At 45.9% G+C, this 115,343-nt stretch carries 102 protein-coding genes, 2 pseudogenes and 1 riboswitch (1 of these 105 cut by a window edge); of the genes and pseudogenes, 86 read left to right on the top strand and 18 right to left on the bottom strand.

Annotated features, from left to right (window positions below; genetic code table 11):
* Nucleotides 1–109 precede the first annotated feature (109 nt).
* Nucleotides 110–649: an HAD family hydrolase gene (locus ACWA2B_RS05040; RefSeq protein WP_029518560.1), complete on the top strand. Its 540-nt coding sequence runs from the start codon at nt 110–112 to the stop codon at nt 647–649.
* A 61-nt stretch (nt 650–710) separates the two neighbouring features.
* Here the strand turns inward: ACWA2B_RS05040 and ACWA2B_RS05035 are convergent, their stop codons facing one another.
* The 7 genes from ACWA2B_RS05035 to ACWA2B_RS05005 all read right to left on the bottom strand — a co-directional run bounded on the left by ACWA2B_RS05035 (nt 711) and on the right by ACWA2B_RS05005 (nt 4,805).
* Complete coding sequence (locus ACWA2B_RS05035) at nt 711–1,154, bottom strand: immunity 26/phosphotriesterase HocA family protein (RefSeq protein WP_069010046.1); 444 nt, start codon at nt 1,152–1,154, stop codon at nt 711–713.
* 2 nt (nt 1,155–1,156) lie between these two features.
* A complete protein-coding gene (locus tag ACWA2B_RS05030) occupies nt 1,157–1,717 on the bottom strand; it encodes a hypothetical protein (protein ID WP_069010045.1) in 561 nt (186 codons plus the stop codon).
* Nucleotides 1,701–2,228, bottom strand: a complete 528-nt coding sequence (locus tag ACWA2B_RS05025) for an SMI1/KNR4 family protein (protein WP_081317503.1) — start codon at nt 2,226–2,228, stop codon at nt 1,701–1,703. The genes ACWA2B_RS05030 and ACWA2B_RS05025 overlap by 17 nt, the downstream gene beginning before the upstream one ends.
* A gap of 82 nt (nt 2,229–2,310) precedes the next feature.
* Complete coding sequence (locus ACWA2B_RS05020) at nt 2,311–2,940, bottom strand: hypothetical protein (protein WP_069010044.1); 630 nt, start codon at nt 2,938–2,940, stop codon at nt 2,311–2,313.
* Nucleotides 2,941–3,118: 178 nt separating this feature from the next.
* Nucleotides 3,119–3,526, bottom strand: a complete 408-nt coding sequence (locus ACWA2B_RS05015) for a hypothetical protein (protein ID WP_069010043.1) — start codon at nt 3,524–3,526, stop codon at nt 3,119–3,121.
* On the bottom strand, nt 3,519–4,163 hold the full coding sequence (locus ACWA2B_RS05010) for an immunity 50 family protein (RefSeq protein WP_069010042.1): 645 nt from the start codon (nt 4,161–4,163) through the stop codon (nt 3,519–3,521). Before ACWA2B_RS05010 ends, ACWA2B_RS05015 begins: the two co-directional genes overlap by 8 nt.
* 39 nt (nt 4,164–4,202) lie before the next feature.
* A complete protein-coding gene (locus tag ACWA2B_RS05005; RefSeq protein ID WP_318627985.1) occupies nt 4,203–4,805 on the bottom strand; it encodes a hypothetical protein in 603 nt (200 codons plus the stop codon).
* Between the two features lie 350 nt (nt 4,806–5,155).
* Here ACWA2B_RS05005 and ACWA2B_RS05000 point away from each other — a divergent pair, with 350 nt between their 5' ends.
* The 13 genes from ACWA2B_RS05000 to ACWA2B_RS04940 all read left to right on the top strand — a co-directional run bounded on the left by ACWA2B_RS05000 (nt 5,156) and on the right by ACWA2B_RS04940 (nt 21,283).
* A complete protein-coding gene (locus ACWA2B_RS05000; protein ID WP_449291759.1) occupies nt 5,156–6,802 on the top strand; it encodes a DEAD/DEAH box helicase in 1,647 nt (548 codons plus the stop codon).
* 157 nt (nt 6,803–6,959) lie between these two features.
* Nucleotides 6,960–7,862, top strand: coding sequence for a cation diffusion facilitator family transporter (locus tag ACWA2B_RS04995; protein ID WP_029518550.1), 903 nt, complete (start codon nt 6,960–6,962; stop codon nt 7,860–7,862).
* Nucleotides 7,863–7,953: 91 nt separating this feature from the next.
* Nucleotides 7,954–8,967, top strand: a complete 1,014-nt coding sequence (locus ACWA2B_RS04990) for an LCP family protein (protein ID WP_013312376.1) — start codon at nt 7,954–7,956, stop codon at nt 8,965–8,967.
* Nucleotides 8,968–9,117: 150 nt separating this feature from the next.
* Nucleotides 9,118–10,281: an AI-2E family transporter gene (locus ACWA2B_RS04985; RefSeq protein ID WP_069010039.1), complete on the top strand. Its 1,164-nt coding sequence runs from the start codon at nt 9,118–9,120 to the stop codon at nt 10,279–10,281.
* Nucleotides 10,282–10,385: 104 nt separating this feature from the next.
* Nucleotides 10,386–11,405 carry an LLM class flavin-dependent oxidoreductase gene (locus ACWA2B_RS04980; RefSeq protein ID WP_029518548.1) on the top strand — a complete coding sequence of 340 codons (1,020 nt, stop codon included), beginning with the start codon at nt 10,386–10,388 and terminating at the stop codon, nt 11,403–11,405.
* Between the two features lie 231 nt (nt 11,406–11,636).
* Nucleotides 11,637–12,530: an ABC transporter ATP-binding protein gene (locus tag ACWA2B_RS04975; RefSeq protein ID WP_029518547.1), complete on the top strand. Its 894-nt coding sequence runs from the start codon at nt 11,637–11,639 to the stop codon at nt 12,528–12,530.
* A gap of 12 nt (nt 12,531–12,542) precedes the next feature.
* Nucleotides 12,543–13,346: a (2Fe-2S)-binding protein gene (locus ACWA2B_RS04970; RefSeq protein ID WP_318627950.1), complete on the top strand. Its 804-nt coding sequence runs from the start codon at nt 12,543–12,545 to the stop codon at nt 13,344–13,346.
* Nucleotides 13,347–13,433: 87 nt separating this feature from the next.
* On the top strand, nt 13,434–13,910 hold the full coding sequence (locus ACWA2B_RS04965) for a glutathione peroxidase (RefSeq protein WP_069010036.1): 477 nt from the start codon (nt 13,434–13,436) through the stop codon (nt 13,908–13,910).
* Between the two features lie 390 nt (nt 13,911–14,300).
* A complete protein-coding gene (locus ACWA2B_RS04960) occupies nt 14,301–15,662 on the top strand; it encodes an FAD-dependent oxidoreductase (protein WP_069010035.1) in 1,362 nt (453 codons plus the stop codon).
* 387 nt (nt 15,663–16,049) lie between these two features.
* Nucleotides 16,050–16,883, top strand: coding sequence for a formate/nitrite transporter family protein (locus tag ACWA2B_RS04955; RefSeq protein WP_069010034.1), 834 nt, complete (start codon nt 16,050–16,052; stop codon nt 16,881–16,883).
* A gap of 371 nt (nt 16,884–17,254) precedes the next feature.
* Nucleotides 17,255–19,387 (top strand): molybdopterin-containing oxidoreductase family protein, encoded by a 2,133-nt coding sequence (locus ACWA2B_RS04950; RefSeq protein WP_318627949.1) that lies wholly within the window; start codon nt 17,255–17,257, stop codon nt 19,385–19,387.
* Between the two features lie 46 nt (nt 19,388–19,433).
* On the top strand, nt 19,434–20,684 hold the full coding sequence (locus ACWA2B_RS04945; RefSeq protein ID WP_449291758.1) for an MFS transporter: 1,251 nt from the start codon (nt 19,434–19,436) through the stop codon (nt 20,682–20,684).
* Between the two features lie 104 nt (nt 20,685–20,788).
* Entirely contained in the window at nt 20,789–21,283 is a 495-nt protein-coding gene (locus ACWA2B_RS04940) for a GNAT family N-acetyltransferase (protein ID WP_069010031.1), read from the top strand.
* A gap of 97 nt (nt 21,284–21,380) precedes the next feature.
* On the opposite strand, the gene ACWA2B_RS04935 is transcribed toward ACWA2B_RS04940, so the two are convergent.
* Nucleotides 21,381–21,929, bottom strand: a complete 549-nt coding sequence (locus tag ACWA2B_RS04935; protein WP_029518539.1) for a GNAT family N-acetyltransferase — start codon at nt 21,927–21,929, stop codon at nt 21,381–21,383.
* Between the two features lie 84 nt (nt 21,930–22,013).
* Nucleotides 22,014–22,739, bottom strand: a complete 726-nt coding sequence (locus tag ACWA2B_RS04930) for a copper amine oxidase (RefSeq protein ID WP_069010030.1) — start codon at nt 22,737–22,739, stop codon at nt 22,014–22,016.
* A gap of 168 nt (nt 22,740–22,907) precedes the next feature.
* On the opposite strand from ACWA2B_RS04930, the gene ACWA2B_RS04925 reads away from it, so the two are divergent.
* Nucleotides 22,908–24,626 (top strand): glutamine--tRNA ligase/YqeY domain fusion protein, encoded by a 1,719-nt coding sequence (locus ACWA2B_RS04925; protein ID WP_318627947.1) that lies wholly within the window; start codon nt 22,908–22,910, stop codon nt 24,624–24,626.
* A 198-nt stretch (nt 24,627–24,824) separates the two neighbouring features.
* On the opposite strand, the gene ACWA2B_RS04920 is transcribed toward ACWA2B_RS04925, so the two are convergent.
* Nucleotides 24,825–26,033, bottom strand: coding sequence for an MFS transporter (locus ACWA2B_RS04920; RefSeq protein WP_318627946.1), 1,209 nt, complete (start codon nt 26,031–26,033; stop codon nt 24,825–24,827).
* Between the two features lie 197 nt (nt 26,034–26,230).
* On the opposite strand from ACWA2B_RS04920, the gene mobA reads away from it, so the two are divergent.
* Together mobA and ACWA2B_RS04910 are read left to right on the top strand one after the other, a co-directional pair.
* Nucleotides 26,231–26,911: a molybdenum cofactor guanylyltransferase gene (gene mobA / locus ACWA2B_RS04915; RefSeq protein WP_069010029.1), complete on the top strand. Its 681-nt coding sequence runs from the start codon at nt 26,231–26,233 to the stop codon at nt 26,909–26,911.
* 85 nt (nt 26,912–26,996) lie between these two features.
* Nucleotides 26,997–27,611: a LysE/ArgO family amino acid transporter gene (locus ACWA2B_RS04910; protein ID WP_069010028.1), complete on the top strand. Its 615-nt coding sequence runs from the start codon at nt 26,997–26,999 to the stop codon at nt 27,609–27,611.
* Nucleotides 27,612–27,868: 257 nt separating this feature from the next.
* Here the strand turns inward: ACWA2B_RS04910 and ACWA2B_RS04905 are convergent, their stop codons facing one another.
* Genes ACWA2B_RS04905 through ACWA2B_RS04890 form a run of 4 tightly spaced genes read right to left on the bottom strand, consistent with a single transcriptional unit; the run spans nt 27,869 to nt 30,151 of the window.
* A complete protein-coding gene (locus ACWA2B_RS04905) occupies nt 27,869–28,801 on the bottom strand; it encodes a 1-phosphofructokinase family hexose kinase (RefSeq protein ID WP_318627945.1) in 933 nt (310 codons plus the stop codon).
* A gap of 56 nt (nt 28,802–28,857) precedes the next feature.
* Nucleotides 28,858–29,172 (bottom strand): DMT family transporter, encoded by a 315-nt coding sequence (locus tag ACWA2B_RS04900; RefSeq protein WP_013312355.1) that lies wholly within the window; start codon nt 29,170–29,172, stop codon nt 28,858–28,860.
* A complete protein-coding gene (locus ACWA2B_RS04895; RefSeq protein WP_013312354.1) occupies nt 29,172–29,513 on the bottom strand; it encodes a DMT family transporter in 342 nt (113 codons plus the stop codon). The genes ACWA2B_RS04900 and ACWA2B_RS04895 overlap by 1 nt, the downstream gene beginning before the upstream one ends.
* Nucleotides 29,514–29,557: 44 nt before the next feature.
* Complete coding sequence (locus ACWA2B_RS04890; protein WP_209947784.1) at nt 29,558–30,151, bottom strand: TetR/AcrR family transcriptional regulator; 594 nt, start codon at nt 30,149–30,151, stop codon at nt 29,558–29,560.
* A gap of 204 nt (nt 30,152–30,355) precedes the next feature.
* On the opposite strand from ACWA2B_RS04890, the gene cls reads away from it, so the two are divergent.
* Entirely contained in the window at nt 30,356–31,867 is a 1,512-nt protein-coding gene (gene cls, locus ACWA2B_RS04885) for a cardiolipin synthase (RefSeq protein ID WP_029518528.1), read from the top strand.
* 35 nt (nt 31,868–31,902) lie between these two features.
* On the opposite strand, the gene ACWA2B_RS04880 is transcribed toward cls, so the two are convergent.
* Complete coding sequence (locus ACWA2B_RS04880; RefSeq protein ID WP_449291757.1) at nt 31,903–33,399, bottom strand: phospholipase D family protein; 1,497 nt, start codon at nt 33,397–33,399, stop codon at nt 31,903–31,905.
* Between the two features lie 230 nt (nt 33,400–33,629).
* Between ACWA2B_RS04880 and ACWA2B_RS04875 the strand changes: the two genes are divergently transcribed.
* The 53 genes and pseudogenes from ACWA2B_RS04875 to metK all read left to right on the top strand — a co-directional run bounded on the left by ACWA2B_RS04875 (nt 33,630) and on the right by metK (nt 94,477).
* The gene (locus tag ACWA2B_RS04875; protein WP_069010024.1) at nt 33,630–34,055 is read left to right on the top strand and encodes a DMT family transporter; all 426 of its coding nucleotides are present in this window, start codon (nt 33,630–33,632) and stop codon (nt 34,053–34,055) included.
* Nucleotides 34,056–34,114: 59 nt separating this feature from the next.
* Nucleotides 34,115–34,819, top strand: a complete 705-nt coding sequence (locus tag ACWA2B_RS04870) for a Crp/Fnr family transcriptional regulator (protein ID WP_029518525.1) — start codon at nt 34,115–34,117, stop codon at nt 34,817–34,819.
* Between the two features lie 58 nt (nt 34,820–34,877).
* The gene (locus ACWA2B_RS04865; protein ID WP_029518524.1) at nt 34,878–35,336 is read left to right on the top strand and encodes a DMT family transporter; all 459 of its coding nucleotides are present in this window, start codon (nt 34,878–34,880) and stop codon (nt 35,334–35,336) included.
* A 267-nt stretch (nt 35,337–35,603) separates the two neighbouring features.
* The gene (gene fni, locus ACWA2B_RS04860; RefSeq protein WP_029518523.1) at nt 35,604–36,704 is read left to right on the top strand and encodes a type 2 isopentenyl-diphosphate Delta-isomerase; all 1,101 of its coding nucleotides are present in this window, start codon (nt 35,604–35,606) and stop codon (nt 36,702–36,704) included.
* Nucleotides 36,701–37,192 (top strand): GNAT family N-acetyltransferase, encoded by a 492-nt coding sequence (locus ACWA2B_RS04855; RefSeq protein WP_029518522.1) that lies wholly within the window; start codon nt 36,701–36,703, stop codon nt 37,190–37,192. The genes fni and ACWA2B_RS04855 overlap by 4 nt, the downstream gene beginning before the upstream one ends.
* Nucleotides 37,193–37,325: 133 nt before the next feature.
* The gene (gene ychF, locus ACWA2B_RS04850; RefSeq protein ID WP_013312345.1) at nt 37,326–38,426 is read left to right on the top strand and encodes a redox-regulated ATPase YchF; all 1,101 of its coding nucleotides are present in this window, start codon (nt 37,326–37,328) and stop codon (nt 38,424–38,426) included.
* A gap of 271 nt (nt 38,427–38,697) precedes the next feature.
* A complete protein-coding gene (gene prfA / locus ACWA2B_RS04845; RefSeq protein ID WP_013312344.1) occupies nt 38,698–39,765 on the top strand; it encodes a peptide chain release factor 1 in 1,068 nt (355 codons plus the stop codon).
* Nucleotides 39,766–39,768: 3 nt separating this feature from the next.
* Nucleotides 39,769–40,668: a peptide chain release factor N(5)-glutamine methyltransferase gene (gene prmC, locus ACWA2B_RS04840; protein ID WP_029518521.1), complete on the top strand. Its 900-nt coding sequence runs from the start codon at nt 39,769–39,771 to the stop codon at nt 40,666–40,668.
* A 75-nt stretch (nt 40,669–40,743) separates the two neighbouring features.
* A complete protein-coding gene (locus ACWA2B_RS04835) occupies nt 40,744–41,937 on the top strand; it encodes an FtsW/RodA/SpoVE family cell cycle protein (protein ID WP_029518520.1) in 1,194 nt (397 codons plus the stop codon).
* A gap of 258 nt (nt 41,938–42,195) precedes the next feature.
* Nucleotides 42,196–42,888, top strand: coding sequence for a stage II sporulation protein R (gene spoIIR / locus ACWA2B_RS04830; protein WP_340933454.1), 693 nt, complete (start codon nt 42,196–42,198; stop codon nt 42,886–42,888).
* Between the two features lie 155 nt (nt 42,889–43,043).
* Nucleotides 43,044–44,276, top strand: coding sequence for an L-threonylcarbamoyladenylate synthase (locus ACWA2B_RS04825; RefSeq protein ID WP_449291756.1), 1,233 nt, complete (start codon nt 43,044–43,046; stop codon nt 44,274–44,276).
* A gap of 326 nt (nt 44,277–44,602) precedes the next feature.
* A complete protein-coding gene (locus ACWA2B_RS04820; protein WP_029518517.1) occupies nt 44,603–45,163 on the top strand; it encodes a manganese efflux pump MntP in 561 nt (186 codons plus the stop codon).
* A gap of 103 nt (nt 45,164–45,266) precedes the next feature.
* Entirely contained in the window at nt 45,267–45,851 is a 585-nt protein-coding gene (locus tag ACWA2B_RS04815; protein ID WP_029518516.1) for a low molecular weight protein arginine phosphatase, read from the top strand.
* A gap of 78 nt (nt 45,852–45,929) precedes the next feature.
* A riboswitch (ZMP/ZTP riboswitch) is annotated at nt 45,930–46,011 on the top strand.
* A 219-nt stretch (nt 46,012–46,230) separates the two neighbouring features.
* Complete coding sequence (locus ACWA2B_RS04810; RefSeq protein ID WP_029518515.1) at nt 46,231–46,818, top strand: TIGR01440 family protein; 588 nt, start codon at nt 46,231–46,233, stop codon at nt 46,816–46,818.
* A gap of 120 nt (nt 46,819–46,938) precedes the next feature.
* Nucleotides 46,939–48,189, top strand: coding sequence for a serine hydroxymethyltransferase (locus tag ACWA2B_RS04805; protein WP_165146166.1), 1,251 nt, complete (start codon nt 46,939–46,941; stop codon nt 48,187–48,189).
* 173 nt (nt 48,190–48,362) lie between these two features.
* Nucleotides 48,363–49,244: a carbohydrate ABC transporter permease gene (locus ACWA2B_RS04800; protein ID WP_029518514.1), complete on the top strand. Its 882-nt coding sequence runs from the start codon at nt 48,363–48,365 to the stop codon at nt 49,242–49,244.
* The gene (locus ACWA2B_RS04795; protein WP_069010016.1) at nt 49,244–50,080 is read left to right on the top strand and encodes a carbohydrate ABC transporter permease; all 837 of its coding nucleotides are present in this window, start codon (nt 49,244–49,246) and stop codon (nt 50,078–50,080) included. Before ACWA2B_RS04800 ends, ACWA2B_RS04795 begins: the two co-directional genes overlap by 1 nt.
* Nucleotides 50,081–50,095: 15 nt before the next feature.
* Nucleotides 50,096–51,361 (top strand): ABC transporter substrate-binding protein, encoded by a 1,266-nt coding sequence (locus tag ACWA2B_RS04790; protein ID WP_449291755.1) that lies wholly within the window; start codon nt 50,096–50,098, stop codon nt 51,359–51,361.
* A gap of 357 nt (nt 51,362–51,718) precedes the next feature.
* Nucleotides 51,719–52,348 carry a uracil phosphoribosyltransferase gene (gene upp / locus ACWA2B_RS04785; RefSeq protein ID WP_013312332.1) on the top strand — a complete coding sequence of 210 codons (630 nt, stop codon included), beginning with the start codon at nt 51,719–51,721 and terminating at the stop codon, nt 52,346–52,348.
* A 110-nt stretch (nt 52,349–52,458) separates the two neighbouring features.
* Entirely contained in the window at nt 52,459–53,628 is a 1,170-nt protein-coding gene (gene wecB, locus ACWA2B_RS04780; protein WP_318627939.1) for a non-hydrolyzing UDP-N-acetylglucosamine 2-epimerase, read from the top strand.
* Nucleotides 53,629–53,798: 170 nt separating this feature from the next.
* Nucleotides 53,799–54,053, top strand: a complete 255-nt coding sequence (locus tag ACWA2B_RS04775; RefSeq protein WP_069010013.1) for an AtpZ/AtpI family protein — start codon at nt 53,799–53,801, stop codon at nt 54,051–54,053.
* A complete protein-coding gene (locus ACWA2B_RS04770; RefSeq protein ID WP_069010012.1) occupies nt 54,046–54,426 on the top strand; it encodes an ATP synthase subunit I in 381 nt (126 codons plus the stop codon). Before ACWA2B_RS04775 ends, ACWA2B_RS04770 begins: the two co-directional genes overlap by 8 nt.
* Before the next feature lie 29 nt (nt 54,427–54,455).
* Complete coding sequence (atpB, locus tag ACWA2B_RS04765; RefSeq protein WP_069010011.1) at nt 54,456–55,280, top strand: F0F1 ATP synthase subunit A; 825 nt, start codon at nt 54,456–54,458, stop codon at nt 55,278–55,280.
* A 104-nt stretch (nt 55,281–55,384) separates the two neighbouring features.
* On the top strand, nt 55,385–55,609 hold the full coding sequence (gene atpE / locus ACWA2B_RS04760; RefSeq protein ID WP_025683777.1) for a F0F1 ATP synthase subunit C: 225 nt from the start codon (nt 55,385–55,387) through the stop codon (nt 55,607–55,609).
* Nucleotides 55,610–55,722: 113 nt separating this feature from the next.
* Complete coding sequence (gene atpF, locus ACWA2B_RS04755) at nt 55,723–56,211, top strand: F0F1 ATP synthase subunit B (protein WP_023990709.1); 489 nt, start codon at nt 55,723–55,725, stop codon at nt 56,209–56,211.
* On the top strand, nt 56,208–56,753 hold the full coding sequence (locus ACWA2B_RS04750) for a F0F1 ATP synthase subunit delta (protein WP_029518507.1): 546 nt from the start codon (nt 56,208–56,210) through the stop codon (nt 56,751–56,753). Before atpF ends, ACWA2B_RS04750 begins: the two co-directional genes overlap by 4 nt.
* Before the next feature lie 19 nt (nt 56,754–56,772).
* Nucleotides 56,773–58,287, top strand: a complete 1,515-nt coding sequence (gene atpA / locus ACWA2B_RS04745; protein WP_029518506.1) for a F0F1 ATP synthase subunit alpha — start codon at nt 56,773–56,775, stop codon at nt 58,285–58,287.
* A 175-nt stretch (nt 58,288–58,462) separates the two neighbouring features.
* Nucleotides 58,463–59,329 carry an ATP synthase F1 subunit gamma gene (atpG, locus tag ACWA2B_RS04740; protein ID WP_023990707.1) on the top strand — a complete coding sequence of 289 codons (867 nt, stop codon included), beginning with the start codon at nt 58,463–58,465 and terminating at the stop codon, nt 59,327–59,329.
* Nucleotides 59,330–59,450: 121 nt separating this feature from the next.
* Complete coding sequence (gene atpD, locus ACWA2B_RS04735) at nt 59,451–60,851, top strand: F0F1 ATP synthase subunit beta (protein ID WP_029518505.1); 1,401 nt, start codon at nt 59,451–59,453, stop codon at nt 60,849–60,851.
* Nucleotides 60,852–60,921: 70 nt separating this feature from the next.
* Nucleotides 60,922–61,335, top strand: a complete 414-nt coding sequence (locus ACWA2B_RS04730) for a F0F1 ATP synthase subunit epsilon (protein WP_013312322.1) — start codon at nt 60,922–60,924, stop codon at nt 61,333–61,335.
* A gap of 346 nt (nt 61,336–61,681) precedes the next feature.
* Complete coding sequence (locus ACWA2B_RS04725) at nt 61,682–61,933, top strand: DUF1146 family protein (protein WP_013373430.1); 252 nt, start codon at nt 61,682–61,684, stop codon at nt 61,931–61,933.
* Nucleotides 61,934–62,257: 324 nt separating this feature from the next.
* The gene (gene murA / locus ACWA2B_RS04720) at nt 62,258–63,613 is read left to right on the top strand and encodes a UDP-N-acetylglucosamine 1-carboxyvinyltransferase (RefSeq protein ID WP_029518503.1); all 1,356 of its coding nucleotides are present in this window, start codon (nt 62,258–62,260) and stop codon (nt 63,611–63,613) included.
* 227 nt (nt 63,614–63,840) lie between these two features.
* Nucleotides 63,841–65,266 (top strand): annotated as a pseudogene (gene spoIID / locus ACWA2B_RS04715) (stage II sporulation protein D).
* A gap of 70 nt (nt 65,267–65,336) precedes the next feature.
* Nucleotides 65,337–66,077: a M23 family metallopeptidase gene (locus ACWA2B_RS04710; protein WP_029514614.1), complete on the top strand. Its 741-nt coding sequence runs from the start codon at nt 65,337–65,339 to the stop codon at nt 66,075–66,077.
* 201 nt (nt 66,078–66,278) lie between these two features.
* A complete protein-coding gene (gene spoIIID / locus ACWA2B_RS04705; RefSeq protein ID WP_007432737.1) occupies nt 66,279–66,566 on the top strand; it encodes a sporulation transcriptional regulator SpoIIID in 288 nt (95 codons plus the stop codon).
* 171 nt (nt 66,567–66,737) lie between these two features.
* A complete protein-coding gene (gene mreB / locus ACWA2B_RS04700) occupies nt 66,738–67,736 on the top strand; it encodes a rod shape-determining protein (RefSeq protein ID WP_023990703.1) in 999 nt (332 codons plus the stop codon).
* 121 nt (nt 67,737–67,857) lie between these two features.
* Complete coding sequence (locus tag ACWA2B_RS04695) at nt 67,858–68,742, top strand: flagellar hook-basal body protein (RefSeq protein WP_069010009.1); 885 nt, start codon at nt 67,858–67,860, stop codon at nt 68,740–68,742.
* 13 nt (nt 68,743–68,755) lie between these two features.
* Nucleotides 68,756–69,583 carry a flagellar hook-basal body protein gene (locus ACWA2B_RS04690; protein WP_069010008.1) on the top strand — a complete coding sequence of 276 codons (828 nt, stop codon included), beginning with the start codon at nt 68,756–68,758 and terminating at the stop codon, nt 69,581–69,583.
* A 10-nt stretch (nt 69,584–69,593) separates the two neighbouring features.
* Nucleotides 69,594–69,806 (top strand): DNA-directed RNA polymerase subunit beta, encoded by a 213-nt coding sequence (locus ACWA2B_RS04685; RefSeq protein ID WP_069010007.1) that lies wholly within the window; start codon nt 69,594–69,596, stop codon nt 69,804–69,806.
* Between the two features lie 774 nt (nt 69,807–70,580).
* Nucleotides 70,581–71,027, top strand: a complete 447-nt coding sequence (gene fabZ, locus ACWA2B_RS04680) for a 3-hydroxyacyl-ACP dehydratase FabZ (RefSeq protein ID WP_013312312.1) — start codon at nt 70,581–70,583, stop codon at nt 71,025–71,027.
* Nucleotides 71,028–71,125: 98 nt separating this feature from the next.
* Nucleotides 71,126–72,844: a phospho-sugar mutase gene (locus tag ACWA2B_RS04675; protein WP_318627936.1), complete on the top strand. Its 1,719-nt coding sequence runs from the start codon at nt 71,126–71,128 to the stop codon at nt 72,842–72,844.
* A gap of 260 nt (nt 72,845–73,104) precedes the next feature.
* Nucleotides 73,105–75,120, top strand: a complete 2,016-nt coding sequence (locus tag ACWA2B_RS04670) for a DUF5693 family protein (RefSeq protein ID WP_340933436.1) — start codon at nt 73,105–73,107, stop codon at nt 75,118–75,120.
* On the top strand, nt 75,096–76,232 hold the full coding sequence (gene csaB / locus ACWA2B_RS04665) for a polysaccharide pyruvyl transferase CsaB (RefSeq protein WP_318627984.1): 1,137 nt from the start codon (nt 75,096–75,098) through the stop codon (nt 76,230–76,232). Before ACWA2B_RS04670 ends, csaB begins: the two co-directional genes overlap by 25 nt.
* 8 nt (nt 76,233–76,240) lie before the next feature.
* A complete protein-coding gene (locus ACWA2B_RS04660) occupies nt 76,241–77,002 on the top strand; it encodes a WecB/TagA/CpsF family glycosyltransferase (protein WP_029514607.1) in 762 nt (253 codons plus the stop codon).
* A 137-nt stretch (nt 77,003–77,139) separates the two neighbouring features.
* Nucleotides 77,140–78,270: a glycosyltransferase family 4 protein gene (locus ACWA2B_RS04655; protein ID WP_029514606.1), complete on the top strand. Its 1,131-nt coding sequence runs from the start codon at nt 77,140–77,142 to the stop codon at nt 78,268–78,270.
* 190 nt (nt 78,271–78,460) lie between these two features.
* Nucleotides 78,461–82,480: an S-layer homology domain-containing protein gene (locus tag ACWA2B_RS04650; protein ID WP_165146190.1), complete on the top strand. Its 4,020-nt coding sequence runs from the start codon at nt 78,461–78,463 to the stop codon at nt 82,478–82,480.
* A 352-nt stretch (nt 82,481–82,832) separates the two neighbouring features.
* On the top strand, nt 82,833–85,970 hold the full coding sequence (locus tag ACWA2B_RS04645) for an efflux RND transporter permease subunit (protein WP_235306509.1): 3,138 nt from the start codon (nt 82,833–82,835) through the stop codon (nt 85,968–85,970).
* A gap of 19 nt (nt 85,971–85,989) precedes the next feature.
* On the top strand, nt 85,990–87,336 hold the full coding sequence (locus ACWA2B_RS04640) for an efflux RND transporter periplasmic adaptor subunit (RefSeq protein ID WP_318627934.1): 1,347 nt from the start codon (nt 85,990–85,992) through the stop codon (nt 87,334–87,336).
* 541 nt (nt 87,337–87,877) lie between these two features.
* Entirely contained in the window at nt 87,878–90,244 is a 2,367-nt protein-coding gene (locus ACWA2B_RS04635; protein ID WP_318627933.1) for a copper amine oxidase N-terminal domain-containing protein, read from the top strand.
* A gap of 99 nt (nt 90,245–90,343) precedes the next feature.
* The gene (locus ACWA2B_RS04630) at nt 90,344–91,882 is read left to right on the top strand and encodes a stalk domain-containing protein (protein ID WP_318627932.1); all 1,539 of its coding nucleotides are present in this window, start codon (nt 90,344–90,346) and stop codon (nt 91,880–91,882) included.
* A gap of 45 nt (nt 91,883–91,927) precedes the next feature.
* Nucleotides 91,928–92,506 carry a hypothetical protein gene (locus ACWA2B_RS04625; protein ID WP_029514600.1) on the top strand — a complete coding sequence of 193 codons (579 nt, stop codon included), beginning with the start codon at nt 91,928–91,930 and terminating at the stop codon, nt 92,504–92,506.
* A gap of 143 nt (nt 92,507–92,649) precedes the next feature.
* Nucleotides 92,650–92,940, top strand: a complete 291-nt coding sequence (locus ACWA2B_RS04620; protein ID WP_069009997.1) for an alpha/beta-type small acid-soluble spore protein — start codon at nt 92,650–92,652, stop codon at nt 92,938–92,940.
* A 334-nt stretch (nt 92,941–93,274) separates the two neighbouring features.
* Nucleotides 93,275–94,477, top strand: coding sequence for a methionine adenosyltransferase (gene metK / locus ACWA2B_RS04615; protein ID WP_013312298.1), 1,203 nt, complete (start codon nt 93,275–93,277; stop codon nt 94,475–94,477).
* Nucleotides 94,478–94,607: 130 nt separating this feature from the next.
* Here metK and ACWA2B_RS04610 read toward each other — a convergent pair whose 3' ends face one another.
* From ACWA2B_RS04610 to ACWA2B_RS04600, 3 genes are read right to left on the bottom strand one after another with little or no spacing between them, the layout of a single operon-like run.
* On the bottom strand, nt 94,608–95,510 hold the full coding sequence (locus ACWA2B_RS04610; protein ID WP_449291754.1) for a TetR/AcrR family transcriptional regulator: 903 nt from the start codon (nt 95,508–95,510) through the stop codon (nt 94,608–94,610).
* 56 nt (nt 95,511–95,566) lie between these two features.
* Complete coding sequence (locus tag ACWA2B_RS04605; protein WP_449291753.1) at nt 95,567–98,683, bottom strand: efflux RND transporter permease subunit; 3,117 nt, start codon at nt 98,681–98,683, stop codon at nt 95,567–95,569.
* Nucleotides 98,680–99,975: an efflux RND transporter periplasmic adaptor subunit gene (locus tag ACWA2B_RS04600; protein WP_449291752.1), complete on the bottom strand. Its 1,296-nt coding sequence runs from the start codon at nt 99,973–99,975 to the stop codon at nt 98,680–98,682. Before ACWA2B_RS04600 ends, ACWA2B_RS04605 begins: the two co-directional genes overlap by 4 nt.
* A 381-nt stretch (nt 99,976–100,356) precedes the next feature.
* Here ACWA2B_RS04600 and ACWA2B_RS04595 point away from each other — a divergent pair, with 381 nt between their 5' ends.
* The 15 genes and pseudogenes from ACWA2B_RS04595 to ACWA2B_RS04525 all read left to right on the top strand — a co-directional run.
* A complete protein-coding gene (locus ACWA2B_RS04595) occupies nt 100,357–103,074 on the top strand; it encodes a stalk domain-containing protein (protein WP_342425346.1) in 2,718 nt (905 codons plus the stop codon).
* 47 nt (nt 103,075–103,121) lie between these two features.
* Nucleotides 103,122–104,282 carry a sensor histidine kinase gene (locus ACWA2B_RS04590; protein ID WP_013312293.1) on the top strand — a complete coding sequence of 387 codons (1,161 nt, stop codon included), beginning with the start codon at nt 103,122–103,124 and terminating at the stop codon, nt 104,280–104,282.
* Between the two features lie 4 nt (nt 104,283–104,286).
* Entirely contained in the window at nt 104,287–105,009 is a 723-nt protein-coding gene (locus ACWA2B_RS04585) for a response regulator (RefSeq protein ID WP_007432713.1), read from the top strand.
* Nucleotides 105,010–105,178: 169 nt separating this feature from the next.
* The gene (locus ACWA2B_RS04580) at nt 105,179–105,619 is read left to right on the top strand and encodes a hypothetical protein (RefSeq protein ID WP_029514594.1); all 441 of its coding nucleotides are present in this window, start codon (nt 105,179–105,181) and stop codon (nt 105,617–105,619) included.
* Nucleotides 105,620–105,819: 200 nt separating this feature from the next.
* Nucleotides 105,820–107,934 (top strand): DEAD/DEAH box helicase, encoded by a 2,115-nt coding sequence (locus ACWA2B_RS04575; RefSeq protein ID WP_449291751.1) that lies wholly within the window; start codon nt 105,820–105,822, stop codon nt 107,932–107,934.
* Nucleotides 107,935–108,281: 347 nt separating this feature from the next.
* Nucleotides 108,282–108,848 (top strand): ComF family protein, encoded by a 567-nt coding sequence (locus tag ACWA2B_RS04570; protein WP_318627929.1) that lies wholly within the window; start codon nt 108,282–108,284, stop codon nt 108,846–108,848.
* A 384-nt stretch (nt 108,849–109,232) separates the two neighbouring features.
* A complete protein-coding gene (locus ACWA2B_RS04565) occupies nt 109,233–109,700 on the top strand; it encodes a LysM peptidoglycan-binding domain-containing protein (protein ID WP_318627928.1) in 468 nt (155 codons plus the stop codon).
* Between the two features lie 744 nt (nt 109,701–110,444).
* Complete coding sequence (locus tag ACWA2B_RS04560; protein WP_039271507.1) at nt 110,445–110,855, top strand: TIGR03826 family flagellar region protein; 411 nt, start codon at nt 110,445–110,447, stop codon at nt 110,853–110,855.
* Nucleotides 110,856–111,051: 196 nt separating this feature from the next.
* Entirely contained in the window at nt 111,052–111,327 is a 276-nt protein-coding gene (flgM, locus tag ACWA2B_RS04555; protein ID WP_039271505.1) for a flagellar biosynthesis anti-sigma factor FlgM, read from the top strand.
* A 10-nt stretch (nt 111,328–111,337) separates the two neighbouring features.
* Nucleotides 111,338–111,839: pseudogene (locus ACWA2B_RS04550) on the top strand (flagellar protein FlgN).
* 15 nt (nt 111,840–111,854) lie between these two features.
* The gene (gene flgK, locus ACWA2B_RS04545) at nt 111,855–113,435 is read left to right on the top strand and encodes a flagellar hook-associated protein FlgK (protein WP_318627927.1); all 1,581 of its coding nucleotides are present in this window, start codon (nt 111,855–111,857) and stop codon (nt 113,433–113,435) included.
* Nucleotides 113,436–113,458: 23 nt separating this feature from the next.
* Nucleotides 113,459–114,367 (top strand): flagellar hook-associated protein FlgL, encoded by a 909-nt coding sequence (flgL, locus tag ACWA2B_RS04540; protein WP_069009989.1) that lies wholly within the window; start codon nt 113,459–113,461, stop codon nt 114,365–114,367.
* 83 nt (nt 114,368–114,450) lie between these two features.
* Nucleotides 114,451–114,894, top strand: a complete 444-nt coding sequence (locus tag ACWA2B_RS04535) for a flagellar assembly protein FliW (protein WP_069009988.1) — start codon at nt 114,451–114,453, stop codon at nt 114,892–114,894.
* Nucleotides 114,894–115,133: a carbon storage regulator CsrA gene (csrA, locus tag ACWA2B_RS04530; RefSeq protein ID WP_069009987.1), complete on the top strand. Its 240-nt coding sequence runs from the start codon at nt 114,894–114,896 to the stop codon at nt 115,131–115,133. The genes ACWA2B_RS04535 and csrA overlap by 1 nt, the downstream gene beginning before the upstream one ends.
* 181 nt (nt 115,134–115,314) lie before the next feature.
* Nucleotides 115,315–115,343, top strand: partial view of a flagellin N-terminal helical domain-containing protein gene (locus ACWA2B_RS04525; RefSeq protein WP_069009986.1) — the beginning only. Its footprint extends 742 nt past the window's final position; only the first 29 of its 771 coding nucleotides appear in the window; its start codon is at nt 115,315–115,317; its stop codon lies beyond the right edge, outside the window.

Below are 115,343 nucleotides of genomic sequence, written 5' to 3'. Positions count from 1 at the left end.
TCTTTTTTAGAATATACATCTTATTCCCATTTTAACACTTGAAAAAGACCTTTTCAATGTGCCTAAGAGCGAAAAGGTGAATAAAGATGCGCGAAAGGAGAGGGCGAGCATGAGCATTTTTACAGGACTACAGCGTCCGCAATTCCAGGCTTACTATGATGAGGCTTTTCTAATAGAGCATCGTTTTGAAAATGGTATGGGCTTTCCGCCTTCTTATATAGATTATGTCAAAACTCTTGGTTACGGGCGACTATGCGGCTTATGGAACATTCATATTCCTCTTGGCGATCACCCGGATTCATGGCTTCATCGTTATCATGATTGGCGGGCTTGGTTTGATGATTTGCTGGAATCAGAAGAGGTTTTACAAGAAGCGGCGCTGGAGCCAGATGGTTTTCCGGAGCTTTTGGAGCATGCGGTCCCTTTCGCTTCCAGTGAAGAGGATGACTTGCTGATCTGGGATATTCAATCGCCTGATGAACGGGGGGAATTCCCAATCTATGCTTTGAATCTGCGCACATGGGGCAATTTTCGGTATGCAGCCTCGGATTTGTATAGCCTCGTCGAAGCGTTGGTGGATGAAGAGCGCGTGAAGTCGGTATTGGGGACAGAGCGTACATCATTCCCATATACGTTTGAACCCTTTTAACAGGTCAAATAACCACCTTGGCATTCAAACTTCAAGGTGGTTATTTGTGCTGCTATTCTTCCTAGCGGTCATCATATTGGGCTAAATATTGCTGTACCAACTCATATCCAGCCACGCCCATTACCGTATATTGATTATATTCTTCCAGTTCCAGATTGCGTATATATTCATCCCCACAGTATAGATGGCCCGCGCAATTAAAATATTTTAGCTGCTGTTGTTCCTCGGAAAGAGGGCGATGATCGATAATGGGCCATACTCCTTTCGTCAGATTTTGGGTGGCGGTGAATATAACTTCAAATCGGCCGCGATAATTTGTGAACGGAAGATATGTCGTTTCTCCCTCGTACGCTTGATTCTGGCCTATGGATAGAACCCCGAAGGAGAACGCTTTTTTGAATCTACCATACAGTGCGCAGATCACCTGACATACCGCAAATCGGCCGTCATGCAGGGGGATAACAAAAATATCGCCTTCCTGATGTTTGATTCTTTTGAACACCATCGTCAGGCCAGCTCTTCCTGAAGGATCTCTGTTTTTAGACCTTTAGCGCTGGTAATCGTAATGCTGATCGCATCATAGCCGTTCCGCTTCGCATCTTCAAAATCGCATCGTTCGCCATTGATCAGCTCTAACTGCCCATTCTCATCTACATCGTCTGCAAACTCGTCATCCCAATCAACATTATAAAAGGCAGTTACGCTTACCTCGAAAGTATCTTCACCATCTTCGTCCAGATAGGGCAGCAGGGGAGTGCGATTGTTCTGCTGCTCCTTGGTATAAACTTCGCATAGCAGAGCATCGTAACCATGGCGGGTTCCGTCAAAAATCACGATCTGTTCACCTGTGACTGCATCTTCTGCAATAATGAGTTGGGGTGCAAATTCAGTACCAGTGATCAGCTCGTCCATAAGTTCTCCGTAATAAAAAATGTGGAATTTCGTATGTCCTGCCTGTGAACGAAGCGTACCTGTCCACTCCTGCTCGACCCATGCCTCGGGGTTTTCGGGTACAACCCAACCCTCCAAATAAGCCGGTCCCTGCTTAGCATTATGTATTTCTGTCATCATTAGGCCTTCCTTTCTGCTCGTTGAGTCGTTCAATTACCTGATTAAAAAACGTTGTAAAGTCTGTTGCCACCAGATACAAATGTCCGCATTCGTCCTGCTCTGCAATATCATAGTTCAGTTTGTCATCATAAGCATGAAGATGTGTGCGGTCCCAGTAGTACACATACGGGGTGTATTGCTTACATGTCAGAACGTAAAAATTGTCGCCCGCATCTGCACCAATCAACAAAGCGCTCTCGACATGATTGATTTCATCCAGAAATTCATCATTAATCGCTAGAAGGTCATGATTTTTGTTGGATACCTCATATCCGAAAAAACAAGTCAAATCAATGTCTCCGTTATCCACTCGATCGAAGGGCACATTGCAATAAAAAGGGGCGGCTACATAAAATCCGTTATATTGTGAAAGAAAACGTTTATAGCCAGCGGGCAATATACGCTGTATCTGTTCCTCCAATGCTGCGATCTGGGCAGGCAAAAGCCCTGATTCAATTGCGAATGACATCAACAACCAGCCCCCTTGATTCTAGTAAACCATAGATCTCTTTTTTGGAAATGAGACGACGCAGCGGTGCATCACTGTGAGATTATGTCATCGATAGGGTAACGATTTTGTTGTTCTCATCCACATCTACCTTCACATTCACTCCCAGCTTATCCTTAAACAGCTTACTGATATTGATATAGTCATCCTTAACCGGACGGCTTGAATTACCAGTTGTGCGAGTCATCCCAGCGGTGATGATGGAACGGACGTATGTTTTATCGAGCTTGGCTTCGGGATTATAGGTATAAATCATCCGTTCATGCTGATTATAAAAATGGGTTAATTCCGTGTAGTCGTTAGCATTCTCATACTGCTTTTCCTCACGCACATACTCAGGGTGGTCCATGGTGTAGTGGATTCCCCCGTCGAGGAAAGGATTTTCCTTGGAGGTTCGGAGTTCATATTGTCCATAGGCTAGCTGAAACAGATACTCTAAGCCTGAGCCCTCCGCCTGGTAGTAGAGCTGACGACTGTCCCCTCTTTTATCTATAGCGGCATAGCTACTGATTAAAGGCCAGGCATCATACTTTTTATCCTTTACCTCAATGGCAAGCTTGTAATGTACAAGCACCTTTTCATTTTGAAATAATCCAAAGCTGCTCATAATAAAATACGCAGGCACACATATAATTCCGATAATTAATATGAATATAAATATTCTTACACGCATAAGTAGAGTGATTCTCCTTTGGTTGTCGATTATGTGGAAAGCTCCCGTTTGGCAGATACACGGAATTCCTCATGCTCTACTAATTGTTTCAGAGCATGTTGTGCGAAAGGCATGCTTTTATGTGCGCGAAGCAATGCAAAAGCGGCCCCCTTGACTAAGATATATGTATCACTACGGATCAACTCTCATGTCTGTAGCTCGATAAAGCTTCTTCCGGTCCGCCACCCTCCAGCAGCACCATAACCGCATAGGAGATTGTATCAATCCAATCGTCGAGGGTGTTGATCTGCTCTACGGTCAGCAGATGATTTCGCTGCAGCATACCATCAGGATGCAACGCCCATGCCCGTGTATATTGGCAAATCCCCCACAGTGCGGCAATCAACTCTCGTTCTATGGATGGTTTCTCCAACTCATCTGCCAGAACTTCAATGATAGTCATGAGTTCATGAAAATTGTCCTCGATCAGTTCGCCTTGGAAGGGGCGAAGCATCCCTAAAAATCCGCTTCGCATTTTGGGATGCTCCAGATCATCATGGATAAAAGAATGACAGCGCAACAGCTCACGGGCTTCTTGTTTATTCATGAAGTTCCGTAATCTCTGCACGGATGCCTCTGCACAGAAAGCTGCCTGACAGCCCCGACAAGGCATCGATGTCAACGACCATATCAGCCTCTTCATAACGGAAGTCAAGTTGCAAAATGATATTTTCTGTTTCTACAGGGCTTAATACATGCTCTTTAGTTTCCAGAAATGTAAAAGTTACTGCATAGCGTGGGACGTCTTTTGCTGGAGCTTCAGGGATTACAGGTGCCTCAGTTGAAGGCTCCAGATCCGGTGATTTAGGGACAAGCACGCTAGCGTAGGATAGCTCAATCGTCAGCGTAATCTGGTCTTTCGTCATATTAGCAGCTGTAATTCGGTCATAATGAAAGGGAGGGAAATAGCCAAGCTTTTCGACAATGCTGTCTGCACCTTGAATAGAAACAGTTGGAGAGAAAGCCAGCTCCAGTCCGATGGACCCTGCCAGTTGGTCTTCATATTCCGGATTAATACGGACAAGGGCCTGTTCCGGCTCTACTTTCAAAATCGTGCCTATAAAATACTGTTTGCCATGGATCAGAACAATATCATGCGGAACGAACGGCAACGCTCCCCCGGCTTGATAATGAATGAGATATTCGTTCTCTTTTTTTTCAACCTTTTGAACTTGAATTTGCATAAATTGCAGCCTCCTGGGGTTAATAGTATGACGGATTGTTTAAGTGTGTGGTAAAGGGAACGGAGTCCACGATTGAAAAACATACTTCATATCCGGGGTATCCTGTTCGAGCATAAATGGAAGAATATCCATAATGGCGCGTGCTTTACTGCCAGCATAAAAGTTGCGCGAGCTATGTAACAGTTTGTTTGCCTTTATTAACTGGCTGAGCCGCAGCATAACGTCTTCCACGCTTGTTCGGTCAATACGTTTATAAACGTCCTGACGGATCGAAACAAGCATCCCGCAATTGTTGGGAGATTGACCCATAGGGCCATTGGACAAAAGAATGTACACTTCCGGCGTCGTCCCTTTGTTATAGGACGATTTGATACTAGGCGCCTCTATAACCAGCATCAAAGGAGTCAATTCATCATCGGTCACAATGCGGAGCAGTTCCTGCTTGTCCCAGCGGATCTTACCGTGTTTGGCTTTCTTGGATTGATAGATAGACACACGGGTATTGCGGATTCCTGATATATTCAGGAGCGTTTCAAAACAATCGAACAGGTTAGTAAAGCACTCTTCAGCAAACAAAGTGTGCTTCTCCGACAAGGAACCGGCCATTATAAAATTATAATGCAAGTTGTTAACCACAAGCATCCATCCTTTATTCATGAATTACCAATTCTTATACCATAATATATGACATGAAGATCGAATTCACCTTTTATATAGACTGTGGTCCTGTTCATTAAAATCGTTTGGAAACCAGTTCAACTTCGCGTATACTAGGAAAGTCATATATGGAACGGCCTGAGCCGCCTTGCGGCCGTATGTTGAGTTACATGAACAGATTCAACGATAACGGATATGCTCCCTTCCTGAAAAGGGGAGAATGAGAACCGATACAAAAATGGGAATTCTGAACTATGGAACGATAGATGTCATATGGCACATGAACCTATTTTACGTGACACATATTGAATACAGATAAGGGAAGTGAATACAACTTGAAGAATTTTACAGCATTAGGTGTGGAGCAAAATTGGGTAGAAGCCTTGAAAGAGCAGGGCATCTCAGCGCCAACACCTGTACAGCAGGAGTCCATTCCACTGTTGATGGAAGGTCAGGATGTGATTGCCGAGGCACATACGGGGACAGGGAAGACGCTTGCGTTTTTACTGCCGATTTTACAAAAGCTGAATTTGGACAAGCGGCACCCGCAGGCGCTTGTGATTGCACCTACGCGTGAATTGGCACTCCAGATTACAGAGGAAGCTAAATGCTTGGCTGCTGCGGAGCCGAGTTTATCTCTACTAGCTGTTTACGGAGGACAGGACGTGGAGCGTCAGCTTCGTAAACTGAAAGGTGGCGCACAACTGATTATTGGGACACCTGGGCGACTGCTGGATCACCTGAGACGTGGCACGCTGGATCTAGGCGGCATTAAAATGCTGGTCCTGGATGAAGCCGATCAAATGTTACACATGGGCTTTTTGAACGATGTGGAGACGATTCTTCAGGAAGTTCCTTACCGGAGACAGACGATGCTGTTCTCCGCTACGATGCCAGCCGGTATTCGCAAACTGGCTCGTGTATATATGAACGAACCTGTAGATGTCAAAGTGAAATCCGCTTCTTCCGTTCCGGTGAGCCAAATCCGTCAGGTCGTTGTGCAAACAACAGACCGTGGTAAGCAACAGGCATTGGTGGATATGCTGAATACGGATCGTCCGTACTTGGCTGTTATTTTCTGCCGTACGAAGCGCCGGGCTGCCAAACTGAACGAAGAGCTGCAAGAAATGGGCTTTCAGAGCGGTGAGCTTCACGGGGATTTGTCCCAGAACAAGCGGGAGCAAGTGATGAAGGCGTTTCGTGAAGCGAAACTCCAATTGCTCGTAGCGACTGATGTAGCTGCACGCGGCCTGGATGTAGAAGGCGTCACGCATGTCTTCAACTACGACATGCCGCAGGATGCCGAAAGCTACATCCACCGCATCGGGCGTACCGGCCGTGCCGGAGGCAAAGGCGTGGCGGTGACGCTCGCTACGCCAAGGGATATTCCAGAGCTTCGGAACATCCAGAAAGTTGCTGGTGTCACATTCACCAGCAGTGAGGGCGGCGGACAGCGTAGACCTGCTTCCGATACGGCTGATCGGCAGGGTCGAGAACGCCGTTCGGGCAGAAACGACCGCCGTTCCTACGGTGGCAACGACTCCGGCGGTGGACGCCGGGGCAGCGGCCGCGAACAGGCGGGCCGTCGTGACAGTGCAGGCGGCGAACGTCGCTCTAGCCGCGGCAGTAACGAGCGCAGCGGATATGACCGCAGCAGCGGTTCCGCACGCGGAGGCCAAGGTCGCTCGGCGGGACAAAGCAGCGAGCGTGGCGGGTATGACCGTAGTAGCGGCGGTTCTGCACGTGGAGGCCAAGGTCGCTCGGCAGGGCAAAGCAGCGAGCGCGGTGGATATGACCGCAGCAGCGGCGGTTCCGCACGAGGAGGCCAAGGTCGCTCGGCAGGACAAAGCAGCGAGCGCGGTGGGTATGACCGCAGCAGCAGTGGTTCTGCGCGCGGAGGCCAAGGTGGCCGCGGTGGACAAGCCAAAGGCGGCCCGCGTGGTGGTCAAGGACAAGGAGGCCGTCGCGGACGGTCCAGATAGATAAAATAGGAGTATTCTCATAGAATGCTCCACTATGGTTATCATAATAGCCCCGGGGAGGCTCATCTTCCGGGGCTATTGTAATCTTCATCCATACCGCTGAAAGAGCAGCGCCATAAGATAAATTCAAAAGATAAATTTGGAGGGGTTATACATCATGCAGGAACAGGATATGGGCAAGCGCGCCATGGTCTCAGCATGGATCAGCCTGATTAGCAACATCCTATTAACCGGCATTAAGATTATTACAGGACTTATGTTCAACAGCAAGGTGCTGGTAGCCGATGGTGTGCATAATGCTGGGGACGTGATTGCCTCTGCAACGGCACTGGGGGCGATGCGCATATCTAGCCAGCCGCCGGATGAGGACCATCCTTATGGTCACGGCAAGGCAGAAGTGATCGGTGCAAGCGTGGTGGCGGTCATATTGTTTGGAGCGGGTATATTCATCGGCTATCATTCGATTGCAGCACTGTTCGAACCGATGCCACAGGAGCATATACTGGCATTGGTGGCCGCCATTATTTCCTTGCTCTGGAAACAGTGGCTGTATATCTACACGATTCGTATCGGGAGAGCGGCCAATAGTCAGGGTCTTATTGCAACGGCAAAAGATCATCTCGCTGATGTGTACGCCTCTGGGGCTGCTGTACTGGGTATCGGATTGGGGCTGATTGGGGAGCACTGGGGCATTTCAATCTTATCTTACGGTGACCCTATTGCGGGATTCGTAGTGGCATTGCTAGTTCTGAAATTGGCGTGGGAAATGGGCCGTGAATCCATAGATGTGCTTATGGAAAAGGCGATTGCAACGGAGGAAATTGAGAGCTACGCCGCAGCCGCACTGAGTGTAGCCGAGGTTCAACGTATTGACCGTATCCGTGCCCGTGAGCACGGCCATTATATTATCGTGGATATCCGCGCTTCAGTGGATGCCTCTTTGACGATTCAGCAGGGACACGATATTATTCGACTGATTAAGGGGGCTGTCATGAAGCGGGAACCGCGGGTTTATGAGGTGCTTGTCCATTTGAATCCATGGTATGCGGACGACCACTAGAACAGACGGCGCGAATTGACAGATAACTTGCAGGAAGGGTATGCTTTTAAAAGCCGAACGATGATGAATAAAAGCGAGGTTACCCGAAAATATGCGAAAATTTTTAAAATGGTTAGGCATTTCTGTGACTGCGGCGGTTCTTTTAGTGGGCGGATATTATACGTATTCTATATATCATTTTACGAATCAAATTTCAGTTGCTTCCGGACAGGATTCGAAATTCAAACCGCAGGCACAAACTCAAACCAATGTACAACCTGTAGAGGTATCGCTCCCACCGGAATGGGATGGGACAGAAAGAGTGAATATTCTGCTGCTAGGCGGCGACTCCCGTGGAGAGGATTCAGGGCGTTCTGACTCCGTTATGGTTGCTTCTATTGATCCGGTTACGAAAAAGGCTACACTGATGTCGATTCTTCGTGATACCTACGTCAATATCCCAGGTCATGGGCAAAGTCGATTGAATGCTGCCTTTTCCTACGGGGGACCGGATTTGACCAGACAGACCGTGAGCGACCTGCTGGGCATACCAATTCAATATTATGTATATACTGATTTCAATGGTTTTATTGCGCTGGTTGATTCTGTGGGTGGTATTGACCTGGATGTCGAAAAAGATATGCATTATACCTCCAAGGCGGATAAACACCAGTTTGATATTGATTTGAAAAAGGGAATGCAGCACATGGACGGTAAAACAGCCTTGCAATATGTACGCTTCCGTCATGATGCGACTTCCGATTTTACGCGTACGGAGCGGCAACGCAAATTCATTACTGAGCTTGGCGGTAAAATTCAGTCAACCTCATCTCTAATCAAACTGCCGAGTATTTTAAATAGCATTTCTCCTTATATTGAAACGAATCTGAGTACTACGGAAATGCTGCAATTGGCTTCATTGGGCTTTAATATCGATGCAACAACAGTAGCGAAGCAGCAAATCCCGCCGAATGAATTGGTGCGCGGGGAAACCATTAAGGGTGCGCAGGTATTGGGTGTAGACGAAAGAAAGCTCAAGCGCTTCATACAGAATCTTTTTGAACAGGAGAACAAACCTGTGACCACGACGGTGGATGCTGCAACCACGATAAATGATACTCCATAACCCTCGAAAGCAAGCGAAGTTCGTACGATGACGTACAACTTTGTTTGCTTTTGTGTTTATTTGGGTATAACCTTGTATATTTTGTTCCAAAAATATATCGTATCTATGAAGAACGTATACTCATTTGTGTAAAGAGAAGGGGAATGTGGTGTGGAAATAACTCCGGCATGGAAAGACCGATTCAAGAAGTTTTTTCTGAACAACAAGTTTGTGTTATTCCTGCTGGTACTGCTGCTGATCGGCTTGAATATCTTGGTTCTTACCAAAATTTCATACATATTCACACCTGTCATAGTGCTGTTAAAAACGATCATTCTCCCTGTTATATTATCCGGCGTGTTGTACTATCTGTTCAACCCGTTGGTTGATGTACTGGAGCGTAACAAGGTGAAACGAGTATACTCCATTGTTGTATTGTTTTTGCTTATTATAGGGGTTATTGCGATTGTGGTTACATCGGTGGTGCCTGTGATCCGTGATCAAATACAGGGGCTTATTCAAAATTTCCCTGCCTATAGCGAGCAAGTACAACGACAATTCGAGAAACTGATCGGCAGCGATTTTGTAAACCAGTTCCAGAACACGATTCAAATTAATCCATCAGAGCTGGCCTCCAAAGCTTCTGAAAAGTTATCTAGCTTTATTAATAATGCATGGACGGGTGTGGGCAGCTTTTTGGGCGTGGTTACAGAAACGGTACTTGCGATTGCCACGGTTCCATTTATTCTGTTCTACTTGCTAAAAGATGGACACAAGCTACCACAGTTTATCCTGAAAATGCTCCCGCCTATGTTTCGTAAAGAAACAGATCGCATTATGACCGAGATGAATCATCAGGTCAGTTCCTATATTCGTGGGCAGATTATTGTCAGCTTCTGTATTGGGGCGCTGTTGTATATTGGTTACCTAATCATTGGATTAGACTACTCTTTGACGCTTGCAGTCATTGCATCCTTTACGAGCGTTGTCCCCTACTTAGGTCCCGTCATTGCCATTACACCTGCGTTAATTGTAGCCTTGGTTACCTCACCGATTATGCTGCTCAAGATGGTTATCGTGTGGACAGTCGTACAGCTCATTGAGGGTAAATTAATTTCTCCACAAATTATGGGCAAATCTCTTCGGGTACATCCGATCACGATTATCTTCGTTATTCTGACCGCAGGCAATTTGTTTGGTGTGGTGGGAATTGTACTGGCGGTTCCGGGGTATGCTGTCTTGAAAGTAATCGTTACACATTTGTATAGTTTCTTTAAAAAGCGTTCGCATCTCTATGAGGCGGATAAAGGGAACGCAAGTCTTTACGAAAAATAAACTTTTCCACTATAAAATTGATATGGGCCCCTCTTGGGTAACTGTGGCTACGCGTGCTATAATTAATGCCTATCCTTATTCCCAAATAGAAAGGTCAGACTTTTATGATAAAACTCAGCATTCTTGACCAATCTCCGGTATCGGAAGGCATGACGCATGCGCAGGCATTACAAAAGACCGCTGAGCTTGCTATAGAGGCGGAACGCTTGGGTTATCATCGCTTTTGGGTATCAGAGCATCATTCTGCAGCAAATCTCGCTGGGTCCAGCCCGGAGGTACTGATTTCACATCTGGCCGCCCGTACTCGGGCCATTCGAGTGGGGTCGGGTGGGGTGATGCTGCCTCATTACAGCGCTTATAAAGTAGCGGAAAACTTTCGTGTGTTGGAGGGATTGTATCCGGGACGCATTGATTTAGGTCTGGGACGGGCGCCTGGAGGAATGCCCATTGCTACCAGAGCCCTGCAAGAAGGCAAAATGCGAGGGGGTGTAGATCTATACCCTGAGCAGTTGGATGACCTGTTAGCTTATTTACATGACAGCACAGGCAATAATCACCGTTTCGGTTCGCTACAGGCGATGCCGCTTATAGAAACTGTACCGGAAATGTGGTTGCTCGGCTCCAGTGGTGATAGCGCAGGTCTGGCAGCCGAGCGTGGCGTGGGCTTTGCGTTTGCGCAGTTCATTAATGGTGAAGGCGGCACAGGGGCTATGAAGGAATACCAGGAAAGCTTCCAGCCTTCCCAGCATAGTGACCAACCACGTTCGCTTGTTGCCGTATTTGCGATCTGTGCGGATACCGAAGAGGAGGCCAATCGCTTGGCTTCCAGCATGGACTTATCTCTTGTACTATTAGAGCAGGGAATGCGCTCCGCTGGAACACCTTCCGTGGAAAAGGCACTGGCGTATCCGTATACGCCGTTTGACCGGATGCGGATACGTGAGAATCGCAAACGTATGGTGGTCGGTTCGCCCGAACAGGTGAAGCGTCAGATTGAGCAATTAAGTAAGGACTATAATGCACAGGAGATCATGGTTGCGAGCATTATTCATGACTTTGATGCCAAAATGAAATCTATACGTCTCATGGCCGAAGCATTTGGACTGTCTTCTGTACAGTCATAATGCAATTCACCGGATTTGAAAGATCACAGCTTCGAGGAGCTGTGATCTTTTTTTGAATTTTTTGAGAAAATATTGGATGATATGCACTGTATGATATAGGAAATAAACCAGTTAACACTTGATAATGATTATCAATATCTTTATTATATAAAGATAGAATGAAGTTTTGATGAAAGTCGTGCGTTAAGCCCGTGACTATATATATTGGATAAGGGAAAGGGATGATTCCACATGTTTCGTCTGAAAACGGCAAATCTGGATATTGCTTATGAAGATCGATTGATTGTAGAAGATCTGAACGTAGAAATACCGCAAGGGAAAATCACAGCCTTGGTGGGCGCAAATGGTTCTGGCAAGTCCACCATTCTGAAGACGATGGCTCGCATCATGAATCCTAAGGGCGGCAGTGTTCTGCTTGACGGTAAATCCATTCATAAGCAATCCACCCGGGAAGTAGCTAAGCAGCTGGCTATTTTGCCGCAAAATCCGACTGCACCGGAAGGATTAACCGTGACGGAACTGGTATCTTACGGACGTTTTCCTTATCAAAAAGGTTTTGGTTCCATGAAAGCGGAAGATCGCAAAATGGTAGAGTGGGCCATTCAAGTAACGGGAATGAGCGAGTTCCACGATCGTCCGATTGATCAGCTTTCTGGCGGTCAGCGTCAGCGTGCCTGGATTGCTATGGCACTTGCGCAGGATACGGATATTTTATTTCTGGATGAGCCGACGACATTTTTAGATATGGCGCATCAACTGGAAGTGCTGCATTTGCTGGAGTATCTAAATACTTCGGAGGAGCGCACCATTGTTATGGTCGTGCACGATTTGAACCATGCGGCCCGGTATGCTCAGCATATGATTGCAATCAAAAAAGGGAAAGCTGAGGCTGTAGGAACTCCAACTGAGGTTATGTCCCCTGATGTGCTGCGTGAAGTGTTCGGGATTGAGGCTGATATTGTAACAGATCCTCGTACAGGTGTACCGCTCTGTCTTCCGTATGCTTTGGCTGGACAGCCTGCGGTAAGCCAAGCCATAAAAGAAATGAATGTGGAAGATAAGCAACCTGTGGGTTCTGTTGCTGAGCGACGTGATGCTAGAGCACAAGTAGCGGCAAGAGGTTAAAGGGGACATACCATGAAACCACTGGATTACGATCAGCTTGAGCAACTAGCAAACATAGTGAGAGTCACGCCGGAGGATGCTGTATATTCCGGGCCAGTGGCCGAATGGCTTGAACCAGATAAGATCCGCTCTGTGATGGAGTATTATGGCGATCTTCTGCGTGCTGAAGACGATTTAACCGCAGCCGTTTACTTTGCGAACCAGTTGCGTGGCCTCGTGTTTGCGCAGCATTTTATGGTATCACTGTGTGAACGCCGTTGGGACCTGTCCGTTTCTAATCTCAGATTTCATATTTGTTATGAAGGTCAATATCCCTCTATTAGTCTTCAGGTCATCGACTTAACAGAGCTGGACAATACGTGGAACAATGGGGATCACCGTTCTTCCAAACAGGCTCAGCAAGTGTTACGAGACTTTTACAGTTTGCAGATGCGGCCCATGTTGGAAGCAATTGCTACCGTGGGGAGCGCATCTATCGGCCAAATGTGGGGACAGTTTCCGTTGGCATTGCTGTATTTTAAGGATAGAGTACAGCCATCGTTGACTGATCCTCAGGATGTGGAGCGCTTTGAACAAGATTATATGTATGTGACACGTGAACTTGAGGGAGAGATATTCGGGCGTAAAAGAAATCCGTTTACGGTTCGTCTCGTTGAATTGGACAATCCTTACCGCCCTGGTGAAAATACCTACATGAAACCGTCCTGTTGCCAATATTACAAGACAGGTGGAGGTCAGCGGTATTGTTATACTTGCCCCAAAATGTCCGCTTCCGAACGCGAAGAACGCAGACTCGAAGTGGTGGCATCATGGTAAAGTCTCTGTGGATGTTGGCATGTCCGTCACCTTTTGGTTAAAATAGGTTATGTAACCTAAACCAAGTGACACGAAGGAGGATGCTGTATGTCTGTCTATTCACATAATGCCGTAACACCAGCGAATCAGGAGGTTTCTCTGAATACTTACGCTGGTAAGGTGCTGGTTATTGCGAATACCGCCAGTAAATGCGGACTTACCCCGCAATATGGGGATTTGCAAAAGCTTTATGACGAATATAAGGATCGGGGATTAGTTGTATTAGGCTTTCCTTGCAACCAATTTGGCGGTCAGGAGCCGGGCAGCAGCGAGGAAGCGGCTGAATTTTGCCAACTGAATTACGGGGTTAATTTCCCGGTATTCGCCAAAGTGGACGTCAATGGACCGGATACAGCGCCTCTGTTTGAATATTTGAAAAAGCAACAGCCTGGAGAACAGGAAGATGGGACAATTCAGTGGAATTTCACGAAATTCATTGTGAATCGTGAAGGTGTACCTGTGGGTCGTTTTGAACCGAAGGAGTCACCAGAAGCGATGAAAGCAGCCATTGAGCAATTGCTATAGTAGCTTTGCCTTCATTCCAAAATATATGTTTAAAAAGGTCTGATTTCCGGCATGTCTCCGGGAAGCGGACCTTTTTTTGTTCTCTACATGTGCATTTGTCTAAGGTGGGAGCATCATGTGAAAGTCGATTCCATGGGCATAATCAGGCCGCCTACAGGGGAAACTGAATGGAGCAAAAAAACATTTCAGCAAACAGTTGATCTCGTATATCCTTTCTTTTTTAAATGTGGACAAACTGTGAATATCACAAAAAGCTATTGTAATGTGAAAAATATCACACTATAATAAGTGCATGAAGTGAAATAAATCACAAACACTAACGAGCTGTTTACGTGAAACTATTCACAATTATTATACAGTTTATGCCCACACACCAAGGAGGAATTCAACATGAAAGTAGCAGTTATCGGATGTACACACGCAGGCACAGCAGCTATCGTTAACACAGCTAAATGTTATCCAGATGCAGAAATTACCGTTTACGAGCGTAATGATAATATTTCATTTTTATCTTGTGGTATTGCGCTGTACGTAGGTGGTGTCGTCAAAGATCCGCACGGCCTGTTTTATTCGTCTCCAGATCAACTGTCTGACTTGGGTGTAGTGACCAAGATGCTTCATGAGGTAACGAGTGTGGATACGGCTGGCAAGTCGCTGCATGCCCGTAATCTCCAAACAGGTGAGGAATTTACAGACACATTTGATAAACTAATTGTGACCACGGGATCATGGCCCATTATTCCAAAGCTGGAAGGCATTGAACTTGATCATATTTTGCTCTGTAAAAACTATAATCATTCCAATGATATCATTGAGAAAGCCCAGCACGTACAGAACATTACAGTCGTGGGAGCTGGATACATTGGTGTTGAATTGGTAGAAGCTTTCCAAATGAATGGTAAAAATGTAACGCTGATCGACAGTGCTGATCGTATATTGAATAAGTATTTGGACCATGAGTATACAGACCGGATTGAAAGTTCCCTGAAGGAACATGGCATTAAGCTGGTACTTGGCGAGACGGTGAGTCGTTTTGAGGGTACGAACGGTAAGGTAAGTAAAGTCGTGACCTCTAAAGGAGAATATGAAACAGAGCTTGTTATTCTCTGCATCGGTTTCCGACCTCAAACGGATCTGCTCAAAGGTCAGGTAGATATGTTGCCTAACGGTGCGATCATTGTGGATAACTATATGCAAAGTAGTTGCCCGGACGTGTTTGCAGCAGGCGACAGTTGTGCAATTCGCTATAATCCGACCGGCAAAACGGCTTATATCCCTTTGGCAACCAACGCAGTTCGTATGGGTACGCTGGTGGCACGTAATCTGGTGCAACCAACCATTGCTTACATGGGAACCCAAGGAACTTCGGGTATCAAAATTTACGAAGACAATATCGCAGGAACAGGCATGACGGAAGCTGCGGCAACAGATGAAGGCATGACTGTAGAAGCTGTAACCATTGAGGACAGCTACCGACCTGAATTTATGCCAACCTCCGAAAAAGTGTTACTGAAAGTGGTATATGAACAGGGGACGCGGAGAATTCTGGGTGCTCAAATTATGTCGAAGGTGGATTTGACGCAATCCATTAACACGCTATCCGTAGCCATTCAAAACCATATGACCATTGACCAGTTGGCCTTTGTCGATTTCTTCTTCCAGCCGCACTATAACAAGCCTTGGAATTTCTTGAACGCGGCAGGTTTACAAGCATTGCCTACAATATCTGAACGGAACCCAGTTACTGTATAATTAGATTTGTCTGTGACATTGTTCATAAGTTTGTCAACAATCTGAGGCGTACGGATGAATCCTTATAGTACAATATAGAGTAGCATAAGGATCAGGGGGGAAGTAACTTATGGGTTTGTTTTATATCCTTTTTCTTGTAGTCGTGGCCATGGTAGGCCTTGGTGGAGTTCTTTGGTTCTTAAGAGCAGTTGAAAAGGAAGAATACAATTAAATGTAAAGCGCGTAGTAGCGCAGTAGATGTAATAATACAGAAAAACAGTCCTTTTTTCAGGGGCTGTTTTTTTTATAGTTACGAAAGTGATTTTTTTCACAAACTTAATCACTGATTTTAAATAAAATATGAAAGAAGAATATTTTAGTGAATAGATATTAAAGGAGCGGGGATATATGGCGAGCTATAAACCGGGGCAAATTGCTGAAAAGACGGTGGAAACAGGAGTGGCCAAGGCGAACAACCCGTGGACTGTGGCGGTGGTACTGGGGTTTTTGGCAGGTGCATTTATTGCACTCGGGTTTTTGCTGGATATACGTGTTATTGCAAGTGCGCCTAAAGAATGGGGAAGCATTGCCACCTTTATTGGAGCTGCGGTGTTCCCTATTGGTCTGGTATTAGTTTTGATCGCAGGCGGAGAATTGCTGACCGGCAATATGATGGCGGTCCCTTTGGCGAGATGGGCAGGACGGATTAAGACAGGAGTCATGTTTCGTAATTTGGCGATTATTACGCTCAGTAATTTTGCAGGTGCGTTATTCGTTGCATTTTTCTTTGGGCATGTGCTGGGTTTAACAGAAACGGGCCCTTATCTGGACAAAGTGGTGGATATGGCAGGACATAAGCTACACGAAAGCTTTTTGCAGTCTTTTATATCGGGTATAGGATGTAATTGGCTCGTAGCACTGGCTGTATGGTTGGCATATAGCACAGACTCCATTGGCGGCAAAATTATGGGGATTTGGTTCCCGACCATGGCCTTTGTGGCTATTGGATTTCAGCACGTTGTTGCCAATATGTTTCTCATTCCGGCGGCTATTTTTGCAGGCCACTTTTCATGGGCAGATTATGTTATGAACTTCATTCCGGTCTGGCTGGGGAATTTGGTAGGAGGTAGCCTGTTTGTGGCTGGAGCCTACTGGTTGGCCTATCTGAAAAAGCCTCAAGCCAACGCACATCCAGTGAATGAATCTCCAACTACTTCTTCGGTTGCACATCCAATCCGTTGATTGATCCTACCTAATCACGGTACTTTAAACAGCAATGAACAAAGCAAATCCGCCATGACAGGCCCGGGGGAACGAAACCTGTCATGGCGGATTTTTTTGGGAGTGGTCCATGATTTGGCATGGAGGATGAGTGTGCTCTCGTCCATGATGCCTTGATCTTTTTTACCCTCAGTAAGATATGATGAAACAGGATGTTGAAAAAAATTATAATTCTTAAAAAATCCGTTTTGCTCTATGCAGCAGACGGATTTTTTTAATATTTTGGAGAGCGGCTGTGTGGGAAAATCCTTCTCTTGCCATCGGCCAAAGCTGTGGATATGATAAGATCAGTGTAATTTTTGGAAACGGTAACGGAAAGGAGCATCAACACTATGGATCATCGCAATAGCGCGCCTCGTGAGGCCACGCTTCAACAAGACTTACAAGGGGGACAGCGGATGACGGAGCAGCAGGACGGTATTTTTCCGGCTGTATGCCCGTTAGATTGCCCGGATACGTGTGGGCTCCTGCTTCACAAGGAAAAAGGAAAGATAATCAAGGTGACTGGAAACCCAGATCATCCCATTACCAAAGGGGCTATTTGTAACAAAGTTCGCAATATGACGGAGCGGGTATATGATCCTGATCGGGTGCTCTATCCGTTGAAGCGTATAGGCCCCAAAGGAGAAGGGAAGTTTGAACGAATTAGCTGGGAGGAGGCGGTCAATACCATTACAGGTCGGTTCAAGGAGCTGATCCGTACGGACGGACCGGAATCTATTCTCCCCTACAGCTTTTATGGCAATATGGGCGTATTGAGTGTGGATGGAATGGATCGCCGATTTTTTAATGCGCTGGGTTCAAGCCAACTGGATCAGACGATTTGCAGCGTGGCTGGGAATGAAGGATGGGCGTCCGTTATGGGTTTTAAGGGCGGCACCAGCCCGGAGGACACGGAGGATGCAGACCTCATTATTGTGTGGGGTGGTAATGTCATTAGCACCAACATGCATCAGGTCGTTTTGGCTGAGAAAGCACGTAAAAAAGGTGCTAAGGTGGTCGTTATTGACGTTCATCGTAACCGGACGGCGCAATGGGGGGATTGGTTCATTCCGTTATATCCGGGGACGGATACAGCGCTCGCGCTGGGTGTTATGAATGTACTGTTCGCTCAAGGACTGACGGACGACGAATTTTTACATCGCTACACAGTAGGTCATGAGGAACTGCGCGAGCATGTTAAGACATATACACCAGAGCGAGTTTCGCGGATTACCGGCGTGCCGGAAGCGGATATTATCCGTTTGGCGGAAATGTACGGAACTGCGAGAGCAGCGTATATCAATATCGGTAATGGGCTTCAGCATCATGATAATGGCGGTATGAACGTACGTGCGGTTACATGCTTGCCTGCGCTCACTGGACAATGGCTGAAGCACGGCGGGGGAGCGTCACGCTCCAACGGCGCTTATGCCAAGATTAACAGCGCCCATCTGGAGCGTCCTGATCTGCGACAGAACCCGGATGCCCGGATGATTAACATGAACCGGATCGGAGAAGCGCTGCTACAGAAGGAACAGCCGATTAAGGCGTTATTCGTATATTGCAGTAATCCGGTAGTTGTAGCCCCCGATTCGGAACGGGTGACTAAAGGATTTGAACGAGAGGATTTGTTCACAGTCGTTCATGACCTGTTTCTTACAGATACGGCCCGTTATGCTGATATTGTGCTGCCTGCAGCGTCTTCCTTTGAAGGTACAGACCTATATAAATCCTACTGGCATCACTATGTCCAGATGCAGGAACCCGTCATTGCTCCACTCGGGGAAAGCAAAAGCAATTATGAGCTGTTTAGCCTGCTTGGACGGGCTATGGGCTTTGACGAAGCTGCCTTTACGGAAAGTGAAGAGGAGATGATCGCAGGCGCGCTTGATAATCCAACGAACCCTTATCTCAACGGTGTGACCTTGGAAGCCTTAAAGAAGTCACCTTTTGTAAAGCTTGATATGACGCCAAAGGCCACTTATTTGGATCGTTTAACCACGCCTTCAGGCAAGATTGAGCTATATTCGGAAAAAATGAAACAAGCAGGTCTGCCTGCGATGCCTTCTTATGTGCCGCTGATTGAAGGGTATGATGGAGAGCATCGACCGCAAGCGGACGAGCGGTTTCCATTAATGTTTATTTCACCGCCAAACCATAATTTTCTGAATTCTACTTTTGCTAACTTACCCAAGCATCAGCGGCTGGAGCGGGAGCCTTTACTACAAATTCACCCGGAGGATGCTCAGACAAGAGGCATCACGGATGGGGAACCGGTTACCGTATGGAATGATCGTGGGACGTATGAGCTGAAAGCCAAAGTCACCGATCTGATGTTGCCCGGTACAGTGATTAGCCAGGGATTATGGTGGAAAGGCAAAGGACACAGACAGCGTGCCAATGTGTTAACCTCTGATCGCCTGTCGGATATGGGACAGGGGGCTACTTTCTTCTCAACGGTGGTGAATGTGAAGCGCCAATGAGATTATGCCTTTTATGGCGTCAGATGCAAAAGGAGAAACAAAAGATATGAAATGGTTGGAGTCTTATCCGAAAGAAGTGAAAGTGTTTCTCGTTGCCAGCCTGATTAATTCTGCTGGAAGTTCCCTAATGTGGCCGTTGGTTAGCATGTACGTATTTGACGAACTGAACCGTAGTATGGGAGATGCAGGGATTGCCATTTTAGTGCAGTCTCTGGGCGGAATTTTTGGTCAAGTGCTGGGTGGCGCCCTCTATCACCGAATTGGAGCCAAGAAATTGATTGTTGGCTCACTGGCAATGAACGCGCTGGGACTTCTCGCGCTTCCATTTACCAGTGGTCATTGGGTAGCGTTTGTCATCATGATGGGTTTTATCGGTTTTTTTAATGTCGTATCTGTGCCAGCGATTCAGGCGTTTGTAGGCTTTCGTTTCGCTGACCGCCGTGGAGAGCTGTTTAATATTATTTATGTCGCTAACAATATTGGGGTTGCAGTGGGTACGGGATTGAGTGGCGTTCTGGCGGACCTTTCCTATCAGCTCAGCTTTGTGATGAACGGGGTGACTTCTGCGGTATTTGCCGGATTCTTCTGGTCTTATCTAAGTAGGGTGGATCGGGAAGAGGGAGAAGTTCAGCTCAGCAAGTCTGTGAAGAAAAGAGAGGAAATCCCAGCTCGATTGCTGTTTCGTGATACCAGGCTGTATCTCTTTGTGGGATTAGGCTCGCTTTTTTTATGGTTCGGCAATTCGATCTGGAATACAGGAGTGTCTCCCCATATTATTGAGCAGGGCTTGCCTAAAACGATGTATGGGTTACTATGGACACTGAATGGTATCCTTATTTTTGCCGCACAACCCATTATTTTTTGGATAAAACGACTGTACGCTCATCACGCTTCAACGCAAATGACATGGGCCGGAGGATTTTATTTGGCGGCTTATATTGTCATGCTGGGCACACAGAACTATACTGGAATGATATTCGCTATGGTTCTGGCGACCCTGGGAGAAATGCTGATTGCACCTGCGGTTCCAGCATTCCTGTCTGATCATGGAGGTCGGGGTGCACCCTTTTACATTGGGCTTGTGGGGGGCATTGGCGCAGCCGGACGGGTAATGGGGCCTTATATTATGGGGAAGTTGTATGATGGTGGTGGGTTACCGCCTACACTTTGGCTGGCATCAGGCGTAGCGGTGTTGTCGATCCTGTTTTTCGTCCTGCACAGCTGGTTGAACCGTTTCCGGTATCATTCGGATACTTTGAATACTATGACGTCCAAGGCGGATGTTCCCAGTTCTTAAGTCCTAATAAAAATGCAGTATTATGCTGTAATTATGGTACAATAAGTGACGGATGATTGTAGTTATTACTTCAGGAAAGCCTTCACAGGAAGGATTGAAAGGAATTGTTTACAAGTCAACTCTTGACGATACGTCATTCGGAGATGAAGGATGCTCCTGATCTGATTGCGCTGGATGAATTGGTATGGAATGAACGCACGGCTCCCGCCTCGCTGTCCTGGAAGTCGCGCGGGGAGTTTCTGCGTAATACGCCTCCAGGCTCTCAACTGGTCGCCATCGAACAGGAAGTACTCTGCGGGTATATTGGATTTCGTCCTCCAACGCTGTTGGCTAGTAATTGTCATGTACTCGAAATAAATATAGCTGTACATCCAGCTTATCATCGCAAAGGCATTGGGACGGCACTCATGAACTCCATGAAGGATATTGCAGCTGCGGAGGGCATACGTAAGTTGAGTTTGCGTGTACTCTCATGCAACACGGAAGCCCTTATGTTTTATGAAAAAAGTGGTTTCGCGATTGAAGGACGTTTGCATGAGGAGTTTTACATAGCAGGCCAATTCGTAGATGATGTGTTAATGGCCTATTTCTTAAAATAGGCGGGAGGCTACAGACAGCAATTCGGTTGTATGCCCGGCCTAAACCAACAACGCCGCAGACCTGCTCAGGTCTGCGGCGTTGCTGTACAATACAATATTACCGAAGTTGCTTCCATTCATTTTGGAGCATACCGTACACTGCGTGGTTCATGTAGCCGTCGGGCAGCAATTCCGCTTCGCGTACAATGCCTTCGAGCACAAAGCCCAAACGTTCCGGAATACCGCGGCTACGGCGGTTCGTCGTTGCAGAGCGGATTTCGACCCGATGCAAGTCCAGCTCCATCAAAGCATATTCAACGAATACGCGGCAGGCGCTGGTCATTAGACCTTGTCCTTCGTACCCGTGTCCAAGCCAGTATCCGATGCTAACGGAGCGGTGAGTCCAATTGATCTCATGGTAGCTGATGATGCCAGCAAGCTCGTTGTCTATCCAAATTCCGGCGGTCAGACTACCGTTCTCTGCGGCTTGTTTCAAGGCGCCCTGCACGAACTGCTCTGTGTGGCTGATTTCCGTGGTAGAGTCTACCCATGGAAGCCATTGACGCAGGCGGTCACGGGACATTTCGATCAGCTCAAACAGAGGCTGCACATGCTCCTTGGTGAGCGGCCGAAGGACTGTGCGTTCGTCCAACGCATATGTAAACATGATTGATCCCCTCTTTCACTCGGAAAATCGCTAAACCAGCCAGTCTAGCATTTAATCCCATGCTACCTTATTCTGCGAGAGTCGTCAAAAGGGAGAGGAAGCTTCAAATTCAATAGGTCCCACCCGGAACCGTTCATGCTCGTATACATATCTCAGATCCAAATCCCCTACAAATTCGGTTGGGGATACACTGCCAGATACAGTGGCTTGCAGAGGAAGCTGTTCGGCATCATACATTACGACAGAGCTAAAATCGAGATGCTTTGTAAATTGGGCTGGATCATCGTAAAATACTGATGCTTTAGGGTCCATCGTGTGTGTGACACCGTCAATCGTGACAGCAATATGAACCTGGCGGTTGTGGTCACGTGGCTCCACTGAGCTGTGAACGCGCTGGGACACAGCATCTGCTGCCGATTCGACTGCATATTCTTCCATCGTCCGTGCGTTAACAATATGCAACTCCTGCAATTCGACACCCGTTCCCGAGGCACGCGTGAGGACCACGACGGCTTCACGCACACCATCCCCATTCACATCCCTATAATATAATTGTGGTGCGGTGGAGATATCTGCCGAGCCCGACCATCGGAATGTGTGGCGTTGTTGGCCGATTTCCAATACAGCTGAATGGAATAATCCCTGTGACGGACTAACAGCATATAAGCGGACGGATGAGTCTTCTGAAGCGCTGGCTAGTGGACGAGATTGTACAGTTCCGTTCACCGGGTCCGGTGAAGGATGGCCGGAAGTCATGACGGAAGAGGACAAAAGCATAGACAGCAGGATCACAATGAGCAGCTTAAACACGGGTGGGTCTCCTTTTCCGGGCAAAATAAAAGATATATACACTATAACGAATTTATTTGCCGAAAATGTTAACTCTTTTTCATAACTTGTCACTTTTTTTGCTGAAGAGAGCATAAGGATTTTCATTTTATTGAGTTATGCGGTGTGAAAGGGTATATTTAAGGGAACATGTTTTACACAGATTATACGGAAGAAAGGTTGATTAGCGTGGAGAAGCCGATCACTCCCCCCAATTTTATTAAAAATGTTATTGAAGAAGATCTACGTACGGGTAAGGTAAAGGAGGTTGTTACACGATTTCCGCCTGAACCAAACGGATATTTGCATATTGGACATGCCAAAGCTATCTGGATCAATTTCTCGTTAGGAGATGAATTCGGAGGACGCACCAATCTGCGTTTTGACGACACCAATCCGGCGAAGGAAGACACGGAATACGTGAACTCCATTCAAGAGGACGTAAAGTGGCTCGGTTATGAATGGGAGGAAAAACACTTTGCCTCCAATTATTTCGAAGAAATGTACAAGCGTGCCATCCTGCTGATCCAAAAGGGTAAAGCTTATGTGGATGATCAAAGCGCGGACCAAATCCGTGAAACTCGTGGCACACTGACCGAACCGGGGAAAAATAGTCCTTATCGGGATCGCAGTGTGGAAGATAATCTGAAGCTATTTGAAGAGATGCGTGCAGGCAAATACCAAAATGGTGAAAAGGTGCTGCGTGCCAAAATTGATATGGCTTCGGGAAACATTAATTTACGTGATCCGATTATTTACCGTATTTCACACACAGCACATCACAATACAGGCGACACATGGTGTATCTATCCAATGTACTCCTATGCTCATCCGCTGGAAGATGCGATTGAGGGAGTAACGCACTCACTCTGTTCGCTGGAATTCGAAGATCAGCGCCCGCTGTATGATTGGGTTGTAGCTGAATGTGAAATGGAAAAGGTACCGCACCAATACGAATTTGGACGGCTGAACCTGGCTCAAACCGTAACCAGCAAACGTAAGCTCAAGCTTCTGGTCGATGAAAAGCACGTAGATGGTTGGGATGATCCGCGTATGCCGACGATTTCCGGTTTACGTCGTCGCGGCTATACACCGGAGGCCATCCGCAGCTTCGTATATGAGACAGGTATTTCCAAAGCCTACGGAGTCATCGATTTGCAGGTGCTGGAGCATTTTGTACGTGAGGATTTGAAGCTTAAGGCACCTCGCACCATGGCAGTCATAGATCCGTTGAAGGTGGTTATCACAAACTATCCTGAAGGACAAGTTGAAATGCTGGAGGCGGAAAATAATACGGAAAATCCGGAACTCGGTACACGCCAAATTCCGTTTTCCCGGGAAATTTATATCGAGCGTGAGGACTTCATGGAGAATCCGCCGAGCAAATACTTCCGTTTGTTCCCTGGTAATGAAGTACGTCTCAAGCATGCTTACTTCATTAAATGCAACGATGTGATTAAGGACGCAGACGGAAATGTAACGGAAATCCACTGTACCTATGATGTAGAAACCAAGAGCGGATCAGGCTTTACTGGACGTAAAGTGAAAGGCACGATCCACTGGGTAGAGGCTACTCAAGCGGTTCCTGCCGAATTCCGTTTGTATGAGCCTTTGATTAACGCAGAGGACACGGAAGAGATTGAAGAGGATGCATCAGAAAAAACATTCCTTGACCAATTGAATCCGAACTCTTTGGAAATTGCTCATGGCTATGTCGAGCCGAACATGAAAGAAGCTCAATCGCAGGACAAGTTCCAATTTTTCCGTCATGGTTATTTCAGTGTCGATCCGAAGCTTTCCAAACCGGGTGAGCCTGTATTTAACCGTGTTGTATCGTTAAAAAGCTCTTTCCAATTGCCTAAGCAATAGGCTGTTGGAAAGTGTGGGAGAGATGGTAGCTTTGTGCGACCAAGTTGAAAAGGAGTCTGCCGTCGGCAGACTCCTTTATTTTACGCATGCACACTCTTTATACATGATCATTGACTTGACGATACTCTATTGCTTTGCTAACAAGCCAGAAGGGAAGAGGGGATATCTCATTCCTCTAGTGTTGTTAAGGGACTTCTTCTATTCGTTTGTGCCCGCTGGCAGTCCTGGCTGATAACCGTTCTTGTACAGCATATACCACATGATAGCGAATCCCGCAGATCCAAGTAGGGCGAAGAACACCCCTGCATGGTACATCATTTCTCCACCAAAGTTCTGGAATAGCCAACCTCCCGCAAAACCTGCTACGATACCGGATATACCACTCCAGGTCAAGGTATATACGGCCTGTCCAGATGATCGGTATGCTGCAGGGGTAAATAGGACGGTCAACTGGGTGCCTACATAGAAGTATCCACCGAAGGTGACGCAATGAAGTGCCTGAATGAACACGATCTGAATCGGGTCTGTAGCCAGAGCCATCAGTTCCCAACGTAAGGCAAACAGCAAACTGACGAGTGCCAAACAGCCGACCATTACGGTCATTCTTTTCTTCAAGAAGCGATCAAACAGCAAAAATACAATAATTTCGAATACTGATGACATAAAAACAGCAAAACCAAGCATCTGTTTGGACCCACCCAGCTCGGTGATGTACAGGGACATAAAGGCGCTGTTGATCGAATTCGGGATGGATACAAGGATCCCCAATAAAATAAAGGATATAAAGTATCCGTTCATTAAAACACTGCCAAAGCCGCGCAAATGGATGGTTGCTGTCTCCACAGTGCTTTTCAGTGGTGGAATCGACAAGGTGCAGATCAATGCAGCTAGAAGAAGTACCGTAAAGATGGTGGATATGCTGGATATTCCCGTTTGGTCAATAACGATGCCGGCAACTGCTGCTGTCACTGCCCAGCCGAAGGAGCCCCATATACGGAATGAGCCGAATTTCCGGTCTGTGCCCTCAATATAGCTGAGAATTAGGCTATTGCTTTGGGCAAATAAAGGGCTTTGAAAAAAATAAAAACCAATCATCGACACATAAATCATGATATACGTATGGACATGAAATAAAGCTTGCAGCAATAACAAGGTACCTATAATCATAAATAGCAGAATACGTCGGAGGTTACGGCTTCGGTCGCTTGTATAGCCCCAAAAAGGGTTCGCGAATACGGATACAAAAGGTCCGATGGCCATCAGACTCCCGATCTCCAGCTTGTCCATGCCGATATCTTGCAGATACAACGGGAAGAAGCTGGAGAAAATGACCATAGCTCCATATAGAAAAAAATTATACAGTTTTAAGGAATATAGAGGAGTCTCTTGAATTTCTCTCTTTTGCAAGACAAGCCATTCCTTTCTTAGCCCGATAGAGAACTGCGCATCGATGCCGATCTGTGGGAGGTTCTTTATTCCAATGTATCATGTGTTGAAAGGGTTAACAAACCAATTAATTAACAATTATGTAATAATTAAATTTTGTTCAAAAAGTTCATGATGCACATTTGCAATTGTTTTCAGAAAAAAAGGAGGGCATATTTGTGAAAGTGACTGGTATTATCGTCGCAGGAGGACGTTCCAGACGAATGGGACAGGATAAGGCTCTGCTTGAGATTGATGGAGCCACTATGCTTGAACGGATGTATACTACATTGCAGCAGGCGGCCCAGCGGGTTGTAGTAGTCACTCGTGACAACCAAGGATATGGCCTGAGTGGTATGGAAACTGTGTCTGATGTTTTTCGGGGTATGGGGCCCTTGAGTGGTATCCATGCAGGATTATCTGCATCTACTACGGAGTGGGGGATGGTTGTCGCTTGTGATATGCCTTTTGTACAGCCAAAGGTGCTACATGATCTGCTCGCTGTAACTAAGAAGTGGACGGAGTTGCAAGGAACGAGGGAACCAGCATTGCAAGCAGTGATACCTTCTATGAATGGACGTATACACCCGTTGCTGGCTGTATACCATCGGAGCGTGCTACCGTCTGCCGAGGAATGTTTGCGTAGTGGACGGCTTCGTCTCACCGATTGGTTGGACAAGCTGAACGTTCGTTATGCGACAGTAGAAGATTTGCCGGGAGTGAGTGAAGACATGTGGCATAAGGCAGTGTTCAATATGAACAATCCGCAGGACTACCAGCTTGCTATAGAGCAGTTGAAGCATAGTATAAAACAGACCACGCAGAGCGTGAAGAATTTAAAGGAAATGCAAGAGGATTAGGAACGTACAAGCTTCCTGTTCAGGGACTATTTAGGAGAGAAAATACCAGAGAAATATAATGGGTTAAATTTGGGGGAATATATTTATGCTGGAAGCTATTATCCATGCCCTTTTATTGGCGCTGGGTTTGATTTTGCCTTTGGGGGTACAAAATGTATTTGTGTTTAATCAAGGGGCGTGCCAGTCGCGGTTTCGCAATGCATTGCCTGCTGTCATAACAGCGGGTGTCTGTGACACAATCCTGATTACGCTTGCGGTTGGGGGCGTATCTCTTATTTTGCAGCAATTTCTATGGCTCACGAACGTACTCTATGCGGCGGGCTGTTTGTTTCTGCTGTATATGGCCTGGACTTTATGGAGATCGAAGGCAGCTTCCTCGGGAGAAAGTCAGGCGATGCGGCCGAAACAACAGATGATTTTTGCCGCTTCGGTATCGCTATTGAATCCACATGCCATACTGGACACGGTTGGCGTAATTGGAACCAGCTCCCTTCAATATGACGGCGGGGAACGCTGGGCCTTTGGTCTAGCCGCCGTGTCCGTATCTTGGATATGGTTTATCGGTCTGGCAACGGCGGGGCGTCTCGTGGGACGTATGGATTCAGAAGGGAAGTTTGGGACTGTGCTCAACAAAATATCGGCACTGATTATTTTAGGCTTGGCCATTTATATGGCGATAAATTTCATTACCAGTATGTGACCCAATCCTTGTTAGAGGAAATACTTCAATACAGCGAACACCCCGCTCAAAGCAAAGGGAACACCGATCAAAAATAGCATAAAGGCCAGACAGCCTGCACCATTTATACCGCCTGCAATTCGGGCGTCCCGAGGGTTGGATGGATTGTAAATCGGAAAAGCGCATAGTTGGAATATAGAACATTCGGAATCGGAACAACTGTGTTTGTGGTATGAAAATGAGCGAATGTGTAGATGAAATAAAAAAGTGACGCTGAATTACAACAGCGTCACCGTAATGCCTTGCTCCAGACGCTTCACGTCCTGGAGCTCGATCTTCCCGGCCATGGCGTGCAGAGCTGCCGCTGTGCCGCAGGCCGCTCCCTGCCGTAGCATGGCAGGGAGATCCAGCCCCGTCGCCGCGCCGGTGACCAGGCCGGCGACCATGGCGTCACCGCTGCCGAGCGCGCTGACAATGTCCGCGTCTGGCAGGCTCACGCGGTAGCGCGCATTGTGCGTTACCGCCAGCGCCCCGCTCGCGCCGAGCGAGATGACGGCCAGCTGCGCTCCGGCGTCCAGCAGCTTCGCTGCCGCCGCTTCAGCGGCATCCGGACGCGCTGCGTCGATCCCCGCGAAGTGGGCGGCCTCGTCCTCGTTAGGCTTCACGAGGTCGGGTTTTCCGCGCAGCCCCAAGCGCAGCGCCTCACCGCTCGCGTCCAGCGCCACCCGCGCGCCGCGCGCCTTCGCTAGCGTGCACAGCTCGGCGTATAGATCGGGCGGGCAGCCGGGTGGCAGGCTGCCGGAGAATACGACCCAAGCCGAATCTTCGGCAAGGGTCTCGATTTTGCGCCGCAGTGCGGCTAATTCAAGCGGCCCAACGGTCGGTCCGCTCTCAATCAGCTCGGTCTGCGTGCGCGCGGACGGGTCGAGCACGGTAATGGCGAGACGGGTTTCCCCATGTGCCATTTCGATGAAATCGGCGCTTACGCCTTCTGCACTCAACCCGTCAATGAGCAGCCGTCCGGTGTGTCCGGCAGCAAACCCGGTCGCTCGTACAGGCTCGCCTAGCGAGCGGATGACGCGGGCGGCATTCACGCCTTTGCCGCCCGGTACCGTCAGGCCGCCTTCAATGCGGTGGACGGCATTCAAACCGAAGCCTGCAACCGTGTAGATTTTATCCACAGCCGCGTTAAGCGTTACGGTGGTAATCACAAGGCATCACTCCTTTAAGATCAGCAATTTGCAACATTTGATGCCATTCGTTTATGTTAAGATATCAGCTTTAATCCCAATGCTGCGGCAAGAATCATGGCGATGAATAAAACACGCAGTACGCTTTTTTGCTCACCGTACAAGAACATGCCTGTAATCGTGCTGCCAACCGTTCCGATGCCTGTCCATACGGCATAGGAAGTTCCCATAGGCAAACTTTTCATGGCATAGCTGAGCAGGGAAAAGCTAAGAACAAAGGATAAGACCATAAGCACTAAGGACTTCCAGCCTTTGCCCACCGTAACTCCCTTCATACCAATGACTCCTAATACTTCCGAGCATCCCGCGATAACCAAAGCAATCCAAGCCATTATGCGCCACTCCCTTCCTGAACATCACGGTCGGTAACTAACTTCAGGCCGACCACACCTGCCAGCAAAAGGGCGATTAACAGCGTTTTGGACCATTGAAACGGTTCTCCGAATAGCAGCATTTCACCTACGACCGTTCCCCCTGTCCCTAGTCCAGTAAATACAGCATATACCGTGCCTACAGGCAAACGCTTCGCAGCCTTCATGATCAAATAAAAGCTGGCCACCACAGCCAGCACGGTTACAGCCCAGGCGAGTATAGAATCCGCATGCTTCAAACCCGATACCCATACGACCTCAATCAGGCCGCCAACAAAAACGTAAATCCAACTGCGATTCATGATGAATATTCTCCTCAAAAATAAATTTTATAAGTTCGACAGCTTCATGCTTCATGAGGTGAGGTTAACGTAATCCCACGCCAAAAAATAGGCCATGCAGCGTTCAGTCTTCGGTGGTAGTTGACGCTTCCACTGTACAGGAGCTCCACCATGACTCCGTCCACCAGTGTCATAAAGGCTAAAGCCACATTCACTGGCTCCATATGCCCAAAGGGTTCCCGATCCCGTGCATTACGGAGGTGACGAGTTAATTTTCGCTCCATTTTGTCCAGAAAAGGATTAACAATATCCAGCACCTCGTTATACAACGATACAGGCGGAAAGAAGGAAAAGCGAAGCATAAACTTGGCTGAGTCGTTGCTCTCATATTCCTGTCCCATCCAAAACAAGAAGTCATGCAGGGTATGCTTAAGCGGCTGATCTTTACGTTCCGTAAAGTACTCGAAAATACGTAGATTCTGCTCTTGAAAAGCATACCTCGCTACCTGTAGGAACAGATCCTCTTTGCCTTGGAAATGCGCGTATATAGACGGTTTTCGGATACCGACCTCAGCGGCAATACTGCTCAAGGATGCTCCTTCATACCCATTGGTGGCAAATTGAAAAAGAGCGGCCTTTCGAATCTCTTCCATTCCCATTATTGTCACCTACCTAACGTTCGTTAGTTTATTCTTGCACGAAAAAAAGTAAGTGTCAACCCAGCATCATTGTGTTTTGTATAAAGCTTTTCTTTGGATTTTTTTATCAACATTTTAATAAAAAAGTGGGAAGAAATAAGGGGCTCATGTACAATATAATGAAGAATACTTGTCGAATGCAGTCCACTGGAAGTGAGGTTAGTTATGAGGCGAAGCTTACTAGCCGTATTGATCGCGGCTATGGTGTTTATTATTTATTATTTTGGCTTGTTTAATTACATCGGCAAAAATGAAGGAACTGTCATCAGTATTTTTTCCACCCTGACAGTGATCTCCATCAGTCTGATTATTTTTACGGAGAATCGTAATCCCTCCACTACGATGTCCTGGATTTTGCTGCTGGCATTGCTGCCAGTCGTTGGACTTCCTCTCTATTTTCTGTTTGGGCAAAATGTATTCAAGCGTCGCAAGTATGATAAAAAGGCATTGCGTGACCAACAGGCTTACGACCGCATAGAAAAGGATGCTTTGCGAGTCAAACGGGATCTGACCTGCTTTACAGATGAGCAGCAGCAGTTGATGCGTTTGGCACGCAGACTGGCCCGCTCCCCGATTTATTTTGCGACCGAAACTCAAATTCTGAACAATGGAGATGAAACCTTCTCCACTTTGCTAGAAGAGCTGCGCAAGGCGCAGCATCATATCCATATGGAATATTACATTTTCCGTTCGGATGATATCGGTACCAGCATTCAGAAAATTTTGATTGAAAAGGCTAAAGCGGGTGTTAAGGTTCGGTTTATGTACGATGCGGTGGGCAGTATTCAGTTGTCAAAGTCATTTTTGAAAGAAATGAGAGATGCAGGAGTAGAGGTTGTTGCGTACGGCGGCGCTCGGATCTTGTTCTTCTCCAGCCGGGTAAACTATCGTAATCACCGTAAAATTGTAGTCATCGACGGTAATATCGGATTAATTGGTGGTCTAAATGTGGGAGATGAGTATCTCAGCCGCAACAAAGCCTACGGCTTTTGGCGTGATACGCATATGATTGTGAAGGGCGAAGCTGTGCGGACGTTGCAGCTTATATTTCTACAGGATTGGCTTCACATGACGGGTGAGTCGGTGCTCGATAGCGAATATCTGTCTCCCAGTATTGAACCCATTACAGACGGAGGCGTGCAGATTATTGCTAGCGGCCCGGATAATGAGCGGAGAGTGCTTAAAAATCTGTTTTTCTCCATGATCACGTCCGCCCGAAAATCAGTCTGGATTGCCACTCCTTATTTTATCCCGGATGAAGATATCCTGACTGCCTTACGGATGGCTGCCTTGTCCGGGTTGGACGTACGTATTCTGTTTCCCGCAAAACCGGATAAATGGCTACCTTTTCTCGCGTCTCATTCGTACTTCCAGTCGTTACTGGAGGTTGGAGTCAAGGTATATGAATATGAAAAAGGGTTCCTCCACTCCAAGCTCCTCATCATTGACGGGGAAGTTGCGACCATCGGGACAGCCAATATGGATATGCGTAGCTTTCATTTGAATTTTGAAGTTAACGCTCTGTTAATTCAAACGCACAGTGTGCAGCAGATGGTAACAGACTACGAACGAGATTTGCATTCTGCCAGTCTGATCGTACGCGAAGAATTCATGAAAAAACGTCTGTTCAAACGTTTGATGGAATCGCTCGCGCGGCTGCTTTCACCGCTGTTGTAGGTCATAAACGAATTCGCTACAGCACTATTCGGTAGTTAAAATGTAGTAAAGCCTAAAATATCCTGTAGACGGTATATAATATCTTTCCAAAATGTTGAATGATCCTCGTAAGCTGCTAGATCCAAGCTGTATTCAGCCCCCTGATTATTCCATAGCTTATCAAAATAGGCCGCAACCTGTCGGGTCAGCTTGCTGTCCGCCGGAGCGGCCACCCACAATTCATTTTCCAGATTCAAATCATCCAGATTACGGGGCGTCAGATTGGTAGAGCCACCCCAAATGATATGCTCTCCTTGCGCCTTGGCGATATAAATCAGTTTGGTATGGAATTGCTCATGGGTGGTATGATACCAGCGAATTTGAATGTTCCCGCCCGATTTATCGGACAACTCTTGGGCGACCGGACGATTGGGGATGCCGATTTTTTCCTGACCAAACGCGTTCTCATTGGGGTCCAGCAGTAATTGGATGTTTACACCGCGCGCAGAGGCATCCAGTAGGCTATTCAATACTTTGCGGTCAGCCAAATAAAACATGCCCATATGAATGCTGTCACCTTTCTTCGTCTGCCCGATGCCATCCAGAACCGAGGTGTACACCTTGCCCTCAGTTAGATATTTGATTCGATAGCTGTCCTTACTCGATGGAACTTTGGGTTCGGCCTGTGGTGTATAGGCAGGAAGCTGCCCACCGCCCGAAAAGTCCAACACCGCCTGTTCCGTTTGTAAAATGTCTCCGATGATGGGCCCCTTCACCTCCAGCGCTACATTGGAGTGGTAGGCGCTCGCGTCGTGCACATTGCCTGTAGAAATGAGCGCTGTCTGTTCGCTGACAACCAATTTTCGGTGATTGGCCTTGACGTTTAACAGCTTAAGATAGGAGCGAGCCGTAACATCCGGTCCGTCACTGGCCATCAGGTTGGGAATCCAGCCTGTGCCTTGCTGCCCGAACCATTGGAAGAAGGTACGCCACACCGCCGAATAGATGGGTGTAGAGTCCCGCAGGGGATCTACATCGGTCTGCACGACCTGAATCCCTGCTCGCTTCATATTTTCCAACAAAGGGTTGGGAGCAGAATTGTAGTTGGTATTGACTTCATCTGTAATGAAAAAGATAGGCATATCAGGATGAGCTTTCTTTTTGGCAATAAGATGATCGGTCATTTGTGCGCTAACTTGGGGGAAGTGCTGACCTTTATGCTTATAGTCGTTGAACAGAAACAGATCGATGACGATAAATTGCTCGGCTTCATCAATGATCCCGAGCATACGCTTCAAAATTTGTCCTTCATGCTGTGCAGTACTACCATCCCCGGTGGGATAGGTCAAATCCGTCCAGAAGTTTACCTCATGGGTTGAATACTCCTGGCTCTCATAAGAGACGAACGGAGGCAAGGGTTTATGGGTCTGATACAGCATGACGGCAATCAGCCAAAGGATAAGTACCAGAATGGCGATTTTAAGGGTACGGCCCTTATGCCTGGATTTTCTTTGATATTCCGGCTTAGAATGCAGCGGATCACGTGTAGTCATATGACGATCAACTCCTCAATTGGATGCTGCATTCCGTTTTACCGTGCCGGAACATGCAGTTTTATGATGGGATACTGTCAAGTTATTAACGCAAGTGTGCAGGATTGACGCGGATACTGAATGAAATGAAGGATGTTTTACTATTCGTTGAGGACATATGTCCTTTATAGAGAGTCTGCCCTATAATTTAATATATAGAAAAGTCATTTACATGGGGAGAATAACGATTTATGAGAGGAATCTTGTTTGCTTTTCTGGGAGGAGCGTGTATTACGCTACAAGGTGTAGCGAATACACGGATTAGTCAGGATATTGGTACATGGCAGGCTGCTGCTGTTACTCAGCTAATAGGGTTTATTTTGGCAGCATTAGTCTGGATGTTTACAAGGGATGGCAATGTGGCTGAAATGAAACAGGTGAAGCCAATGTATCTTTGGGGCGGTGCCTTTGCAGCTATTATTATATTTAGTGAAGTCACGGCGATCCAACATATTGGGGTTACGTTCACGATCTCGGCGTTGTTGATTGCGCAGTTGTGTTTAACCTTTCTGGTAGATATTAAGGGATGGTTCGGTATAGTGAAGCAAAAGATGAAGCTGCCACAATTTATAGGTATTGGTATGATGATCGCGGGTGTAATTATTCTGAAGCTTTAAAATAGAAATTTAACTTGTAAAGAAAGCTTAGAATGTAGAGATTGAAGGTGAGCTTAGGAATGAGAGAAATTCAGGATCAAGAGCAGCTAAAATATTTTTTGCAGCTGCATGAGTTGGAATCCATACTCTACGAGCCACTACATCCTTATTTGTCGTTGCATCGTTTGGAGCAAGGGGAAAAGCTCTGTTTACAGGGGGATCCCATTGAGCATCTATATATACTGGTGCAGGGCAAGGTCAAGATTTATACCAGTTCTACAGAAGGGAAAACCCTGATCCTTTGCTTCAAAACACCGATCGAGGTCATAGGAGATGTTGAATATATTCGGAATAGTCACGTCATCAACACGGTAGAGGCAGTGTCTCCGATCTATGTGATCGGTATTCACCACCAATGGATGAACAAATACGGCAAAGACTATGCTCCTTTGCTGCAATTTCTATTGGATGTTGTCACGCGAAAGTTTTGCCTGGACTCCGACTTTTCCAGTTTTAATCTCATGTATCCGGTGGAAGTCAGACTGGCGAGCTACCTGCTATCGGTTTCTTTTGACGAATCGAATACAGCTTTTCATGAGGAATTACGGGCATCCAGTCTGGTAGATGTGGCGAATTTGATCGGAACCAGCTATAGACATCTCAACCGTGTTATTCGCAAAATGATTGAAGATGGATGGGTTGAACGGACAAAAGGCTATATTGTCATTCGGGACAGAAAAGGTTTGAGTGAACTGGCAGGACATAATATTTATGAATCATTGTAATAGGAGCATGTAGTAAAAAACAGAAGAATATCAAGGATCATCAAGGGAGAGTTAACATATGTTATTAGGAATTGTATTGGCGGTTATCGCAGGTGCCTTGGTCAGTCTGCAAACGATATTCAATAATAAGGTGAATGAACGGACAGGATCGTGGGCCACAACAACATTGGTGCTGGGCACAGGGTTCTTGGCTTCCTTACTCGGGAGTCTTATTTTTGAAGGGAAAAATACATTTGCTTTACAGCATATGCAGCCGTGGTACTGGTTCAGTGGCATGATTGGTGTCGGTGTTGTGTTCTGTCTGGTACAAGGAATGAAGCGACTTGGCCCGACCTATGCGATCTCCATTGTATTGACAGCGCAATTAGGGACCGCCCTGTTGTGGGATTCATTAGGATGGCTAGGATTAGAGAAAATTCCGTTTACCATTAACAAGCTGATCGGTGTATTGGTCATTATCGGTGGTATTCTTGTGTTTAAATTTGGACATTTTGCAGAAAAGCGGCAGCTCAATTAGGGGCGGCTTTTCTGTAAAGTTTCCGAAATAACTGGTTTATTGCGTATTTTGAACATGATCTATGGGGGAGAAAAAATGTTCACGTTCGTGTATATATTTTCCCATCCATGATACAATGAGAGTATCTTAAAATAGCCACTTTAAGGGCATACGATATTTGTATAAGAGACGATAAATAGATCGGTTACCGTGTTCGGGAACGGTCTTATTTGTGCTTCTTGAACTTGATACAATAAACAGAGTGACTTTGGATGAGGTGGAACATAGATGAGTAGTACAGAGAATAAAAAAGGAGCACCTGACGGCTTTAACAGATCCGGCTCTTTGTTGCCTGCCGCGCGGACAGGCGAACGGAAGATTGAGCACGTCCGCCTTTGTTTGCAAGAAGATGTGGCCGGACAAGGTATCACCAGCGGGCTGGAGCGGTATGTCTTTAAGCACTGCGCTCTGCCGGAGTTGCATTTTGACGAGGTTCGCCTGGATACTACTTTTTTAGGACAGGCTGTACGAACACCGTTGCTTATTAGCTCCATGACAGGCGGCAGCGCCGAGACAGGAGCGATTAATGAGCGATTAGCAGAGACAGCGGAGAGACGCGGCTGGGCATTGGGCATCGGCTCGGTACGGGCTGCGGTGGAAAGGGAAGAATTGGCTCCAACCTTTGCAGTCCGCCGTCTGGCACCCAGTATCCCGATCCTTGCCAATCTGGGTGCGGTGCAGCTGAACTACGGATTTGGCGTGGACGATTGTCGCCGTGCAGTAGACATTGCTGGAGCAGATATGTTGGTGCTGCATTTGAACGGATTGCAGGAGATTTTCCAACCCGAAGGGAATTTGGATTTTAGCGGCCTGCTTAATCGTATCGAGGAGTTGTGTCGTCAGCTTTCAGTGCCTGTAGGAGTGAAGGAAGTAGGTTGGGGCATAGATGGCGAGACGGCATCAAGACTGTATGATGCGGGTGCAGCCTTTATTGATGTCGCTGGTGCAGGCGGGACAAGCTGGAGCCAAGTGGAGAAATTTCGTAACCCTGATCCTGTGCGTCGTGCGGCGGCGGAGGCGTTTGCGGACTGGGGCAATTCGACCGCTGATTGTATCGTGGAAGTCAGAGCCGCTCAGCCACATGGTGCTCTGATCGGCAGCGGTGGACTGAGAGACGGTGTCAATGCAGCGAAGGTGCTTGCTTTGGGAGCTGACATGGCAGGCTTCGGGCGTTCTTTGCTCGGTTCTGCGGTTGCCTCTAGTGAAGCGCTGGAGGCACGTTTGGAGCAGGTCGAACTGGAACTCCGCACGGTCATGTTTGGTATTGGGGTAGATGGAATAGAAGGGCTCAAAGATACGACTCGACTAAGAAAGAAGGTAAATGGATGAGCGGACTTATTACATTGGTTCCGATGAATGCGGAGCAATATGATCGATTTGAACAACGCTCGCTTGCCGACTATGCGGATGAGAAAATCCAAGCAGGTACATGGACGGTTGAAGAAGCACCAGAGCGAGCGGCAGAAAGTTTTGCTCAATACCTGCCACAGAGACTAGACACACCTCATGCTCACCTGTATATGTTGATGTTTTCCGATGACGGGGGGCAGAGTCAGGAGGAAGCTGGCTACATCTGGTTCAATATTACGGACGGCGTGCAAGGAGAAGAAGCTTTTCTACTGGATATCCTTGTATACGATTCATACCAGGGGAGGGGTCTAGGTACGATGGCGATGGAGGCTTTGGAACAGGAGGCTCGCAGGCTGGGAGCTGTCCGCATCGGGTTGCATGTATTTGGGCATAATGAGCGAGCTTTGCATGTATATCGTAAGTCGGGCTATCGGATTACAGATATCCAGATGAGCAAAGAAATCTAAATAGGGATATAGTAAAATCCTGAATTCCATAACCGTATGCTTGCCGCGTGTATAGGTTCTCATATATAATGTGGGTTGGTAAACTAACGGATGGCATAACGCATATTTTATATAAACGGGAGTTGTTCTGATTATGGCTTTAAAAGCGGGGATTGTGGGCTTGCCGAACGTGGGCAAATCAACACTTTTTAACGCAATAACGCAGGCGGGTGCGGAATCCGCAAACTATCCATTTTGTACGATTGACCCCAATGTAGGCGTCGTTGAAGTACCGGACGAGCGGTTGGATAAGTTGACCGAACTGGTTGTGCCGAACAAAACGGTGCCAACGGCTTTTGAATTTGTTGATATTGCAGGACTTGTGCGCGGTGCGAGCAAGGGCGAGGGTCTGGGTAACAAGTTTCTGGCTCATATTCGTGAAGTGGATGCGATTGTACATGTGGTACGTTGCTTTGAAGATGAGAACATTACCCATGTAGACGGCAAAATTGACCCGATCAGCGACATTCAGACCATTAATTTGGAACTGATTCTGGCGGATATCGAAAGCGTAGACAAGCGTATTGAACGTTCCCGCAAAAACATGAAGGGTGGCAACAAGCAGTACACCCAAGAAGTTGAAGTGTTGGAGCGGATCAAAGAAACGCTATATGCTGATAAACCTGCGCGTAGCTTAGAATTGTCGGATGAAGAACGGCTGATTGTACGCGATCTTCATTTGCTGACGATGAAGCCTGTACTCTATGCCGCTAATGTTAGCGAAGATGGCGTAACGGAAGCCGACAGCAATCCATATGTGCAAAAGGTACGCGATTTTGCCGTGGCTGAAAATGCAGAAGTGGTGCCGATTAGCGCCAAGGTAGAATCTGAAATTGCTGAGCTGGAAGGCGAAGACAAGGCGATGTTCCTCGAGGAGCTGGGATTGGCTGAATCCGGATTGAACCGTTTGATTAAAGCAGCATATCGCTTGTTGGGCCTGTATACGTATTTCACAGCAGGTGTGCAGGAAGTACGCGCTTGGACGATTCACAAAGGAACGAAGGCACCGGGTGCTGCGGGCGTAATTCATACGGATTTTGAACGCGGATTTATTCGTGCCGAGGTTGTATCCTACAACGATTTGGTCGCTGCTGGTTCGATGAACGGGGCCAAGGAACGGGGTCAGCTTCGTCTGGAAGGTAAGGAATATGTAGTGCAGGACGGAGACGTTATGCATTTCCGTTTTAATGTTTAATATAAAATTTCTAGAGTACAATACTCGATTCGGATATATAAAAGACGATGTCTCAAGTATGTGTGTTCTAAAATGTGCTAGATAATGCGGTCGCTGCCTATATTAGGCGGCGACTTTTTTTATTGAATTACATGTCGTGTGGATTTTTGCAAAATCCTAAATTAGTCAGTATTTCTTGTAGCTAATTCATGAATTAGTTGGTATAATAAAGAGCTGTAGCCAGTGAAATTGAAGCTGGCTTCATATTAATTTAACTGAAGAGGTGAATCGCTTGTTGGACCGATTGCAATCATTGGCGGACCGCTACGATAAACTGAGCGAACTGCTCTGCGATCCGGATGTAGCGAACGATAGCAAAAAACTTAGAGATTATTCCAAAGAACAGTCTGATTTACAGCCTGCTTATGAAGCATATACCGAATATAAAAATGTCGTTGAAGAGCTGGAAGCTGCAAAAACCATGCAGGGTGAAAAGCTGGACGACGAGATGCGTGAAATGGTCAAAATGGAGATTGAAGAACTGAGTGTTCGTAAGCGGGAGCTGGATGAAAAAATCCGTATTTTGCTGCTGCCGAAGGACCCGAATGATGATAAGAACGTTATTATTGAGATTCGTGGGGCAGCGGGTGGTGACGAAGCGGCACTATTCGCAGCTGATTTGTACCGGATGTATACCCGTTATGCCGATACCCAAGGCTGGCGTGTAGAGCTGATGGACGCGAACATGAATGATCTCGGGGGCTTTAAAGAGGTTATTTTCATGATTAACGGCCGCGGTGCATACAGCAAAATGAAATTCGAAAGCGGCGCACACCGCGTCCAGCGGATTCCGACGACGGAATCAGGTGGACGTATTCATACATCGACATCTACAGTATCCGTTATGCCTGAGGCAGAAGAAGTGGATATTGAAATTTCCGACAAGGATATTCGCGTGGATACGTTCTGTTCCAGCGGTGCGGGCGGACAATCCGTTAATACGACCAAGTCGGCGGTGCGTGTAACGCATATGCCAACAGGTATTATGGCAACCTGTCAGGACGGAAAATCCCAGAACTCCAATAAGGAGAAGGCGCTGCAAGTTTTGCGTGCCCGTATTTCGGATATGTTGCGTCAGGAAGAGGAAGCCAAATATGCAGGCGAGCGTAAGAGCAAAGTAGGTACCGGGGACCGCAGTGAGCGTATCCGTACCTACAACTTCCCGCAAAGCCGTGTAACGGATCATCGTATTGGACTAACTATGCATAAGCTGGACCAGGTGATGAACGGGGAGATCGAAGAAATCGTATCGGCGCTCACGATTGCAGAGCAGGCTGATTTGATGGAACAAGAGGTTTAAGTTTTGGGGAACGAGCGCGATTGTGTGTATCGGATGTCACCGGAACGAAACATGAGTGTCAGAGAAGCCTTGGTTGAGGCTTCTTCTTTTTTAGGAAGCTGTGGCGTTCTGGAGCCCCAGCATAATGCCCGTTTGTTGCTGGAGCATGTGCTCGGATTGGAAGGTACGGCGTTTTACGCCGCTCTGGGTGATCCGTTCCCTTCCACCGCCAAGGAGGCGTGGGAACGGATCATAGCCCGCAAAGCTGCGGGTGAACCGGCGCAGTATATTATCGGACGGCAGGAATTTTATGGCCGCCCGTTCGCGGTTTCGCCGTCGGTGCTGATTCCGCGCCCCGAGACAGAACTGCTCGTCGAGGCGATACTCCAGCACGGCGATCGGCTGTGGCCAAGCGGTGCTCCTCAGGCGCTCGACATCGGCGCGGGCAGCGGTGCGATTGCCGTGACGCTGGCGGCTGAGCGACCGAGCTGGCGCGTAGCGGCAGGGGATATTTCGGCTGCCGCGTTAAAAGTAGCGGCTTATAACGCTGCTGCGAACGGCGCAGCCGTAGAATTCCGCGAGGGCGATCTGCTGGCGCCATTTGCGGGAACGACGGTGGACATTCTCGTGTCCAACCCGCCGTACATCCCGGCTGCTGACATCGCTGGCCTACAGCCGGAGGTCCGCGACCACGAGCCACGGATGGCGTTAGATGGTGGTCCTGACGGGCTCGGCCCGTATCGGGCAATGCTGGAGCAGCTCGGACTCCTTCAGGCTCCGCCCCGGCTAATCGGGTTTGAGCTGGGGATGGGACAGGCCAGAGACGTGGCTGGCCTGCTGGAACAGGCAGGTCATTGGAAGAACATTATAATCGTTCCTGACCTTGCAGGGATTGAACGACATGTCCTAGGCGTCTCGGAGTAGTGGTGCATTTTCTTTTTGCGAGTCTTTCCTTTAGAATAAGAGGAGTATGACCGAGAAACGGCTCAGGGGGAAATCATGCTTCAGAAATTGAAAAAAATTGACGGTCCGGTTATCTTTATTCTGGTTTTGCTCATGGCGATTAGTATCATAACGGTATACAGCGCAGGTAGGGGCCCTACGAACTTGGCAGAGCACGGCAACGACTATCAAAAGATGATCGGGTATTATATATTGGGTTTTGTGGCGATCTTGGGTTTAGCGATGGTCGATTTTCGGATATTCATTAAAAAAGCCCTGTACGTATATGGAGGCGGAATATTCCTGTTGGGTCTCGGATTTTTTGGTGGGACGGTTAACAACTCTCAGGGCTTTCTGAAAATTGGTGGCTTGAATCTTCAGCCTGCCGAGGTATTCAAGCTGGTTCTTATCATTTTTCTGACTTATATGCTGATCAAAAAGCGCAAGAGCAGGCTGTATTTCATTCAGGATGTTCTTCCAGTGGCTCTGGTGAGCTTTGTCCCGTTTGCCATGGTTATGGCACAAAATGACTTGGGTAATGCGCTTGGTTACATTGTCATCGTCATTGGTATGCTATGGATTGGTAATGTGAAGGCATCCCATGCGTTAATCGGATTCATCGTATTTGCAGTCGCCGTTGGCGGCGGAATCAAAGCTTATATTTCGTTTCACGATGAGATTGATTCCTTTATGAAGGGGATTGGCCGTAGTCACTGGGTAGAACGGTTGGACCCTTGGTTGGTACCGGAAGAGGCAACCGCGAAGGCGTCTTATCATACCAAAAATGCCAAGCTGGCAATAGCCTCTGGCGGAATGATGGGCAAGGGCTTTTTGCAAGGAACCTCGGTACAGTCCGGGCGTGTTCCTTATACGTATGCGGATTCTATTTTTGTGGTCGTAGCGGAGGAATTTGGCTTTGTAGGCTCTTCAGTGCTACTATTGTTATATTTTATTTTGATTCACCGAATGATCCTGATTTCGCTGGAATGCCGGGATCGTGCCGGACCGTATATTATTGTCGGGATTGTGTCCATGTTGCTGTATCAGATTTTTGAGAATATTGGTGCGTTTCTGGGCATTATGCCGCTTACAGGGATTACACTCCCGTTCATAAGTTATGGTGGTACCTCGTTGCTTATTAACATGGCTAGTATCGGCTTGGTTATGAGCATTAAGGTGCACGGCCAAGAGCTGGAGGATGATCTGCCACAGCCTTCCAGATTGAACTTGACGAAGGCGAAAAAAGCCTAGTACAGGTGGATTGTGGCTAGATACTGATTGGTATTTGTGTGTGAGTTGAAACGGTGCAACGCGAGAGTCCAGATTGTGAAATCTGGGCTTTTTTATATTCCTCGGCGAGGGTCAGAAGCTTGGTGTAGCATGATTCGAGGGTGTATTGAAGAAAATCTGTAAAGTGGTTATGAATATTTTACAAGACTTATAGGTTTAGACTCTCCCAAACCGGACAAACTGATAGACATGATAGAGTTTGGGTTTGGGGGGACGAAGATGAGAAGTTGGGTAAAGCAAGCTGCAATGATATTATTTTGTATTTCGATATTAATGATGTCTTGGGAAGGTCAAAAAACGGATGCTGCTATGACCACTGGAACAAGAGGAACCTTAGCATCAGGAGTGACTACAACAGGGCTGGAAGTGATTCCACACGACTCCATTCGACTGCGTATTTTGGCCAATTCGGATCGCCCGGAGGATCAGCTGGTTAAACGCGAAATACGGGACGCTATTGTGCAGCAGATGAATGCCTGGGTGGGTGAGCTGGAAAACCCGCAAAGCTTAGACCAAGCGAGATCATTGATTGATGCTCATTTACCTGAAATTGACCGTTTGGTAGGTACGGAACTGGCTCGTCGCGGCATTGCCTATGATCATCAAGTGGAACTGGCGAGCGTACCTTTCCCGACGAAAATGTACGGTGGTCTTGTCTACCCGGCAGGGAATTATGAAGCGCTTCGGGTTACGCTGGGACAAGGAAAAGGTCAAAATTGGTGGTGCGTGCTGTTTCCTCCGCTGTGCTTTATTGATGCAGGCAGTGGGGAGGCAGCGGCACAAACGGTATCAGCAAAAACGGATCATGGAGATAGTCGGACGAATGCCACTGACAAGGAGCCGGAAGTGCGTTTTTTTCTGTGGGATGCACTTGCGGGACTGTGCAGCTGGGTGAGTGGCTTGTTTGCCTAAACGTTGAGGAGTGTAAGTTTCCCCATATGCTATAATGGAGCTTACGATAGATATACACATGGCAGGGCCAAATAAACTGATCTTTCAAAGTAGCCTTATAGGATCAAGCGAAATCACTGGCCTGTATACGACAATAAGATATGGGATGATCTGATATGAGTGATAAATCGAATCAAATGCAAGACTTGCGCGGAGATTTTGTGCAAAAGGAAAAATCGGAGCAAAAGCTGGACGAACAGGGGAATTGCGAGCTGAAGCAGGCATTGAAGTGGTGGGATGTAAGATGTTTGGTTCCTGTGAACAACACTGACGGGGGTGTTTCTGACGAAACTTCGGCTGAACAGACTCGGATCGCGGCGGAAAAAGGCATACGCGAGGCTGCTGTACTCCTCCAAGCTGGAGAGACGGTAGCCTTTCCTACGGAGACCGTGTACGGACTGGGAGCCGATGCTCGTAGTACAAAAGCGGTGGAGGCGGTATTCGCTGCCAAAGGACGCCCCTCCGATAACCCGCTCATAGTACATATTTCTGATGCTGATCAATTAGAGGGTATGGTAGCAAAAATAAACGATACAGCCCGGACGTTGATGAATATGTTCTGGCCGGGACCGCTGACTCTCGTATTGCCAGTGGTGCCGCAGGCACTGTCATCGCGTGTAACGGCCGGGCTGGACACGGTTGGTGTGCGTATGCCAGATCATCCGATAGCGCTGCGCTTGATCGCTGAAGCGGGTTGTCCGTTGGCTGCGCCAAGCGCCAATCGTTCGGGAAGACCCAGTCCCACCCTTGCACAGCATGTGCGGGAGGATCTGGAGGGCCGCATCGGCGGCATTTTAGACGGAGGTCCCACAGGTGTGGGGCTGGAGTCCACGGTGGTGCAGGCGGGTGACGACGGAACGGTCACCATCCTGCGCCCCGGCGGCGTGACGGCTGAGCAGCTCGCTGCAGTTGCTCGCGCCGTCGTGCTGGACCCGGCGCTGGCCGCTACGCCCGGGGAGGATGCCGACAGCCCGGCGCCGCGCTCGCCGGGCATGAAGTACACACACTACGCGCCGCGAGGCCGCTTGAGCGTGGTACAAGGCCCGTCGTCCGTTGAGGTGACGGGGTGGATTCGCGCTGCGCTGGCGGAGGCTTCCGCGCGCGGAGAGCGCACGGCAGTGCTCGCGTTCGACGAGCATACCGCCGGCTACGCCGGAGAACGCGTCTACACGCTGGGCAAGCTGGACGCGCTCCATGAGGCAGCGCAACGCCTGTACGGCGTGCTGCGTCGCTGCGACGAGGACGGCGTCACCTACATTTTGGCGGAATCCTGTCCGCCGAAAGGATTGGGCGACGCCGTTATGAACCGCCTGCTTAAAGCGGCAGGTCACCGAATCGTCCGCCTGTAGCTTCTGTCGAATCAGAGCCTCTTATAGTGCGTGTTCAAAAAGTCGGCTTTTCAGGACCGAGAAGGCTGGATGAAGCTAGGGACTGAGTAGCGGAGCGTAGATAGATCTACGTGAGCAACGGAAGGCCCGGCTGAATTCAAGATTCGACGTCGAATCCGCTTCTTGAATAGCTTCGTTATGGAAAGACGACTTTTTGAACAACCTCTTATATTAAATTTTCCTCCCTCCTCTTCTCGGTATGGGGTACTTTCAGTGCATGCTTGTACTGATTTGCCCCTTGTCCGCATAACGTGTACAAGAACAGACGGATAATGGAGGGATGGAGTATGCTGGCAGCCTCTGCCCATGCCGGGCAGGTTGTAACGATTCTGATCATGGCGGTAGCGCTAGGAATGGATGCGTTATCGCTGGGCGTAGGGATCGGCATGAAGGGGATACGCCTGCGAGACGTGCTGCGCATCAGCACTGTTATTGGCTTTTTTCACATTCTGATGCCATTGCTGGGAATTTTCACGGGCCATTATATGAGTTCTTTATTAGGTCATGTGACGACCTACTTCGCAGGGGGGCTACTCATCCTTTTAGGCGGGCATATGGTGTATAATTCCTTCAAAGGGGACGGCGTACAGGTATTGGATCATCGTTCGCCTTTAGGTCTTTTGCTGTTTGCACTTGGGGTGAGCGTGGATTCATTTTCTGTAGGAGTGTCACTGGGGATGTTCCAGAGTGATCTGGTGCTGTCTGTTCTGGCATTTGGTTTTTGCGGGGGAGCAATGGCGATGTTGGGCCTGCTGCTGGGTCGCAAGGTCAGCCGCAATCTAGGAGATTACGGGGAAGCAGTGGGCGGTGCCATTTTGCTGGCATTCGGCTTTATGTTTATGTTTTGATTTTAGCTCAGACAGTGTAAAATAAGTGCAGGGTTAAAGTAAGGGATTAGGATTATAGTAATCCTCTGTTTATATATTTTTTAACATACGGGGGGTGAAAACGTTGAAGAATATCTTATTTGTATGCACTGGGAATACCTGTCGTAGTCCAATGGCTGAAGGGATGCTGCGTAAGTTGGCTGCTGAGCATGGACTAGAACTGGAAGTGCGTTCTGCGGGAGTGGCAGCGATGGAAGGCACGCCGATATCCCGACATGCAGAGGCGGTTCTACGTGATCACGATATATCCGATCAGATCACTTCAACCCCTTTGAGCGACGGGCTTGCCGGGTGGGCACATCTGATCTTAACCTTGACGCAAGGACATAAACAGCACGTAATTCAGCGCTTTCCCCAAACGGCGGGCAAAGTATTTACGCTTAAGGAATATGTGGAGAACCGGGATGCGGTGTTGAATGATGTACAGGAGTTGGACGGTTTATATGCTTCACAGCAGTTGATGGCTTCACTTGGACAAGAGCTATCGGCGCAGGAGCGTGAACGAATGATTGAATTACACCAACGGATTCCGGGCTTTGATATTTCAGATCCGTTTGGCGGTTCACGAGAAGACTACGATGTCACAGCTGCGGAAATCCGCACGGCGCTGCATAAGCTGCTGGACAAGCTAAAGGCCTCTTCCGAATAAAGTCGCTCTTACTCATCTATTTTGTACGGAATCTGTTGATTTTCGACGGTTAATCCGTTAAGATAAGGTGGAAAAATGAGAATCCGATGTAACTGGCGACAAAAGTGGGATTAACCACGATGGAGCATCGGATATACGGCCGGTCGCCTGGGCAAAAGAGCAATTCCACATAGGTGTGGACTGCTCTTTTTTCATATACAAGTTATGCCAGATGTTTAGCTGAGGGTTGATTCCTTCAAAGGTTCTTCCATTTTTTCTGCTCGAAATCTGAAACATCGGCTATAATATAGTGAGATTGTGATCAGGAGAGAGTGTGTTGAACTTGGGGCATGAGACCGTGCCTAGTCTCTGAGAGGCTGTTCAACCAAAGGAGGTTCCAATGGTGGGACAATTGGATCATGAGATTTCGCTAGAAGCACAGACCACTTCTGTTGTGCGGGAAATCGCAGAAGCAGCCAGTCTCAGGGCTGGTCGCCTGTTGGTTATCGGCGTTAGCACAAGTGAAGTGGCTGGAAGTCGAATTGGCACGGCGGGAGCGCTCGATGTGGCTCAACAACTGTTATCTGGAGTAGAGTCCGTTCGCAGGCAGTATGGCTTTGATGTAGCGTTTCAATGCTGTGAGCATTTGAACCGAGCGTTGGTCGTTGAACGGGCTGTACTGGAGCGACTGGGACTGATGGAGGTTGCGGCTGTTCCTGTTCGTACAGCAGGAGGCTCTATGGCTACCGTCGCCTATCGTTCTATGAGCGACGCGTGTTTGGCGGCGAACGTGCAGGCTCATGCCGGGATAGACATCGGCGAAACGCTGATTGGCATGCATCTACGACCGATTGCTGTTCCGTTTCGCCCAAGCCTTCGCTGGATTGGCGAAGCACGTGTGACAGCGGCGTTCACCCGTCCTCCACTTATTGGCGGACAACGGGCGGTGTACAGTCTGGAGCAAGAAGTCGGCGGAAACTGCGATTAGCATTTGGCATGGCGGCATGTTTGTACTAATCGTTTTTGCAATGAGGATGAGGTACCCAACAGAGGAGCAGGCGTTAGCTTGTATACCCAACAATTGACTATGGAGAGGGAGTAATCAATCATGATGGAACACCTGCGTAAAAGTGACCCAGCAGTGATGGAAGCAATGGGACTTGAACTGAAACGACAACGCCACAATATCGAGCTAATCGCATCCGAGAACATTGTCAGTGAAGCAGTAATGGAAGCCATGGGCTCCGTGCTGACGAATAAATATGCTGAAGGTTACCCAAACAAACGCTACTATGGTGGCTGTGAGCATGTAGATATCGTTGAAGACATCGCACGTGACCGAGCAAAAGAACTGTTCGGCGCTGAGCATGCTAACGTGCAGCCTCACTCTGGAGCACAAGCCAACATGGCGGTGTATCTGGCAGCTCTCAAACCTGGAGATACTGTACTGGGTATGAATCTGGCGCATGGTGGCCATTTAACACACGGAAGTCCGGTTAACGCTTCCGGCTTGTTGTATAACTTTGCTGCCTATGGTGTGCGCGAAGACAACTTCCGCATCGACTACGATGAAGTGCGCAAGGCAGCCTTCAAGCACCGCCCTCGTCTGATTGTAGCTGGCGCGAGTGCATATCCGCGTACTATTGATTTTGAAGCTTTTGCTTCCATTGCCAATGATGTAGGTGCTTTGTTCATGGTGGATATGGCACATATCGCAGGTCTTGTGGCAGCGGGAATTCACCCAAGTCCAGTTCCGCATGCCCAATTTGTAACAACAACGACACACAAAACGCTGCGTGGTCCGCGTGGGGGTCTGATTCTGACTCGCAAAGCATGGGCGCAAGCGATTGATAAAGCTATTTTCCCTGGTACTCAAGGGGGGCCACTGATGCATGTGATCGCGTCCAAAGCGGTTGCTTTGGGTGAAGCGCTCCAGCCATCGTTCAAAACCTATGCGCAAAATGTAGTCCGCAACGCACAGGTGCTGGCTGAAACACTGTTGGCTGAGGGGATTAACATTGTATCCGGTGGTACGGATAACCATCTGATGCTGTTGGATACGCGCAATTTGAATATCACAGGTAAAGAAGCGGAGCATGTATTGGATTCCGTGGGCATCACGGTCAATAAAAATGCGATTCCTTTTGATCCGACCAGTCCATTCGTAACAAGCGGGATTCGTATTGGTACACCTGCTGCAACATCTCGTGGGATGGATGAAGAGGCTATGGTCAAAATCGGTAAAATCATTGCTGAAACCCTTAAAAACCCGAAAGATGATACTGTATTGTCCAAAGCAAGCCAAGCGGTTGGCGAGTTAACAGATAAGTTCCCGATTTATTCAGGAACTCAATACTAATTCATCGACATTCATAATCTTTATGTTATAGGCTGTTTTCCTTCCGTAAGCCGGAGGAGAACAGCCTTTTTTTGCTTCCAAACGACTCGAAACTTACATTTTTGGGTAATAAGCGATTACAGTAAAGGTTTGTGCGCGCTTTCCTTTATATCTACGACAAAGGAGTGATTACATTGAGTCAAAGAAAATCCGCGCAATTATTGCAGCAGCTCGTATTTGTGGGACCGATGGCGTTGTTTTTCGTCTTGATTATGGTCATTCCGTTCCTGCTGGGGCTGTATTATTCCATGACGAACTGGGATGGAGTATCTGAAAATATCCGATGGCTCGGGCTAGGGAATTACGTTCATATTTTTAGGGACGATCCAGATTTCCGTAATGCGTTCTGGTTTACGGTTCGGTTTACCGTATGTGGTGTCATTCTGACGAACCTGATTGGCTTTTTCCTAGCCTATGCACTTACCAAACCGTTGCGTACCCGTAATGCACTGCGAACTGTATTTTTTATGCCCAATATGATTGGCGGCTTGCTGCTCGGCTTCATCTGGCAATTTATATTTGTACGCGGCTTTTCTGCGGTAGGGGAGGCAACAGGGCTTTCCTTTTTTAAACTGCCGTGGCTGGGTGATGGGCCAACTGCTTTTTGGGGAACTGTCATTGTGTTTGTATGGCAATATGCAGGTTATCTCATGGTTATTTACATATCTTCGTTAAATAATGTACCGTCTGCTCTGATTGAATCGGCTCAAATTGACGGCGCGGGCCGAAGACAGATTTTGCGTCATATTGTAGTGCCACTTATTATGCCAGCGGTGACCGTCTGCTTGTTCCTAGCGATATCCTGGTCCTTTAAAGTATTTGAATTGAATTTGGCTCTCACAAAGGGGGGACCTTTCAAGTCGACAGAGTCTGTAGCGTTGGACATATATAATGAAGCGTTTACAAATAATCGACTTGGATTGGGAACTGCCAAGGCTATGATTTTCTTCGTGGTCGTTGCGATCATTACCAGCATTCAGGTGCGTCTCACGAAGAAAAAGGAGGTCGAAATGTAATGGAAAAAACGTCAAACTACCGTTTGGGCACATGGGTTGCTGAAATATTGCTTATTGTGATCGGGTTAATTTTTCTGGTTCCATTCTATTTTTTGCTCGTAAACTCCGTTAAATCCTTTGGTGACATTTTGGCCCATTCCGCTTCGTGGCCGACAACCTTCCGTTTTGAAAACTATGCTAACGCCTGGAATAAAATAAACTTTCCCACAGCACTGGGGAATTCACTGATTGTCACGATCGTCAGTAATGCGCTTTTGCTGCTCATCAGCTCGATGGCCGCTTACCAGATGGTTCGGCATGACACTCGTTTTAACCGGTTCCTGTTCGGTTTGCTTGTGGCTGCGATGGTAGTTCCCTTTCAATCGATTATGTTGCCGCTTATGGAAGTGTCCAACGTATTGAGCTTGAACAACAGTATACCGGGACTGATCTTATGTTATCTGGGTTTTGGAGCGCCTTTATCCGTTTTTCTTTTTCATGGCTTTATTAAAACGGTACCTATTGAGATCGAGCAGGCGGCAAGGGTGGACGGTTCATCCCGGTACGGGGTGTTCTTTCGCATCGTTTGTCCACTGCTGCTGCCTATGTTCGTAACCGTGCTTATCTTGAATACCTTATGGATCTGGAATGACTATCTGTTGCCTTCGCTCATTTTGAATGATCCTGAGCTGCGTACCATTCCGATTGCAACCTATATGTTGTTTGGTCAGTACACCAAGCAATGGGACTTGGCGCTGCCAGCACTGGTGTTGGGAATCACGCCAATTGTTGTGTTTTTTCTGGTGATGCAAAAATACATCGTTTCTGGCATTGCAGCCGGCGCGGTCAAAGGCTGATGGGAGGGATAATCGATGAAAAAAACAGCGTTACTTGTCATCTCCTTGATGGTGCTGCTCGCATGTACACTTGCAGGTTGTGGAAATACGAAGGCTCAACAGAGTGAGACGAAAACGATACACATTTATCAATTCAAAGTAGAGATTTCGGAACCACTAAATAAGCTGAAGGCAGAATATGAAAAAACGCACCCTGGCATCAAGCTGGATATCCAATCTGTCGGTGGTGGTACGGACTACGGTGCTTCGTTGAAGGCTAAATTCGCATCAGGCGATCAGCCGGACATTTTTACAAATGAGGGCTACCAGGACCGCGATACGTGGTTGGAGTACTTGGAGGATTTGTCGGATCAGCCATGGGTGAAGGATCTGGACGATTTCGCTCGTAAGCCGATGACGGTTAACGGTAAGATTTATGGACAGCCTATGAACCTAGAAGGATTTGGTTTTGTTTATAACAAGGATTTGTTCAAAAAAGCGGGCATAACCAAACTACCTCAGACGATAGATGAACTGGAGGAAGCAGCCAAGCGACTGAAAGCGGCAGGGATTATACCTTTTGCTAACGGGTATGCGGAATGGTGGGTTCTGGGGAACCATTTTATCAATATTCCGTTTGCCAGACAGCCGAACCCGGAAAGTTATGTTGAGGATTTAAACAAAGGAACGGCTCGCATCCCCGGTAACCCGGTGTTCGATCAGTGGGTGAAGTTGCTTGACCTGACTATAAAATATGGGAACCGCAATCCGCTCACGACGGATTACAATACACAAGTGACGCTGTTTTCGACAGGTAAGGCTGCTATGATGCACCAGGGGAACTGGACGCAACCGCAAATAGATGGAATTAATCCTAACTTGAATTTGGGTATTCTGCCTGCGCCTATAGACAATGATCCCTCCACAGGAGGTAGACTCGCTGTGGGAGTGGCATCGAACTGGGTGGTCAATAAAAATTCGCCTGTAAAGCAGGAGGCAAAAGAATTTCTCAATTGGTTGGTCACATCAGAAACAGGCAAGCATTATATCACCAAGGAGTTTAAGTTTGTTCCCGCCTTCAAAAGTATCACGTCCAGTGACGAGACGACAGGTGATCTAGGTGCAGAAATATCTCGGCATGTGAGGGAAGGCAAGATATGGAGCTGGAACTTCCAACGCTTCCCTAAGGGACTGAATCAGGATTTAAGCAGTAGTATACAAGCTTATATTGCAGGAGTTATCACGAAGGACGAAATGCTTCAGCAATTTCAGGGAGCGTGGGACAATTTGAAGTATAGATAAAAAGAATACCTCTGCATGAGGATGCAAAGGCTATAGCATGGACAGGAAGTTTAAAGTCAGCAGGCTTTGACGGTCAAGTGCCGTCAGGGCCTTTTTGATGTGGTTTTATGTGACGAAAGTCACACGTAAAGCGGTCCTATTAAGTATTTTACATGTCATATCTTTCCCTTGACAAAAGGTTGCGGTGGCAGGTGTTAAATCAATCAAGGGAATGTTATAATAAACAGGATTTACAGGCACGCATTGCATCTGTGCTTATTTGGTTTGTGCAAATAGGTTACATAGATCCTTTCGACTCAGGATAGTTCGATATGCTGGCGCGAAAGAACGTGACGATAATACCGGAGGGAATATATTATGGCGAAACTGGTGGTTTGCGATCACCCTTTGATCCAACACAAACTTACATTTATCCGCGATGTGCGGACCAACACCAAGGATTTCCGCGAGCTGGTGGATGAAGTAGCAACATTGATGGCTTATGAAATTACACGGGATATCCCGCTGGAAAGCATTACGGTGCAGACACCGGTTGCTGAGACAGAAGGTAAAGTGATTTCAGGACGTATGCTGGGTCTTATTCCGATTCTGCGTGCAGGCTTGGGTATGCTGGATGGCGTAGTAAAGCTGCTGCCTGCAGCAAAGGTAGGCCATGTAGGACTGTTCCGCGATCCTGAGACGCTGCAACCCGTAGAATACTATACGAAGCTGCCTACAGATGTAACTGAGCGCGAATTGATCGTGATTGATCCGATGCTTGCAACGGGTGGCTCGGCAATTGCGGCGATTGATGTGTTGAAAAAGAGAGGCTGCACTCAAATTAAAATGATGAATCTGATTGCTGCTCCTGAAGGAGTCAAAGCTGTGCAGGATGCGCATCCTGATGTGGATATCTATGTCGCTGCACTGGACGAGCGTCTGGATGACCATGGATACATCATTCCAGGTCTTGGTGACGCTGGAGACCGCTTGTACGGAACCAAGTAGACTGCCTTTGGCGGTTCGGCAAAATCTATGGACGTTATGACAGGTCGTTTTTCTGAATAATGAAAGACCTGTGGAGCGGACATTTATTATGAAAAGGGGTTCAACAGAAAATGTCCAAAATCAAAGTGATGACAATTTTTGGTGTGCGTCCGGAAGCGATTAAGATGGCTCCTCTTATTTTGGAGCTTCAGCGCCACCCGGAGCATATCGAGTCCGTGGTATGCGTTACAGCTCAACATCGCCAGATGCTTGATCAGGTTCTGGAAGTTTTCAATATTCACCCTGATTATGATCTGGACGTAATGAAGGATCGCCAGACACTGAATGAAATCTCCATGCGGGTACTTCAAGGTCTGGAACCTGTATTGCGTGAGGCCAAGCCCGATATCGTGTTGGTTCACGGTGATACACTGACGACTTTCCTCGCCAGCTATGCAGCCTTTATGCAGCAGATTGAAGTAGGGCATGTGGAAGCGGGTTTGCGAACGTGGAACAAGCTTTCTCCATATCCTGAAGAAATGAACCGTCAGCTCACAGGCGTGCTGTCTGATCTGCATTTCTCGCCTACTTCTTTATCGGCTGGAAATTTGCGGAAGGAAAACAAGCCTGAATCGCGAATATATGTTACAGGCAATACAGTAACTGACGTATTTCAGTATACGGTTCGCCAGGATTACGAGCACCCTGTACTGGAGTGGGCTCAGGGCAAACGCCTGATTCTTATGACAGCACATCGTCGGGAATCCCAAGGGGAACCGCATCGTCAGATTTTTAATGCAGTTAAGCGCATTGCAGATGAGTTTGAGGATATCGCTATTGTTTATCCGGTTCATCCGAGTCCGGCTGTGAAGGAACCTGCATTTGAGATTTTAGGCAACCATCCGCGTATTAAGCTGATTGATCCGCTGGATGTCGTGGATCTGCACAATTTTTACCCACATACACATCTGATCCTTACGGATTCCGGTGGGCTTCAGGAAGAAGCGCCTTCGTTCGGAGTACCTGTTCTGGTGCTGCGTGATACGACTGAAAGACCGGAGGGAATTGAAGCGGGCACCTTGGAACTGGTGGGTACGAGCGAAGAGAACGTGTACAATCGGACCAAGGCACTTTTGACAGATTCCGCGTTGTACGATTCTATGAGTCAGGCAGCGAATCCTTACGGCGATGGAAAAGCATCAGTAAGAATTGTCAATGCGATTTTGCACCATTATGGCGTTCAATCCGAACGTCCTGAAGAATTTCACACAATGTTCACAAAAGGTGTTCGTCCGATATAATTATTCTTTACAAGGCAAGCATACAGTTAAACTGTACGGTTACCAAGGGATACAGCAATTTAAGATGCTTTGTCGTTTGATTTTATACTTTAGGGCGCTAAAATATCTCAATTGACAAAGATCTTATATTTAAGTAAAATGGACTGGAATTGCAGGGGTGACATGGAAAAGTGGTCAAACCTTCCAAGCAAAACAACAACCGAAATAACACCGGGAATGCCTTCAAGGCAATTGGATTGGTGAGCGCGATCGGCATTGATTTGGCGATATGCACATTGGGTGGTTTCTATGCCGGAAAGTGGCTCGATGCTAAACTTGATGGCTCCGGAATTTGGATTGGCGTAAGCGTTCTCGCAGGCTTGGTTGTAGGCGCATTAAGTATTGCCCTTGTGATCGGAAAGGTATTGAGGGATAACCATGAATGAGATGACCCGTATGCAAAAAATGTTATGGATCGTAGCGCTTGGTATTATGGCTCTGTGTTTCCTGGTCTCCGCCTTCATGCCCCAACATCGTGACATTGCTCACGGAATCATTCTGGGAACGGGAGTAAGCTGTCTTAATGTGCTGTATATGGCCTACAAAATTCGACAGGTTGCGAATGCAGCCGCCGGTGAAGGCAAGAAGAAAAAGGTGGGCATTGGCTTTGGCGTTCGAGTAGGGACCTCTATTTTGGCAGTAGTGCTGGCGCTAGAATTTCCAGCCTATTTCCATGAGATCGCTGTAATGGCAAGCCTGGTGACTGGACAATTTCTTCTTTTAATTATAGGCATCATATTCGCGCTACAGGAAAAATGATGGCTCAACTGAGAAAGGGGTGAGAAAACATGTTGCATGAATCACCGATTATCGAATTGGGCGGATTTAACATTGACTTGTCCGTCATTATTATGCTGGTTGTGACTTGCGCGATTGTATTTGGACTGGCATTTGCTGCAACGCGCAATTTGTCTGTGGACAATCCAAGCAAGCTGCAAAATTTTATGGAATGGGTCGTCGAATTCGTTCAAGGACTGATTACCAGCACGATGGATTTGAAAAAAGGGAAGCCATTCCTCTCCTTGGGGATGACGCTGATCATGTTCATCTTCGTCGGAAATATGCTGGGCTTACCGTTCGGGATTGTGACCGAGTTCGATAATGCGCAAAGTGCCCAAGTATTTGGACATGAAATCATTCCAGTCAAAGAAGCATTAGAACAAGCACAGGCGTCTCACCCGGGCGAAGCTGCCCATGTAGGTATCAGCTGGTGGAAATCACCTACCGCAGATGCAGGGGTATCCATTGGACTGGCTTTGATGATCTTTGTCCTGGTTCATTTCCTGGGGATTTTCCGTAATACCAAAGCTTACTTCAAGCATTACATTCAGCCATTTCCATTCTTTTTGCCAATTAACTTGATTGAGCAGTTCTCAAAACTGTTGACACATGGTATGCGTCTATTCGGTAATATTTTTGCCGGCGAAGTTTTGATCAGTGTTCTGCTGAAAATGACAGCACTTGGTGTGGGAGGTATGGTTGCTTCCGTATTGGGACTCGTGGTCTGGCAAGGATTCAGTATTTTTGTCGGCAGTATTCAGGCGTTCGTCTTTACCATTTTGACGTTCGTATATATTTCGCAGGCAATTGACACGCATGAAGAAGAGCATTAGTTAAAATTAGTTTCGGGTTTTTAGTTAAGTTCAGGAGTACGCTTCGCTCTTAACTGCAAATACATGTACAACACAAATACACATCTCTAAGGAGGATTTTTTAAATGGGAGCTTGGGCATTAATAGCAGCAGCTATCGCAGTAGGTTTGGGTGCGCTCGGCGCAGGTATTGGTAACGGTCTGATTGTAAGTAAAACAGTTGAAGGTATCGCTCGTCAGCCTGAGGCTAAATCAACTTTGCAAACGGTAATGTTTATCGGTGTAGGTCTGGTTGAAGCCTTGCCTATTATCGGGGTCGTTCTGGCGTTTATTTTCTACGCTAAGGCATAATAATTTGAAACTTGCAAGGTTTGGCGGGGAAGGCCACAGCCATCCGCGCCTTCTTTGTTGCTTGGCTTAAGGGATAACTAGGACTGACGTTCACCGGAAAGGAGTGACTTCAATTGAGTTTAAATTGGACAAGTATCGTTTTCACAATTATTGCATTTTTGATCTTGTACTGGTTACTAACGCGTTATGCATTCGGACCTCTCTTTTCCGTTATGGAGAAGCGGCGTCAGCTTGTATTACAGCAAATGAATGAAGCGGCACAGACGCGTGAACAGGCTGCTGCTTATGTTGAGGAGCAAAAGCAGGCTCTCCAGCAGGCACGTAAGGAAGCGTACGACATTATTGAGCAGTCAAAACAAACAGGTAACAAACAAGCGGAGCAAATTATTGTTCAGGCCAAGGACGAAGCTGTCCGCCTGAAAGACGAAGCTGTTCGTGAAATCACAAGCGAGCGTAATAAGGCGGTTGCCGAACTGCGCAGCGAAGTGGGTAAAGCTTCGGTACAAATTGCTTCCAAACTGATTCAAAAGGAAATCAAGGAAGACCAAGTCCAGGGAGAGCTTGTCGACCAATACCTTAAAGAGGTAGGAGGCAAAGCATGAGCCGGGATACGGTAGTAGCCAAACGGTATGCGAAAGCTTTGTTTGAAGTGGCAGAGCAGGAACAGACCATTATGGAAACCGAGCAGGAGCTACGTGCTTTTGTAGAGGCTGTATCGGGGGATGCTGAAATCCGTAAATTCATTAATTCTCCTAACATTACGGAAGCGGTCAAGCTTCAAGTTCTGGCTAACAGTTTTGAAGGCAAGTTGTCTGCCTCGCTAATTAACACGATCAAACTGTTGATTCAGCGTAGTAGAGCAGATTTGTTCGAATCTCTCCTTGCCGGATACCTCGATATTCAGGAATACAAGCTGGGACTTGCTCATGCAAAGGTGTATTCGACTTATGCTTTAAGTGATCAGGAAAAAACAGCGGTAGCCGAGGAATTCGGAGCCCGTGAACATAAAACAATCCGTGTGGAAAATATAGTGGACCCGAGTCTGCTGGGCGGATTAAAAGTGGTTATCGGCGATACATTGTACGACGGCAGTCTGGCCGGCAAGCTGGATCGTCTCGAGAAATCCTTTAACAGACGAGTATAGAAGATAGGGGTGAACACACTTGAGTATCAAACCTGAGGAAATCAGTTCATTGATTAAAAGTCAGATTGAACAATATAAAAATGATATCGAGGTCGTTGAAGTCGGCACTGTTGTTGAAGTCGGCGACGGTATTGCCCGCGTCTACGGACTGGAAAAAGTTATGGCCGGTGAATTGGTTGAATTCGACACTGGCGTATTGGGCTTGGCGCTCAACGTGGAAGAAAGCAATGTCGGTGTTGTTATTTTGGGTCAATTCTCCGACATTCGTGAAGGTGGTCAAGTAAAACGTACAGGCCAGATCATGCAGGTCCCTGTAGGGGAAGCAATGATTGGACGTGTAGTTAACCCATTGGGGCAACCAGTAGACGGTAAAGGACCGATTGCTACAACAGAATTCCGTCCGGTTGAAAGTCAGGCTCCAGGCGTTATGGCCCGTAAATCGGTACATGAGCCTATGCAGACGGGGATTAAAGCTATTGATGCGATGGTTCCAATTGGCCGTGGTCAACGTGAGTTGATCATCGGTGACCGTCAAACAGGTAAAACATCTATCGCAATCGATGCAATTTTGAACCAAAAAGGTAACGGCATGAAATGTATTTATGTCGCTATTGGTCAAAAACAATCCACGGTAGCTCAAGTTGTTGAAACATTGCGTCGTCACGGTGCGCTGGAATATACGATTGTCGTTACGGCATCAGCTTCCGAGCCATCACCATTGCTGTACATTGCTCCTTACTCTGGCTGCGCTATGGGTGAGTATTTCATGTACAAAGGCGAGCATGTCCTTGTTGTTTATGATGACTTGACTAAACAAGCGTCAGCTTACCGGGAATTGTCCCTGTTGCTGCGTCGTCCACCGGGCCGTGAAGCATATCCGGGTGACGTTTTCTATCTTCACTCTCGCTTGCTGGAACGTGCAGCGAAGCTGAATGATGAGTTGGGCGGCGGATCACTTACCGCATTGCCGTTCATCGAGACACAGGCTTCCGACGTTTCTGCATATATTCCAACCAATGTTATCTCCATCACAGATGGACAGATCTTCCTGGAAGCTGACTTGTTCTATGCAGGACAACGTCCGGCGATCAACGTAGGTATTTCCGTATCTCGTGTAGGTGGTTCAGCTCAGATTAAAGCGATGAAAAAGGTAGCAGGTTCCCTGCGTCTGGATCTTGCTCAATATCGTGAGCTTCAAGCGTTCTCCCAATTCGGGTCCGACTTGGATAAATCCACAAAAGCCCGTTTGGATCGCGGCGCACGCATGATGGAAATTCTGAAACAGGGTGTTAACCAACCGCTTGCTGTAGAGCAACAAGTAGTGAGCTTGTATACTGCTGTAAAAGGCTTCCTTGATGATATCCCTGTAGCGGATGTAAAACGTTTTGAAAAAGACTTCCTGTCTTTCATGGTGTCTGACCATCAGGACGTGCTTCAATCTATCCGCGACACGAAAGACTTGGTGGCTGATAACGAAACGGCTTTGAAGGCAGCTATCGAGAAATTCAAAAAATCATTCGCCACGTCGGTATAATACATTGGAATTTGCCTGTTTATGATGAAAGATGTTCTAAGGAAGCGTGCCCTCCGGGTTTTGGCTTCCTTGGCATGTTTTACCCTCAATAACAGGCCCTTTAACATATGCCCGGCTGGATTTGAATCTTACGAAGTTAGCTTTGGCTTTGCCAAAGCTTGAAGGTGGTGAAATCATGGCAAAAGGTATGCGCGAGATTAAACGTCAGATTAAAAGTGTGCAGAGTACGAAGCAGATCACGAAAGCGATGGAAATGGTCGCTGCATCCAAGCTGAGAAAAGCTCAGGAGAAAGCGGAGTCGGCTCGTCCTTACTCGGAAAAGCTTAAGGAAGTTGTGAGTAGCATTGCTTCTGGAGCGAATAACATCAAGCATCCAATGCTGGAAACGCGTCCGGTTAAAAAGACTGCTTATCTCATCATTACATCTGATCGTGGTCTGGCTGGTGGTTATAACGCCAATATTTTACGACAGGTTACGCAGACGATTTCTGAACGTCACCGTTCACAGGATGAATTTGTGATTTTCATCATTGGGCGAAAAGGACGGGATTATTTTAGACGTCGTGAATTTCCTATCGCTGAATCAGTAACAGATCTGTCGGATACACCTGCTTTTGCAGATATCAAAACGATTGCAAGCAAGGCTGTACAAGGCTTTGAACTTAAAGAATTTGATGAGCTTTATCTATGCTATAACCGCTTTGTCAACGCATTGACTCAAATTCCAACAGTTGACCGTCTGTTACCAATGGCGACACCGGATTCAGCTACAGCTTCATCCTCAATTAACTATGAGTATGAGCCTTCACCAGAAGGAGTGCTGGAAGTATTGCTGCCACGTTACGCGGAAACGCTCATTTACGGCGCTTTGCTGGATGGTAAAGCTAGTGAACTGGGAGCGAAGATGACGGCAATGGGATCTGCTACGAAGAATGCTTCCAAGTTAATTGGTGAGCTTTCCTTGACCTATAACCGTGCTCGTCAAGCGGCTATTACCCAGGAAATTACGGAAATCGTTGCAGGAGCAAGTGCTCAGTCTTAATCAGGCTTATAGCGACTGTTTTATAGCAGAGTCTACACTATTATGATAAATTGCGGGCGCAAAACAAATCAGAGTGGTTCGGATTTGCGGCTGTGCAAGCTTGTAGGAGGGAAACCAAAAGATGAACAAAGGACGCGTAGTGAGCATCATGGGTCCGGTTGTCGACGTTGAGTTTGAACGTGGACAACTTCCGGAAATCCTGAATGCCATTCATATTGGGACTGTGCTGGAGAGCGGAGTCAAAATTGACCTGACGCTCGAAGCTTCAAAACATCTAGGTGACAACCGTGTGCGTTGTATTGCCATGTCTTCCACAGATGGTTTGGTTCGTGGAGCTGAAGCCATAGATCTGGGAGCACCTATTTCAGTACCTGTCGGCGAAGCAACTCTTGGACGCGTATTTAACGTACTTGGAACGCCAATTGATAATGGTGCTGATATGAGTGAAACGGCTAGAAACCCAATTCACCGTCAAGCTCCTTCTTTCGATGAGCTGACAACTCAAGCAGAGATGCTCGAAACCGGTATTAAAGTTATCGACTTGCTGGCTCCTTATGCCAAAGGTGGTAAAGTCGGATTGTTTGGTGGTGCTGGTGTAGGTAAAACCGTAACCATTCAAGAATTGATTAACAATATCGCTCAGGAGCATGGTGGTATTTCTGTATTTGCGGGTGTAGGTGAACGCACACGTGAAGGAAATGACTTGTACCATGAAATGAGAGATTCCGGCGTTATCAACAAAACAGCGATGGTGTTCGGACAAATGAACGAGCCTCCGGGTGCACGTTTGCGTGTAGCTCTCACAGGTCTGACGATGGCGGAATACTTCCGTGACCAAGAAGGCCGTGACGTGTTGCTCTTTATTGATAACATTTTCCGCTTTACCCAAGCGGGTTCTGAGGTTTCTGCCCTGTTGGGACGTATGCCTTCAGCAGTAGGTTACCAGCCTACGCTGGCTACTGAGATGGGTCAATTGCAAGAACGGATTACTTCTACTAAAAAAGGTTCCGTTACTTCCATTCAGGCGATCTACGTGCCTGCGGATGACTACACTGACCCTGCTCCTGCTACAACGTTTGCCCATTTGGATGCTACAACGAATCTGGAACGTAAAATTTCCGAAATGGGTATTTACCCGGCGGTTGATCCACTTGCATCAAGCTCCCGGATTTTGGCTCCAGACGTTGTGGGTGAAGAGCATTACAATGTAGCGCAAGGGGTAAAACAAATTTTGGCCCGCTACAATGAGCTTCAGGATATCATTGCCATCCTGGGTATGGATGAGCTGAGTGAAGAAGATAAAATGTTGGTAGCACGTGCACGTAAAATCCAGCGTTTCCTTTCTCAACCTTTCCACGTTGCCGAAACATTTAACGGCTTCCCGGGTAAATATGTGCCGGTTAAAGAAACTGTACGAAGCTTCAAAGAAATTTTGGAAGGCAAGTATGACCACCTTCCAGAAGCGGCCTTCCTTTTTGTAGGAGCCATCGAAGAAGCAGTTGAAAAAGCTAAAACGCTGTAAACATACAGGCAAAGATTAGCCGAGCCTTACGAAGTGAGCTGTCTGCGGACAGCTTCCAGGAGGGATTCAAGTGAGCACGTATTTACTAGAGATTGTGACGCCGGAGCGCCTGGTCTATACAGAACAGGTAAACAGCATCAGTGTTCGCGGCTCGGAAGGCGATCTTGGGATTTTGCCCGGACACCTTCCCTTGGTCACTCCCTTGAAGATTGCACCGATACGCATTAAAATCGGTGGTCAAACTGAAGTGATCGCGGTCAATGGGGGCTTTCTTGAAGTCCGCAAGGATAAAGTGGTCATTTTGGCTGAGAGTGCGGAACGTTCCGAAGAAATTGATGTGGAGCGTGCCCGTGCGGCAAGGGAGCGGGCAGAACTGCGGCTCCAGAGCAAGCAGGAACAGATAGATCATCATCGGGCGGAAGTAGCTCTGCAACGGGCGCTTAACCGTCTAAATGCTACAAGCATCAGAACCAATAAGAATTAATATTGGAGTTTAAGTGGAATTTTAAAAGGGTTCGGCATAGTATACGGATGGAACGACAAGGAGACCAATTCATAACTTCTGCCAGAAAATGTCCGGTAGAGGGTGAGGAGGAACCTTGCTTCCTTCGATCACTGTGATCGGACTCTTTTTTAGCTGTTATTACCAAATGTACAGTCCTATTTCTTGCCTGGCTGCTAGGTATTTAGTACCTTTTAAATTCACGAAACAGAAGTGATTAATCACATTTTGTCGAAATAAATGTCCTAAAAACAGAAATAGCACTGGCATATTAGGCGTTCGCCGAGTATTATAAAGAAGTCTGTGACGCAGATGGGGGGAATTAAGGTTGAACGGGAAACAGCAATTGGCAGAACAGCTAAGTCAATCGGCGAGTATGACCGCGCTGATCTCTATGATCGTATCGCTCATTTGTATAGCATTAGCTTGGTGGGCTTTACAGAGCTTAAAGCTGGATTTGTTAATCCGACAACCGAAAGGACCGCAGGGCAGATTGCTGCACTTGTTTCTTGCTATTATTTTGGGACAGTTGGTTTCGGGGTTCCTGTTGAGCTACATCTCTTGGAGCCAGATGCTCTAGAATTTGTTTTAACATGAAGTAGGCGGGTTATATGACCTTATGACTGTGTCTCTGCGGGAATTGTCGAATAACATCGCGTCATATTGTTAACAATGGTAAACAAAAGAACCATGCATGTATAGCTGGCTGAATCAGTTAGAGTACAATGGTCGTCAAGTACAAAAAAACGCTTGTATACTTGTTTTAATCAGTGGTATGATGGCAGTTAGGGTATTAGTAAAATCTTGTTTTTTTATGTAATGAAAAAGCAAGGCATGAAAATAGCGGAATATGTTCTTTTTTTCCAGAATGGAAAAGAGAAATGACGCGCGGAGGGAACCATAGATGAGCAAATTTATCGTCCGCGGTGGCAACAGATTGACCGGGAGTGTCAAAGTCAGCGGAGCCAAAAACTCAGTTCTGCCGATCATCGCCGCTTCTCTGCTAGGAGAAGAAGGAGAAAGTGTTATTATTGATGCACCTCCTCTAGACGATGTGATGACCATTAACAAAGTGCTGGAGTCCTTAGGAGCAGGCGTTACATACCAAGATGAGGTCATTCGTGTTGACGCGCGGAAGATAATTTCCTGTGAAGCCCCTTACGAGTGGGTTAGGAAAATGCGCGCTTCATTCTTGGTTATGGGACCGCTGCTTACACGTTTGGGACGCACAAGAATCTCGCTTCCAGGCGGATGCGCAATCGGAACGCGACCCATTGATCAGCATTTGAAGGGTTTTGAGGCATTGGGCGCGGAAATTAGCCTGGGCCAAGGTTTTATTGAAGCTAAAAGTAACGGGCGTCTGCGTGGAGCTAAAGTTTATTTGGATGTAGCCAGCGTAGGGGCAACCGAGAATATTATGATGGCCGCTACTCTTGCTGAGGGCGTAACTACCATCGAGAATGCCGCTAAGGAACCCGAGATTGTTGATCTCGCAAATTTCCTGAATGGAATGGGTGCCAAAGTACGTGGTGCGGGCACGGGCGTTATTCGTATTGAAGGCGTTGAGAAGCTGCATGGTGTAAAACATACCGTCATTCCCGACCGGGTAGAAGCAGGTACTTATATGGTTGCTGCTGCGATCACAGGCGGGAACGTATATGTAGAAGGCGCAATATCCGATCATTTGGGTCCGGTTATTTCCAAGATGGAAGAAATGGGTGTAACCATTCAACCTGATGAGAACGGAATTCGTGTCATTGCAGATAAGCCGTTAAAAGCCGTTGATGTTAAAACGTTGCCTTATCCAGGTTTTCCCACCGATATGCAGTCACAGATGATGGCACTTCAGCTTGCCGCTGAAGGAACGAGCATTATTACGGAAACCGTGTTTGAAAATCGTTTCATGCATGTGGATGAATTTCATCTCATGAATGCGGAGATTAAGGTCGAAGGCCGTTCTGCCATTGTAACGGGTAATGCTAAGCTGACAGGTGCGAAAGTAACCTCTACAGATTTGCGTGCAGGTGCTGCGTTAATTCTGACCGGACTCATTGCAGAAGGTACAACGGAAGTATCTGGTGTACATCACATCGATCGTGGTTACGTTCATTTGGCTGAGAAGCTGACCGGATTGGGAGCGGACATTTACAGAGTGACCGTGGAAGAGTCCAAACTGGATCATTCACCCAGTACAGAGCGCGTAATGCCGGAAGAGGCGTCTGGGAATCTGTTTAAGAAGATTCAGCCTTCCCTCGCCTAAGCTTTAACGCATGTAGCTTCATGTTGCATACGTATATTCTTAAACAACGAAGAACCAAGTCCGAGAGGACTTGGTTCTTTTTATTGTTTATAGCCAGTCTTTTTCATTCTTTCAGTTCTCTTAAAATGGTTCTATCAAAGTGGACGACTTCATATGATTGAAAATATCTGCTGGAGTATATCTATACTTCCAGCCGGACACTTAGCCCTTTGATGGAGGTTCAGCCTATGAAAGATTCGCAGGTTCGCATCCGTATACCCATTCATCATCCTAAGGAACATCGCCAGGCTTCACTTGCGGAGGAAGACACTGGCTCTATAGCTACCTTGTTACAGAAAAATAAGCTTATGCAACAGCAGCCGGACGCAAGAGGTACATTGCCGACTGGCGTCAAGCCCAATCGGCGTACAACAGCCGTGTCTTCCGCTGCGAACTCCGTTGATACGGCTCTGCCTATCGCTGGTGTAGCGGCCCATGACACACGCGTTGCAAGCCCGCTGCCGCACCTGCGTCCTTCCGCCGGGCGTGCCCCACGCTGGGGCAGCCGCCGCCCATGGCTGCCATTCGCCGCCATGGCAGGGGTGCTGGTGCTTGCCATGGCTGTGCCCGCGCTAATGGCGTGGCCTCGCCAGACGGCGCAGCCGGTGCCGCCAAGCAGCCGCACGGCAGCACCGGCTGCGCCTAGCGTGACGGCAAAGGGTGAGGCGCCCGTCACGCGCTTACCGGGCGTCCCGCCGATGCCAGCGGTGCCCGCTGCTCCAACGCGCAGCGTACCGGCGGCAGAGCCGGACGTGCGTGTGTATGTCACGTCCACCGGTCGCACGGAGACGTTACCGCTGGAGCAATACATTGTCGGCGTAGTAGCCGCCGAAATGCCGCCCAGCTTCGAGGGGGAGGCACTGAAAGCGCAGGCCATTGCCGCGCGTACCTTCATTGCCCGGCGCTTGCTGGCTGATGACACTAGCGGTGCCCCTGCGGGAGCAGATGTGACGGATACTGTTAAACATCAGGCTTATATCTCCAAAGCTAAACTTACTAGAGAATGGGGGCATTCTGGTAAATCCGCAGAGCTGGCTAAAATTCAGCAGGCCGTACGAGACACCAAGGATACGATCATGGTATATGAAGGCAAGCCCATTACGGCATCTTTTTTTTTCTACTAGCAATGGCTACACCGAAAATTCAGAGGATGTGTGGGCGAAGGCAGTGCCCTATTTACGAAGCGTATCAAGTCCATGGGACAAGCAGTTGGCCCCGCGTTATACAGAAACCGTCACACTGAGTCGTCAAAGCGTGTTCGATAGATTGGGGTTAAGTCGTACTGCAATTGCCGCCTCTACTGGAGGAGGAAGTATGCCAGAAATTCGTATACTCTCCAAGACAGAAGGACATCGCATCAAGAAGATTGAAGTTGGTGGCTCAATCTTTACAGGACCGGAGATCCGTAACAAACTGGGGTTGCGTTCGGCTGAGTTTACGTGGAAGGCTGAAGGGGACCGGATTGCTATAACAACCTATGGTTATGGTCATGGTGTTGGTATGAGTCAGTGGGGAGCCAATGGAATGGCCAAAGAAGGTCATACTGCCACTCAAATACTCCTTCACTATTATACTGGCATTTCTTTTGCGCAAGCCTCTCGTATTCTAAGTTAGTAAATATTTCGAAACTTTGAAGTATAAAAGAGTTGCACCCGGTAACACTGGTTACTGAGGTGATGAGCAAATGAATGAACAAAATAAAAACCAGAACCAAAACCATGAAGAAACACCCAAAACCTTTCAGGGTGGAAGAGCTTCACGGCCGTCTTCGTGGAAAAAGCTGTTGTCCAAAAGGTGGGCATACCCGGCAGCCTACATTGCCGCAGCAGCCATTATACTAACTTTAGTGTGGGTCTATCAGGATGCCAGCCAGAAGTCTTTCAAACCTGACCCAGCTAGTCCATCGGTACAAAGCACAAGTGCAGTGAATACCGATGTTAACGGACAACAGCCAGAAAGCGTGGAAGTCGTTGCCCAGTCGGAAAATATCGCATGGCCAGTGGCAGATGCTGGCGCAGTACAGGTCGTAAAGCCGTTCTTTGATGAGAACGCGACCGCTGATGAGCAGGCGGCAGCTATGGTAGAGTACGATAAAACATTTACCGCTAACACTGGGATTGATCTTTCCCGGACTGACGATCAGGCGTTTGAAGTAAGAGCCGCCCTGAGTGGCAAAGTATCTCGTGTGGAACAACATCCGCTGGTAGGTAATGTCGTAGAAATTACGCATGATAATAATCTCAAAACGGTGTACCAAAGCTTGAGTGATCTGAAAGTAAAAGAAGGCGATCAAGTGAAACAAAACGATGTGATTGCTTCAGCGGGTCGTAACGAGCTTGAAAAGGATTTGAAAACACATTTGCATTTTGAAGTGTATCAGGATGACAAGCCTGTGAATCCAGCAGGTCTGCTTCCTAAAAAATAAATCTGGTCATGGCTTTGCATGCAAAGCGGGGAATCCATATTCCCTGCTTTTTTCTTGTGTAGTTTTTGTGCATAAGGTAAACATAAGCTGCTTTTGCCAAATAAATAGGCCTTCCGAAGCATGTCTTCCCGCCAAACCGCGAATATATAGGCACGCTCCTCATATAATGTACCAAACTATCCACAGTAGGGAGGCGGGAGCGTGCACGATTACATCAAGGAACGGACCATCAAAATCGGTCGCTGTATCGTGGAAACAAGGAATACGGTCCGTACGATTGCCAAGGAATTTGGTGTCTCCAAGAGCACGGTGCATAAAGATCTGACCGAACGGCTGCCTGAAATCAACCCGGATCTTGCCGATCAGGTGAAGCACATTCTTGAATACCATAAATCCATCCGCCATCTGCGGGGGGGAGAAGCCACGAAAATTAAGTACAAAAAAACGAGTGGCAAACGAAGGGAGATTCTCGTTTCCGGCAAGTCCTAAAAATATATAGTGAATTGGCTGGCAAAGCCATTGAATCAACCCCCTGAAGTATGATATGTTAAAAGATGGTACAAGACGAAAAATGACATGTAACCGTAGGTTTATACATATATTTGCCGCTTCTTGTCGAATCTTAGCTTTTTAAAATATCACTTTGGGGGCCTTTTTAATATGTTCAGTAATGATATCGGTATCGACCTCGGTACGGCCAACGTGCTTATCCACGTCAAAGGGAAGGGGGTTGTTCTTGATGAACCTTCCGTTGTCGCGATAGAAAGCGATACAAAAAGAGTCCTGGCTGTCGGAGAGGAAGCGCGCCGTATGGTGGGACGTACTCCTGGTAATATCATAGCCATCCGTCCATTACGTGATGGTGTCATCGCCGATTTTGAAGTAACAGAAGCGATGTTAAAATATTTTATCAATCGGGTGGGGGGGAAAAGCTGGTACAGCCACCCTCGTATTCTAATTTGTGCGCCAACGAACATTACCTCAGTGGAGCAAAAAGCGATTCGTGAAGCGGCGGAACGTAGCGGGGCCAAGGAAGTATTTTTGGAGGAAGAGCCAAAAGCGGCTGCCATTGGAGCAGGAATGGATATTTTTGAGCCTAGCGGCAACATGGTAGTGGATATTGGTGGCGGAACGACTGACGTTGCAGTCCTCTCTATGGGGGATGTCGTAACAGCTTCTTCCATTAAAATGGCAGGGGACAAATTTGATACAGCCATCATGAAATATGTAAAAACGAAGTACAAGCTTCTGATCGGAGAACGTACGGCTGAAGATATCAAGATTGCTATCGGAACTGTGCATCCGAGTGGACGTCGTGCAGAGATGGACATCCGTGGACGGGATATGGTATCCGGATTGCCCAAAACGTTAAGTATATCTGCAGATGAAGTGCAGGATGCACTTAGAGATCCTGTGTCAGCGATTGTTGCTGCGGCCAAGTTTGTATTGGAGCAGACCCCACCGGAACTGTCAGCTGATATTATTGACCGTGGTGTTATTTTGACTGGTGGCGGTGCCTTGCTTAGCGGATTGGACGAGCTACTTGCTGAAGAACTGCGCGTTCCCGTACTGGTTGCCGAAGATCCGATGCATTGTGTTGTTAAAGGTACAGGAATTATGCTAGATAATTTGGATCATGTAGTTAAGAAAAAGTTCTAATCTGCCGATAGTGACTATAAGAGACTCGTGTGCGGTCAGGCAGGTTGCCTAGCATTTTGGCCTTCGTGCCTCCGCGCGAGCATATGATTTTAGCAGAGTATAGGATTGGGGTGCACGTTACATGTTGAGAGGTTTATATACTGCGGCCGCCGGATTGATGACACAACAACGACGCCATGACACCGTGACGCAAAATATTGCTAATATGAATACGACGGGATACAAACAGGAGAACAGTGTTCAGCGTTCTTTCCCCGAAATGCTTATTTCCATGACGGGTGGTAACCCTGATAACCCGGACCGTACGGTCGGCAAGCTCAATACTGGCGTTTTTGCTGAGGAAAGCCTCTCCCCTTACATTCAGGGAGCATTAAAGGACAGTGGACAAGCGACGGATTTTGCGATACAGTCCAATATTAATGTGAACGACCCAGCTACTGGTCAACCTATGGCTTTTGATCAGGCGGGAAAATTCATCAATGCTAACGGTGAAGTCACCTACCGTCCAGAAGCGTTTTTTTCGGTGCGGGACAGTAATGGTAATGTTCGTTATACACGTGACGGGCATTTTCAAGTAAATGGAGCGGGAGCATTGCTTTCATCGACTGGCTCAGCGGTGCTGGATACGAATGGAAAACCAATTCAATTGACCGGGGCTGTCTCAGCGCTTAAAGTAAATGAGCGGGGCGAATTGGTAGATAGCCAGTCCAACCAGACGTTGGGGACGACGCTCGGTATTAGTGTCATTGATCGTCCGTATCAGCTCGTTCGTGAGGGTAATGGGAATTTCCGCCTGAATGATACTGATGGTGCTACAGCTAGAATGATGACCGCTAATGATGCTGTATCCGTTCGTCAAGGTTACCTGGAGGTATCTAATGTAGATGCTTCACAGTCAATGGTGGATATGATGGCTGCGTTAAGAGCGTACGAAGCGAATCAGAAGGTAATTCAATTTTATGATAAAAGCTTGGACAAGGCCGTTAATGAAGTAGGCCGTGTATAACAGGGGGTAAGTGATGAACAACTCCATGATTGGTGCAATGGTATCTATGGCCAGTGTGCAGCAGCGTTTGGATTTAATTGCCGATAATATTGCCAATGTCAATACAGTTGGTTATAAGAGTAAACAGGGTTCCTTTGAAGATGTATTGGCCAATGTGAAACAACAGCCTTCAACGTATCTCCAAAATGGACGGGCCATGCCGCTCGGTTATAATTTGGGCTACGGAGTTAAAACGGCCGCAATCATGAAAAATATGGAGCAAGGTCCGCTCAAGGAGACGGGACTTCCTACTGATCTGGCGATCCAGGGTAATGCCATGTTTGAAGTTCAGGGAAATGGGCAAAAAGCTTGGACCCGTGATGGTAGCTTTCATTTTATTCCTGATCCGAGTGATAGTGCGACGATGATGTTGACCACTGCTGAAGGCTACTCCGTGCTAGATAACAATGATGTTCCTGTGACTGCTCCAGCGGGTTCCAAGGTGGCTATTAACTCGGATGGCGAATTGCTGATTCGTGCTAATGGAACTGGGATTCCGACAGTTGGTCAGAGAATCAAGCTAATGGATGTACAGCGTCCAGAAGGACTGGAACAGCGGGATGATAACCTGTTCGTGTTGTTGAATGGTGTAACAGAGGCAAATGTATTCGGAGCTGCAGGTGTGGCAGGTGCTGTTCCAGCGGACGTATCTGTGCGTTCCGGTTATCTCGAGGAATCTAATGTGGATTTAGCGGGCGAAATGACGGATATGATGCAAGTTCAGCGGATGTATCAAATGGCGGCACGGGCATTAACTTCTAGCGATACGATGATGAACATGGCCAACAATCTGAGGGCTTAAGGATTTGGTGATGAAAGAAGAACAATCTGATTCCCGTCCGGTGCCTGTAAAGACGAAGTCCCGCTGGCGTACTGCTCGTTATTTCATAGTTCCGTTGCTGCTCCTGTTATCGCTGTTAGGCGGCTTAATTGCAGGATATGTAATTGTAGGTAAGCAAGGGTTGTCAGGCGTATTTGAATGGAGAACCTGGCAGCATGTCATTGATCTTATTTTTGCGCCTTAAGTTTACTTTAAAAGAGTGGGGTGGCGGGAAAAGTCCGCTCCGCTGCTACCCGCCATTAGTGCCACTCTTATTAAAATAAACCCCCCGCCATTGTGTGGGGAGTATAGCATAACAAAACCCTGTGCCAGTGGCGCAGGGTTTTGTTATGCTTTTAAGGGAGAGGCCTCCAGCGTAGCGCGTGTGGAACGTAGCCAATGAAGCCATCGCAGGGGGCTTCGATTTTATTTCGTCCTTCACGGCAAGCGAGCATTATCGAAGCGAGGCTTTCCTTTTGAGCCAAAAGTAACTCGGCGGAGGGGTTTATTTGAATCTGGAGAAGCGATAGCGTTCGCCTTTGCCCCTAAATTTTAACCTTGCAGGTTTTATAAAATGAGAAAATTTAGGGACAACAGCGATCGGAAGATCAAATAAATCGTGCAGCCCCTCCTCCTTTGCTCAATTGAATCTCCGCTTCACCCCATAATAGGAGCACCCAATATGGTACTTCCGCGTAATTTTCTTTTTGCATCTGATAACTGTATAATGATGGGGAAGTTTATAACACTGCGGGGTAAAACCAAGCACGGGCAAAAGGGCTTCTTCGCGCCTCGGGTTGCATAACCGGCGGAAAAAGCCCCTTATCTCAACCTCCACTTCTGCAGTAGGTGAAGGATATCTAACATTGTTGCCGCCAAGAGCTGTTTTTATACAGCGTAGGCGGGGTAATATTATGCTTGCAGTAACTCATGATTGATACAGAGTCAGACCTGCAAGCGGGAGGAGTTATTAAGGTAAATGGACAAATTGCAATTGGATGTTAATCAAATTCAGGAGATTATCCCACATCGAGCGCCATTTTTATTGGTGGATCGTATTATTGAGCTGGAGGAAGGGAAAAGAGCAGTAGGTATTAAAAATGTAACGATGAATGAGCCTCATTTCATTGGACATTTTCCGGGGTATCCCGTTATGCCTGGTGTGTTGATTACCGAAGCACTGGCTCAAGTTGGGGCAGTGGCATTACTGCACCTAGAGAGCAATCGTGGCAAAATCGGGTTCTTGGCAGGATTGGATGGTTTCCGTTTCCGAGGACAGGTGGTTCCTGGGGATACGTTGACGCTTGAAGTGGAAATCACTCGTTCCAAAGGCGCATTTGGCAAAGGGAAAGCTACGGCTAAAGTAGGCGATACGGTAGTAGCTGAGGGCGAAATTATGTTTGCTCTATCTGACCCTCCCCAATAAATAAAGCTCTGCCGACATAAGCACGAGGTCTGAACCGAGTGCAAGTGTACATAGAAATCCTGTTTTGATAAACCAAAAATGGAGAGGGGAAATTCCGTATGACGCAGTTGAGTAAAAAAGCATTAGAAGGCATTGAGAGCTGGCTGCAAGACCCTTATATTGATGAAGAAACCAAACAGGAGTTGCGCGCATTGGAAGGCAACGAGCAGGAACTGGAGGATCGCTTTTACAAAGAGCTGGAATTTGGCACAGGCGGTCTGCGTGGAGTGATCGGAGCAGGGAGTAACCGGATGAACCGTTACGTCATTGGACGTGCGACTCAAGGGCTGGCTCGCTATATTTTAGAACAGCATGCTGGTAAAGAAGGTAAACCTTCGGTTGTCATTGCGCATGATTCGCGTCATTTTTCACCAGAATTTGCACTGGATGCAGCTTTGGTGCTGGCGGGCAATGGTATCGTGGCTAAATTGTTCCCTTCCTTGCGTCCAACGCCACAGCTTTCGTTTAGTGTACGTCATTTGGGAGCCAGTGGAGGGATCGTTGTAACAGCCAGTCACAATCCTCCTGAGTATAATGGATACAAGGTATACAACGATGAAGGGGGTCAGCTTGTTCCTGATCAGGCTGAACAGGTAATTAGTTATATCCGTGAGGTTCCTTCTTTTGCTGACATTCGCAGTCTGACACGTGAGGAAGCAGAGGCACAGGGATTGTTGGTTTGGCTTGGAGAAGAGGAAGATGAAGCGTTTGTAGATACGGTAGCCAGTGTGAGTGTGAACCGTGAGCTGATTGCAGCCGGACCAGGCAAAAACTTCAAAGTTGTGTTTACGCCTCTCCATGGCACTGGAAATGTACCGGTTCGTCGTGTACTGGAGAAAATCGGTTTTGAACAGGTGCATATTGTGCCTGAGCAAGAGCTGCCAGATGCTGAATTTTCGACTGTTAAGTCGCCAAACCCAGAAGAACGCGATGCGTTTAAACTGGCAATTGCGCTGGGTGAGAAAATTGGTGCAGATCTGTTGATCGGAACAGACCCTGATGCTGACCGTATGGGTGCAGTTGTGAAAAACCGTGATGGCGAATATGTAGTATTGTCCGGTAATCAGTCTGGTGCGATCATGGTTTACTACTTGTTGAATCAGCTGAAAGAAACAGGCAAGCTTCCGAATAATGGGGCTGTTATCAAAACCATCGTAACCAGCGAAATGGGTGCAGTTATTGCCGAACATTTTGGAGCAACCGTGTTTAACACGCTAACTGGCTTCAAGTATATTGGCGAGAAAATGAACCAGTTTGATCAAACTGGCGAGTACACCTACTTGTTTGGCTATGAAGAGAGTTATGGTTATTTGGCAGGGAATTATGCTCGCGATAAGGATGCTGTCTTGGCGGCTATGCTGATCGCTGAAGCTGCTGCTTATTACAGCACACAAGGTAAGACGCTCTATGATGTTTTACAAGAGCTGTACGAGCAGTTTGGCTACTTCCTTGAGAAGCTGGAGTCTCGTACTCTTAAGGGTAAGGATGGAGTGGCACAGATTCAGGGCAAAATGACCGATTGGCGTAGCAACGCGCCTCAAGAGATTGCAGGCGTGAAGGTAGATAAGGTACTGGACTACTCACAAGGTCTGGACGGTCTTCCACAGGAAAATGTACTCAAATTCTTACTGGAGGACGGTTCGTGGTTTTGCCTGCGCCCTTCGGGAACAGAGCCGAAAATCAAAGTATACTTTGCGGTACGCGGTTCCTCGCTATCAGACGCGGAGCAAAGAATCAGCCACCTGGTCGATGCTGTTATGTCTCGCGTAGACGCTTGAGAAAAATCCCTTTATAATAGAATAGGTTAAGGTAATTGGATAAGATATAGTAATCGGTGACCTCTCACGGCAAAGGGCAGTACGCCGTGGAGGTCATTTCTGTATTGCAGAATAACCTGGAAGAGGCTTTGGGGAAAATAGGCTTATTCCGGCAGCGGAGGATTTTGCAAAATTCAATGAGTGACCTACCAAAAGGCTGAGTACGACAAGGTGGGCAGCATTGAATTTTGCAAAATCCCGAATATTAAGGAGGTTCTTTGGTGTATCAGAAATGGCAGTATTGGAATACGGCTTCTCGAAAATGGTTATGGATTTTGGTGGCTGTCGGCTTGCTGGCTTCCATTCCAGTCATCGCCGATCGTGTGAAGACAGAATCCTCGAGTAAAAAAGTAGAGATTGTATTCGATTATCGGGATTTGACGGAGGCAGCCTCGTATCAGGCTCATCCGCAGGACTATCTGAATGAGCAGCTTGACCGCTTACAGCAGGCGGGTGTGAACAGCATGGCGATGTATGAAAGTACGTTGGATGATTTTCGTAAAGCGGGCCGTGTCGTAACCTATACGACTCAGAACGTTGCCGATATGGAAAAACGGCTTTCACCTGCAAATGAGAATTTTACGTATATTGTTTTTGCTGACAAAGAAAATGCGGAGGCATTAAAGCCGTTAATTTTACGTACGTTTACAAGCCTGGACATCAATGTAAAACCTTGGACTTATCAGGGACAGGAAGGGTTAGTTGTGGAAACATCTCCAGAGGATGCGTACCTCAAGCCCATGCAGCCTGACCCGATTGCGATGAAGCAGCTTCGGAGCAAAGGATTTTTTATTGTTCCACGGATGAGCGACAGTCTTCCTTATAACCAGGAGTTGACAGAAGAGATGCTTGCTTCTTTTCAGCAGAATGGTGTAAAACGCATTTTGTTTGAAGGTGATTCAGTCAAAGGCTTCACCGATAACGAGAAAGAGCATAGCTTAGCGGCATTTGCTAAATTGCTGAACAAATACGATATTGGCCTAGCTGCTATCGAAAACTTAAAAAAACCGCAAGCAGGCTTCAATAAGCTCGCTTACGATATCCACTATAACGTTGTGCGTTTATACTCATTGAGCGATAAAGATGCAACGCTGGATGTGGAAACGTTGGCCGATCGTTTTGCTCTGGCTACCAAGGATCGTAATATTCGCATGTTGTATCTGAATACCGCGCCTAGCCGTAGTATTGCTGAAGCCAAGGTGAAGGATTCGGTAGATAACCTGATCCACAGCTTGGATAAGCCGGGTAACGCTGTACAACGGATGGAGAAAAAGGGGTTTGAACTCGGACAGGCTGAACCATTCCAAGTAGTCGATTCGTCCATTCAGCGCTATCTGAAAATGATTGTCGTACTAGGTGCACTGGCATTCTTCTCCATTATGGTGTCCTATTTCGTCCCGGCATTGACTTTGCTGGCATTTGCACTCGGTTTGGTAGGTTCAGCAGGACTTTATGTTTTGAACTCCAGCTTGATGGAGCAAGGTCTAGCCCTACTCGCGGCGATTAGCGGACCAACGGTTGCAATGATCATTGCTGTGCACACGATTAGAATTAAACGTGAACAGGGATCTGAACTTTCTGCAGGTCAGCGTTTGGTTCAAACGCTTATACTGTACGTACGGACAGCGATTTTGTCGCTGGCTGCAGTACCATTTGTTATTGCTCTGTTGAATAATATTGCTTACAGCCTTGTGCTGAACCAATTCAGAGGTGTAAGCTTGCTTCACATTCTGCCGATCTTCTTGGCAGCGATATATATTTTCTTTTATCGTGGCGTTTCTATACGAGAGGAAATTTCCAAGCTGCTACGTACGCCGATTACTGTATTGTGGGTGATCGCACTGGCTGTTATCGCAGCCGCAGGTTATTACTATTTGACTCGTACTGGAAATGCGGGCACAGTGTCGAACACGGAGCTGGCATTCCGGAACTTCCTTGAAAATGCGTTTGGTGTACGTCCACGCAATAAGGAATTTTTGATGGCTCACCCACTGTTTATTGCAGGAGCGTTCCTGGCTTTGAAATATCGCAAAGCAATCTATTTGCTGATTATAGCTGCTATTGGTCAAGCCTCTATGGTGGATACCTTTGCTCACATTCACTCTCCAGCGGCACTGTCGCTTAGTCGCGGACTGTTAGGATTGGGCTTCGGTCTGGTGCTGGGAATCATCGCAATTGTCGTGTGGCAAGTGCTGGAAGGGTGTTGGAAGAAATGGTCACCACAGCTCAAACGATAATCATCTCGGGTTATTACGGTTTTCACAATAGTGGGGATGAGGCGGTGCTCAAGTCGATTTTGACAGCTTTAGAGGAGGAGAGCCGTCAGGCGGGTATCACGGTCAAGCCTGTTGTTCTATCTTCTGACCCTGCTTGGACACAGAAAATGTACGGAGTAGAAGCTGTACCGCGGATGAGTTTGGGGGAAGTTCGTAGAGCGATTAAAAACAGCGATGGGCTAATAAGTGGCGGCGGGAGTCTGCTCCAGGATGCAACAAGCCCTAAAAGTATTCCGTATTATCTGGCGATTCTGAAACTGGCCCAATGGGCTGGAAAGCCGACGTTTGTATATGCTCAGGGCATTGGCCCGGTACAACGGAAGATATTTTATCCTATGATCCGTTCTGTGTTTCAGCGCTGTGAATATGTTTCTGTAAGAGATGAGCAGTCTGCCGCACTACTGGATACTATGAAACTAAAGAACCCGGTTGTCGAAGTTGTTCCTGATCCGGTAATGGGGCTTCCATTGCCCCGAGGTTCCGAGCTGCATAAAGCAGCAACTGAGACTGATCAGGATCAACCTCCGATCGTTGGCGTATCTGTACGTTACTGGGATAAGGAACGCCGCGATTTGAAGGCTATCGCGGAGGGCTTAAAAAAATTAGCTGCTGAGCGCCGTGTACACTTACGCTTTTTACCTTTCCATCTGCCTGATGACGAGCAGGCTTCAAGGATGGTAATGGATTTGTTGGGGGATATTAGGGGGACGGGAAGCATTGTAAGCATGTGTGATCAAGTCACCGATCCTCAACAGATGCTTTTGGAAGTGAGTCGTTGCAGTTTGATGATCGGGATGCGATTACACAGCTTGATCTATGCAGCATCCCATCAGGTGCCTCCGTTGGGGATATCCTATGATCCTAAAATTGATCATTTCCTCAGCCGTGTCGGTAGCCAGCCTGTAGGCACTACAGAGGCACTGGATGGACAAAAACTGGCTAATGATTCTATGCGGTTGCTGGATCAGCGAAGTCAATGGATCGAGAGCCAGGGAGCGGCCATTGCTTTGTTAAAAAGTGAGGCTCGCTTACCGGCGCAGCATATCGTTAATTACTTGTGTCGCAAAGGATGATGGATACAGTGACAGTTGATAAGGTTACGAATGTGCCTACCGTCCCGATTTTCGGTGTTCCGGTATCAAGGCTTAATATGAAAGATACATTAAATGTATTAATTCAAGCAGTGGAGTCTCGCCGGCCCCATCAAGTGATCACTGCCAATCCGATAATGGTAATGGCAGCATTGGAAGATCCAGTGTACATGAACGTTATGAAACAGGCGGAGCTGATTGTCCCGGATGGGACCGGCGTAGTGTGGGCTGCAAACTATGTAGGACATCCTGTACCTGAGCGTGTAGCGGGCTTTGACTTGTTACATGAATTACTTGCAGCTGGCGAAAACTATCATTGGAAGGTTTATTTACTGGGATCAACATCTGAGGTGATTCAAGCCACCGCAAAGCGGGTACATGAGCTTTATCCCGCAATTACGGTTTGTGGCAAGCGTGATGGTTTTTTTGGACCAAAAGAGGATGAAGCCGTAATTGCAGCTATTCGTGAAGCAAATCCTGATTTATTGTTTGTAGCACGTGGAGCGGACACACAGGAACCCTGGATTGGTAAATATAAGGAAAAGTTGGGTGTACCGGTGATGATGGGGGTTGGCGGCAGCTTCGATGTTATATCAGGCAGAACCAAACGCGCACCTAAATTGTTTCAAAAGCTACGGGCTGAATGGTTATATAGACTCCTCAAAGAGCCAAGCCGTTACAAAAGAATGCTTGCGCTGCCGAAATTCGCCGCGAAAGTGATGCGCGAAAAAGAAAACGTCACAAAAGTGTGATAAATAGCTTGAATCTGCCTCCAAAACCCGCTAATTTGCCAGAATATGAAGCTTGGTATTTATTTTTGATCAGAGTATAATTCAATGCGGTTACATCTGAAAAGGGATTGCTTTAAAATTGGGGGTCGAATGATCAAATGTTATTGATCTATATTATTGGGTTCATCATGGCACTGGGACTTGCGCTGTTACTGACACCGCTCGTCAAGAAATTCGCTGTGAAGGTTGGAGCCGTCGATGTACCGAATGCCCGAAAAGTACATACCCGAATTATGCCGCGTCTTGGCGGACTGGGGATTTTCTTGGCATTTCTGTTGTCCTTATTGGCGGTGTTACCTTTTGTGCCTGACGGAATGCTGTCCTCTCGGGATATTAACTTTATCGCAGCCTTTCTGATTGGCGGTACGCTGATTACACTGATTGGTGCTCTCGATGATCGTTTCGATCTCAATGCAAAATTGAAATTTTTGGCTCAAATTGCCGTTGCGTGTATGGTCGTGTTTGCTTTTGATATTCGTGTAGATTTTGTAAATGTACCTTTTCAGGATGCATACTCATCTTTGGAAAGCTGGATTTCCATTCCACTTACGATTTTTTGGATCGTAGGTGTAACGAATGCCATCAATTTGATTGACGGTCTGGATGGACTGGCTGCAGGTGTCTCAGGCATTGCGATTGGAACTATTTTTGTGATGTCGATATTGATGGGTAATTACATGGTAGCTATGCTTTGTCTTGTGCTGCTGGGCAGTATTATCGGATTCCTATTTTTTAACTTTCATCCTGCAAAAATATTTATGGGTGATACAGGGTCATTATTTTTAGGTTTCTGTCTGGCCATGCTATCCATGCTTGGTTTCAAGCAAATTGCTATCGTATCTTTTATTACGCCATTGATTATTATCGGTGTACCATTGTCAGATACATTCTTTGCTATCATTCGTCGCAAGTTGCAGAAAAAACCGATTTTCTCTCCGGATAAAGGTCATTTGCATCACTGCCTACGCGAACTAGGTTTCAGTCACAGACAGACGGTGTTGATTATCTACGGTATTGCTGCATTTTTCGGTGTATTGGCCGTGATTCAATCGTCTGCTGCGCTTAATGAAGCGAACTGGGTCACCTTTGTCGTGATTTGTATTATGATGTTCTTCCTACAGATCGGTGCAGAGGTTATTGGTCTTGTTGGCAAAACCAAACGCCCAGTTATTAACACACTGATTCGGTTGTTGGCTAAGCCAGATTCCCAGACGCGTTCGAAATTATAATTTTAATTTAAAAGTAAGCCTTCAAGCTTGGCGGTATACCGCGGGTTTGAAGGCTTTTTTGATGTTTGCTGTAAAAAAACTCCCTCCTTTTTTGAGAATTTACTAATTTTTTGTATGTTTACTACCGATAAAAAAAGTATTGAATGATTACGTACCCCAAGGTGCGACAGAATCAAAGGAGGACAATGATTTGAAACGATTGCTATCCATGTTGCTGACGGTTGGTCTCATCATTGGCTTGGTGCCGGCGGCCCTGGTAGGTACGGCTCATGCTGCGACAGGAACTTATTTCATTTTTCCAAATGAGAAGTATGATGCGGATTCGGCCAGATCGGTGAACACCGACCGTATTACAGTTAACGGTACGATTAACGGAGTGAACGGAAGCACGATATCATATAGTGTATTCCAGCTCTCTAAAAATGGAACGACCCTTAATGTGGTGAATAAAAATGAGAGTCAAAAAGGCGGAATTACGGTCAGTGGCTCTACACTTCAAATTACAGACATCAAACTGTTTCCTGGTTTGAACCGAATTACATTCCAAAGTAGCCAAAACTCGGCTGAGATGAAGGATTCTATTTACGTAGAGTACCAGGATGGACCCAAGGTTTATGATCTGTCTGCTACGCTGAATGGTGAAACAGAACAATTAGTAGAGAACCAGACAGCTGTGTTAACAGACGCTCGCAATAGCGGTACGGATGATGTTAAAGTAGTCATTCAAGGTACGGCGCCTAATGCCGACAGTGTAACGCTTACGTCTGCAAAAAGCAGTAATACGTATAATGTATCCTCTTACACTGGCTATAAACTAACAGGTAGTGTTGTACTCAGTCCAGGTAAAAATATAGTGAATATTAAAGTGAATAACGGAACTCAGGCTCTTACAGTTACACGTGAAATTACGATTTATACGGGAAAACCGGAATTCTCTGATTTGACCTTGAACAAGGATGGGAATGTTTCTGCCGATCTGACCACTTCGCCTGACTTTACCGTATCGTCTACAAGTGGTGTGGTTTTAAAAGGTAATGTTTTGGTGCCAGGCGGTCCAACCGATCCAGGAGTTGCCACAATCAATGCGCGTTTTACCGATGTGAGTAACAATGGTAGCGCTGTGGGTAGTGCGACTGGAGTTGATGCCACAATTGATACTGCAAATGTGGTTACATCAAATGGTTATAAAGTATATCCATTTCAGGTGACTGTACCTTCAGAAGCTGTTATTGATCATTTGACCAGGGCATCTCTGGGCATAACCTATACGGATAGCAGTACACCTCCAGCTCCATCGGCTGTCCAATTTACATTGCGCAGCAGCACTCAGCCGTATATTGATGATATTAACTATCTTCCTGATTTTAATAATCAATTGTTGAGCAGAATTAAGGGAAGCGGGTCTGATCAAGCAGCTGCTATAGATGAAGCTCTGAAATTAACTGGAAGCTCTATGAAGAACAAGACTACAGATGCTCCATCTGTTCCTGTTGGTATGGAGTTCATCGTTGTTAACGGTGCACCTTCTTCAATTAGTGAACTTTCTGGTGTGTCAGTTCATACTGTAGGATCACCTCAAGATGTGATTCGGACAATCAATGGTAAGTCAACACAAGTGAAGAAAATCGTTGCTTATGTAGACACTTTGCCTAAAGAAGGACAAAACGTACTGAATTTTTACCTGAATGGCGACTCGACCAAATTAATTAAAGCAACGGTGAATCTGTTGCAGGGTCCGTTCATGAAATACGATACGATTTATGATGGGCAACAAATTCCGTTAAATACATCCAGCTCAAACTTGAATACCTATAAATTGACTCAACTGGGCTACTTTAAAGGTAAATTGCTTGATGTGAGCAACGCAGCGGATATTCATTACACTGGAAGTAACCGAAATGTATTCCTGTATGTTAATAATGTATTGGTTGATCTGGATGGTTCAGGAGCGGACTTCAAGCTTGCTGCTTCCTCAGAGACAGCCGCAGCCAATGCCTTGGCGAACGGGAATAATGAAATCAAGTTTGTGTACAAGCCAGGTATTGAGTACAGCAATACGGTAAAAGTAAACTTTACACAGACGAATATTCCAGTAATTCCTGTTCCAAATACACAAGGAATCATCCCTTTTACACCAGTTAGCGGCTTGAGCAATACACCGAAGTATAGCGAAATTGCTCCGAAATCAAAAGATGCTAATTTCACCAAAGTGGATGATACTAACTACAATACATCTCTGAAAAATATCAATGTATTTGGTACTTTCAGTATTGCCGATTTGGGTAAAGCAGATCAGGTAAATGGTTCGTTAAGTGATATTGCCAATAAAGATCAATATATTTTGGAGATTAAGGGATCGGATGACAGTGAATTCAACTGGACGTTGAGTAACGAGTTTTTCTCAGCAGAAGATGCTAAGACAACATATAATTCCGGTTCTACTACAGATAAATTTACTAATAAAGATTTAAAAGACCTGCTTGTGTACTACCATCCGGACAAAAAGTATTTCAGCTTTGTGTTGAAAAACCAAACTATTTCGCAAGATGGAACACCAGTAGCTTATAACATTACCTTGTACAACAGTGGCAAGAGCGGGCCGTTTGCTACTTTCCGACTGCAAGTATCCGGTCAATCCACATCTTTTGATATCTTGCGTCCGCTTCCTGAAAAACGGATCGTGAATCAAAACTTTGTGCAAGTTGTTGTAAACGCAGGTAACGCAGATAGTGTTATGGTAGGTAAGGAAAAAGCGGTTCAAGAAGGATTTGATTCTGACTATGATGGTACTGTTGATTACCCATCAACTTACAAAGCCATCGTTACAGGTCTAAAAGCTAACAAAGATAATAAAATTGATGTAGTGGTTACAGTAGGCAAGGAAAAACTAAAACAAACCATTACCGTTAAATATGTGCCTACAAATATTCCTGGCGAGCAGTACATGGAAGCGATGAAAACATCGCACAAAGTGTTCGATGGTAATCTTACACTTGCTTTTGCAAAGGGAACGAGTCTAATTCGCCGGGATTACGATCAACCACAGCAATTCAAAAACCAGGTTTTCTCTGGGCATACTTTGTACTTTGCGATAGCAAATAGCGAAGATGGTGTGGTAGACCGTCATGAATTTGAAACTGAAAAAGCATTGTCCGATATGCGGAGCTTGATTGCAGACGGAAGTAGATACTTCAACCGGGATTTCCCAAGTCGTTTTACCAAGTCCAGTCCAGTATTCTGGATTGACCCAGGTACCGCAGATGATATCAAAACGGATGCTTACGATCCAGTGACATATGGTGCTGATCCTTATCAATTGGCTAACAAGTCGCAAAATGACAGCAGCAAGATCAAAAACTTCTACTGGCGTGACCCATCTAACGAGTTAGTACCTTCCAAGCGTGCTACATTGACGCTGACGTATGATAGTAGTATTGCTCAAGATGCAGGGAAACAAATGTCGGTGTTCTATTTTGATTCTGATCTTAAAGACTGGCAGAACATTGGTGGTGTGGTGGATCCGAAAAAACACACCATTAAAGTACCGTTTGATCGTTTCGGTTACTATGTAGTTGCTAAAGTTGGAGAAACGTATAGTGATGTCATTAAGCACAAATACGCCAGAGATTACATCGAAGCCATTTTGGCTAAAGGTGTCATGAACCCAATGGATCCAATTAATAGCTTTGGACCTGACAGCTACATTAAAAGAGGCGAATTTACGTCTATGATCGTCAAAGGTCTGCAAATTCCGCTTAATTTCAGCGGAGCGAAGCATTTTGACGACGTGTCTATTCCAAATACGATATCAGCAGATGCGCTCTATGATTATCGTTATATTGAAACAGCTGCACGCGCTGGTATTGTCAAAGGTTCGCAACCAAGAATCTTTATGCCGGAAGATGTAATCACACGCCAAGATGCAGCAGTCATTATCGCTAAGGCATTGAATTTGAAGCTTGAAACAGATCATGACAAGATCATGAAGAATCTGTCTAAGACCTTTAAAGATGCGGACAAAATTGATTACTATGCACAGGCATCTGTGTTGGCTATTGCCAAGAAAGGCTTTATTACGGGTTCACCTGTTGATGCAAGCGATCTGAAAAAAGGATATATGTTTAATCCTACTTCTCTGACCTTGCGTGGAGATGCAGCCATTATTGTAGCTAAAGTTATGGCTGATAAAAAGCTGCTTCCTAAAATCTAATTAACAAAACACCTGAAATTATTAAACATCCCTCCATGCGAAATGGAAATTCCCTTTCATATACATGAGAGGGATGTTTTTTATAAATCAGCTATTTGACTGGAATTAAGGGCCTATGCCATAATATCAATGAGGTAAGAACTTTGGATTAGCCTTACAACGTTTTTTATTTTGGATTTAGCTTAAACGTCTGTAATTAATTTCTTTTTTTTAAGCTTTTATCTCAAAATGTGTTTATTATTTTTTTATATGTTTTTTTTGCGCATTTATCTGAAACTTTACGCTTATTTCATCGTAGTAGTGGATGTGTGTGCTTAAATATTACATAGAGAAGTGAGTGGGGAGTGATGAGATGTCTCAGTTTTCAATACGCCGTCCTGTAACAGTATTTATGTTAATTATTGCTTTGCTAATCGGGGGCGGTATTTTTTCGTTAAGGCTTCCTGTCGAGCAGATGCCGGATATGAAGTTGCCTATCGCTGTGGTAGCGACCAGTATTCCGAACTCGACACCAACGGAAGTTGAGGAATTGGTGACCAAACCTATTGAAAAGAGTCTGGCTTCTATTGAGAATGTAGATACGATCCAGTCCGAATCTTCAGAAGGATCATCTATGGTCATCATTCAATTTAATTGGGGAGTAGATATAAATCAAGCAACCCTCGACATGCGAGATAAAATTGATGGAGTTCGAGGATCTCTTCCAAAGGCGGCAAATTCGCCGCGCGTACTTAAATTGGATCTTAATGCAACGCCGGTTATTACACTCTCCTTTACAGGGGACCAGGATGTTAACAAGCTGAAGCCTATTGCTAAGGATATTATTCAGCCGCGACTTGAAAGAATTGCGGGAGTAGCTTCAGTCAGCATGTCAGGCGGGCAAGAACGGCTTGTGAAGATTACTGTAGATCAAGCCAAGCTTCAAAGCTATGGTATTACGCTGGATCAAATCAGCCAAGCGCTATCGTCTAATAACGTAGCTGGTTCTGCTGGTTCAGTATACCGAGGCAATACAGAAATCCAACTTCGGGTTCAGGGTGAATATAAAGCTGTTTCAGAAATGGGTGAAACGCCAATTCCAGTAGGGAAGGGGAGCGTTAAGCTAAAGGACATTGCGACAGTTGAAGATTCCTTGGATGATGTTACAACCATTTCTACTTTTAATGGAAAGCCAAGTGTCAATATTTCTGTTACTAAAGCCACAGGGGGGAATACCCTCTCAATCGCCAATTCTGTAAAGGATAGTTTAGATTCGATACGGAAGGAATTGCCTCAGGGAACTCAATTAGAGATGGTAACAGATGCTTCGAAACCGATTAGCGACTCCGTACACTCACTAGTAGAGCATGCTATATTGGGGCTTATTATCGCAGCCATTGTATTACTTTTATTTTTGAACAGTATACGTTCTACCATTATTGCTGCTATCGTTATTCCAATTTCCTTCGTAGCTACGTTTATGATGATGTATTTCACCGGACAAACCATTAATGTTATTTCATTGAGCGGTTTGCTTCTGGGGTTAGGATCGTTTGTCGACTTTGCTGTTGTTATTATTGAGAATATTTTTAGACAACGACATGAAGGGAAAAGCATGCTACAAGGGGCTATTGATGGCTCCAAGCAGGTGGGTAATGCCGTTATGGCATCTGCACTTGCGCAGATCGTAGTATTTTTACCAGTTGTTTTTGTTGATGGAATAGCGGGAGTTCTATTTAAACCGTTGGCGTTAACAGTTATTTTCTCTCACATTGCAGCCTTGGTCGTATCCCTTCTGATTGTGCCGATGCTCGGTTCACGTTGGCTACCTACCATACCAGATGAATCCATATACTCTTCAGGTACTTATAAGGGTGTTAACCCTATTGTGTGGTTTAATATTGGCTTCGAGAAATTTAAGGGTGGGTATCGCCGTATACTGAAGTGGGGAATCAACCATAGAAAATCTGTGTTAATCATTACTTTATTAATGTTTGTGGCAGCTGGGGCTCTAGTTCCTTTCGTTAAGGCTGAATTTATCCCAGCATCCGATACTGGGGAATTCACAGTTAATGTGAAACTTCCTAATGGAACGGTCTTGGAAGAAACGGAAAAGGTTGTTCAAGATATAGAAAAAGAAATATTGAAAGTTCCTGATTTGGATAAAATGACAGTGACAGTTGGGTCTGGTGGCAATTCGGCCTTTTCAGGTGCAACTCCAACCAACTCGGCAGATTTAAGTGTTACGCTCAAGGATGGGCATCAGCCAACAGATGTTGTAGTTGAGGGCCTTCGTAAGAAATTTGATAGTATTCCGGATGCAGAGATTACACTGACGTCCACAACAGGCCTTTCAAGCGGTGCGGCTGTTAACATTAATCTAAAAGGCGACGATATTGACGTCCTGAGAGAACTCTCGGACAATCTCGTTGCGGACGTGAAAAAAATACCGGGTACGGTCAATGTGAAAAGTAGCTTGAGTGCCGTTCGCGAAGAATATGAGATTACCGTTAATCGGGAGCTTGCGAGTCGATATGGCTTATCAGCAACTCAAATCTTATCTGCAGTGAATACTTCTTTTAATGGATCAGTCGCCACAAGCTATCGTACAGGTGAAGATCAGATTGATGTGAAGATATCATTGCCAGAGCAAAATCGCCACGATTTGTCAAATCTACAAGCCTTGCGGATTACCACTCCACAAGGTATTGATGTACCTTTGTCTTCCGTAGTAAGTATTGATAAACGGACTGTACCCGATACTGTTACTCGTGAAGACCAGACACGTCAAGTACAGATTTCTGCTGATATTGATGGATCAGGGGACATTCTAACCGTCAAACAGAAAATAGATGCTCTTTTGAAGAGTACTCACTTCCCAGAAGGCTACAGTGCAGATACGGGTGGCGGGCAAACTGAACAAATGATGGAGTCTTTTATAAACTTAGGGATAGCTATTCTGCTATCTGTCGTGCTCATTTATATGGTTATGGCAGGACAGTTCGAATCGTTGCTCACACCGTTTGTTATTATGTTTTCCGTTCCACCTACGGTAATTGGTGTGCTTATCGGTTTAGCTGTAACCGGGGCGAGCCTCAGCGTTTCAGCTTTGACGGGTTACATCATGCTCGTTGGTTTGGTCGTCAACAATGCCATAGTTATGATTGACTTTATAATTCAGCTCCGAAAAGACGGCCAAGATCGGGATGAAGCTATTATTCATGGAGCGTCTGAGCGGTTGCGTCCGATTTTGATGACCACGCTGGCTACTGTACTAGCTTTGCTCCCAATGGCATTCGCTACAGGAGAGGGTAACGAAACACAAGCACCGATGGCAGTTGTTGTTGTATTCGGGTTATCCTTCGCAGCTGTTATTACATTGATTCTTATTCCGGTAGTCTACGTCATCATGGATAATATGATACAAAAACGTAAGAATCGGAAATTAAAAAGACAAGCGAAGAGAGAATTGAAAAAAGAAGCGAAACTACAAAAAAGTGTTCATATATAAGGTGAGGTGGAGAAACATAATGAATAAAAAAAGTGCTCTGATTGCTACAACTTTGCTTTTATCAGTTGCATTAGCGGGTTGCGGTGGGGGAGAGGCCCCTGCCGCAACGACTACGGCGCAGCAAGCCATTCCAGTTCAAGTAGCAAAAGTGGCTAAAGGTAGTATTAACGATTCAACAGGTATTATTGGAAGCTTTGCTCCCAAAGAGACAGCTCAGGTGTCTCCGAAAATTAGTGGTAAAATTCAAAGTATTAACCTTACAGTGGGCCAAAAAGTAAATAAAGGCGACACATTGTTTACTATAGACCAAAAGGACTTGCAGGACTCGATTAAGCAATCCCAGGAGTCTTACCAGGTTGCCCTGGCCAATTTAAAACAAGCAGAGTCAGGTGCAGCGCAATCGGTACAGCAGGCAGAATCCAGCGTGGATCAAGCCAAAAGTGCGCTTGTCCAGCAAGACAACACCATCACCCAAGCTCAGACCAGTCTGGTCGATGCTCAGAGTTCCGTGCGTGATGCTCAAAATACGCTCAACCGCAACCAACAGTTGTTTAGTGCGGGCGCTCTATCACAATCTGAGTTAGAGCAGTCTCAAATAGCGCATAGAAGGGCTTTAACTGCAGTGGAGAATGCGCAGATCACACTTCACAATGCACAAACGTCCAAGCAAAGTGCGCAAACAACATATAGCAATGCTCAAAAATCATTACGACTTGCCCAACAGAAAACAGGCATTGACGTAGCTCGTGCTTCTGTCAATCAAGCTAAGTCCAGTTTAGACACAGCGCGTAGCCAACTGGTGGATACTGTGGTCAAAGCTCCGATTTCCGGTACGATATCGGTAGTAACAGGAACCCAGGGGCAAATGGTTAGTGCACAATCCGCGGTTGCTACAATAGCAAATACCAATCCTATTATTGCTAAAGTTAACGTTTCTGAATCTGAGCTTCTCAAGATGCAGGTGGGTTCATCTGTGACTGTAGGCGTGGACTCGTTAAATAAGCGAATTGAGGCCAAAGTATCGGCTGTCAATCCGGTAATGGATAATGATCTGAAGGCATACCCTGTTGAGGTATCAGTTCCTAATGGTTCTGGCGAATTAAAATCAGGGATGGTTGTAACTGTATACATGAAATCAGAAGCTTCTAAAAACATTTTGGTATCGCAGGATGCCATTACGGAGCAGGCAGGGAAAAAGTATGCTTATGTAGTGGAAGGAACAGTGGCTAAGCGGGTAGAGGTGCAGACAGGCCAGGAAAGTGCCAAACAGGTTGAGGTAACCAAGGGGCTTGCTGAAGGACAAAATGTTGTCGTTAAGGGCGTTAGTCTGCTTACGGATGGCGCGAAGATTAATGTAGTGAAGTAATTTGTCGCGGCTATATTTACGGTAAATCACTGTTACTCCGTTATTTCTACTACTTAAAGTGTATTAGAGTATTAGATTTCAAGGGAATCTATAGACTTTATGTACTTTATATATTCTATGGATAATTCTTAACGAATATACTCCATTAAAGGCCGATTTCATGTACGAAAATAACCCTTGTACATTTAAGGCTGATAAGGTAAAAGTTGTAGGATGACGGAGGAACAGGTTCAATAGTATAATTATGACTGTGGAAAGCGGAATACATAATTCAAAAAAAATAATTTTTTTTTGAAACAGACGCAACTTTTTGAACCCATGCTACGTCTAATTGGGTGAGTATGAAACAAAGGGGTACAAAAGCGTAAAGACAAAATTCGCTAAAAAAAAATCTTTACTGCATTGTTATCACATTGTATAATACTGGAGTACGTCATAAATGGACGCTTTCTTTCAACTAGATTCCAAGCTTCTGTGATATTGTCACAGATATCATTTTATAAGGGTTCTCATAAAGCTCGGAAAGGAGGTGTAACGACTGATGAGTGACAAGATCCGACAAAAAGACAAAAATAATATTTCTGGTTATATTCAAGGAGGAGAAAAAAAGGTTATGACAAAGTTTAACAAAAAAATGATTAACGTGCTGGCAACAGCAACATTGGTTGCTGGTGTAGCAGCTCCAATCGCAGCATTGACTGCACCAACTGCAATCCATGCAGCTTCTAGCTTATCGAACCTGAATAATCCTAGTATTGGCTCTAGTGCACAATCCAATGTTGAATTGGGTAGAGCGAAAGTTAGTATTAGCCAAGCTTCCATCAGACCTGGTGCATCGTTTACAGTAACATTGCCAAAAGGTTTTGAATTTTCTGGCCCTGGAAACGGTGTTAGTCGCGTAAAAACTGCTACTGACGCTACTTATGGTTTGGGTGTATATCTTGATGCGAAAGATAACGACGACGCTGAAAACCTTGAGTCTACTGGTTATAAAGATGCAGATGCAGTTGTAGTTACTAAGCTGACTAACAAGTCTGCAAAAGTTGAATTGAATTTCAGTAACTCTGCTGATGCTGCTGATCTTTATCTGAACTTTGGTAAAATCAATGTTACTGGACCTAGCAATGGACCTATCAAAGTTGCTATTGATGCTGCTTCCGCAAGCGGTTTGACTAGTGGCGAAGTAGTGATTGGTAACGTGGTTTCTTCCGGTCAAATTTCTTTGAGTGCAGCTGATACTGTTTCCAGTGAAGAAAACTTTACTGCAACTTTGAAAGTTAAAGAAGAAACAGCTGGTTCATTGGGTAACAACAACATTAAGTTGAAATTGCCTAGCGGTTTCAAATGGGATTCTGCTCCTAAATCCGCAGCTACTATTCTGTTTGGTACTGATATCAAACCTGAAAACGTAAAATATTCTACTGACGGCGATACTTTGACTTTGTCCTTGGATAAAGTAAGTGGTCAGCAAACATCTTTCCAATTGCCTGTAGGATTCTATGTTGATGATGAAAACAGTGCTAAAGAAGGCGACGTAACAGTTAGTATCTCTGGTAATGCAACAACTGATGTTAGCTCCCTCGTAGTAGGTAGCTACGGTCAAATCGGTGGTGGCGTTTCTGTTGCTACTCCATCAACAATCCTTGCTGGTCATGACGAGCAAAAAATTGGTGATGTTACAATTAAAGAAACTGTTGCTGGTTCTTTCGTAAAAGGACGTACTGTAACTTTGCGTCTGCCTGAAGGTGCTCGTTGGCAGTCGACTTTTGAAAGCAATAACCCTGGAAGCAACTTCTCCGGTTCTATGGAGAACACTAACGGTTTGGGTGGAGCAGAAGTTTCCTACACTGACTCTGACAAACGTACTTTGAAATTGACTTTCAACAGTGCTAACAGCACAACTGACGCTGGTACTTTGAAACTGAAAAACGTTGAAGTTGCAACGCAACCAGGTTTCTCCGGCGATCTGAACGTTGATGTTGCTGGTAGCCAAGGTCTGAGCGGTACTGTTAAGGTTGCAACTGTGAAACAAGCAGTTACTCTGGCTGCTGCTTCCAAACCAACCCTGACAATCGGTCTGGGCGATCAACAAGTTGGCGATATCACAATCACTGAAGCTGCTAAAGAAGCTTTCGTTAAGAAAGACGGTAGCCGTGAAGTAATCTTGGAATTGCCAACAGGCGTACGTTTTGCTTCTACTCCAGATGTAAAAGTTACAGCTGGTGACGTTAAAGTGAAGAGTGTATCTACTGATACTTACGGCGAAAGCAACAAAGGCCGTCTGAGCTTCTACATCGATAGCGAAAGTGCTACTCCAAGTACAATCACAATCTCGGCTCCTAAGCTGACTGTTGACCGTACTGTAGCTCAAGGCGACATCGTTGCTAAGCTGAAAGGTAGCGCAGTATCTTACACTGCATACAAAGGCGCAACTGACAACACTCAAAACTGGAAAGATAACAACACTGCAGCTGCTGAAGTAGCAATCGCAACTGTTGGAACTCCAGCTCCAGGTGCTACTAAAACTAAAGCTGTCTTCACATTGGGAAGTACTTCCTACACTGTGAACGGCGAAACTAAAACAGCAGAAGTAGCTGCTTATGCTGAAAACGGACGCACTTACTTGCCAGTACGTTATGCAGCTGAAGCTCTGGGTGTATCCCCACAAAACATCCTGTTTGACAAAGCAACTTCCACAGTTACCCTGATCAAAGGTAGCACTGTTGCTCAAATCAAACTGAACACAAACCTGTTGACTGTTAACGGTTCTGTGATTCGTATGGACGTTAAAGCTGTAACTAACAAAAACCGTACTGTACTGCCAATCGCTTGGGTGAGCAGAGCGCTGGATGCATCCATCACTTATGATGCAACTGCAAAAACAGTTACTGTTGAAAACAAAAACTAATTTAAGAGCAACTCTTTTGAGTTAACTGAATTAGATGAGAAGAGGGTTCCTTTTGGAGCCCTTTTCTTTTATTAGTCTTATTGACAAAGGAGAGAAATTATGAAACGTTTTGGAGTGGCAGTACTGTCCACATTAGTTCTTTCTTCTGCGTTCGCCAATCTTGCAGGAGCTCAACCAGGTGATATAAAGGTTATTATTAACGGTGTAACTCAGCAATATACCCAGTCCCCGGTTGTTAGTCAAAATACAACCTTGGTGCCTCTCCGTGGTGTTTTTGAAAGCTTGGGTGCGAAGGTCGATTGGGACAGCAAAGCTAAAAAAGTGACAGCATCTAAAAATGATGATACGTTAACTTTAAATGTTGGTTCTAAACTTGCTTATAAAAATAGTAATCCTGTACAGCTGGATGCAGCAACTCAAATTCAAAAGGGTCAAGTACTCGTTCCTTTACGTTTTGTGAGCCAATCATTAGGCGCCAAAGTAAATTGGGATCAGGCTACCCGAACAGTGACCATTTCTAATCAAGCTAACGGCAGCACTACTGGCGATCAAACCAATAGTTTGTCCAGTAAGCCTCTCGCAACTCCTGTGACCCAAGTTACTTATGATACCTACTATAATGATTCTTTGACCTATAATGATGCAGTTAAACTGGCTATAGCTGATAGTACTACAGTTAAAACAGCAGCAACGAATATCGATCAAGCTGGGAAAATCATGAAAGAAGCTGGCAAGGATATTAACTTTGTTCCAGCAGAAGCAGGTGATGAAGCACAAGACAAAGCTTTCAAAGGTTATGCTCAAACGAATCTAAATTATGAGGCTGCTAAGAAAAACTTGGATATGACCAAAGAAGGTATTGAATATAATGTGAAGGATCTCTATAACAAACTCCTTCAAAAGCAAAATGCCGTTAAACTTGCTGCTTTAAATATTGAAGATGCTGAGCGCAAGCTGAAAGTTTCACAAATTAAAAGAGATAATCAAATGTCGAGTGATTATGAGGTTACACAAGCAACCAATCAGGTGACTCAAAATCAAGCTGCTTTAGAAAAAGCAAAAAAAGATCTAGATAGTGCTTATGTATCTTTGAACCAAGTGATTGGTTACAAACCTGAGCAACGTTATGAATTGAAGGATAAACCTGTCTATTCTGAGTTTAAAGATAATGTGGAAACTAAAGTAAGCCAAGTACTTACTAGCAGCACTGCCATTTGGTTGAGTGAGCAAAAAGTGGATTTAGCTGAATTGAGCTTAAAGCTTTACAACTTCAATACTCCAGGAAATACGCCTTACGAAGCTGAACAACTTAATGTTGAAAAAGCTCAGTATGCTACAGAAGGCACAAAGAGACAACTCGAAGAAGCAGTAAGAACAATCTATAACAACATCAAAGCATTGGAAAGCCAATACTCACAGATCCAAGCTGGTTTGGTGAGTGCAAGAAGTGCGGCCGATATGGCTAAAAAGCAATTTGATGTTGGGTTGGCTACAGAGCTTCAGGTTTATGATGCTAATTTGAAAGTGACTACTGCTGAGCAACAGGCGGAAGATATAGTTTCAAGTATTGATACTTTGAAGCTGGCTTTCAATAAGCCTTGGGCTATGCAAGGTTCCGCTGGAGCAAGCGCGCAATAATTAAAACTTAACTATACTTGCTATAACCTGCTGTAGGAGGACTTCATGAAATCACGCTATAAAGTATCGTTGGCTGCAGCTTTACTTGGGGGAGGAATTGTAGCAGGCTCCTTAATGAACAATTCAGTTAATGGAGCCTCCAGTTCTGGACAACCTGGTACAGCTGATGATCCAGTCGTAACCAAAAGCTATGTTGACCAAAAAATTGCCCAGGCAATCAAAGGTGGAGTGCCCGCAAGTAACACGAGTAGTAAAACCACTAGTTCGACTACTCCAGCGACAAACGCTACCTCTAACACAACGGCGTCAGGAACTTCTAGTGCAGGAAAAACTTCCACACCAGAGCAGACAGAGGTTTTAAAGGTTGTTGATGTAAAGCCTGGTCAAAAACTGATTGCCAAAGCAGGCTCGGAATTTATTTTACGTAATGGTTATGCTGTTGTGTATAGTATGGATGCCAGTGGGGCTATTGATATTACTTCTGGAACGGAAATTGTTCATAATCAGGCTGTCGAAAAAAATCATTTATTATCGTTTCCTAGAGAAGGAAGAGGTATTCAAGTAAAAGAAGGTCAGAAGTTTGGTCTGGTCGTTATGGTACGAGGCGGTTATACTGTTCAGTAAACTGTTTTGTATTTAAGCTGCTTTCGGCGGCTCTTTTTCTTAAATACTGTTTGGGATAGCAAATTGTTCTTGGCTAAGTTGAACCTAATCGCTGCACACTAACCCCATGAAAGACAATACATTTAGTGGAGGGTGTATACGAGATGGCGTCAAGAGGTCAAAGACGATTAATTCCCGAAAGTCGTGTCAGGTTAGATGATTTGAAGTATGAAATCGCTGCTGAGTTTGGGCTACCTGTTTATAATCCCCAATATACACATATACAACCTAAGGCTGACAGTGAATTTGCTGCAGAATTGGGGGAGTTTGCGGGGGGCGGGAATGTAGCATGGCGTGATTTAACTTCAAGACAGAACGGTTCGGTTGGTGGTGAAATTACTAAGCGACTGATACAATCTGCTGAACGTAGCTTATCTGAATATGGTACATTGTAAGTTGCAATAATTTCTACAGTTTTTGAACATATAGTAGCGTAAAATCTGGGGTAATTTACATGTAAATCAAAAATGGTTTGCATGTAGACTTACCCTAATTTCGAATGTTGTCATTGGGTGATACGAATTGACACCTTGTTTTAAATAGGATATCATGGCATTTGAGGCTTGTACGCAACCTTTTCCTACCGGAGAAGGTTCATTTTTTATTAATCAGGTGTAACAAGATACCTCCCGCCATTTGATGGCTTGAAGGTATCTGAATAATGCCATTACCATGTCAGGATTTTTTTATTAAATCCTCATGTATTTTAATTGTGGGAGGTTGAAATTCATGTCTGTAAAAGGCCGTCATTTGTTCACGTCCGAGTCTGTAACAGAAGGCCATCCGGATAAAATCTGTGATCAGATATCCGATGCTGTATTGGATGCCTTTCTAGCTAATGACCCTAATGCACGGGTAGCATGTGAAGTATCGGTAGCTACTGGTCTCGTTCTCGTTATTGGTGAAATCAGTTCCAAATCGGAGTACGTGGATATTCCATCCATTGTACGTAATACGATTAAGGAAATTGGCTATACACGTGCGAAATACGGTTTCGACTATAATACTTGCGCTGTATTGACTTCTTTGAATGAACAGTCGCCGGACATCGCTCAAGGGGTTAATGCTGCCTTGGAAAGCCGTGATCCTGCTGAAGTAGATAAAGAAACGGAAAACATTGGGGCTGGAGATCAAGGATTGATGTTTGGTTTTGCTACGAACGAGACACCGGAGTTGATGCCTTTACCTATCGCTATGTCTCACCGTATTGCACGACGCTTGTCTGAAGTGCGTAAGGATGGAACACTGAATTACCTTCGTCCAGACGGTAAAACCCAAGTAACGGTAGAGTATGAAAATGGTAAACCTGTTCGTATTGATGCTATTGTAGTTTCTACGCAGCATGCGGAGGATACTACTTTGGAGCAAATTCAAGCAGACATCAAAGAAAAGGTTATTTTGCCAGTTGTTCCTGCCGAATTATTGGATGAGCAAACCAAGTATTACATTAATCCGACAGGACGCTTTGTTATCGGTGGTCCTCAAGGAGATGCAGGTCTGACAGGCCGTAAAATTATTGTGGATACGTATGGTGGTTATGCACGTCACGGCGGGGGAGCATTCTCCGGTAAAGATCCGACCAAAGTGGACCGTTCTGCTGCTTATGCTGCTCGTTATGTAGCGAAAAACCTCGTAGCAGCTGGATTGGCAGACAAAGTGGAAATTCAGCTTGCTTATGCCATCGGTGTAGCTACGCCTGTTTCGATTAACGTCGATACATACGGTACGGGTAAAGTGAGTGATGAGAAGCTGGTTGAATTGATCCGAAATAACTTTGATCTGCGCCCAACAGGTATTATTCGCATGTTGGATCTGCGTCGTCCAATTTATAAGCAAACTGCTGCCTACGGTCACTTTGGACGTACAGATTTGGATGTACCATGGGAGAGCGTAGATAAAGCTGAAATTCTAAAAGAACAAGCGGGGCTGTAATTCCTCGTATGTTATCAAAATAAAAGCAATAACCCAAAAAGACTGTTTCATGCTTTGCATGAACAGTCTTTTTTTTGATGTGTTTCGCTGTTAAGTACGAATTTGTTCTGATGTACCGAATGCTGAGTGACTACTCGGATATCGGAGCATGGTCCAATAAATTTTTAAGTAAACGACAAACCTTTTGCAGTTCCTTGTACTGCTCCAAATACGCAAAAAGGGCTTTCAGGAGGCCTTTCTGAGGGTTCGATTTCAGAGTCTCTTCCTTTAAATGAGCGTAGATTTGCTGACACTCCTGTTTCTCCTCTGAACTCCAAGAAGACAGCAGTATACTGTCTTCCAAAGAGTGGAGAAGGCTGTTAATTTGACGGCCTTGATCAAAAGGATTACTTAGAGCACTTTCGGGTAACCAGCCTTGCTTGCTCCAGAACAAATGTGGAGCTGAATCAGCATTGTTCAGGCTGGTTGCCAAGGAACTGGATAAGAAGATAATAAACTGTGTTAGATGTTCAATCGTTTCATCATTCATGCGATCGGCAAAGAAGCGAATATATTCAAACACAATGCTTTTAAGTACAAAGGTCACGTCCCATGCATGATCTTCAATGCTCGGTCCAAAAATATCAATCAGGCAGTCGCGAACCCATCTGTACAATTTGTATTCATGATTCTCGAATGCGTAATTAAGTTGTTCATTCTGGAAAATAAGCATGGAAGGCTCAGGAAGATCCATCATGAGATACACTTTGTTTTCAACGAGATTTTTCAAGTAAAGTACAATAAAACCGTGCAGTTTATCGTGCTTAGAAAGATCAGGTTTACTGTAGAGAGCCCGGATGTCTTGTTCAATGTTATTTTCCAGAATGATACACATTTCTAGAGGGAGTTCTTCTTTTCCCTGAAAATATTTATAGAAGGATGCCTTCGCCATCCCACTTTCTTTGGCGATTTCTTCAACAGATGTTGAATAATAGCCTTTTCTGGAGAACAGCCGAATGGCGGCCTGTAAAATATCATTTTTTTTACTTTCCATACATACTTCCCCCTAGGGACCGACTAACTCGACAGCATGCGAACTCACTTCATACATCATAAAGATTGATCAGGTGTGATAACTGTGTGCTGCTGTTTTTTGAGTTGACGGCGCATCTTGTATTTGGCCATGATCATATACAAGGACGGCACGACAAACAAGGTTAACAAGGTCGAGAATAACAAACCGAAAATGACGGTAAACGCCAGTGGCTTAAAGAGCAGGCTTCCCAATAGTGCCAACGGAATCATACCTACAATGGCGGCCAAGGATGTCAATAAAATTGGTCTGAAGCGAGCGGCGGCCGCCTGTATTACGGCTTCCTTCAATTCCATTCCTTCATGTCGTGCATCCTCGATAAATTCAATTAACACAATCCCATTCCGCACAACAATGCCCGCGAGTGCAATGATTCCCATGATGCTCATAAAACCGATAGGCATATCGGTTAAGAAAATACCAATAATCCCGCCGGCTGCTGCCAGGTACACGGTCGTCATAATAATAATAGGAATGGAGAGAGAATAAAATTGCATAGTAATCAAGAGTAAAATGAGCAAGACTACAACGATAGCCAGCTGTCCTAAGTCCTTGAATATGGTCGATTGGTCAGAGGTTTCCCCACCAACCTCCCATTTGTAGCCTTCTGGGAACTTCATTTGCGCCAGCTTACTTTCAACATCAACCATCGCTTCGCTTGCAGTTCGTCCGTTCAAATCGGCTTCCACCGTAATCGTCCGCTCCATATTGTAATGCTTGATTTGCTGAATAGCAAATGACGGCTTAATCTGGACAAGCTGGTTTAATGGAATTTGCTTACCAGCTGTATTAACTACACTTAATTGTTGGAAAAGCTTACTTGGCTCCTCGTCGCTGTGATTCAAATACATTTTAATATCTACCAGACTGTTTCCAGTATCAAATTGACTGACTTGGGCTCCTTCTTTTAATAGAAGCAGGGTGCGAGTCAAATCTGTGTAACTTACCAGGTATTGATCCATCGCTTGTTTGTTGACCTCAAGCTCCAGTGCATATCGTTCAATTCCTATATCATCCACGATGCCTGTTGTGCCCTCTACTGTCGCGATCTGCTCCTTTGCCTTTTGGGCAAGAGTTTGCAGTTCATTCAGATCCTGACCTGAGATACGAATAGAAACGGGCTTACCCACTGGAATCCCGAGACGAGGAACATACATCGTAACTGTAACTCCAGGGTAGGATTTCTTAACATGTTGTTCCCAAGCATCAACTGTCGTATTGAGATCGAATACGTTTTCTTTGCCGACGACAGCAATCTGCCCCACCGTTTCGTTATAACTAATATTTCCACCCGAACTATTAATGTCACTAAACAGTTGTGGGGCAGTCCCTCCAGTGCTGTAGACGACCTTGGAAGTTTCAGGTTGCTTTTTCACCCAGCCTGCAAGGTCTTTAACGACCTGGTCCGTTTCCGCAATTGAAGTGCCTACAGGCATTTTTACATTTAGTGCAACATGAGGATCTTCCGACTCAGGAAAAAGTTCAACTGAGGTAAAGGGAACTAATCCATAGGCGGCTGTTCCAAGCATGAGTCCGACCATGGCTGTCAACAAGGGACGCTGAATGACCTTAGGCATCAGTTTTTGTGAATAGAGCTTGTTTAAAGAATGAATCTGCTGGCCGAGCAAGCCTGCTGGTTTAGATTTACCCTGAGGGTGACGAGCCTGTCTGCGCTTCTCATACCATTCTCGAAAAATAGGGATGATGGTGAGCGACATGATCATAGAGGCAAGCATGGTCAGGGAGACAATAGCAGGAATAGGTTTAATAAAGGCACCTACATTTCCAGGAAGAAACAACAATGGCGCGAAAGCTGAGATGGTAGCCAGAGTTGCAACCAAAATAGAAAGCATGACCTCTTTGGTACCTTTTACAGCTGCGACTGAGGGCGATTCTCCTAATTCCGTAAGTCTACGCTCAATATTATCATTTACAACTACGGCATCATCCACGAGTATGCCGAGTACGATGATCAGACCGACAACGGAAATCTGATTTAGAGTGATGCCGAACATAGGCAAAAAGATAATGGCAATCGAAACCGAAATAGGAATGGCCAGTGCAACAAATGCAGAGGTGAGCAAATTCAGCCCCAACATACAAACGAGAATAACGGCCACAATCGCAAGAATCGTTTCACGCTTTAAGTCGTCAAAGATATGGCTTACCTGATCCTTTTGTGCAAAAAGAGTTTGAAAGTGAACACCTGCGGGGAGTGTTTTTTCCAGTTCTTTGAGCTTGGTATTGACCTTTTCGCTCATAGAAGGGATGTCTGTGCCTGTTTCTGCTCCAATACTTAACGTAATGGCCGGTTTACCCTCTACATAGGCAAAGTATTCTGTATTAGGATGGGCCAGCTCCGTTATGCCGATATCTCTCAAATAAACAGGATTACCCTCTTTGGTGCGTGTCAAAAGGACCTGATTCAATTCATCAGCTTTTTCGGTCTCGCGAACAATAAGTTGATAGGTACGTCCGTTGTATTCAATATTACCAGTAGGGACCCGATCAATTTGAGCCTGAATCGCTTGAGCCACTTGTCCCCACGAAAGCTGGTATTGCTGAAGTTTCTGATTGTCAATATGGACACGTACTTCTTGATCAGGGAGACCATTGAATTTGACGCTAGATACGCCAGAAATGGTATTGAGCTGATCTTTCCAAGTCGTTGTTAAATCATTTAGTTTATACAGCGGTGTGGAAGAGTCAGCCGTCAGGGCATAGGAGCCGATAAAAGAGCTGGTTAGTTTGTCATTTACAACAGGTACTTCAACGCCTTGAGGAAGATCAGCTTGTGCATCTTGCACTTTTTTACGCATATCATCCCAAACCGTTTGAGGATCAACTCCGTTTTTGGATTCGATTAAAATAGAGGAGAATCCGTTACCAGAAGTCGAACTAATCGTTTTAACACCTTCAACTTCCTTAATGCGTTTCTCCAGCTCTTTAGTTACGGTTTCTTCTACTTTTTGTGGTGAAGCACCAGGGTAGACTGTTGTTACCATAGCATTTTGTATGGTGACATCCGGCATTTCCTGCTGTGGTAACTGGAAAAAGCCGAAGATTCCGACCAAAATCAGCATGACAAAAAACAGCAATGTAATTTTTCGTTTTTTTACGATGTACTCAATCATGGGCGTCCGCCTTCCTCCGACTGAATCGCATTTCCATCAAACAGGTTTTCTGCCCCTTTAACGATAATACGTTCGCCTTCACGAAGTCCCGATACGATTTGCAACTGATTATCTACAACCTGATTACCGAGCTCCACAGGGGTTTTAACAGCTTTTCCTTGAATGTCTTTGAAAATAAAAGGCTTGCTTCCCGTGTTAATGACTGCTTCGGCAGGAACGAGAATCCCATTCTTGTCGGTCACCTGTTGAGCAGCTTTAATGACCTGACCGGGTAACCAGTCTCGCTGTGGATTGTTTATAACAATCTCTACGTTAACCCTTCCTGTGTCGGTGCTGGTTGAAGGATAGACGTTAGACACCGTACCTTGACGGGTCTCTTCATAGAGCGCCACTTCTACTTGTTGACCCTTTTTCCAATCCTTAATTTCACTGTCTGGTACAGGAAGTAGTACTTTGAGGCGGTCGATGGTGCCTATGCGATAGACGGCTTGCCCTGACGCGACCAAATCACCTGTATTCACGATTTTTTCTAAGATTACACCGTTCACAGGAGAGATTAGACGTGTGCGTGAAAGTGCAAGTTCTGCCTGCCCCTTGGCAACAAGGGCTTTTTCGTAGTTGGCATGGGCTTGTTTTTGGGAAGCCACAGCCTGTTCACTGGCCGCTAGGGCTTTGCTTTTACCTGCAAGCGCATCTTGAAAGGAAGCTTGGGCGGATTGATGATCTTCGGCTGTGGCCCCTTCCAGCAAAAGGGACAGGGATTCCTTAGCTTGTTCCAAGTCTTTCAGGGCTGCGGTAGCATTCAGGTGAGCATTTTCATTATCTGATGCGGTAGCAGCGCCTGCCTCAAACAGCTTCTGTGTGCGCTCGCTATCCGTCTTGGCCTTGTTATAAGCGCTTTGTGCCTTATCTACAGTAGCTTGCGCTTGTTGTTTCTCTTGAGCACGTGCGCCTTTATTGACCTTGTTAACATTCGCGCGAGCTCCTGTAATGCCGGCATCGGCGGATTGAATCGCGGAGGTAGCAGCCTGTAAATTAGCCTGTGCGTTATCTATACCGGCCAAGGCCTCTTGAATAGAGGCTGTCGCCTGTGCAACCTGCAGTCTATAGCCAGCGTCATCTAGACGGGCAATGGTTGTACCTTTCTGTACAGCCGTCCCGGTAGTGATTTCTGCGCTAGCGACGATACCTCCGTTCTGAAAAGCCAGTGTACGTTCTTCATAGGCTTGAAGAGTGCCTGACAAGTTATAGGCAGTATGAAGTGGCGTTGATTTGACGATTGCGGTCCGCACAACGGTTGGCTGTACAGATGAACCTAGAGCGGCATCTTTTTTTTTCTGTAGAACATCCGGTCATTGCGATGCACAGGGATAAAGTAGATATGATGATGGCCCGTTGTTTATTCATGATTATCAATCCTTCCGATAGGGTCATAATTAGAGAAGTGAACTAATCAGTATTATTTGAACTAACAAGTTCAAATGTATTATAGTGCGCCGATATTGCATTCGTCAATTCATCGTTTTAGATTTTATGAATTAGTTGACGGGACTTTCGTAACTTTTGCCTATATAATAAGTCTATTAACATAAGAGGATTTTTTTGTTTATTGATAGAGTACATGCGCGGAACAAAACCGTTTAAATACATTGAAGATGGGAGCTATTATCCAAATGTTTTTAAGTAATAAGAAACAGAGTGAAGTGAAAGTTAATGGCAGAGGAATCGCTAAAAGATGGGCCGTGTTAACACTGGCAGGGGTATTATGGGTCGGTCCGGTTGCTGGAACTGGGGCTCTAATTCCCTTAAATGGTTGGATGTCTGCTCCAATCGCAAGTGCAGCCTCTGGTTCAACTGTAAAATTGGGAGAAGAGATCATTACTTCGGGTGCAACATTATTGAAATATCGTTTTAAAGGGTCCAAAGGAACAGCACTGGCTGATATCATTCGAGTAGACTTGCAAAATCCGTACGTTAAGCTGGATGTCATGACGGGGAAGAATGGACAGTTTACGACCCGGCAGAGCACAGGCGGCATGGCAAAAGAGACTGGAGCGGTTGCTGGTGTAAACGGGGATTATTTTAATACCTCAAGCGAGGGAGCTCCGATCGGTGGACAAGTATCCAAGGGTGTGTTGATGTCTACTCCATCTGATTTAACGGGCATGTATGCCTTTGCTGTAACCAAAGATGGTTCTCCGATGGTGGAGCAGTTTACTTTTGAAGGAACAGTAAAAGCTGGAGACGGGTCGTCTTTCTCTTTGGCGGGGATGAACAAGGCTTCGTATTCGCCTGAGACGAGCGGGGGCAGTTATAGTCACTCTAATGCTATGTATATTTATACATCTGCTTGGAAAGCAATTGAGCGGCCCAAAAACAGTTCGACAACGCCTACCGAGGTATTGGTACAAAATGGTGTGGTTACGCAAGTCTCCGACAATGCTACATTGAATATGACCGTTCCGCAGGATGGCTATATTTTACGTACTCACGGTAAAGCGGCTGATTATGCCAAAGCGCATCTGACCGTGGGACAGACCGTAGAAACGAGCTATCGCCTTCGTGTTAAATCGACAGGGAGTGAAGTAGATCCTTCCAACCTTCAGATGATGATTGGTGGACATACCATATTAGTAAATGACGGTCAGAAAACCTCTTTTTCCCGGAGCACAACAAGCATAGGCGGGACGCGTGCGCGTACAGCTTTGGGATATTCCCGTGACAAGCGTTACGCTTATGTCATTGCCGTTGAGAAGAATGGGAACAGCGTTGGTGTATCCCTGAGCGAGCTGCAAACGCTGATGAAAGATATTGGCGTCTGGAAGGGTATGAATCTCGATGGGGGCGGTTCTACGACCATGGTGACTCGTGATTTGGGGGATACGACAGCGGGACTTACGTTCAATACGGAATATGGTACAGAGCAACGTAGTATCGTAAATGGAGTGGGGGTATATACCAATGCTCCTAAAGGAACGCTCAAAGGTTTCACCATCAAGGGCAATAAAACGCTGCTGATTGGTCAGACCGGAAGCTATTCCTTCAAAGGCTATGACAACTACTACAATCCCTTCGATACCTCAAAAGTACAAGTGACGTGGAAGTCCAGCAACCCGGCTGTTGTGTCAGTGAGCGGCGGCGTTGTGAAGGGGGCCCAACCGGGAACGGCTACTTTAACGGCATCCAGTGGCTCAGCCAGCGCTACAACTAAGGTCACCGTGCTTGGAGCAGATGAAATTTCATCACTCACCGCAGGAAGTGGAACTGGCTCGCTTACCGCTGGAGCTAAAATCGCTGTACCGGTAACGGCAAAGACAAAAGATGGACAGAGTGTCAGCATTACGTCAGATGCGCTCAAATGGGAGTTCATTGGCTTTAAGGGAAGCGTTAAGGACAATCAACTTACAGTAAATACGGTGGATGCAGGCGTGAAAACGGGCTATGCCATCGGTCGCTATGATGGTTTCAGCGCTGTCGTCTTCTTGTCTGCTGGCGGAGCAAGTACAAACAATTGGGAGAACTTCGAAAATGTTTCGTATCCGGTTGATTTTACTTCGAATGTGGAAGGTGTTACCGGCACAGTGGCTGTTGTACAAGGAGATGGTGACCATGCCAATTCCAAAGTGCTGGAACTGAACTACGATATGACAAATGGCAGTGGTAAAATGTATGCTTACGCCCAATTGAACGGCACGTCCGGGAAAACGCTTGAACAGGCGGCTACTTCCATCTCAATTGATGTCAGAGGGGATAAGAGTCTGAACTGGCTGCGTGCGGAGCTAGAGGATGCCCAAGGCAAAACAGCATATATTGATCTCGCTAAAGTGATCGACTGGAACGGTTGGAAAACCATTAATGCAGATATGAGCGGTTTGAATATTTCGTATCCAGCGAAGCTGAAACGTCTTTATGTGGTCAATGTGGCGGAAGGTCAGGACGAGCGTGCTAAAACAGGCAATGTTGCTTTTGATAATATTTCTTTTAATACACCGGGAACGGTCGGCACAGAAGGACTTAAAAAGGGAACAGCTCAAATGACGATCGGACAAAAATCAATGACAGTAAACGGAACACCTACAACAATTGATGCAGCTCCGATGACTCGCGATGGTTCAACGTATGTTCCGATTAAGTATGTGCTGGACGCATTTGGCGGACAAGCCAAATGGAATGCGGGCGATCAACGGATCACCGTTATGCGCGGTGGTGTGCTGATGGATTTGACCGTAGGGAAAAAAGAAGTTGTTCTGAACGGGAAGCGTCAAAGTACTGATGTTGCACCCGTTGTGCTAGGGGGTAGGACTTTAGTCCCATTGAGACTCGTGTCTGAGCAGTTAGGAATGACTGTAAAATGGGAACAAGAAACGAAGACCATCACCCTTCAATCATGATATGGTATGATATATACTTGAAATGCTAGGATTGGAGTAGAACATTTGTGGACTTTCAAGCCGATATCATAGACCGAGTCATTAAAAATGCCATCCAGGTGATGGAGAACAGCAAATATCAGATGTTCGAAATATTGGACACGGCCCGGACCGAGCTGGTCACGTTAAATCAGGAGCTCCAGAGCGTCTTGAAGGAAACAGCAGAAACGATCGAAAAGGTGGACCAGCTGGAAATGAACTATCGGCGGTCCCGCATTCGGTTGACTGAGGTCAGCCGTGACTTCGTTCGCTATTCGGAAGAGGATATCAAGCAGGCTTATGAGAAGGCAACACAGCTTCAACTCGATGTGATGATTTTCCGCGAGAAGGAAATGTATCTCAAAGCCAGAAGAGATGATCTTCAAAAGCGGGCCAAAAGTGTTGAGGCTTCTGTCGAGCGCGCCGAAACCATCGGTTCGCAGATGGGAGTCGTGCTGGAATATTTGTCGGGCGAATTGGGACAAGTGACGCGGATCATCGAATCGGCTAAAAACCGGCAGTTTATTGGTCTGAAAATTATTTTGGCTCAGGAAGAGGAGCGCAAACGCATATCTCGTGAAATTCACGATGGACCTGCGCAGCTTCTTGCGCATCTAGTGCTTAGGACGGAAATTGTAGAAAGAATGATCGCCAAGCAGGAATTTAAGATGGTTCAGGACGAAATAGTAGACTTGAAGAAACAGGTTCGCTCCAGTCTTGAGGAAATGCGAAAGGTCATTTTCAATTTGCGTCCTATGGCCCTGGATGACCTGGGACTTATTCCGACGCTCCGGAAATATGTGCAGGATTTTGAAGAAAAAACGAAGATTAGATCGCTTTTTGAAACAAGGGGCAAGGAACACCGTCTCTCTTCCGCGATGGAAGCAGCCATTTACCGTCTGATCCAGGAAGCTTTGACCAATGCTGCCAAGCATGCTTATCCTACCTATGTGCTTGTTGAGATTACCTATCAGGCGCAGCTTGTAAAAATCGTGGTGCAGGATAATGGTTTGGGCTTTAAGCCAGAGCTTTTTCAGCAAAAAAGCAAAGATCATGGGCATTTTGGTCTGATTGGTATGCGGGAAAGGGTTGAACTGCTCGAGGGGAGAATGGAGATCGAATCAGCTGAGAATCAAGGCACCAAGATAGTGATTCATATCCCAACCAACGTGGAAAAGGGAAAGGAGTAACAACATGGAAAATCAGGAAATTAGCAATGCACCCATCAAAGTTCTCTTAGCGGACGATCATCAGTTGTTCCGTGAAGGACTTAAACGTATTTTGAATATGGAGGACGACATTGAGGTCATCGGAGAATGTGGCGATGGTATTCAAGTGTTGGAATTCTGTAACGTAGAGAAACCGGATATTGTTCTGATGGACATTAATATGCCAATCGAAAATGGTGTAGAGGCAACCGAAAAACTGCGTGAGATGTTCCCAGATGTCAAAGTGATCATTTTATCCATTCATGATGATGAAAGCTATGTATTTGAGACGTTGCGCAAGGGAGCCAATGGTTATCTGTTAAAGGATATGGAGGCCGAGTCCCTCATTAATGCTATTCGTTCGGTTCATGAAGGCTATGCGTTTATCCATCCGAAGGTAACAGGTAAGCTCATTCAGCAACTCCGCCGGATGACCTACTTGAATGAAACAGGGGCTATGGCTGAAGGTCATACGAAGGAAGCCGGCGTGAAGTTTGTCGCAGGTGAAAATAATCCATTGACCCGTCGTGAAGCTGAAGTATTGCGTCTGATGGCTGAAGGTAAGAGCAACAAGATGATCGGTGAATATTTATTCATTAGTGAGAAAACGGTCAAAAACCATGTCAGCAGTATTTTGCAAAAAATGGAGGTTGATGACCGTACACAAGCGGTTATTAACTCAATCAAATATGGATGGGTTACGCTGTAAAGTGTAGTTTTTTCAGGCATTAGACGATGCAGCTGCTAATAGATATGAATGCTGTACCGCCTTTCACTCCGGGCGATATGTCCGCTCATACAGAAACCCAGTACATAACCGTGACACCTCTTCCTGTTATACGGCATATATTGTCGCTATAGGAGGAGGTGGAACCCTCGTGACGGCTCACTTGGTTTGGATATTGCTTATATACGGTGTGGGGGCCGCTGTCGTGCATCTTATGTATATACGACAGGCGGTTCAGGCTTATCACAATGGCGAAGATTCATGCGCGATATCTCCAGGTCATCGCGCGATTCGCTATATTGTGATTACGTCCAATGACGGAGATCGTGTGGAATGGGTGATGCGTTCGTTGAACATACTTGCCTGGCTGCACCGGAGGCCGCTACATGTGACGGTACTGGATGATGAATCTATGGACGATACGCTACCGATTCTGACACGGCTAGTGCGCTATAGTCATATGGATGTTTCAGTCATTTCAAGTCGTTTTTCACCGGGGAACCCGGTTTTACCGAAGTCAGGCGGTGAAAAGCAGGTTGTTATTGATCTTAGAACAGTCAAGTCGTTGGCGGACGCCCCGCTTGTTCCTTAGCGACAGGGGATTGTGGACATCGTGGTCAAAATCGGATATAAATGTTTATAAACAGTTGTATAGGCAAGACAATAGGGATATCGTTGAGATCTACTTGATGTGAAGCACACTTCAGGCTATTAGCCACAGAAGTGTGCTTTTTTGCTGTTCTCTGGGGTGATAAGAACCCAAAAAGTCATGAATGGGAGGAGAAGGGGAAGGTGAAAATTGCAGTATATGCAGTGAGGTATAAGGGGAATTGGAATCTCCGATTAACTGTGGATATTCGAGTAGATATGACATGGTGGATGAATCCAGATGAGGGGCAGGGGAATGTTGTCGAAAGGTGGGTGTTATTAGGAGATGAGCTCCCCTTGTCCTGGGGAACAAAGCTGTGTGAAACATTTAAGGAATTAGTAGGTATGGAGCGATGGGGGAAACGGCAGTGGTGGGCTTATATTATCGCACAGCTAAAAAGTGAACTGGCTCTTGAACCTTTTGACGGAGAACGAATTTTATCTGGAGGAGTAGAGAATATATGCATTTGGGATCATGTACAAGGTTGGACTTCTCGCACAGAAAGTGGGGATGAGAGACGAGAAACAAAGGGAGGTTTACGTTCTATTCAAAAAAGGGACCTCGTCACGGGAATGGATGGATTGGAGAGGGAGTGTTTAACACGACAAGCGAATGAGCTGGCTAATTTGTTGTCAGGACGCCAGTTACTCGTTCCAGAAGTCGAAGCGCTACTGGCAGAGGCAGCGCCAGGTTTGGAGCGTACTTGGCGATCCGCTGCACAACTTGCATATCTGCAAGGCCGACTCAGCTTTGCTACTGGCCTCGATCCAGCACCTCGCACGCGCTGGTCTGCCGCGCGTACGCATGAACTCCGCTGCAATCGTTGTGGCAGCGGGATAGTGCACCGCACGAGCTGCGCATCGTGCGGCCGTAAGGCGTGCGCCTACTGCGAGACATGTCTCGCACTTGGACGCAGCCGTGAATGCTCGCTGCTACTGCGCGGTGCAGCGAAACCCGCGCTGCCGTGCACAGCAGGCATAGCCCCGGCGACGGAACTCGACCGCTGGGGGCTAAGCTCAGCGCAGCGTGCCGCCGCCGAAGCGGCGCTGCGCTTTTTAGCCACACCGCACGGGGGAGTGCGGGGACATTTTCGCCCGGAAGGCCGTGGACTCCGGGCGTTGTTCCGACGCGACATGGTTGCGTGCCGGACATCAGATGCTACCGCTTCGCAGGGCAACAACCTTGCCCGTAGCAGGCAGACTTCGCCGAAACCAGGCGAAGGTGAGAGGTATAACGCTGATTGGCAGGTGCCTGATACCACGGTAGGACGTTTTCTGCTCTGGGCCGTAACGGGCGCAGGCAAGACGGAAATGATGTTTCCGCTCTTGCAATATGTGCTAGACCACGGAGGAACGGCACTTGTGGCAACACCACGCCGCGACGTGGTACTGGAGTTAGCCCCTCGTTTGGCCATTGCTTTTCCCGATGTGAGCATGGTGACGCTCTATGGGGGAAGCGCAGAACGCTGGCAAAGGGGACAGCTGACACTGGCAACGACACATCAGCTATTGCGTTATCATCAAGCTTTTGATTTGGTTGTGATTGATGAGATTGACGCGTTTCCTTATCACAATGATCCTATGCTTGCCTTTGCTGCACGAGCAGTATGTAAGCCGAAGGGGAAGTTTATCTATCTGTCAGCTACACCACCGCAATCCTTGCAGAAAGAGGCTGCACGAGGTCTGCTGCCACACGCCAAGGTTCCCGTTCGTTTTCATCGTCATCCTCTACCTGTCCCATTTCGTTTGGGGGCTGCTTCAGTGCAACAATGGCTGCAAAAAGGTCGGCTTCCCGCATCCTTTATTCAACGCCTACGCGTATCCATACAACGTGGGGCACAGGTTTTCCTGTTTGTGACACGAATCTCACATATTCAGGGACTTGTGAAGCTGCTGATTAAACATTTGCCTTATGTACCTATTGCGGGCACCTCCTCACAGGATGAAGAAAGAACCGCTAAAGTACGCTTATTTCGAGCTACTGAAATACGTGTTCTGGTTACAACGACTATTTTGGAGCGAGGGGTAACTGTTCCACGGAGTGATGTGTACGTATTAGACGCGGACAGTAGTCTTTTTGATGAAGCCTCTCTTGTCCAAATGGCTGGTCGCGCGGGCAGGTCCAAGGATGACCCATGTGGAGTTGTTATTTTTACATCCCCCCAATGGACACGAGGTCAAAAAAGAGCAATTAGACAGATTAAACGTATGAATGAACTGGCTCGGAAAAGAGGATACCTGAAGGAGGCGAAGCACTAAATGCATTAAATAAAAAAAGTTTTTTTGGAAATGTGAAACCTGAAACAATGTCGGTACGTAAACTACCAAGAAAGGTGCATTCTGGTATGGGGATGATTCCAACAACCCGTCTATTTTTGAATTGGTTATTCCATCGCCAGTCCCAAACATGTATGGCTTGCGGCACTCTCACAGGGCGTTTTTCCGAATTCCCCGGGATTTGTACTTCTTGTTCACTTCAAATTCCTTGGGTTTACGATATTCGTTGTGTTTATTGTGGACGTCCGACGTCTTGCCCGGATTGCGTAAGGCTTGACCGATTAGTACGTTACTATGTGTGCAATCGGAGTGCAACCAGCTATACACCAATGATGAGAGAATGGATTGGGCAGTTCAAATATCGCGGGAATGAAAAGTATGGTTCCCTGCTGGGTGAGATCATGAATCGAGCCTATCAGGCGATGAGGTATGAGTTTGCAGGTCTTAAACATTCTCGTTTCAAGCGATCTTTGTGGAGTGTGGATGTAGTGACCTGTGTTCCGGTAAGTGAGAAGAGGTTGATAGAGCGAGGTTTCAATCAGGCTCGGATCTTGGCAGAAGAGATTGCTAAGCGGAATAAGCTCCCCTTCCTATCTTTACTTGCTCGTCCACAAGATACAGGCAAACAAAGCTTTAAATCAAAAAAGGAACGCATGAACACAATGAATAATGCGTTTTCTGTTCACCCCAATATGACAAATTTGCTGAAGTCTTTTATTTTAAAAGCTAAATCTCAATGTGTTACGGAAAATAAGCTTTCCGTTACCGTTTTGCTTGTTGATGATATTTATACAACGGGGAGCACATTGCAGGCGTGTGCACGTGTTTTGAGAGAAAAGGCATTAGAGCAAGGAATACATTTGACTATTTTTTGCCTGACCTTAGCAAGATCATAAGTCTAAATATCTGGTATTCCCCATGAAATTTCGCTTGAAACTATGAAAAAAAGGTTATAATTCTCTTGAAAGAAGGGTTAAATGATAGAGCAAAAAGTCTTTTAAGCCGTACAATCAGCAGGATTTGACAACAAGCTAGAGAGAGGTATATAATAAAAAATATAGAGACAAACAAAAAGTAAGGAAGTGAGGGATGAAAACAGAATATTTCAATTTAGAGGTTGATTTTTTTGGAAAAGAGGAGTACAATTTCTATCTGTTGATAGCTAACATGATTGGTAATAAGTGATTAGCTAATGACTAAAGAGCGGACATTGGGAGTGTCTCGCTCAGTAGTAAAGCAGTTAATTAAAATTTAAAGCTAAAAAGAGGAGAGAATAAATCATGAAAAACGTAATGAAAAAAGTAGCAGTATCTAGCATGTTGGCAGTTAGTTTAGGTGCAGTATCTTTGTTGAGTCCACTTGCAACAGGTCAAGTAATGGCGAAGTCCAGCTCCGATGACGAAATTCAGCAATTGGAAGACCAACTCATAAGAGAGCAGCAAGAAGCAGCACAGAAAGCATTTGAAGCTAAGTTTTTTAAAACTGAAACTACTGAAAATGCAGCAACTGTAACACCAGCTCAACCAGCTACTGAGAACAACAATCAAGCAACAACCACAAAACCAGCAACAACTACAAATGAAACACCAGCAACTGTAAATACAATCACAGTAAATGTTCAAGAGGGCGACACACTGGCTTCTATTGCTGAAAAATACGGTGTAACTGTTGAAGAACTGGTTAAAATTAACAACCTAGTTAAAGCAGGCCAAGAACTGCAAGTACCGCAAACAAAAACAAATAAATAATTATCATTATAAATGTATAATGAAGTATGTTTTTTAAACCAAGCGTTTGACTATAGTATACGGGAAGGCCACTATTAAAACAATGCTTTTTTGAATAATTATTTGTGAAATAGCTTGTTTTTTTGGGTTGCAAATTTCCACTGGTGCATCTAGCTTGATTTCAGATAGGTTATAAGTTGAGATGATGTTAGGTCCATGAGATTTATGAATACCCACACTCCATGTGCGGAGCATTCGTATGGGCGCCGTTCCCCCGGATTTACAGGACTTTCTTGATGTCATTCGGGGCACAGGTGAACATGAATTCTTCTGAGGATTGTTTCGCCCGGTTTTTCCCTCATCTTGATAATTAATTTCTACATTTACTCATATTCATACAGCTATTTTAATTGTATAATGAAGCGCTATTCCCGAAAACAACTGGAATGGCGCTTATTTTATTTTCTATCTAAAGTACGGAGCAATGTTTGACGATAAATAGACACATGCAATAGGCTGAACATTAGCTTCCATGAGCTTCTTTATTTTATGTCATTGCATATTGATGCATATAGATGTTAATAAAATTTCACTGATGGATCTTTCTCTCTTATACTCTTATTATGATAACTTATAAGATGTGCGATTGTGTAAAATCTGAAAATCCCTTTTTGAAATATTTGCTAGACGAGGCTCTCCATTATAAGGTAATGTAAGGATAAAAGTATTTTAAAGATCGGAAATTGGAAAGGGGCGCTACAGAGGATGAATTTGGATAACTGTCCTCGATGTGGAAAGCTGTTTATTATGAACGTCAGGGGAATCTGCCAGAACTGTATTAAAGAAATTGAGATTGAATACGAACGCTGTGTCAAACATATACGTGAGAATAAGGGCATTCATATGCATGAGCTTTCGGAGGCTACTGAGGTATCCGTAAAGCAAATCACGACATTTATACGCGAGGGACGTATTTCCATTGCTAATGCGCCCAATATGACGTATCCTTGCGAGGTATGCGGGATACCGATTCGTGAAGGGCATATGTGCGATTCTTGTCGAACACGTCTGACTAAAGACCTGCATCAGGCTGTGCGCGAAAGTAGTAATCAGGATCAAAGTAATAATATGGGCTCAGGTACCTACAGCGCGATTGATAAACTTCGTGGAAAGTAGTACAGGGGAATTAAAAACGCATTCAGCTATTCAAAAAGTTTCAAATACCGCCGATAATCTTTATAGAGCTTATCGGTTTTTTTATTTTTAGCAACCATGCACAAAATAAAGAAGTGAGGCATAATACGAACCATGTTCGACGCTATGTCGTCTGATACATTCTGACCATATCAAATAACTAAGGAAGGTGGAAGTTATGAAAATTAACGAGACCAACCGCATCGGAGCTATTAATCCATACCAACGAAATATTGAAACAGGGCGTCAAGAGGAGCTTAAGAAGTCTCGCCGCAAGGACGAGGTTTCGATTTCTCCGGAAGCGATGGAAATGCTGAACCGCAGCAGTGATGCAGATCGCGTTAAGAAAATTCAGGAGCTTAAGCAACAAGTAGCTTCTGGAACCTATCGTGTAGATGCCGATAAAATTGCAGAGAAGCTGTTACCTTACTTCAAGCAGTCTTCCGAAAGCTAGGTGAAAGATTATGCCTTTAGAGCGATTGATTGATGTGCTGGAGCAGCTTAGAGAGGCTCACGAGCAGTTGATTGCATTAGGAACTCAAAAAAAAAGAAGCACTGATATCAAATAAGGTAGATCAGCTCATTCTAGTCATGAATCAGGAATCGAAGATGTCCAGACACATTGAACAGCTGGATGAACGACGCCTGCAGGCAGCATATGAATTTTTGCAGGAACGTGGTATTAAGTCCAAGTTGAATCTCAATATTACGGAGTTGTCTCGTCTTGTGTTTGATGTAGAAGATAAGCAGCGCCTCCTTCACATTCAAAAAAATCTAGCGGATACGCTTGAAGAATTGAAAAATTTAAATGAGTTGAATCAACAGCTTATACAACAGGCGCTTTCCTATATTGATTTTTCTATTGAGAGTATGTCATATTATGCGGAATCTGAAGCGGTTTATCAGCGTCCAGCTGATAAGAGCACATCATCAGTACGAGCGGGACTATTTGATACTCGCGCCTAATTGAAGGAGGAAAACATGGTCTCAACATTTCATGGTATAGAAACAGCGAAAAGAAGCTTAAACACACAAACAGCTGCATTAAATACAACCGGACACAATATCTCGAATGCCAACACAGCTGGTTACTCCAGACAAGTGGTTAGTATGAAGGCCTCGGAATCTATGGAAGCCTATGGTTTGAACCGTTCCGTTGTACGAGGTCAAATGGGTACAGGGGTTGAATTCACTGCTATTGAGCGTGTTCGTCAGACGTTTCTGGACGATCAGTATCGTAATGAAAACTCCTCTTTAGGTGGATGGAGTATCCGCTACGATACTCTGAATAAGCTCGAGACGATTATGAATGAGCCTTCTGACACAGGAATGCGCAAAGTAATGGATAATTTCTGGAATGCTTGGTCGGATTTGAGTCAGGATCCTCAGGACGTAACTAACCGTAAAATCGTAAAAGAGACTACGTTGGCTTTAACGGATGCGTTGAATCAGACGAGTAAGCAGCTTGACGCCCTAGATTCCGATTTAACCAATAATATTACTTTGAAGACAACAGAGATGAACTCCCTCTTACAATCTGTCGCTGATTTGAACGGGAATATTACCAAGTTGGAATCATTGGGAGATAATCCAAATGATTTGAGAGATCAGCGAGATTATGCGATCGATAAATTGTCTAAACTGGCTAATGTGCAGGTTACTCAACTAGATAACGGATATCAAGTAACAGTAGCAGGACAGATAGTTGTAACTGGTAGCGAACTTACTCCAGTAACTGCGGACGGTCTTCAGGCTGCTTTTACAGGTGGCACCTTGACTGGCGGTGAAGTTTACGGAATGGTATTATCACGTGACAGATATGTTACGGATTATAAAAATCAGATAAACCAATTGGCAAACACATTGGCCAACGGAAATATTGAAGTTACCCTTCCTAAAGGAACTGTGCTTCCAGAAGGAACGGTATTGAATACGGGACCAAATAATACAGCGGTTACCTACTCTAATGCTAATAATAACCGGACTTTAACAAACGATTTGAAGGTTACTGTCCAAGGTATCAATGGGCTTCATCAGTTGGGCTATACAATTAGTGGGGCAACTCCTACCAAAGGTGATTCCTTTTTTACCTCTAAAGACGGTGCCGCGATTACAGCTGGTAATATTACATTAAATCCTGATATACAAAGTGATCCTAATAAAATTGCGACCTCATTACGGGTAGATGGAACAGGAACGACAGATGAGAAAGTAGTGCTCGGTAATAATGCGTTAGCTATGGCTATGGCTAACTTGAAAAATGTGAAATTCGATTTTGGGACTGCTCTATCAACTCCGACATCGGTGGATGATTATTTTAGCTCTATTGTTGGACAACTTGGAGTACAGACTCAGGAGGCGGAACGTCAGTCACAGAACGCACAACTTTTGACAGAACAGGTGGATTTAAGTAGACAGTCTGTCAGCGGGGTGTCCCTGGATGAAGAGATGTCCAGCATGATCAAGTTTCAGCATGCTTATAGCGCAGCTTCTCGTTTTATGACGACATTCGATCAATTGCTGGACAAGCTGATTAATAGTACAGGCCGTGTAGGGCTCTAATTTAGATTAGTAGGAGGTAGTGTATGGCGATTCGAGTAACCTCGGGGATGATGAGTATGCAGACGCTCAGTAACCTTAATCGTAATTATAGCAATATGAGTAAAATGGAAAATCAGATTACAACTGGTCGCAAACTCAATAAACCCTCAGATGATCCAGTGGGTGTGACTTATGCTCTTCGCTACAGAGCTGAGTTGGCTTCTAATGAGCAATATTCCAGCAATGCTGATGCGGCCGTAAGCTGGTTAGATTTCACAGATTCTACGATGCAGCAGGCTGGAGATGTCATGAAACGGTTAAAAGAGCTGACGGTTCAAGCTTCAAGTGAAACTGTCCCCCAATCCGGATTGGATGCAATTAAGTTGGAAGTAGATCAGCTTAAGGAACAAATGACCAATATCGGAAATAGCCAAATTCGTGGTAAATATATCTTTAACGGTCAAAAATATGATCAGGCCCCTTACGAGCTGTCCGGTACTGTGACAAGTTATGATCAAATTGATGCGGATCAAGGCGCTGTGAATTATGCAATTGGAGATCAATCTACATTTCGGGTGAATACTTCTGGAAGTGAGTTTTTTGGAGCGTCAACGGATACGGATAACGTTTTTAAAATTATGGATAACTTGAGCGCAGCCTTGTCTAGTGGCAGCTATAGTGCTATTGCAGCTCAGTCCGCAAATGTTGAATCTCGTTTCATAAAAATGCAGGCTAGTCAGTCTGAGGTTGGGGCACGCACAAACCGTGTAGAACTGGTTCAATCCCGTCTTGATGACCGTAATCTGAATTTGACGACCTTGCAATCCAAAACTGAAGATGCCGATATTGCCAGCTTGATGATTCAGGCAACCTCTGCCCAAACTATTTATGAGGCAGCCTTGAAATCATCCGCTCAGATTATGCAGCCTTCATTAATGGATTTTATGCGTTAATCTTTTGAATCTTTGACATTTGTATTGTAGAGCTATGGATAGAAATCCGTAGCTCTTTTGTTGATTTTTAAGGAGGATAAACAATGACCCCGAAATTAGATGAAAAAAGATGGCTTAATGAAGAATTGGTTTTTGCTTTTCCTAAGGGATTACCTGGTTTTGAGCATTTACGTGAATATAGGCTACAAGAGCATAATGAGCTATTTAGTATTTTGAGCGCTGTAGAAGAGGCGACAGTCACCTTTATTACGGTCAATCCTTTTGATTTTGTACCTGATTATGAGTTTGAACTATCTAGTGATGCGCTTGCAGATATCGGTGTAATAGATCGAGAGCAGATTGCAGTTCGTTGTATTGTGACTTGGCATAGTAATAAGGAGAAGATAACAGTCAATTTGCTAGCACCTTTAATTTTCAATGTGGAGAAGTCTATTGGCAAACAGATTGTTTTACAAAATACCGATTATACTACAAGAAGTGCGTTGTGGCAGAAGTTAAGACATAAAGAGCAGGGTGGTGAATCCTGATGCTTGTTTTATCCCGAAAAAAAGGTGAGTCTGTTGTTATCCATAATGATATTGTAATAACCGTGCTTTCCGTTGAAGGAGATAATGTAAAGATAGGTATATCAGCACCCAAAGATATAGATATTTATCGTAAAGAGATTTTTGATGCAATCCAGGATAACAATCAAGAAGCAGTAATGGACATTGAGGCTCTTCAGAATGCCATGTTAGAAATGGAGGAGAGAAGCAATACTGAGTAAAAAAAGATATAGGTGCAGATATTCGAGATTCACTAAAGAAAATTTTTGAAATGCTATAAACAATTTTGTGGGAGAGGTCGATATATAATATAGAACGGTAATTCTTCAGGGCGGCCGACCTGTGAAGACGTTCATACCACAAGGATGTGGGAATTAAACCATTTCAGGGAGGAAATTTACAATGATTATCAACCACAATATTCCGGCATT

This window comes from Paenibacillus sp. CMM36 (assembly GCF_053570945.1).
Note: the sequence above shows the minus strand (reverse complement) of the source record. Positions and strands in the feature narration are given on the sequence as shown.

Excerpts from the sequence above, each read along its gene's own strand:
- ACWA2B_RS05040 (WP_029518560.1), top strand. The coding sequence starts at position 110 with ATGAGCATTTTTACAGGACTACAGCGTCCGCAATTCCAGGCTTACTAT.
- ACWA2B_RS05035 (WP_069010046.1), bottom strand. The coding sequence starts at position 1,154 with ATGGTGTTCAAAAGAATCAAACATCAGGAAGGCGATATTTTTGTTATC.
- ACWA2B_RS05030 (WP_069010045.1), bottom strand. The coding sequence starts at position 1,717 with ATGACAGAAATACATAATGCTAAGCAGGGACCGGCTTATTTGGAGGGT.
- ACWA2B_RS05025 (WP_081317503.1), bottom strand. The coding sequence starts at position 2,228 with ATGTCATTCGCAATTGAATCAGGGCTTTTGCCTGCCCAGATCGCAGCA.
- ACWA2B_RS05020 (WP_069010044.1), bottom strand. The coding sequence starts at position 2,940 with ATGCGTGTAAGAATATTTATATTCATATTAATTATCGGAATTATATGT.
- ACWA2B_RS05015 (WP_069010043.1), bottom strand. The coding sequence starts at position 3,526 with ATGAATAAACAAGAAGCCCGTGAGCTGTTGCGCTGTCATTCTTTTATC.
- ACWA2B_RS05010 (WP_069010042.1), bottom strand. The coding sequence starts at position 4,163 with ATGCAAATTCAAGTTCAAAAGGTTGAAAAAAAAGAGAACGAATATCTC.
- ACWA2B_RS05005 (WP_318627985.1), bottom strand. The coding sequence starts at position 4,805 with ATGCTTGTGGTTAACAACTTGCATTATAATTTTATAATGGCCGGTTCC.
- ACWA2B_RS04995 (WP_029518550.1), top strand. The coding sequence starts at position 6,960 with ATGCAGGAACAGGATATGGGCAAGCGCGCCATGGTCTCAGCATGGATC.
- ACWA2B_RS04990 (WP_013312376.1), top strand. The coding sequence starts at position 7,954 with ATGCGAAAATTTTTAAAATGGTTAGGCATTTCTGTGACTGCGGCGGTT.
- ACWA2B_RS04980 (WP_029518548.1), top strand. The coding sequence starts at position 10,386 with ATGATAAAACTCAGCATTCTTGACCAATCTCCGGTATCGGAAGGCATG.
- ACWA2B_RS04975 (WP_029518547.1), top strand. The coding sequence starts at position 11,637 with ATGTTTCGTCTGAAAACGGCAAATCTGGATATTGCTTATGAAGATCGA.
- ACWA2B_RS04970 (WP_318627950.1), top strand. The coding sequence starts at position 12,543 with ATGAAACCACTGGATTACGATCAGCTTGAGCAACTAGCAAACATAGTG.
- ACWA2B_RS04965 (WP_069010036.1), top strand. The coding sequence starts at position 13,434 with ATGTCTGTCTATTCACATAATGCCGTAACACCAGCGAATCAGGAGGTT.
- ACWA2B_RS04960 (WP_069010035.1), top strand. The coding sequence starts at position 14,301 with ATGAAAGTAGCAGTTATCGGATGTACACACGCAGGCACAGCAGCTATC.
- ACWA2B_RS04955 (WP_069010034.1), top strand. The coding sequence starts at position 16,050 with ATGGCGAGCTATAAACCGGGGCAAATTGCTGAAAAGACGGTGGAAACA.
- ACWA2B_RS04950 (WP_318627949.1), top strand. The coding sequence starts at position 17,255 with ATGGATCATCGCAATAGCGCGCCTCGTGAGGCCACGCTTCAACAAGAC.
- ACWA2B_RS04945 (WP_449291758.1), top strand. The coding sequence starts at position 19,434 with ATGAAATGGTTGGAGTCTTATCCGAAAGAAGTGAAAGTGTTTCTCGTT.
- ACWA2B_RS04935 (WP_029518539.1), bottom strand. The coding sequence starts at position 21,929 with ATGTTTACATATGCGTTGGACGAACGCACAGTCCTTCGGCCGCTCACC.
- ACWA2B_RS04925 (WP_318627947.1), top strand. The coding sequence starts at position 22,908 with ATGTTTTACACAGATTATACGGAAGAAAGGTTGATTAGCGTGGAGAAG.
- ACWA2B_RS04910 (WP_069010028.1), top strand. The coding sequence starts at position 26,997 with ATGCTGGAAGCTATTATCCATGCCCTTTTATTGGCGCTGGGTTTGATT.
- ACWA2B_RS04900 (WP_013312355.1), bottom strand. The coding sequence starts at position 29,172 with ATGGCTTGGATTGCTTTGGTTATCGCGGGATGCTCGGAAGTATTAGGA.
- ACWA2B_RS04895 (WP_013312354.1), bottom strand. The coding sequence starts at position 29,513 with ATGAATCGCAGTTGGATTTACGTTTTTGTTGGCGGCCTGATTGAGGTC.
- ACWA2B_RS04890 (WP_209947784.1), bottom strand. The coding sequence starts at position 30,151 with ATGGGAATGGAAGAGATTCGAAAGGCCGCTCTTTTTCAATTTGCCACC.
- cls (WP_029518528.1), top strand. The coding sequence starts at position 30,356 with ATGAGGCGAAGCTTACTAGCCGTATTGATCGCGGCTATGGTGTTTATT.
- ACWA2B_RS04880 (WP_449291757.1), bottom strand. The coding sequence starts at position 33,399 with ATGACTACACGTGATCCGCTGCATTCTAAGCCGGAATATCAAAGAAAA.
- ACWA2B_RS04875 (WP_069010024.1), top strand. The coding sequence starts at position 33,630 with ATGAGAGGAATCTTGTTTGCTTTTCTGGGAGGAGCGTGTATTACGCTA.
- ACWA2B_RS04870 (WP_029518525.1), top strand. The coding sequence starts at position 34,115 with ATGAGAGAAATTCAGGATCAAGAGCAGCTAAAATATTTTTTGCAGCTG.
- ACWA2B_RS04865 (WP_029518524.1), top strand. The coding sequence starts at position 34,878 with ATGTTATTAGGAATTGTATTGGCGGTTATCGCAGGTGCCTTGGTCAGT.
- fni (WP_029518523.1), top strand. The coding sequence starts at position 35,604 with ATGAGTAGTACAGAGAATAAAAAAGGAGCACCTGACGGCTTTAACAGA.
- ACWA2B_RS04855 (WP_029518522.1), top strand. The coding sequence starts at position 36,701 with ATGAGCGGACTTATTACATTGGTTCCGATGAATGCGGAGCAATATGAT.
- ychF (WP_013312345.1), top strand. The coding sequence starts at position 37,326 with ATGGCTTTAAAAGCGGGGATTGTGGGCTTGCCGAACGTGGGCAAATCA.
- ACWA2B_RS04835 (WP_029518520.1), top strand. The coding sequence starts at position 40,744 with ATGCTTCAGAAATTGAAAAAAATTGACGGTCCGGTTATCTTTATTCTG.
- spoIIR (WP_340933454.1), top strand. The coding sequence starts at position 42,196 with ATGAGAAGTTGGGTAAAGCAAGCTGCAATGATATTATTTTGTATTTCG.
- ACWA2B_RS04825 (WP_449291756.1), top strand. The coding sequence starts at position 43,044 with ATGAGTGATAAATCGAATCAAATGCAAGACTTGCGCGGAGATTTTGTG.
- ACWA2B_RS04820 (WP_029518517.1), top strand. The coding sequence starts at position 44,603 with ATGCTGGCAGCCTCTGCCCATGCCGGGCAGGTTGTAACGATTCTGATC.
- ACWA2B_RS04810 (WP_029518515.1), top strand. The coding sequence starts at position 46,231 with ATGGTGGGACAATTGGATCATGAGATTTCGCTAGAAGCACAGACCACT.
- ACWA2B_RS04805 (WP_165146166.1), top strand. The coding sequence starts at position 46,939 with ATGATGGAACACCTGCGTAAAAGTGACCCAGCAGTGATGGAAGCAATG.
- ACWA2B_RS04795 (WP_069010016.1), top strand. The coding sequence starts at position 49,244 with ATGGAAAAAACGTCAAACTACCGTTTGGGCACATGGGTTGCTGAAATA.
- ACWA2B_RS04790 (WP_449291755.1), top strand. The coding sequence starts at position 50,096 with ATGAAAAAAACAGCGTTACTTGTCATCTCCTTGATGGTGCTGCTCGCA.
- upp (WP_013312332.1), top strand. The coding sequence starts at position 51,719 with ATGGCGAAACTGGTGGTTTGCGATCACCCTTTGATCCAACACAAACTT.
- wecB (WP_318627939.1), top strand. The coding sequence starts at position 52,459 with ATGTCCAAAATCAAAGTGATGACAATTTTTGGTGTGCGTCCGGAAGCG.
- ACWA2B_RS04770 (WP_069010012.1), top strand. The coding sequence starts at position 54,046 with ATGAATGAGATGACCCGTATGCAAAAAATGTTATGGATCGTAGCGCTT.
- atpB (WP_069010011.1), top strand. The coding sequence starts at position 54,456 with ATGTTGCATGAATCACCGATTATCGAATTGGGCGGATTTAACATTGAC.
- atpE (WP_025683777.1), top strand. The coding sequence starts at position 55,385 with ATGGGAGCTTGGGCATTAATAGCAGCAGCTATCGCAGTAGGTTTGGGT.
- ACWA2B_RS04750 (WP_029518507.1), top strand. The coding sequence starts at position 56,208 with ATGAGCCGGGATACGGTAGTAGCCAAACGGTATGCGAAAGCTTTGTTT.
- atpG (WP_023990707.1), top strand. The coding sequence starts at position 58,463 with ATGGCAAAAGGTATGCGCGAGATTAAACGTCAGATTAAAAGTGTGCAG.
- atpD (WP_029518505.1), top strand. The coding sequence starts at position 59,451 with ATGAACAAAGGACGCGTAGTGAGCATCATGGGTCCGGTTGTCGACGTT.
- murA (WP_029518503.1), top strand. The coding sequence starts at position 62,258 with ATGAGCAAATTTATCGTCCGCGGTGGCAACAGATTGACCGGGAGTGTC.
- ACWA2B_RS04710 (WP_029514614.1), top strand. The coding sequence starts at position 65,337 with ATGAATGAACAAAATAAAAACCAGAACCAAAACCATGAAGAAACACCC.
- mreB (WP_023990703.1), top strand. The coding sequence starts at position 66,738 with ATGTTCAGTAATGATATCGGTATCGACCTCGGTACGGCCAACGTGCTT.
- ACWA2B_RS04695 (WP_069010009.1), top strand. The coding sequence starts at position 67,858 with ATGTTGAGAGGTTTATATACTGCGGCCGCCGGATTGATGACACAACAA.
- ACWA2B_RS04690 (WP_069010008.1), top strand. The coding sequence starts at position 68,756 with ATGAACAACTCCATGATTGGTGCAATGGTATCTATGGCCAGTGTGCAG.
- ACWA2B_RS04685 (WP_069010007.1), top strand. The coding sequence starts at position 69,594 with ATGAAAGAAGAACAATCTGATTCCCGTCCGGTGCCTGTAAAGACGAAG.
- fabZ (WP_013312312.1), top strand. The coding sequence starts at position 70,581 with ATGGACAAATTGCAATTGGATGTTAATCAAATTCAGGAGATTATCCCA.
- ACWA2B_RS04675 (WP_318627936.1), top strand. The coding sequence starts at position 71,126 with ATGACGCAGTTGAGTAAAAAAGCATTAGAAGGCATTGAGAGCTGGCTG.
- csaB (WP_318627984.1), top strand. The coding sequence starts at position 75,096 with ATGGTCACCACAGCTCAAACGATAATCATCTCGGGTTATTACGGTTTT.
- ACWA2B_RS04655 (WP_029514606.1), top strand. The coding sequence starts at position 77,140 with ATGTTATTGATCTATATTATTGGGTTCATCATGGCACTGGGACTTGCG.
- ACWA2B_RS04645 (WP_235306509.1), top strand. The coding sequence starts at position 82,833 with ATGTCTCAGTTTTCAATACGCCGTCCTGTAACAGTATTTATGTTAATT.
- ACWA2B_RS04640 (WP_318627934.1), top strand. The coding sequence starts at position 85,990 with ATGAATAAAAAAAGTGCTCTGATTGCTACAACTTTGCTTTTATCAGTT.
- ACWA2B_RS04635 (WP_318627933.1), top strand. The coding sequence starts at position 87,878 with ATGAGTGACAAGATCCGACAAAAAGACAAAAATAATATTTCTGGTTAT.
- ACWA2B_RS04630 (WP_318627932.1), top strand. The coding sequence starts at position 90,344 with ATGAAACGTTTTGGAGTGGCAGTACTGTCCACATTAGTTCTTTCTTCT.
- ACWA2B_RS04625 (WP_029514600.1), top strand. The coding sequence starts at position 91,928 with ATGAAATCACGCTATAAAGTATCGTTGGCTGCAGCTTTACTTGGGGGA.
- ACWA2B_RS04620 (WP_069009997.1), top strand. The coding sequence starts at position 92,650 with ATGGCGTCAAGAGGTCAAAGACGATTAATTCCCGAAAGTCGTGTCAGG.
- metK (WP_013312298.1), top strand. The coding sequence starts at position 93,275 with ATGTCTGTAAAAGGCCGTCATTTGTTCACGTCCGAGTCTGTAACAGAA.
- ACWA2B_RS04610 (WP_449291754.1), bottom strand. The coding sequence starts at position 95,510 with ATGGAAAGTAAAAAAAATGATATTTTACAGGCCGCCATTCGGCTGTTC.
- ACWA2B_RS04605 (WP_449291753.1), bottom strand. The coding sequence starts at position 98,683 with ATGATTGAGTACATCGTAAAAAAACGAAAAATTACATTGCTGTTTTTT.
- ACWA2B_RS04595 (WP_342425346.1), top strand. The coding sequence starts at position 100,357 with ATGTTTTTAAGTAATAAGAAACAGAGTGAAGTGAAAGTTAATGGCAGA.
- ACWA2B_RS04585 (WP_007432713.1), top strand. The coding sequence starts at position 104,287 with ATGGAAAATCAGGAAATTAGCAATGCACCCATCAAAGTTCTCTTAGCG.
- ACWA2B_RS04570 (WP_318627929.1), top strand. The coding sequence starts at position 108,282 with ATGATGAGAGAATGGATTGGGCAGTTCAAATATCGCGGGAATGAAAAG.
- ACWA2B_RS04565 (WP_318627928.1), top strand. The coding sequence starts at position 109,233 with ATGAAAAACGTAATGAAAAAAGTAGCAGTATCTAGCATGTTGGCAGTT.
- ACWA2B_RS04560 (WP_039271507.1), top strand. The coding sequence starts at position 110,445 with ATGAATTTGGATAACTGTCCTCGATGTGGAAAGCTGTTTATTATGAAC.
- flgM (WP_039271505.1), top strand. The coding sequence starts at position 111,052 with ATGAAAATTAACGAGACCAACCGCATCGGAGCTATTAATCCATACCAA.
- flgK (WP_318627927.1), top strand. The coding sequence starts at position 111,855 with ATGGTCTCAACATTTCATGGTATAGAAACAGCGAAAAGAAGCTTAAAC.
- flgL (WP_069009989.1), top strand. The coding sequence starts at position 113,459 with ATGGCGATTCGAGTAACCTCGGGGATGATGAGTATGCAGACGCTCAGT.
- ACWA2B_RS04535 (WP_069009988.1), top strand. The coding sequence starts at position 114,451 with ATGACCCCGAAATTAGATGAAAAAAGATGGCTTAATGAAGAATTGGTT.
- csrA (WP_069009987.1), top strand. The coding sequence starts at position 114,894 with ATGCTTGTTTTATCCCGAAAAAAAGGTGAGTCTGTTGTTATCCATAAT.